Source organism: Paraburkholderia sp. JHI869, from assembly GCF_038900775.1.
Classification (GTDB): domain Bacteria; phylum Pseudomonadota; class Gammaproteobacteria; order Burkholderiales; family Burkholderiaceae; genus Paraburkholderia.
Genome location: NZ_JAYMSC010000031.1, coordinates 1 through 104,481, shown reverse-complemented (window position 1 = coordinate 104,481; position 104,481 = coordinate 1). Strand labels below are relative to the sequence as shown.

Genomic DNA, 104,481 nt, shown 5'->3' with positions numbered 1-104,481 from the left:
TCGGCCTCAAGGAGGCCGCTGCGCCCGCCGTATGGAATGCGGTCCTGTTTGATCGATAAGCCTTCCTACCTATATGAACTTTCTCAACCTGCTTACCTATTTGCACCAGAACCTACGGGCGTACCTGTGCCATCAATCGTCTGCGCGAGAGATAGACGTTGGTCAATGCCAGCGCGACGAAGGCGCGATTGGCGTTCTTCGCCAGACCGCGATAACGCACCTTCGTGAAGCCCCACAGGCGCTTGACAACGGCAAACACGTGCTCAACCCGAGCACGGATCCCAACATCATTGTTGGCATGCGGTCAGACGCCTGAGCGCGTTGAAGGAGGCAGCACCGTTGCGGCATGTCGAACCTCCACCGCGATCGACCGCAGCGGTGCCTCGTCAATGAAACGGTCTAGCAGTTCGCGCACGTCGTGGTCGATGAAATCGGCGCGGGTTGTGTCGACGATGAGAGTCGCCCGATCCGGGATATGCGCAAGCATCTCCTTGAGCGCCACCTTGCCGAGAAACGACACATCCTTGCGAAACGAGAGCAGGAAATGGTCGTCGTGTCGCGCGAGGGCAATAGGCCGATGCAGATTCGCCCACAACGCGAGCGCGGCGCTGCACAGCACGCCGAGGACAATTCCGGTGAGCAGATCGGTGGCGAGCACCCCGGCAATCGTTACAATGAATGGCGTGAACGCTGCCGCTCCCTGTTTCGCGAGCATAATGAACAGCGACGGTCTGGCGAGCTTGATGCCGGTATGAATGAGAATGGCGGCGAGACTCGCGAGCGGAATCAGGTTGATCGCATCCGTGAGCGCGAACACGCTGACGAGGAGCAGCACGCCGTGCACGATTGCGGAGAGCCTGCTTCGCGCGCCGGCGTGGACGTTGGCCGAACTGCGGACGATGACGGATGTGATGGGCAATCCCCCGATGGCGCCTGCCACCATATTGCCGACGCCTTGTGCTTTGAGTTCGCGATTCGGTGGTGCGGCGCGACGCTGCGGGTCGATCTGCTCGACGGCTTCGAGGCTCAGGAGCGTTTCTAGGCTGGCGACAACGGCAAGCGTCAGGGCGACGATCCAGATTTCTGGATCCACAAGGCGCGCGAAGCTCAACCCGAACTCAGCGAAATGCAAGGCGTCGCGGAGCGCCGCCAACGATTTGATGGCCGGCAACGCTACGCGGTGCTCAGGTGGCAACGCGAGCGTGGCGCCTAACGCGCCGCAAACCAGCGTCGCGCTTACGCCCGCAACTACGACGACAAGCGGCGCGGGCACGAACCGCACGAGGGCGAAGCGTCGCAATGTATGCGTGTCCCAGGCCGCAAGGATGGCCAGCGAGATGGCGGCTACAGTACAGACTATGGGCGAGATGGATGCAAGCGCGCCTGCCAACGATTCGGTGTTGCCGCCCGACGTCAGACCGACTGCGAGTGGAACCTGCTTGATGATCAGCAGCAGGCCGATTGCGGCGAGCATTCCCTTGATGACGGGTGTGGGCACATACGAGGCGAGCTGCCCGGCTCGAAGCGTGCCGAAGCCGAACTGGATGGCGCCCGAGAGCAGCAGTGCAATAAGGAATGCAGAGAAACTACCGAGACGCGCGATGCCGTCGACGACGATCACGACGAGGCCCGCGGCGGGGCCGCTCACACTGAGGGCCGATCCGCTGAGCAAGGCGACGACGATGCCACCAACGATGCCAGACACCAGCCCGGCTAGCGGCTCTGCGCCGGAGGCTTTTGCAATGCCGAGACACAACGGCAGCGCGACGAGAAAGACTACAGCGCCGGCAGTGAGGTCACGTAGAAGCGCAGACGGGAAAGCTTTCGAAGTCATGGCGGAAACGAAAAATAGTGAAGGGTGAATACCGCGACGGCGAAACTTGTGCGACTGCCATGTTCCGGTGAACGAGGTAAGCGGAGCGATCTGGAGCGGGTCAGACGGGGGCGATTGCCTTCCTTGTTTCAGGCCCGTAGCCCGACACGAGTTCGCGCATCTGGCCGTCGTTCAGTGAAAAGATCCAGCCGTGCACAAGGGGAGAGGGTGCACGCCCACGCACGAGCGGATGCTCGCGCAGCAGGCGTACCTGTTCGAGCACATTAAGTTCGACGAGCCGGTTGATGCGTGCCTCTTCCGATGGCAGGCGAGCGAGCGCCGCGTGATGCGTGTGTGCGAGTGCGCAAAGCGGCCTGATGTGGCGGTTGAAGTGCGGCAAGGCATCGGCTGGCGGAAGTAGCGAGGCGCGCACGCCCCCGCATCCGTAATGCCCGCAGACAATGATGTGCGCGACCCGCAGCTCACACACCGCATATTCGAGCACGCTCATGGTGTTGTCGTCATCAAGATGAAAAAGGTTAGCGATGTTGCGATGAACGAATAGATCCCCCGGCGCGCAGTGGGTGATGGTTTCGACGGGTACGCGGCTATCTGAGCAGCCAATCCAGAGCACTTGCGGTTTCTGCCCCATGGCTAGCGCGCGAAACAAGTTTGGTTCGCGCCGTCCGATTTCCTGGGCCCACGCGACATTGGCGACGAGCATGCGTTTTGGAAGATTCACGAGTCGAGACTCCAATCAGGTCGTTGGCTTCGATCAATGCTTGCGAATAGCCTTCTATCAAAAAAATGGGTCGTTCCAAAATGAACCTGGACGACGCCAATACGTGGCGCAGCCTTCGCGGTCTCCCGTCAATCAACACCCAGTGCACTCGGCCGCCGCCGGGATACCCTAGGAGGGGCGCTCCTAAATAGCGAAATTCGGCGGGTGACCTCTCTGGAGCCGGAGACCGGGCTACTGCGCAGGAAACGTTCTCCGCACCTTGCCCTGATCCGATGGACTGGTCTTGATATCCCCTGGCATCATCTACCACGGCGACGCGCTGGCCATTCAGCCAGTCGGTCGAACGGGGTCGTTCCGTGGCAGTATGCGTGAGCGTCGGAACAAGTATTTCGAGCGTCCTCTCCGATCACCCACACTAGGAGTCTCTTCTCCAGCGTCTCCTTGCTAACGGCGTGTTACAACTGGAGAGGTCCGTGATGGCGGCCGAGAACACCAATGCCGGCAGGACTGGCTCAGCAGTTTGTGCTAGCGGCCAGGTGTCTTCGCGAGGTTCCTTGCCAGCTAAAACTTGGTCGGCGCTAACGCCGTGCCGACTGCCATTTGCCATCGTCCCGGCAGAAGATTCTTCCATGATGGCGATCTCATACAGTGTTTTGCGCCGACAACTGGTGTTGAGCTTGATGAGAATTGCGATGCATTTCATTCCAGCCATTAAGGTTTACATAACAGAATTCAGTCTACTGGCTATTCTAGATGAGTCATCGTGTCGCAATTGTGTCGTCAAATACGTTAGGCTGCCCCGTCCCTTGTTTGAATGAAACCATGCGTTGGCCCCGTAGGCGCATAGATTTGCGCGCATCTCTTATACCGACTGTGCTTCAGATGTATTGATAAAATGCAGCAAACATACCTCAATAAGACCTACGCCGATCAATATAAGCACAGACATAAATTAATTTGATGGACTACCCTCAGTAGTCTCGCTTACCGCGTGGCATTATTTGCGCTCGGCTGGTTCTGATTATTGGGTGTGCGCAACGAAGTTCGGTGCATCTTGCGGTGGCGGTGCGATGAGTCCGCGTCGATAAAGGACTGCTAACCGGTTTGGTCACAGATCGATCATCTCGGCATTGTCGCGTTGCTGGGATGGTCGAGTAAAATCGTAGGATGAAGAATGCGAAGCCGCTTTATGGCGGTCACCGCTTTCCGGGGATCTGTCGCAATAAGGCGGTCTGCTATGCTGACGGGCCTTAATGTGTGACTTGATCGATGACCGAGAAGCTGAATCCGGCTGTGGCAAAAGTACTCAAACGGTTGCATTACCCGCTAGACGTGATGTTGCTGTGCGTTCGATGGTACGTGGCCTATGCGCTGAGCCTGCGTCATCTCGAACAGATGATGGCCGAGCGCGGGGTTGCGGTCGATCATTCGACGGTCTATCGTTGGGCATTCAAACTGTTGCCCTTCCTGGAGAAGGCGTTTCGACGGCTTTGTCAAGTTAACGAACGTAGACTGTACGCGCACCGGTAACGGTAGTTATCCTTATTAAATAGCCTTACCGATTGAGGCAGTTCCAGTCCAACCGTACCATGTGGCGAAGCGTTCCTGGAGTGCGGCACGGTGACTTGCCGCTTTCATTCGATGTCTGGGTAAAGCAAAGTGCTGCCGGATCGGGCCGAACCGTGAGAGAAACGCCTGAGTGCGACGCGCATCGCGAAAGCCGAGCATCTGGCGTTCGCGTCTGCGGGTCGGCTGGTGGCTATTCTTGGCGCGGTTATTCACGCGTGCAACCGCCTTGACGAAAACGTGCTTCACGTGAGCGAGCTCTGGAATCTCGGACTTCGCTGCCGGATAGCTGCGTAGCTGGTCAGTGACGATCCTGCGCGGCACCGGGTTTGATCGCAGCACTCGCTGGAAGAAGCGCCTGGCTGCGGCCTTGTCGCGTCGTTTTTGCACCAGAACGTCGAGTTCAGTGCCATGCTCATCGACCGCGCGCCACAGCAGATACGGCTCCCCGCGCAGCGTCACGAACATCTCATCCAGATGCCATGTGTTGCCCCGCTTGCGCCGCGCCGTCTTTGCACGCTGGGCGAATTCAGCGCCGAACTTGTCGCACCAGCAACGGATTGTTTCGTACGTGACGACGACACCACGCTCGAGCAACAACTCCTCGATATCGCGCAGGCTCAGGCTGAACCGGAAATACCAGCGAACCGCGCAGCTGATGACGATGGCAGGGAAGCGGTGACCGTGATAAAGCGACTTTCTTTTCTTCATCGCTTCATTCTACCCCGCTCCTGCGTCAACCTGACAGAGCCCTTCTTGCGCATTTCAATCCCCATGAACTGGAAACAGAACTTTATAACGCTTCGCTACTGGTTGACAAAGTCAGAAGATCGCTCATCCGTCAATGTCGTGGCAATCGCCTGCCGGCGATGGTTTGCAGCCATTCTCGTATCCGCAAAGCCTTGACGTTAGCCGCTCCGGCCTCGCCAACCCCGCGAGCTAGTCCCGACGGGGCCCGCAGACAAATGCGGCCCCTTCCGAAAAGCCGCAATCAGTTGCCAACGACTGAGCAGAAGACAGCACTAGCCGGGTCGAACGGAATGCACGCGTCTTCCGACGCGGCGGCAACTTCTGCCGCCACTCCGATTAGTCAATATGACTCCCCGTGGGGCAGAGAGGCTGGCCTGCCGCGAAGGAATCAAACGCGGGCTAGCATGACTGCCAGAGCCGCACGGTGTGGACAGGGCCACACCCGGCGATTTCCACCACGGAGGCCAGCATGGGACACGATAGCACGCTGTACGTCGGTCTGGATGTGCACAAGGAGTCGATCACGGTCGCCTACGCGATCGGAATGGGCGACGTCGAGCTGTTAGGCAAGATCGGGACGACAAAGGCCGATATCGATCGCCTGTGCAAGCGCCTGCAATCGAAGGCGCAGCATATCTGCATCGTCTACGAGGCGGGCCCGTGCGGCTACGGACTTTACCGCCAGCTCCTGCAGAAGGGATTTGACTGCATGGTGTGCGCGCCCTCACTAATTCCGCGCAAACCTGGCGAACGCGTCAAGACCGACCGCCGCGATGCGATCAAGCTGGTCCGTTCGCTGCGCGCCGGAGACCTCTCGGCGGTGTACGTGCCCGGCGTGGATGACGAAGCCTTCCGCGATCTGGCCCGCGCGTGGGTGAGCGCCAAGGACGATCTGAGGCGTGCGCGCCAACGACTGAAGGCCTTTCTCCTCTCGCACGGTGTGGGCTACACGGGCCGCCCTGATTGGGGCCCCGCGCATCGACGCTGGATCAGCCAGTACTCATTCGACAGCGCATGGCAGCAACTGGCGTTCGAGGAGCTGCGGCGCACAATCGAGGACCGCCTCGCACAATGCGACCGCCTTGAGGCGGCACTGCGCGAGGCGGTGGTCAACTGGCGTTTCTATCCGGCCGTGCTGGCCCTGCAGACGATGCGTGGCCTGCAGTTCACGACGGCCGTGGGCATGCTCGCCGAGTTGGGCGATCTCTCACGCTTCGTGCACCCACGCCAGCTGATGGCCTGGCTGGGGGTGACGCCCTCCGAACACTCGTCGGGCGAGAAGCGCCGCCAGGGCAGCATCACCAAGAACGGCAACAGCTATGCGCGAAAGCTGCTCGTCGAAGCGGCCTGGAGCTACCAGCACCCGGCCCGCGTGAGCCGCGAGATCCAGTGCCGGCACGAGGGCATCCCCAAGCCCATTGTCGATCGAGCCTGGGACGCGCAGGTGCGCCTGTGTGGGCGCTATCGGAGGCTCGTCGCACGCGGCAAGGAGAAGAACATTGCCGTGGTCGCGATCGCCCGCGAACTGGCGGGGTTCATCTGGGACATCAGCCAGCTCGCGATGTCGCTGGCCATGCCACGCGAGGTGCCGACAGCATGACACTCACGTGGCAACCCCACAACGACTGGAGGACGAGCTTCCTGAAGGCGGCGTAGCCCGGCACACGAGTAATCCGCGGGCTATGCTAGGCAACGGATCTCATCCGACTTGCGCGGTTAGATAGCGGCAGACTCATTGGGCGGACCACTGTAATGCGGTACCCAACCCGCGGATATCAGCGTGATACACCGTCGAGATTTACTGCTACGCCGCCCTCAGGAAACTCAAACAACATGTCTTTAGAGAAAGTGAAAAACCGATCGCCTATTGCTACGGGGAGTCATATCAGCATAGCCATCACCACACCGCTACACAGCACCCACTTTAGTTTGGACATGATCGATCCCTTCCGAAAAGTTACCAGGTTTTCCTGCGACGCACTGCAGTGTCGGCAGGCAAGCATTGCCCACACTTTCACTGCGCGCGCCTTGTCACCAAGCACCTTCCACGCCACGTGGGCCGCAAACGGTCGCGCCCAACGGGGCAGGCACAATGACGCATTGGCGGGAAATTGCGTCGCGCACTTTCGGCGGCTATCAAACAATGATGTTGGATTCTTTACAAATCGCGCATGTTTAGACCGCCGCACGGAACCGGCGACTGTGATAGAGCGAATTTGTCGTTGCCGCCAAATGTCGGCCACCGGACAAACGCCGAGCGGCCACAAGCGTGAAGGCGAGGTTCTGTCGCCGCATCTGGTGCAAATAGATGGCGTGTGCGCGATATCGCTAATAGATATGGATACCTTATCGATTGAAAAGGACAGCATCCCAGATAGAGAAAGCAGTGATGTCCTCAAGCGCGAGAGCGGATAGGTCGAACTGTCCCTTGCGAATGCGAGGGCGCTGTCACGTTGACGAAGTGGCCGGGTAAGATGTGTTGATGAAGAAGACCAATTCGCTTTATCACGGCCACCGGTTTCCGGCGGCGGTCATGAGCCACGCGGTTCGGTGGTATTTCCGGTTCCACCTGAGCCTGCGCGACATAGAGGAGTTGCTGTTCGAGCGCGGTGTGGTCGTGAGCTACGAGACCATCCGTCGCTGGTGCGACAAATTCGGCGCGAGCTTTGCCCGTCGTGCCAAAGCGGTGCGGCGCAAGCTGGGTAGCACCTGGCATCTCGATGAGATGTTCGTGACGCTGCGCGGTGAACCCTATCTGCTGTGGCGGGCAGTCGATGAACATGGGGCCGAACTGGACATCCTGCTGCAGAAGCGGCGCGACAAGGTAGCGGCCAAACGGGCTCTGTCGCGTTAAGGAGTTACTGTAAAATCAAGGCATGAAGAATTCGCCCGAAGAGCCAGTGGAGAAGGAACGAATTTTGCAAAAGACGTTGTCGCCTGGCGTTGCGAAGGTTCTGAAGCGCCTGCATCTTCCAGTGGGCGTGATTTTGTTGTGCGTGCGGGGGTACGTGGCGTACTCGCTGAGTCTGCGCAACCTCGAAATGATGATGGAACGCGGAATCGAGGTCGACCACTCAAGCGTGCATCGCTGGGTCATCAAGCTCGTGCCGTTATTCGAAAAGGCGAGCGCACCGCTGTAGAACAGGCGCCGCGCAAGCCACTGCCTGAACATCTTCCGCGCGAGATCCGAACGCACTTGCCCGAATCTGCCGGGAGGTACGCGGAGTGTGGCGGCGAGATGAAGCCGCTGGGCGAAGACGTCGCCGAACAGCTTGAGTACGTGCCGGCCAGCTTCCAGGTCATCCGTCATGTGCGCCCGAAGTTTGCGTGCGTGTGTTGCGACCACATCGCTCAGGCGCCTGCACCGAGTCGTCCCATCGAACGCGGTCTCGCCGGCCCAGGGCTGCTGGCACACGTGCTCGTCTCGTGTCCCGAGCGCAGTTTTATCCAAAGCTCGAGGTTTGCAGTCCTCGCCTACAGGTAGTAGCGTTTGTACAAATATGTGCATTGACGCCGCAACTATCTGTTTGCTGGTGCAGACTCGTTGGCAGCGCAAAACTCAACGGCATCGATTCTGAAGCATATCTGCGTTACGTGCTCGCACGCATCGCCGACCATGCAATCAACCGCATCGACGAACTCGCACCGTGGGTCGTCGCCGGTCAGATCCGCACCGCAGTCTGAAGATCACGACCTCCAGTCAAGACGTTGCTGATGCCCTTGCAATTACCCACTTCTTTTTAGCGCAAGCTCATAGCCGATCTGGATGTCCGTCAGGCGTCGCATCCCGCGCCACATTACGGTATTGCACGGCGGAGGGTCGTTGGCGCGCGCAAGGTAACCACCGAGCGGAGCGAGGGCTCTGGTGCAAATAGCGCGGGGGCGAATCGGTTAAGGTGTCGGACTAAACGAATTGAGAACCGACGATGAGCAAGTTGAAGAGTCTGGATGAACTGTTCGCAGGCCGTCACTTTGACCGCGATGTGATCATTCTGTGTGTTCGCTGGTACCTGCGCTACAAGCTTAGCTTGCGCGATCTGGTCGAAATGATGGCGGAACGGGGTCTGGCGCTGGCCCACACGACGCGCTGGGTGCGGCGCTTTGCGCCGGAGTTCGTCAAACGGTGGAATCGCTTCGGCAGGCCCACCGGCCAGTCCTGGCGTGTTGACGAGACTTATCTCAAGCTGCGCGGAAAGTGGGTCTATCTTTATCGGGCGGTGGATCGGGTGGGCCAGACGGTTGACTTCATGCTCCGTGCAAAGCGCGACGTGGAGGCGGCAAAAGCCTTTTTCAGGAAGGCGATCAAACATCAGGGCCAGCCACCGAAGACCATCACGCTTGACGGCTATGCAGCCTCGCACCGCGCCGTGCGCGAGATGAAGGCCGATGGCTTGCTGCCTGAGGACACGAAGATCCGATCCTCGAAATATCTCAATAATCGGGTCGAGCAGGACCACCGCAGCATCAAGTCCCGGACGAAAGTCATGCTCGGCTTCAAACGTTTCAGGAACGCAGCGATCACGCTCTCGGGTATTGAGTTGGTACATCGTATTCGCAAGGGCCAGTTCGGCCTCGCGAAGCTCGGCCTCAAAGATACCACTGCGCCCGCAGTCTGGGAGGCCGTCCTGTCTGCTTCATGAGGTGTCCTTTACAGACCGCCTATTTGCACCAGAGCCGTCGGTCGCGACCAAGGGCGACCCGGACGTGTTCGACACGATGCTGGTCGCGAAGCTGACTGCGGACCTGCGCTAGCAGGCGGGGCAGCTCGGGTCACGCTTCACCAGCGCGCTCGCGATGCACAGTACGCTGACGGACGACGAGCTGCTCGCGATCGAACTCTCGCGCGGCCGCATCGAACAGCTACGCGCGCTGATCGATCTGCGCATGCTCGACCATCCGGCTGTGACGGCGGAAGCCTTCGCGCGCTACTTCGGCGACGGCGAGCGCTACGTCTCGACGGTTCGCGAACTGGCGACCCACCCGGGCGGCGCGCACGTTTCGACCGGCCGGTTCGCCGAACAGTACGTGCCGACGATGCCGTCGATCACGCAGTTGCGCGACGTGCTGCTCGCGGAAACCCAGGGCAATCTGCGCTCGGCGATGCTGGCGCTGGCGGGCGCGATCGTTGCGGTCGTGGTGTTGCTGGGTGTGCTCGCGTGGCTGATCCTGATGTTCCGCCGCGAGGTGGTGCGGCCATTCGCGCTGGCGGCCCGCGTGATCCGCGTGATCCGCGCGATCGCGAAGGGCGATCTGGCGGTCGAGATTCCGTCTTCGCATCGCCACGAGGAAATCGGCGAACTGTTTGAAGCGACGCACGTGCTGCGGCAATACAGCGTCGAGCGTGCGCAGCTCGAGACCGAGCGCGGGCAACTGATCCGCGAGCTCGCGACGATGGCCGATACCGATCCGCTGACGCGGTTGTTGAACCGCCGCGCGTTCGAGCGCCGGGCGCGCGCGCTACTCGACGACACCGGCGGCGCCTCGCCGCGCGTCGCGCTGCTAATGTTCGACGTCGACCACTTCAAGCGCATCAACGATTCTTACGGACACGGCACGGGCGACCAGGCGCTGCGCGTGATCGCGGAACTATGCCGCACCACGGTGCGGCAGTCCGACGTCGTCGCGCGTGTTGGTGGTGAGGAGTTCGCGGTGCTGGTGGCGCTCGACGACGCGCAGTTCCCGGTTGCGGCCGCGCTTGCCGAGCGGCTGCGGCAGCGGATCGGCGAAGCCGTCGTGATTGCGGATTCGGGCCAGACCTGTCGGATCACGGCGAGCTTCGGCATCGCGTTTGCGGCGCCGGGCGACGGGCACGATCTCACGCACCTCTTCAGGCGTGCCGATCATATGCTCTACAAGGCGAAACTCGCGGGCCGCGACTGCGTGATCGCGGATGTCTATCCCGCGCAAGGCGGGCCGTCCACGACGGCGATGACCGAGTAGGGCGCTGCGCCGGCGTTCACCGCTGCGCCTGCTGGGTGTCTTCCGTGCAGGGACGATGCAGCGCAGTCATCGCGCGGCAAACGTTGATCATCCGCGCGTGCCATCTCGTCGCGCCGCTCGTCTGTTCGAGAACGGTATCGATGTTTCGATAAAGGTAATCCACGCCTGCTAACTTGACAGTGCCGCCACAACCCCTCGTCCTCTCGGGAGCCGCCTCTACCGCGAACGCAAGGTCATGCTCGTTGGCGAACCCATGCTTCTTACGGCTCACGCCAAATTCGCTTCGCGCCAGACAAAAACTTTGATCAGAGTAAAGTTCTGAAAGCGCTCAACGTGCATTGCGACTACTCATCCGACTAAGCGACATCGCGCGACCACGCGACACATCCGGCATAACCGCTCAGGGCGCGAAGCCAAACTGCGTCGAGTTTCGCAATCAAGTCGCGATTGCATACGCTCTCCTCGCTAACTACGATACTTGGCTCGTGCTGCCTGTCTCCAAGTACAGAAAACCATGTCATGCCCCTTCCGATGCCGACGCCAAGTGTCTTCAACACCGCTTCCTTTGCTGTCCATACGTCATAAAACGCGTCGGTTCGCCTGTACATCGGCAAAGCGGTCACTTGTGCCTCGTCGCGCGGCGCAAATACCGCTGATGCGAGCTTCCTCCAGTTGATGTCCTTGCGAGCAAATTCGATATCGACACCCACCCTCCGTCGCCGGCCAATTGCGATCAGAGCATACTGCTCCGAATGCGAAACGTTAAAGTCGAGTTGTCCACCGGACCCGCCTTGCATCGACCTATCGAGACGGGGCCGTCCGCCGGTGTCTTGCTCGAAACGCAATTCACTGGCCTCCGAATCTGTTCGTTCCGCGAGCAACTGACGTAGCACGACGCGCGTCACCGCACAACGCAGCGCATCGTCGCGGCGTCGGAAGCGCGCGACCTTCGCACGCTCGTCGTCCGAGAGCGGAGCGAATGCGGGACTGTCGAGCATGACGCGAAAATCGAAGCTGACGCAAAATATTTCAATATCTGCTGGGGACGCACGCGGTGGAGCGAGCTTGTGCACATTGAAAGCCGAAGTTGCAGGGAGGATCATCAATTCACTCCGTGAGTGACGGTAACAGGCAGTTCCTGTACGATTATGCCGCGCGAGAAACAGAGGTGCTCAAGTCCGAGCCGGACTGCTCCGAATGGATGTTACTGGCCATTTCATCGAATGTGTGTCGGTTTTCAGTCGGAAAAATGGGCGTGCTTTTCCTGAAACAGGTTGTGGATCACGTGCGTTCGTCTGGAGCAACTCGGCCGATGAAATTCTGTCGAGTTACGAACGGTTTTGCGCACGGGTTTAAACGATAGCGAGATGAACGCCATGAACATGACACACTAGCGATTGACGACGCCGTCCTCGCGCCTGATCTTTTCGCTGCAGCACCGGAATCCGAGGTGTGCACTCGGGGCCCCCATGCATCTTTGCGGATGCGCTCGTGCACATGCTGCTCGAACTCAAGCAGGTCTTTCTTTCGCCGCCGCGGGCACTGCAAGGCTTCCCCAGAGTCTGCGCAAACTTGCTTTCCCGAGCCTGCCCGTGCCGAACTACACGACGGTGAGGCACACGGACGCTGAAGGTCGCGCTGCCGGCACAACGCCCAAAGACACCTTGCACGTCGTGCTTGACAGTACCGGACAGAACGTCTATGGCGAAGGCGAGTGGAAGGTGCGCAAGCATCGCGGGTCCACGCGTCGCACCTGGCGATGGACGCGAGCACCGGACAGATCTGCGCTCCACTGAGGACTCGTCAGGACGAGGGCGATAGCGAAGTGTTGCCTGATTTGCTCGAACAGATTCCCGCTGACGTGGCAATCGACACCATCGGTGGCGACGGTGCCTAGGACACCAAGGCGTGCCATGCGCGGGTTGCGGCGCGCGGAGCTGCCCCGTCGATTCCGTCGCCTGAGAGCGCGACCCCTTGCCGGAGAACATGCCTGGCGCGCCCGGCGCAATGCAGCCATCGATGCGACAGCAGAAAGCAGCAGACTTGAGTGGAAGCTCGCAAGTGGCTACCACCGTCGCTCGCTGGCTGAGGCTCTGGTGTACCGACTCAAGCCCCTCACGGAGTTCTTGCCTGTGGGCTCGCGAGATTGGTTCCCAAGCAACCGAAGTCTCGATTCGTGCGGGCGTGCTCAACCGCATGGCGACACTCGCCCGCCCGCAGTCCGTTCGAATTGCCTGAGATCGAAAACATGGGGATCACTTCGTCCTTACGTTCGATTTATGCAACAACGCCCATCCGCATCGTCGGCAAAAGAGAGCCTCACTTGATTCGCAAACTGTTCAAGGAAAAGCGCGTTCGGTATGCCGCGTAGCCAACTGCGCACTATTTGATGCACTCGTCAGTAAGTTCGTCGCTCTGATCGGCACTCGTCGCGGCAATCCGTGATGTTGCATATCCAACATTGTCGGGTATGCAACACAGCCAATTCCACAAACGATACTTCGCGGAAGATCCCGCAAGCGTTTTGGAGGGTGAGTGCCCATCAATCATCCCGATCAGCAATGTGCTGGGAGATATCTCTCCGGTGTGTCGTGGCGTTGGCTCAACTATTGCATCTGCTGTCGGGGGAAAATTGAAGCGGGAGGTAAGCTAGCCAGTTAGCCTGTTATCCAATCCAAGTGCAATGAACCATTCGACGATCATTCCACGGATACTTGGGATGTCGTCCGACCGAGGCAGCTGTTTTAGTATAGGGTCGGTTAGTTCAAGCACTTAGAGACGGTTTCATAAAGACTGTTGAGCTCGCTGAAGGGTGTTCCAGCAGATCAGGCAACAGCCGAGTTTGAGAAGCGCATCGTGAATGTCGGCGCGACGTTCGAAGCGAATACGTAGACGGCGGAAATTGTGCAACCAGGCATGTGTACGTTCGACGACCCAACGGATCTTTCCAAGGCCACTGCGGTGGGGGTGGCCGCGTCGCGCGATGCTGGTGGGAATACTGCGCTCGTGAAGAATGCGTCGGTATTTGTCGTGGTCGTAACCCCGGTCGGCGTAGACGCGGCCGGGACGGCTCAAAGGCCGCCCACGCACGCCGCCAATCGGTACGATGGCCTCAATCAGCGGAACAAGTTGGGTGACGTCGTTACGATTTGCGCCAGTCAGGATTGCCGCGATCGGTGTTCCGTGGGCGTCGGTGGCGAGGTGGTGCTTGGATCCTGGTCGCGCTCGATCAGTGGGATTCGGGCCAGTTTTTCGCCCGCCCCAACTGCGCGAATCGACGATGAGTCGACGACCATGCGCGAGAAGTCGATCTTGTCGACCGCCCTCAACTTCGCCAGGAGCACTAGTACGACTGTGTTAACAAATTACCCGGTTTCCCGACCGCAGCACGGACACCGCTCAAAGCGGGCAAGTAGCGCGGCCGCAAGCTCCAATCGCAAGGTCGTGATGGAATCTGCCACATGTCGCTGCCTACGCAGGGGCACCGCGGGGCCGGAAGCCTTCGGGTAAGGAAGACACTTCGCCGAGTAACCGATGAGCTGGGGGGTTTTTTTGAACCACCAGGCGTTCAGTGACGAGAAAGCCACAAGCCGCTATGCACAGCGTCGCGTGGTGATGAAAGCCGCGCCAACTGCGTCCCTCGAAATGTCCCAAACCGAGTTGCTGCTTGAGTTCCTGATAATCGCGCTCGATACGCCAGCGCAGTTTTGCAAGCCGTACCAGTTCCCTGATTGGGGTGTCGGCCGACAATGTACTCAGGAAGTACTTGGTCGGCTCGACTTCTCCCGTGGGCCATTCAATGAGCAACCACTGCTCATCGGTGGCCTCAGTTCGCCGGGTTGCTCGAGAGGCGCAATGTATCCGTATGGCCGCAAAACGCGACGACAAGGCGCGATTGGTGCCTTCCCGCCATGTCACGGTGCGATATCGACGCGACGGCAATTGCATGGCCAACTCCTTCGCTTGCAGCGGTGGCTGACCTTCGAATTGGACACCGACCGCGCCGGTTACCCCCACTACGTATGTGAAGCCCATCGCCGTGAGTTGCTCGCGGAACTCAGTGCTCGCCCCGTACCCGGCGTCGGCCAGAACCAGTTCCGGCAGCGATTCCACTTCGCCGAGATTCTCAAGCAATTGCAAGGCAAGCATCGGCTTGGTGACGAACTCCAGCGGCTCAGGCACTTTGGCCTGCTTACGCCGTTGCAGGTCGTCTGCCCAGCTTTGCGGCAAATACAGTTGGTAGCACACCGGCAGACTGAAGTGATCATTGGCAAGCGAGACGCTAACTGCGACCTGGCAGTTGTCTTGCTTACCCAATTGGCCGCAGTATTGCCGAGCGACCCCGACCGAGTGCGTCCCTTTCTTCGGAAAGCCTGTGTCGTCAATAATGAGCGCCTCAGGCGAACCCGCGCGTCGGCGAACTCGCTCAAGTACGTAACGGCACACCGTATCAAGCACCGCTCGGTCCGACCATGGTGCATCGGCCACAAAGTGATGAAGACGCTGGTGTTCCGAACGTACCCGGTCCGGCGACAAATGCGCCGCCATGGGCTCGACGCTCTTACGCTTGACCGGCAGCATCAACCCAGTGCAGTAGCCACGAAACGGCTCGACACGATCAGCGTGTCCAAGAGACTGAGCCATCAGGGACACGTACTCCTCGAACCGCTTCGTGGAGAGTTCCATCGCACTCCTCATAAAACGCTTGAAGATGCGTGAATAATATCTTATTTTTTAACACAGTCGTACTAGGGTCTGTTTACATTCGGTGAAATGTGTTTACATCTTGTCTTTTGCACGAGCAGGCCAAGATGATTCGAACGTTATTGAGCGACGAAGTATGGACACGAATCGAATCCGTCTTGCCGGGCAAGGAGGGCGATCCAGAGCGAACAGCGAGCGACAATCGTTGGTTTGTCGAAGCTGTCCTCTGGATCGGACGGACCGGCTGCCCGTGGCGCGATTTGCCCAAGGCGTTCGGCCGATGGCATACGGTGTACATGCGATTCTCCAGGTGGCGTCGCAAGGGTGTGTGGGAACGCGTGATCCACGCCGTGGCCGACGAAACCGAGATCAAGCATGTGTTGATCGATTCGACTATCGTGCGCGCACACCAGCATTCGGCCGGAGCTCGAAAAAAAACGCTCCGCAAGCGCTCGGTCGCTCGCGAGGTGGACTGACCACCAAGTTGCACCTGGCCGTCGATAACGCCGGACGCCCACTGCGGTTGATTGCTACCGAGGGACAGGTTTCCGATATTTCGTGCGCTAATGAACTGGTTGAGCATTTGCGCACCTGTGCGGTCATCGCTGACAAGGGCTACGACTCGAACGCCTTTGTGGAGAGTATCCGCACTACGCGTGCGAAGGCCGTAATCCCGCCGCGTTCGAACCGGAAGACCAAGCGTCGCTATAGCCGCGTACTGTATCGGACGCGGAACATAGTCGAACGCTTTTTCAGTCGTATCAAACATTTTCGTCGTGTCGCCACTCGCTACGACAAGCTCGCAGGGAACTATCTAGCTTTCGCATCGCTTGCCTGTGCCTTTGGACCGCTGGTGAGAATGTGAACAGGACCTAGGTGCAATCGATCCCATACACCGGCTTGCTGCCAATCGCGTAGCCTGCGCCAACAACTGACGCCGGAGCCGCACCCCATCTCCGCTGGCAAATCTCGCCAGCGGATACCGGTCTTCAGCACGAACAAGATGCCGGTCAGCGCAGCCCGATCCGGTACCGGTTTGCGGCCCGGATGCTTGAAGCGCCGTGGCTTCGCTGGTGGTAGCAGGGGCTCGATCAGTGACCACAGTTCGTCGTCGATGATTGGTTTGCCCATCTCCTCGATCCTGTTGATACGACGATCGGAGGTTAACAGGTTGCGTTACGGGTTAATAGCCCCCATGAACTCTTTTTGAAACCGCCTCCTAGGCGAGTGAGTGAGATTTAAATGAAAACACTATTGGCAGTGGACTACTTTTGTGATGTGGCACGGCGTTATCCGCAACATATGGCAGCAAGGCATGGCAGCGAGTCGGTAACTTATCGGGAGCTTGATGAGCAGTCCAATCGCATCGCAATGGCGCTGACCGAGCGCTGTGGCGGCGAGGCGCCCGTCATCGGCGTGCTGATGGAGCGAGGAATTGATTTATTGGCTGCGATGCTTGCCATTTTTAAGATTCGCGGTACCTATATGCCGCTTGATCGCCAGTATCCAGTGGAACGTTTGGATTACATGCTGGAGAAGAGCAACTGCTGCCTACTGCTGACAGCCCGTAACTGCTACGAGCAGGCGGCGCATCTGCAGGCAACCAAACCGGAACTAGTGCTTCTTGATATTGAAGAAGCGCAAGAATCTCGCGCAGCCTTTGTCGGGCCCAGAGGCAAAGGCAGTGATCTTGCCTACATCATTTTTACTTCGGGTACCACCGGCCGTCCAAAGGGCGTAATGATTGAACAGCGGAGCTTGATCAATCACCTGCACGCTAAAGTCCGCGATCTGGAGATCAGTAAAACTGACCAGGTGGCGCAGACTGCATCGCACTGTTTTGACATTTCTCTGTGGCAGTTTATGGCAGCGCTGCAAGTGGGGGCGTGCACGCGGATCATTAATAGAGACGTTGTATGCGATCCGTCGCGGCTGCTGCTTGAATTGCGCGAATGCCAAGTATCGGTCATTCAATTTGTGCCTTCGCTACTACGCTCGTTTGTGGGCGAAGTCGAATTGATCGATGCACGCGCGCTGCCGGCGCTGCGCAGGATTTCCACCGTCGGGGAAGCATTGCCGCCCGACGTCTGCCGACGCTGGCTGGCGATGTACCCGTCTATTCCCATCCTTAACCATTATGGACCAACTGAATGTGCCGACGGTGTCACGCATACACTGATCTCTAACTCTCCGACGGAAGGTCAGGCATTTATGCCAATCGGGAAACCGATAGACAATCTGCAAATCTATGTGGTCAGGCCAGATGCTGCGGCGCTGACGCTTGTTGCGTCAGGTGACGTAGGCGAACTTTGTGTAGCCGGCGTTGGCCTTGCGCGTGGTTACATTAACGACGACGCGCGTACCGAGCAGGCTTTTGTGGCTAACCCTTTCAGCGATAAGCGCGGATATGATCGATTATACAAGACTGGTGATCTCGCGAGGCTGCGTGAGGATGGCTTACTGGAGTGTCTCGGAAGAGCAGATCGCCAGGTCAAGCTGCGTGGTTACCGTATTGAGCTAAACGAAGTGGAAGGTTTGTTGGGGCTACATGCGGCAGTCGAGGCCGCGGCCGTAGTGGTGCATTACCCCGCTGACAATCGGGTGAAACTGACGGCAAGGGAAACACTGACTAGTCTAGGGGAAGCGGAAAGACTTCCGCGCCTCGTGGCCTTCGTCAAGCTTCGAGAGGAGGTTACACGGAGCGCTTTACGCGAACACATGTCGCGTCAGTTGCCTGACTACATGCTGCCTGATCTCTTCTTCGAGATGGCGACATTACCATTAAACGCCAATGGCAAACTTGATTACAAGCAATTGCCTTCCCCGGAAAGTTTGCGTCCTTTTTCCGATGTGAAATATCTGGAGCCCGCTGACGGTGTTCAGGTTCGGTTGTGCAGGCTGTTAGCCGAGATACTGCATCTAGACCGGCTGGGGCGAAACGACAACTTTTTGCTGATGGGCGGTGACTCGCTGCGCGCCATGCTTGCGATCAACCGTATTCGGAGCGAATTCGCCCGCGAAGTTTCGGTGGTTGACCTGTACCATTGCTCAATAGATGAATTAACCGAACTTCTGGCCGAGAAAGAGGATGGGAATGAGTCGATTTCCGCCATTGTCGCCAGTCGCCGTGATGAGGGCGGAGAGGCTCCGGCCAGCCACATTCAAAAACACTTATGGTTTTTGTGGAAGCTTGACCCAACAGCATCCAACTATACCTTGCAAACGGCGCTCGAATGCTGCGGAGAGCTTGATCGAGATCGCTTTAGTCGGGCGTGGGATGCGGTGGTGCAGTACTTCGACACACTGCGCATCCGATTCGTCGAAAAGAGCGGCAATCCATATTTGACCTTCGATTCACCGCCGAAGGGTAGTTTGCGCTTTATAGACCTTTGCGGCGACCATCCTGCCCTCAGGTTGGCTGAACTGAAGGCGAGCGAGTTTCTACCGTCCTTTGATCTCGCCGGAGGCGCACTGTATCGCGCACTACTAGTACGAGAGACACCAGAGCGGCATGTTGTCATATTTACCACGCATGAAATCATTATGGACGCGTGGTCGCTTTCGGTGATGGTGCGCAAACTGCGTGAATTTTACAAGGCGGGAGTCAATTCAGAGGACGGTCTCAAAGCCGAAATTTCGTTCGCGGATTTCGCGAAATGGGAGTCTGAGCAGTTTCGATCGGACTGCTGGGCGCGACAGCGCTCGTACTGGGCACAACAGCTGTCGGGTGAGGTGCCGGTGCTGACCCTGCCTTCCGATAAGCCTCGTCCGAGGCGGATGCGTTACACCGGTAAGTCATACGCTATACAAATTCCGGCTCTCGCGGCGTCCCGACTTCGCGAACTTGCGGCGGACAATCGCACCACGCTTTTCAGCGTGTTACTGACGACTTTTTACGTTTTATTGAGAGAGTACAGCGGACAGGACGATATCATCGTCGGCACTCCGAATGTAGTGCGCAAACAGTCAGGTACGGAAAAGCTGCTGGGGTTCTTCCTAAACATGTTGCCGCTAAGGGCGAAGATGGATCTTGACAAGTCATTCATCGAACATCTGGCCACGACGCAGCAAACTGTCATCGGTGCTGAATTCAACGCGGCATATCCATTCAGTCGGATGTTGGAAACAGTTGACGTGGTACGTGGAAGCAATTTTTCCCCCGTATTCCAGGCGATGTTCAACATGTATTCGGAGAAGGCAGAGCTAATTTCTGAGGGGCAGGACGATGTGTCAATTGTCGCACGCGAATTGGAGAACGGTTATACCAAGTACGATCTCACTCTTTACTGTCAGGAAGAGGGGGACGGCATCTATCTGCAGATGTCCTATTGCACTGAGCTGTTCTCCGACGAGCTCGTTTCAAGAATGCTGCTCAACCTGCGGCAAATTATTCAGGTGATCATTTCGGCGCCCGCGGCGCCGCTGGCAGAGCTGGATCTGCGGCACCCAGCTGAAAAGGATTTTCTTAAGCGTTACAACGGAGGACGGCTGGCTTATACAGGCGCTAGTACGCTACGCGAAATGTTCGAAGCGCGTGCCAAAATGTCGCCAATGGACACTGCTTATTTCTGGGAGCGCGGCCGCATTTCGTATGCTGAGTTGGATGGTGCAGCCAACCGTTTTGCTAACAGACTCGTAGCCGCCGGTGTTGGTGCCGGCGACAGGGTGTTGCTTGGCATTGACCGCGGCGTAAACGCGTTGATCGTTCTTCTAGCTGCGATCAAGCTGCACGCAACCTACTCGGTGATCGGGGCAAATTATCCGATAAGCCGCATACTTGAGATTGCCAAAGATGTCGCTCCCAATGCCTTCGTTGCCACGCCGTTGCAGCGAGAAGCATTTCGTGACAGAGGGCTGGTTTTACTGCCGTCGGAGGAAGTTGCATGCGGCAATGAGGAAACAGATGCCGCCCCTTCGCCATCTTGCTCGCATGAAGTGCTGCAGATCGTCTACACATCTGGCTCTACGGGAAAACCGAAGGGCGTTGTGGTTCCCGCTACAGCATGCATAAATCGCTTGCACTGGATGTGGGGGCAATTCCCATTTCAGGCAGGTGATGTCTGCGTAGTGCAGAAGTCGGCGGCGCTGGTTGCTAGTCAATGGGAAATCTTCGGGCCACTCTTACAAGGCGTTCCTAGTTTGCTGCTGAGTCAGCAAGAACTGCAAGATCCATCTCTGCTGCTATTGCAGCTAGATCGTTACCGGGTAACGCATCTGCTGTGCTCGCCACCGTTGATCACCGGCATTTTGACGGCACAATTGACAGATGGACGGTCGGTTTCAGATTTGCGGTTGGTCACCTCAAGCGCTGAGGTGTTGCCACCGGAGTTGGCTCGGCGCTTTCTCGAGGCGTTCCCGCAGGCCCGTTTGTTCAACTTCTACGGCTCCTCCGAGTGTAGTTCGAACGCCGCTTGGGGAGAGGTGTGCGAAGTGGGCGCTGATGAACGGACTGTCCCGATCGGTAAGCCGGTGGCCAATGTCGGCATAGCCGTCGTAGATGACAAGTTGCGGCCGGTGGTTCAAGGTGCGATGGGGGAGATCCTGGTGACGGGTGACTGCCTGGCGAGTGGCTACCATGACAGCAGGGAGTTGACAGTCGAGCGATTTGTTGATAATCCGGTGCCAGAGTTACAGCCTCTCGGAACTGTGGCTTATCGCACTGGCGATTTGGGGCGCCACCGTGACGACGGCCGCCTGGAGTTCCTCGGAAGGCGTGACAACCAAATCAAGATCCATGGCTTGCGTGTTGAACTGGATGAGATTTCTCACGTCTTGAGAAAATGTCCTGGGGTCGAGGAGGCCGCGGTGCATTTGCACCGCGCTGCGGATGGCGAGCCGCTGTTGACTGCCTACGTGGTGGGCACTGAGGCGAAGCTGCCGTCGACAGACGATGGGTTCAGGCAAATGCTCCGTCATTCGCTGTTGCCCCATAGTATTCCCCGTACATTTGTTCGCTTGCGGGCTTTGCCTAAGCTGCCGGGCGGTAAACTGGACCGTTCCCGCTTGCCGTTGCCACGGCAAACCGCGGTGGGCGTACTCGCGCCGCTGGTCACCACGACCGAGCATGCACTGGCCGGGGTTTGGCAGGAAGTGCTTGGTATGTCGACGATTGGTGCGGACGCGCATTTCTTCTCACTGGGTGGTACCTCTATGCTGAGCGTGCGCTGTGTGGCGCAGGCGGCCAGGATGGACATCCGCTTTTCTGTCAGCGAGTTGTACGATTATCCAGTGTTACGTGAACTGGCTGGGCTGATCGATGCCCGCTCCGGCGAACTGGTGCACCACGATGGGGAAATCGACGGTGGAGTGGAAGTAACGCCTACGATACGCTTCATGAATCGGCGCATGGGTTTAGACGAGCATTTCAACATGTGCGCGATCTGGCAGGACGATAGCTGCCGTTTGGATCCGGCCATATTAGAGTCCGCTATCGTCAGGTTGGCGAAAGACTACCCACTGTTGCGCACCAGGATCTCTCGAGATGGCGATGATCTACGCTTCCATACCGGAGTCGGAGCGTTGCATCTGGAGCGAGTTGCATTGGGCTCCTATTCAGAGCTCGGTGATTGCACGCGAGAGGTATCTGGTATCGCTGAGAAAGCACAATATGCATTCCGGTTCGATGGTCGTACCTGGATGTCGCGTTTCCAATTGATCGAGGCGGAGGTCGGTGGGCGGCCGCACAGTTGGATTTTTATCATAATTCATCATTTCCTGGTCGACGGCTATGGGTTCCGGCTCCTGCTGGACGAAGTAGAACGCTACTATCTGGCTATAGAGCATGGCCAAGCGCCGGTTCCCGCATTCAGTGGCCGCGCGCAGTTAAATCGATGGGTGAAGGCGCTGCGCGAACATGTGAGCGGTTCGTTGGACAGCAACGTTGCTTATTGGCGAAGTCGGCCATGGGAACTGCTGCGTGAGGATGGTGCAACAGTCCTCGAGGTTGAGCCAGTCGATAGTGGCGCTGATGCCAGCCGCCGCTTGTTCGAGATGCTACATACTGGGCAGATGCACAGTGACGCTGCTTTCGAGACGTTGTGCGCGCGCAAGGGGATTCGCTATCTGGACCTGGATGCGGAATCGACAAAGATTCTGCTTGATCTGCATCCGGACCGGCACGGCTTTGACGCGTTCGACGTCATCCTATGCGCCTTGGCGGAGGTGGCAGGACAGGGCAACCAGCGACGAGGGCTGTTTCTGGACAGCATGGACATGCTGCGCACGCCTATCCTGCCGGGTCAGGATCTGTCGACGGTTATGGGCTTTACCGCGGAGCTTGTCCCGCTGGCCATCGTTAGTGAGGGGCGACTCAGTGTGGCGGAACGTCTGAAAGCGGTGCGTCGTCAGCGCAATTCGGCACGGATCCACGGCATTGGGCTACGGGCGGCCGCGTATCTGCTGCCGGACGATCAGGCGAAGGCGCTGGTGGATTTCGACTGGCCGCGTGTTGTCGTCAACTATCGCGCTGTGTTAGATAATCTTCGTACGCGCATGCTGCTCGGCCTTGCTCAACCGACCATCTGGACGGGTGATGGGATGGGGCCCAACCATCATCACACGTTGCGGTTATATATCGATAATGTGGACGGTAAACTTCGTATCCAGATGCATTGTGCGTTGCATTGCTTTTCCGCAGAGGAGGCGAACATGCTGGGACGTCAGTTGCTGCATTGTCTCGCGGCTTATGCCGGATGCCTCAGGGACAATCAGGAAGATGTGGACGCAGCAAGGTTGAAGGACGGGGCCACAGTATGAACACGCCAGCAATCGCGGCATCACGGATGCAGTCAATGGCCCACGATCGACTGTTGCCACTGATCCTGCGGCTGGCTCTTCCGTCCGTCATTGGCGTCACTGTCAGTGCCGCTTATCAGTTTCTCAACGCCTATTTCGTGGGGCGGCTCGGAACAGCAGCACTCGCGGCGATGGCATTGTCGTTCCCGTTTGCAATGTGCATCACGGCAATAGGCCAGATCTTCGGTGCAGGGGCCGCGTCGTTGATTGCTCGAAGCCTGGGACGTGCCGACGATCACTCTGCCAACGATTATGCATCGCACGCGTTATGGTTGGCGATGGTAATTGCTGGCATTGCGGCTATCGCGGGCTGGCTGGCGGCTCCAAGTTTGCTGGCATGGCTACGCGCTGGACCATCGACTTTGCCACTGGCGGTGGCTTATCTTCATTGGCTGCTGCTGGGCTATGTGGCAGTGGTATTCAATATGGTCTGTGGTTTCATCGTGAGAGCGGATGGCAATACCGTGCTCAGCATGACGACCCAAGTTTCATCCTTCGCAATGAACGCGGCACTCGACCCGGTGATGATTTTCTGGTTGGGGCTGGGCATCGAAGGGGCTGGCATCGCAACATTTCTGGCCCAGTTGTGCGGCTTAACCTTGTATTGGCGACATTTCGCGGGCAGGCACGGCGCCATCGTCTTATCATGGCCATCGGTGGGGCGCTGCTGGTGCCGGCTGGCGAGCATCGCCCGCATCGGCATTCCGCCAGCGCTCAATACTCTGCTCGCGGTAGCGGCCATGTCCATGCTCAATGGGTTCGCTGCTCGCTACGGTGAGGCATCGGTGGCGGCGATAGGTTTGGCCAGCCGCTTGGCGATGCTGGCGGTACTTCCGCTGTATGGACTGTGCAGCGGGGCGCAGTCGGTTGTTGGGTTTAATGTCGGCGCAGGTAACTGGACACGGGTGGCGCGAGTGGTTCGGACTATGGTCGCCGTCGCCCTAACGTTCGCCGGAGTCTATGCCGGCTGGGTCGTGTGGCAAGCTAGAACCATCATTGGCTGGTTTGCGCACGAGTCGGCGACGATAGAGATTGGTAGCCGCGCGATCGTACTGTTCCATTGTGCGTTGCCGGTGTTAGGGGTGCAACAGGTGTGCCTGCTTTTCATGCAGGCCAAGGGCGACGCAATCTGGGCAACGCTTGTAGCGGTACTGCGGCATGGCGTGTTTCTGATGCCCTTGATGGCCTTGCTGCAGCAGGCATTTGGGCAAGACGGCTTGTTGTTCTCGGTAGCGGCTGCCGATATGGCAGCGGGTCTTATCGCTATTGTTATTCTATACAGTGAAATGCGGCAGATCGACAAGATCTCCCGGCTCTGTCAGGTTAATGGAATGGGGGCGGTAGAATGACGTAATGAAGAAGACAAAACCGCTTTATCAGGATCTGTCGCAATATGGCGGTCTGCTATGCTGACGGGTGAGGTTCCCTCGGTTTTTCGCCTTCCAGAGGCCTCTGGTTATGCAGCCGCATCCTTGGTCTGCTGAGCTTTCATCCAGTCTTGCAGGAACTGAACCGGTGACACGAAGCCGAGCGACGAATGACGACGACTGCGGTTATAAAACACCTCGATGTATTCGAACAGGTCCGCCATCGCTTCCTGATGTGTACGGTATCGCGTAGCATGCACCCGTTCGTTCTTCAGACTGTTGAAGAAGCTCTCCGTCGGGGCAGTGTCCCAACAATTTCCCTTGCGGCTCATCGAGCAGCGCATGTCGTATTGCACCAGCTTGCGCTGGAAGTCGTCGCTGGCATATTGGCTACCCCTGTCCGAGTGATGCAGCGCGCCGGGCTCGGGCCGGCGTCGGAACCATGCCATCGTCAGCGCGTCGGTCACGATGTCAGCCGTCATGCGCGGCTTAATCGACCAACCGACGACCTCCCGGTTGAACGGTTCTGTTGCAGTAACGGTGTCGGGACGAGAAATGTCGATATGATAAGTATTGCTTATGACACAAGGGAGTAAAACTGCTGGGAAGCAGACGACGGGTATTTGCCCGCACATTTCATCTGTCCTTTCCTGATCATGTGCATTACCTCGATGCCGCCGAGAATGACCCTCGCACGGTGGAAGTTCTTGAATCCCAGCATCGGCCGGGTCCGGCGTTTGATAGCCCGATGGTCCTGTTCGACAATGTTGTTCAGGTACTTGATCTGACGGACCTTGATCGGCGTCTCGCAATCGGCATTCACCGCATCCAGTGCGGCCAGATTGGAGCCGCTTTTGTCGATGGTCACGGTCTCTGGCGTACCATTATGGGCGATCGCCTTTTCAAAGAACCGCCGGGCAGCGACCTTGTCCCGCCTGGCCCTGAGCAGGAAGTCGACCGTGTCGCCCGCCTTGTCCACTGCCCGGTAAAGATATTTCCACTCGCCTTTGATCTTGATATAGCTCTCGTCCATTCGCCAGCTTTTCCCAACCGGACGCTTGTGCTTGCGGAAGCTCCTTTCGAAGAGCGGCAGCAGTTTGATGACCCAGCGGTACACCGTCGAATGATCCACCGCGATACCACGCTCGTCCATCATTTCCGCAAGATTGCGCAAACTCAGCGAATAGGCCACGTACCATCGCACGCACAGCAAAATCACTTCAAGCGGGTAGTGAAGGCGCTTCAGGACCTTGGCCAGGCCCGGCGCGAGTGTGGTTCGCGGTGTCTTCGTCTTCTTCATCGCACAGCTCAAAAATTCGCTACCCAATTTTAACGTGGGCCCTACTGCAACAGAACCGTCCACTTTGCAGCCCTTAGCAAAAGTGCATAACACCTTCTAAGCTCGCGATTTGAATGAGGCGTGAGTCCGCGGATTTCATAGTGGCCCGCAGCGAAGCCGAAGCTGCACAGAGAGGCCGGATGTAGACGTGCAGCCCATTCCATTCGTCAAGACCTCGAACACCTGGCGCAAACGGGGGCGTTCATGTATGCATAAATTAAATGATCGCGCTTTTATTTGATTTGTAATCCTATTCGTTATATCACAGAAGCCGATCGGCTTCAGAGCTCGCGGAGTGTGAGGGCTGCACTCATCGGCGTTAAAGCCAGCACGTATGACAATGAGCCCGCGCTAGGCGTAAGTAGTCGTGAAAACGCGATTGCGTCAGCCGCTAGGACGGACGGCGCGGGCCAGGTTCAACATTGCTGTCGAGATACTGAATATTATCTAAATCCGGACATTTCGGACGGAAGGATCAGGTGCTGAACGTTTATCGAGGCCCGGTTTCCGAACGGATCACCTCTCTGGCAAGGTTGACCTTCCTTAGGTCTTAGGCCGGGCGGGGGCTAACGTTCGCGGCGACGTTACTCATTTTCAATCGTCCGCACTTGGTTGGGCGAGCGCTTCACTTACACGTTCGAATAGTTCGGGCCGCCGCCGCCTTCGGGCGTAACCCACACGATGTTCTGCGTCGGATCCTTGATGTCGCAGGTCTTGCAGTGTACGCAGTTCTGCGCGTTGATCTGCAGGCGGTCGCTGCCGTCGTCGTTCTTCATGAACTCGTACACCGCAGCCGGGCAGAAGCGCGCTTCGGGGCCCGCGTAGGTGCGCAGGTTCACGTTCACGGGCACGCTCGCGTCCTTGAGCGTCAAGTGCGCGGGCTGATTCTCTTCGTGGTTCGTGTTCGAGATGAACACCGAAGACAGACGATCAAACGTGAGCTTGCCATCCGGCTTCGGATACTCGATCGGCTTGCACTGCGAAGCGGGCTTGAGCATCTCGTGGTCGCGATGCTGGTGATGCAGCGTCCACGGCACGTTGCCGCCCAGCAGCTTCTGCTCGATGCCCACCATCAGCGTGCCCAGGTACAGGCCCTTGCTCATCCACTGCTTGAAGTTGCGCGCCCTGTACAGCTCCGTGTAAAGCCACGACTGCTTGAACGCTTCCGGGTAAGCCGCGAGCTCATCGCTCTGGCGGCCTGCCTGCACGGCTTCGAACGCCGCATCGGCTGCCAGCATGCCGGTCTTGATCGCCGCGTGGCTGCCCTTGATACGCAAGGCGTTCAAAAAGCCCGCATCGTCGCCCACGAGCGCGCCGCCCGGGAACACGAGCTTGGGCAGCGACGTCAGGCCGCCGGCGGTGATCGCGCGCGCGCCGTACGACACGCGCTTACCGCCTTCCAGATACTTGCGGATTTCCGGGTGTGTCTTGTAGCGCTGGAATTCCTCGAACGGCGAGAGATACGGGTTCTGGTACGCCAGACCCACGACAAAGCCCACCATCACCTGGTTGTTGTCGATGTGGTACAGGAACGAGCCGCCGTAGGTGTCCGATTCGAGCGGCCAGCCGGCGGTGTGGATCACGAGGCCCGGCTGGTGCTTCGAAGGATCGATTTCCCACAGTTCCTTGATGCCGATGCCGTAGACCTGCGGATCCGAATCCTTGCCCAGCTTGAACTTCTCGTTGAGCTGGCGGCCGAGATGCCCGCGGCAGCCTTCGCAGAACAGCGTGTACTTCGCGTGCAGCTCCATGCCGAGCTGGAAGTTCTCGGTAGGCTCGCCGTCCTTGCCGACACCCATGTTGCCGGTCGCGACGCCCTTGACCGACCCATCGTCGTTGTAGAGCACTTCGGCGGCCGGAAAGCCCGGGAAGATTTCCACGCCCAGCGCCTCGGCCTGCTGGCCCAGCCAGCGCGTGACGTTGGCGAGGCTGATGACGTAGTTGCCGTGGTTCTTGAAGTTGTCGGGCAGCGCCCAGTTCGGCACAGCCTTAGCCCCCGTTTCGGAAAGAAAAAGGAACTTGTCCTCGGTCACGGGCACGTTCAGCGGCGCGCTTTGCTCCTTCCAGTCCGGAATCAGCTCGTTCAAGGCACGCGGATCCATGACCGCGCCCGAGAGGATATGCGCCCCGATCTCCGAGCCTTTCTCCAGCACGCAAACGCCGACTTCAGCGCCTTTTTCGGCTGCGAGCTGCTTCAGGCGGATCGCGGCAGACAGCCCGGCGGGGCCGCCGCCGACGATCACCACGTCGTATTCCATCGACTCGCGTGGACCGTATTGCGCAATCAATGCCTCGCTCGGATGTGTCATCGGCTCGCCCCCACCGGTTCGGCCGTGACGGCCTCGATCGCAATCGACGCCAGTTGCGCGCCAGGCCCCGAAGGGCGCAGCGCGAGCTCTTCAGGCCGCCCGCTGATCCAGAGCGCATTGAGCGGCGGCAGCGTCACACCGCGCAACAACGCGCTTTCCACGTTCCATTGTCCCGCGAGGCTCACCAGCAGATGCGTGGCGGCCGGCGTCACGTGCAGCGAATGCGCGGCGACGCTCACGCGCGCGCGAAATGCACCGCGCTTGCACATCACGTTGAGAACGTTCACGGGCCGTGCGGGCAGGTTCACCCACACGTGCAGGTCGCCCGAAAAGTGCACCGGCTGGCCGGCGCGCGCGAGCAACTGGCCGTCCTGCGAATGCAGGTCGATTGCGTTGTCGCCGACGGGCAGCAGCGTGCGGTCGTAGCCCGCGAACTGCGAGAACTTCGCCGGGCCGTCGAGCGTGGCGATGCTCACGCGCCACGCCGCGGCGCCGTGCTGCTCCGGACCGCGCGCAAGGGTGCGCGTCGTGCCGCCGCCGTTGGCCCAGGGCTCGGGCGACACGCGCATGCAGTCGATGAAGCGCACGGCGCAGGTTTCCGCGGCGCTTGAGTCAGCTGACGGAGCAGGCATGCGTGCGTTCATACGCTCGTCCCCGCACCCTGCACGTGAGATTCTATCGCGCCGACCACGTCGAACAGGTCGCCAACCAGCCCCACGTCGGCCACCGAGAAGATCGGCGCGTCCGGGTCCTTGTTCACGGCGACAATGAACTTAGAGTCCTTCATACCGGCAAGGTGCTGGATCGCGCCCGAGATGCCGAACGCCACATACACGTCGGGCGCGACGCTGCGACCGGTCTGGCCGACCTGAGCGGCATTCGGCGCATAGCCGGCATCCACGGCGGCGCGCGAGGCGCCGAGCGCGGCGCCCAGCGTGTCGGCAAGCTGGCCGAGGCGCGCCATGTTCTCCTGTGAGGCGAGGCCGCGGCCGCCTGCAACCACGACGCGCGCATTGCCCAAATCTTGCCCGCTTTGTTCGGCGGCGCGACGCTCGACGAGCCGCGTGGCCGCGAACGGAGAAATCGGTGCGAGCGCAACGATATCCGCTGCGCCGCCTTCCGCTGCCACGGGCGCGAACGACGAGGGTCGCACGCTGGCATACGTGCGCGCCGTGGCGCTCGTCACCGTCGCGATCACGCTGCCCGCATAGAGCCCGCGTACGAACTGCGTGCGCTCGCGAATGGCGATCACGTCGGCGATGAATGCGGCCTCGGAGTGCGCTGCCGCGCGCGGCAGCGCCGCACGGCTGGAGGCGCGATGCGCCGCGAGCACCGTCGAATAGTCTCCCGTGAGGGCGAGCAATTGCGCCGCGACGGTTTCGGGCGCGAGCGCATCGGCTGCGCCAGCGGAGGCGACCAGCACGCGTTCGACGCTGCTCACACGCGCCGCCGCTGCCGCGCTGGACGAATCGAATACGAGCAGGTCGACGGGCTGCCCCAGTTGCAGCGCCGCGCCTATCACGCGCAACGTGACATCGGAAATCGATTCCACGTCGGCATCGGCCAGAACCAGCGTTCTCATAGTCAAACCCCCACGGTTTCGAATACGCGTCGATCTGCGAGCGCTGCGAGCAGCGCTCCGACGTCGTCCACCTTCACACCAGGCTCGCGCACGGGCGGATCGTTCAGCTTCAGCACGTGGCTGCGGGCGCCCGACACGCCGCCGAGCGCGGCTGCCTCGCGCGTGGCGAGCGGCTTCTGCTTCGCCTTGACGATGCTGGGCAGCGTCACGCGGCGCGGTTCGGCCAGGCGCAAATCGGCGCTGACCACGGCGGAGCCGTCGAGCTGCCACATCGCCGTGCCCGCGTCATCGCCGCAGCTCGTGCGCCAGCCGCCGTCGATGGCGTCGAGCGCGCTCGCGTTGAGCGCCTGCGGCCAGCCAAGGAGTGCTGCGAGCATGGCGGCCACGCCGCCCACGTCGCCATCGATCGCCTGCTTGCCGCACAGCACGAGACCGTATTCGGTTTCCTTCATGTACGCGGCCACAAGCCGCGCGACGGCGAGCGAATCGAGCGTGGCCGCGCCCGTATCGATCAGCACGGCATCATCGGCGCCCATGGCGAGCGCGGTGCGCAGCACGTCCTGGTGCGCGGGCAGGCCGCAGGTCAGCACGGTGACGTGCGAGGCCACACCGGCTTCCTTCAGTTGCAGCGCTTTTTCGAGCGCGCATTCGTCGAAGGGATTGAGCGACATCTTGAGCCCCGCCGTTTCGATCGAGCCGGCGGCGCTCACGCGCACGCGCACGTTCGGATCGACCACGCGCTTGACGGGCACCAGAATGCGGATAGTCATCAGTTTTCTCCTGTTTGCATGCGAAAGCACATCGCTCGATGGCATTACGACACCGCGCCCAGACCGTACTTGCCGGTCAGCAGCGCGCCGCTTGCAAAGCGTTCGAGTGCGTACGGTTCGAGGGAGACGTCGGTGGACAGTCCGAGCGCGTGCTGCGCGAGCAGCTTGCCGATGCCCGGCGAGAGCTTGAAGCCGTGGCCCGAGAAGCCGAAGCCCACCGTGAGGCCTTCCACATCGGTGACATTGCCGAGCACGGGGTTCCAGTCGGGCGTGACGTCGTACACGCCGGTCCACGAAGAGGCGAGGCCTGCCGTTTCATAGGCGGGGAAGTGTTCGGCCACCTGCGCGCCGACTTCCGCCACATAGTCGAGCGAGATATCGCCCTGCTCGGTCTCGGGCGCGTTGAGCGTTTCGCCCACCACGCCTTCGGAGACCAGCATCTGGCTGCCGCCGTAGCTGCGGAAATAGAGCATGCCCGGCGAGCCGAGGTCCTTGAACGCGGGCATGGCAAACGTGTAGGGCGCGGCTTCGCATTCGAGCGCGAGCACGGTGTGGCGCTCGGGCTTGACCGGCAGCGGCACGCCGATCCACTCGGCGAGTTCGGGCGTCCAGATGTTCTGTGTGCTGATGAGCGTGCCGCAGCCAAAGCGACCGGCCGACGTTTGCACGCCCACCACGCGGCGGCCTTCGCGCACGATGCCGGTCACGCGCACGCCTTCCATGATCTTTACGCCGCGCCGGCGCGCGGAGCGTGCGAAGCTGGTCGCGACGAGATAGGCGTCGGCGAAACCAGCTTCGGGCTCGAAGCCAATCAGCGCGGCACCGTCGAAGGTCGCAATGGGCAGGCGCGCTTGCGCCGCCTGGCGGTCGAGCAGTTGCACTTCGATGCCCATGTCCTGCTGCGCGCGCAGCGAGGCGGCCAGCGGGTCGAGCTTGTCACCTTCGGGCGCGCTGATCATGTAGCCGCATTTGACGAGGCCACACGAGGCTTCGTCGTCGCTGAGATAGTCGGCGAAATTGTTGAACGCCCACCAGGAGGCGCGCGCGAGTTCGACGTTCTGGCGCACCGAGTAATGCGTGCGCAGCAGCCCGGAGGACTGCGAGGTGGTGCCCGCACCGATCGTGCCCTGATCGAGCATGAGAACGCTTTTCGCGCCGAGAGCAGCGAGATGGTGGGCGACCGACGTGCCGATCACGCCGGCGCCGATCACGACATAGTCAAAGTGGCTCATGGGGCCCCCGTGGGTGAACGATGGGCAAATTCTGCGTCCCGGGTGCGCGCCATAATTTTGTATTAGGCAAACTTATGGTTCATCACCGCAATCGCTCATCCTCCGCGTGCTGGCCGTCCAGGGCCGCATCATGCGGAAGACGGCGCGGTGGCGTCATTTGCGCAGACATCCGCGGAGTAGCCCATGAGACGTACCCAGGCGCCTATCGACCTCAATGCCTTGCAGGCCTTTCTCGCGGTGTGCGAAACCGGGTCGATGACCGGCGCGGCCAAGCAGCTCGGCGTGAGCCAGAGCGCGGTGAGTCAGGCCATCGCAGCGCTCGAGCGCGACCAGCGGGTGGTCCTGTTCGATCGCGAGAGCCGGCCTCCACGCCCGAACGTCGCGGGCCGCGCGCTGCTCGAACTGGCGGGCTCGCTGCTCGAGCACGCGCAGATGGTCAGTGCGCGCATTGGCGACGCGTCGAACGCGGGCACCTTGCCGGTACGGCTTGGCTGCGTGGATTCGTTCGCGGCGACCGTGGGCCCGGAACTGATTCGCGCGGTGTCGGGCTCGGCGCGGCAGATCGCGTTGTGGTCCGGCTTGACCCCGGGCTTGAGCAAGCAGTTACACGATCGCGAGCTCGATCTCGCGGTCTGCACGCAGACGACGCTCAACGACGCGCGCATCGTCGAAGTGCCGCTGTTTTCGGAAGCATTCGTCGTGGTCGTTTCGCGCGCGTTGCTCGCGGAGCGCAGGAATATCGACTGGCGCACGCTCGCGCTCGAAATGCCGATGATCCGGTACACCCCGCGCTCGGTGATCGGGCAGCAGATCGAGCGCTATGCGCGGCACCTCGGCATCAACAGTCCGCGCCGCTATGAATTCGATGCGACCGATCCGCTCCTGAGCCTCGTCGCGGCCCGGCTCGGCTTCGCGATTTCCACGCCGTTGTGTCTCTGGCAGGCGCGCCATTATCTGCCGGAGATCGCCGTGTTGCCGCTGCCGGCTGGACGGCTGGGGCGTCGGGACTTCTTCCTGCTGCATCGGCAGGGTGAGTGGGACGCGTTCGCGCATGAAATCGTCGCGTTGACGCGGCGTGTCTTGGACGCCTCCATCAGGCCGGCACTGGCGCGTGCCTTGCCGCAGCTGCCCGAAGACGCGTTGATGTAGCTGGATCGAATTTCCTGTACGAGAGGAGTAAGAAGATGTCCGAACTATTTTCACTGGAGCGCGGTGATGCGCATCTGGTCGTATCGATTCCGCATCTGGGCACGCAGATTCCCGCAGCGCTGCGCCATCTCTATACCGAAGAAGCACTCACCGTTGCCGACACGGACTGGCATCTCGATCGTCTTTACGCCTTCGTGCGCGAGCTTGGCGCGACGGTGATCGGCGCGCGCGTCTCGCGCTATGTGATCGATCTGAACCGGCCGCCCAGCGACGAAAGCCTCTATCCGGGCCAGACGACGACGGGCCTGTGCCCCGGCGAAACGTTCCGCGGCGAACCCGTCTACAAGCCCGGCTGCGCACCCGACGCGGCGCAGCGGGCCACGCGCGTCGCGCAATACTGGCAGCCGTATCACGACGCGCTCGCGGCCGAGCTTGCGCGGCTGCGCGGGCGGCACGCGAACGTGCTGCTGTGGGAAGCGCATTCGATCGCGAGCGTGCTGCCACGGCTTTTCGACGACAAGCTACCCGACCTCAACCTGGGCACGCAGGACGGATGCACCTGCGCGGGTGCGGTGCAGCAGGCCGCTGTCGATGCGATGGCCGCGAGCCCGTACTCGTGGGTCGCGAACGGCCGTTTCAAGGGCGGCTACATCACGCGCAACTACGGCGCGCCGGAACGCGGCATTCATGCGGTTCAACTGGAGATGTGCCAGTCCACCTACATGAACGAGCGCGCGCCATTCGACTACGCGGCGGAACGTGCCGAAGCCATGCAGCCCACGCTTTCCCGCATGGTCGGAGCGGCGCTCGACGCGGTGCAGGCGCTCGCATCAACGTCCGCGCTTTCATAAGCAATTCTGATACTCGAACGTAAGCCCGCGTCCCGATTCAGTGCAGTGGCGCACAGCAGGCAGGAAAACCGCGCACCGTCAGCAGGCAAACAGCGCCGCGAGCGAATGAGGAAGGAGAGATGGAGAGGGCCCGCATGCGCGCCAGGTGTTTCTCAGCAGGAATTTTTGATTCATGTCGATAAACATGGCACGGACGTTGCATAAGAAGTAGCGCAGGCGAGATGGCAGGGCCCGCGCCTCAATCGGCAGTTCCCGGCGGATAGATGAAGATCGACAGGAACTGGATGGGCGTCTTGATGAGTCGCTCGGGGCCGTGAGGAATGTCGGCCTGGAAGGTGAGCGTGTCGCCGGGATGGAGGAGGTAGGTCTGCTGGCCGTGGCGGTATTCGATCACGCCCTTGAGCATGTGGATGAACTCCGTGCCCGGATGCTCGAAGGTCGGAAACCGCTCCGCTTCGTCTTCGAGAGTGATGAGGAAGGGCTCGAAGGCTTTGCGCGGGCCCTGGTCGTAGGCAAGCAGATGGTAGGTGTGGCCGCGTTTGGTGCCCTTGCGGACGACTTCCATGCCCGCGCCTTTCTTGACGAGCTGTGCGTCGCCTTGCGGAACGTCGAAGTTGCGAAAGAGCGTGGAGAGCGAGACGCCGAGGGCTTGTGCAATCCGGTGCAGAACGTCGAGTCCGGTTGAGGTCTGCGCGTTCTCGATCTTCGAGAGCATGCCGCGGCTGATGCCGGCCTGGTCGGCGACCTGGGCGATGGTCAGGTCGTGACGCTGGCGTAGTTCGCGGATCGTCGCGCCCAGGTAGCGTTCGAGTGGTGCTTTGCTGTCGTCCCCGGTTTGCATGTTCGGCCTCGGTTAAAAGCAGAAGCGTAGCAGGCGGGGCGCATACGTGCGCGCCGAATGTTTCATGGCAAGAAATAAAGTTGCATATCGAGAATTTTCGAAAAGGACAATGCGCGGGCGCGCCGACGCGATGTCGGGCGCACCGCTCTTTCAACCGCGGATGAGTTGCAAGGAGTGACGATGAATCTCAATGACGCAAAACTGCCGGTCAACGAGCTGGGAAGCGTGCCGCGCTTCGGCTCGGCCGACGACGCGCAGAGCTGGCTCAGTCAACAGGGCGTGAAATACGTGCTGGCGCAGTTCGTGGATATTCACGGCGTGGCGAAGGCCAAGTCGGTGCCCGTCTCGCATCTGAAGACCGTGCTCAAGGCCGGCGCCGGTTTCGCAGGCTTCGCGATCTGGGGCGTGGGCATCGAGCCGAACGGCCCGGACTTCATGGCCGTGGGCGAACTCTCGACGCTCACGCCGGTGCCGTGGCAGCCGGGCCTCGCGCGCATCGTCTGCGATGGACATGTCGAAGGCGAGCCGTGGGTCTACGACACGCGTGTGACGCTCAAGCGTCAGGTCGCGCGCGTCGCTGAACGCGGCTGGACGCTTTTCACGGGCCTCGAACCGGAATTCTCGCTGCTGCGCCGCTCGGCCTCGGGCACGCTCGAGCCATGCGACCCGAGCGATACGCTCGCCAAGCCGTGCTACGACTACAAGGGCCTGTCGCGCACGCGCGTGTTTCTCGAACGCCTGACCGACGCCATGCGCGCGGTCGGCATCGACGTCTATCAGATCGATCACGAAGACGCCAACGGCCAGTTCGAAATCAACTACACGTATGCCGATTGCCTGACCTCGTGCGATCACTACGTGTTCTTCAAGATGGCCGCCTCCGAAATCGCCAACGATCTCGGCATGATCTGCTCGTTCATGGCCAAGCCGTTCGCGAACCGGCCGGGCAACGGCATGCACATGCACGTTTCGATTGGCGACGGCAAGCGCAACCTCTTCGCCGACGCCGCCGATCCGCTTGGCATGGGACTCTCGAAGCTCGGCTACCAGTTCACCGCCGGCCTGCTCAAACATGCGTCCGCACTCACGGCGCTGTGCAATCCCACCGTGAACTCGTACAAGCGCCTCGTGGTGGGCCGCTCGCTCACTGGCGCGACATGGGCGCCCGCCTACGTGAGCTACGGCGACAACAACCGCTCGACCATGGTGCGTATGCCGGGCGAACGCATCGAACTGCGCCTGCCCGATGGCTCGTGCAATCCGTATCTCGCAACGGCGGCCGTGATCGCGGCGGGGCTCGACGGCATTGACAGTGAACTCGATCCGGGCGCGCCGGCGAACGAGAACCTCTACGCGTGGTCGCCCGCGAAGCTTGCGGAGCACGGCATCACGGTGCTGCCGCAGAACCTCGAACAGGCGCTCGACGCGCTCGAAGCGGACACGCTCATCTGCGAGGCGCTCGGTCCCGTTGCGCAGGAGTTCATCAAGCTCAAACGCATGGAATGGCTCGAATACATGCGCCACGTTTCGGACTGGGAACTGAAGAGCTACCTCGAATTTTTCTAAGGAGAAAACCTATGTGTGGAATCGTAGGCTTGCTGGTGAAGACGCCGGCGCTACGCGAGAAGCTCGGCGAACTGATGGTGCCGATGCTGATCGGCATGACCGAGCGCGGTCCCGATTCGGCGGGCCTGGCGGTCTTCGGCAAGGAAGTGGATGCGAGCCAGCGCAAGCTGAGCCTCTATTCAGGCTTTACGGAACAGGGCGCACAGTTCCCGTGGCAATCGCTGCTTGACAAGCTCAACCGCGCAATGGACGTGACCGCGCGCATCGATGCGAAGGCCAATCATGCCGTGCTCACGCTGCAAGGCAATGCGGACACCGTGAAGGCGTGGCTGGGCGAGCAGTATCCGAAGCTCTATCTGCTTTCCACTGGCCGCTCGATCGACCTCTACAAGGACATCGGCTCGCCCGCCGAAGTGGCGCAGCGCTACGACTTCACGAAGCTCAAGGGCTCGCACCTCGTGGGCCACACGCGCATGGCGACGGAATCGGCGGTCACGCCCGACCGCGCGCACCCGTTCACGGCGGGCGAGGACTTCTGCCTCGTACACAACGGCTCGCTCTCGAATCCGTATGGCGTTCGCCGCAAGCTGGAGCCGCTCGGCATCCACTTCGACACCGACAACGATACGGAAGCCGCGTGCCGTTTTCTCGAATGGCGTCTGCGTGAAGGCGATTCGCTGCCCGATGCGCTGCAAAAAGGCTTCGAGGAACTGGACGGTTTCTACACGTTCCTGATGGGTACGTCGAACGAACTTGCGCTGATTCGCGATCCGTTCGCCTGCAAGCCCGCTGTCGTGGCCGAAAACGACGACTACGTGGCGATCGCTTCCGAGTTTCGCTCGCTTGCGCATCTGCCCGACATTCGCAACGCGAAGGTATTCGAACCCGCACCCGAGGAGATGTACGTATGGAAGGCGTGATTTTTGATCTGGAAGGAAAGGGTGTGCGGGAACTGAACCAGTACCTGCATGGCGACGCCGCGGCACTCAACGGTCAGTGCGTGAGCGTGACCTCGCCCAACGGTGCCCACAACATTGCGGTGGGCGTGGACGCCAACGTACAGATCACCGTCGAAGGCCACGCGGGTTATTACGCGGGCGGCATGAACAAGCACGCGAGCATCGTGATCGAAGGCAGCGCCGGGACGGGCGTGGGCGAGAACATGATGAGCGGCAAGGTGCACGTGCGCGGCTTCGCCTCGAACGGCGCGGGCGCTTCGGCGCACGGTGGCCTGCTCGTGATCGGCGGCGACGCGGGCCTGCGCTGCGGCATCTCGCTCAAGGGCGGCAATATCGTCGTGGGCGGCTCAGTGGGCAGCTTCTCTGCGTTCATGGCGCAGGCGGGCCGCATGGTGATTTGCGGCGACGCGGGCGACGCGCTTGGCGATTCGCTCTACGAAGCCGTGCTCTACGTGAAGGGCAATGTGAAATCGCTTGGCGCCGACGCACAGTTCGAGCCGATGACAGACGCCGACATCACAGCCGTGCGCGAACTGCTCGAAGCGGCCGGGCTCGATCACGATCCGGTGCAGTTCCGCCGCATCGCTTCGGCCCGCACGCTCTATCACTGGAACGCCGACGCGGACCAGGAATACTGAACACACGATCGAGAAGGTCCCCATGGAAACCAAACCGGTTCATTTCGCGCGTCTGCAACAGGAAGAGTCCAGTACCTTCGACCGCAAGACCATCGACTACATTCACACCGCTGCGCAGCGCGGCCTCTATGAAATCCGCGGGCTCGGCTCGAAAAAGAGCGTGCCGCACTTTGACGACCTGTTATTCCTCGGCGCTTCGCTTTCGCGCTATCCGCTCGAAGGCTATCGTGAGAAGTGCAGCTCGCAAACCGTGCTCGGCACGCGCTTTGCTAAGAAGCCGATCGTGCTCGACACGCCTGTCACGATTGCGGGCATGAGCTTCGGCGCGCTCTCCGCGAACGTGAAGGAAGCGCTGGGCCGCGCGGCCACGGCCGCCGGCACCTCGACGACCACGGGCGACGGCGGCATGACGCAGGAAGAGCGCCAGTCGTCGAAGACGCTCGTCTATCAATGTCTGCCTTCGCGCTACGGCTTCAATCCCGACGACGTGCGCCGCGCCGATGCCATCGAAGTCGTGATCGGGCAGGGCGCGAAGCCCGGCGGTGGCGGCATGCTGCTCGGCCAGAAGGTGAATCCGCGCGTGGCCTCGATGCGCACGCTGCCCGCGGGCGTCGACCAGCGCTCGGCGAGCCGCCACCCGGACTGGACCGGGCCAGACGATCTCGCCATCAAGATTCAGGAACTGCGCGAGATCACTGACTGGGAAAAACCCATCTATGTGAAGGTCGCGGCCACGCGCACCTTCAACGACGTGAAACTCGCCGTGCACGCGGGCGCCGACGTGGTCGTGATCGACGGCATGCAGGGCGGCACGGCAGCCACGCAGAGCTGCTTCATCGACAACGTGGGCATTCCGACGCTCGCAGCGGTGCGCCAGGCCGTGGATGCGCTCGAAGACCTCGACATGAAGGGCAAGGTGCAACTGATCGTCTCGGGCGGCATCCGCACGGGCGCGGACGTGGCGAAGGCGCTCGCACTTGGCGCGGACGCGGTGGCAATCGGCCAGGGCGTGCTGATGGCGCTGGGCTGCAACAGCGAATCGTACTTCCAGAACGGCGCGCTCCATTCGGCCGTGGCCGACTATGCGGCGCTGAACACCGCGCCGGGCTTCTGCCATCACTGCCACACGGGCAAATGCCCGGTCGGCGTGACGACGCAGGACGCCGTGCTCGAAAAGCGCCTGGAACCGGAAGAGGGCGCGCGCCGCGTGAAGAACTACCTCAAGACGCTCACGATGGAACTCACGACCATCGCGCGCGCGTGCGGCAAGCAGAACGTGCATCACCTGGAGCCGGAAGACCTCGTGGCGTTGACAGTCGAATCGGCGGCCATGGCGCGCGTGCCGCTCGCGGGCACGTCGTGGATTCCCGGTCTGAACATGCGTTGATCGATCAGCAGGCAAAGCAGGTTTTGCAGCAACGGGCGCGCCGGCGAAATGCGCAAGCGGGCGCCCGACAAGCCAGGCAGCGCAGGCCATGCACTTGTATCCCAACTCCATCCCACACGCGCGTCGGGGAGGCCGTGCCGCTTGTGCATGCCTCACGCGGCGCCTTTCTACAGGATCGTGCAATGAAAAGCTTGGGCAAACTACTCGCGGTGATCGGCGCGCTGGCGCTCTCGCTGCCCGCGCTGGCGCAAGGCGCCGCCGCGCCGGTGCCGAACAAGGGCGACACCGCATGGATGATCGTCGCGACGCTGCTCGTCGTCATGATGGCGGCGCCGGGCCTCGGTCTCTTTTACGGCGGCATGGTGCGCGCGAAGAACATGCTTTCCGTGCTGATGCAGACGCTTGTGATTTTCTGTCTGCTTGGTGTGTTGTGGGCCGTGTATGGCTACAGCGTTGCGTTCACCGAGGGCAATGCGTTTTTCGGCGGCTTCAGCAAGATGTTTCTCGCGGGCGTGACGCCCGACAGCACCGCCGCTACGTTCAGCAAGGGCGTGGTGATTCCCGAATTCATCTACGTCTCGTTCCAGCTCACGTTCGCGGCGATCACGCCTGCGCTCATCATTGGCGGCATTGCGGAGCGCGCAAAGTTTTCCGCCGTGCTGGCCTTTATGGTGCTGTGGTTCACGTTCTCGTATCTGCCGATTGCGCACATGGTCTGGTATTGGGCGGGACCCGATGCCTACACGAGCGCCGCAGCGGCTGAAAAGGCCAACGCAACGGCGGGCTTCCTGTTCCAGAAGGGCGCGCTCGACTTCGCCGGCGGCACTGTCGTGCATATCAATGCGGGCATTGCTGCGCTGGTGGGCGCGATCATGATCGGCAAGCGCGTGGGCTACGGGCGCGAGCACATGGCGCCGCACAGCCTCACGATGACGATGATCGGCGGCTCGCTGCTGTGGGTGGGCTGGTTCGGCTTCAACGTGGGTTCGAATCTCGAAGCGAACGGCGCGGCCGCGCTCGCCTTCGTCACCACGCTGCTCGCCACCTGCGCGGCGACTGTCTCGTGGACGGTCGTGGAATGGACGATAAAGGGCAAGCCGTCAATGCTTGGCGCAGTCTCCGGCGCCATTGCGGGGCTCGTGGTGATCACGCCCGCATGCGGCTTCGTTGGCCCGATGGGCGCGATCGTAATGGGCTTCATCGCCGGTGCACTCTGCTACTGGGGCGTGAACGGTCTCAAGCGCATGCTCGGCGTTGATGATTCGCTCGACGTGTTCGGCGTGCACTGCATCGGCGGCATTGCGGGCGCGTTGCTCACGGGTGTGTTTGCTTCGCCGAAGCTGGGCGGCACGGGCGTCTATGACTATGTGGCGAACAAGGTTGGCGACTATGACACGGCAAGCCAGATGATCTCGCAATGCTGGGGCGTGGGCACGTCACTGGTGTGGTCGGCGGCGGTGTCGTTCGTCGCGTTCAAGCTCGTCGATATGATAATCGGTTTGCGCGTCGATCAGGAGGGCGAGCGCGAAGGGCTTGACGTCAGTTCACACGGTGAGACGGCGTATCACGTCTGACGAGAGACGGAACTCGTTGCAGGCAACCGACGGGTTCGACAAATCTCGCGTCACGTTCGTCGCAGTTGCCAATTGAATACCACGTAGCAATTCAGGCCTGCGCCTACGGTCAAAAGCTTGCGCAGGCTGTTTTTCTCATTCAGATGCGCGAGCACCCACGGCTGAGCGTAGGGCGAGGCTTAACCGAGGGATAGCGGCGGTACGTTAGTGGATTTCTACGATCGTTCACGCCGAATCGTGTGTCGCCGTCCCCCCCCCCCCCGAAATCAAGCAAGGGAAACGACTTGGTCTTCGGGACGCAATGCCCGGGCAAAGCAATCGCGTTGATTCGAACATAGCGCGAAGCTTGTAGCTTTTGCTGTTCGGCAGCGAGGTCGGCGCGGATAGCACGGTACTGACCTTTTGGCTGGTCTGCTTCGGTGTCCGATGCCCGCAATTACTTAGAAAAACCACCTGCAAACGTTGGCGGACTCTTCTTCAGTCTGCTCAATTCGGGCAAGGTCGCGCGCAGCCACGGCGTGCCTGTCTGGCGCTGGGCAATCTCATGGTATTCCATAATATTGAAATGATTGTTACGCATAATAATATGGCATACCATAATCTCATAAAGTGCGATCTGCGGCCCAAGGCTTGACCGGTGGACTTTCATGAAGCTGGATGTGCGCAAGGTACTTGGAGGCTGTCCGCATTGCTTGAGTCGTCATATGGAGCATGAATCCCATGAAGTCTGAGTTCGCCCCGTGCGTGACGTCTCGCGGGTTCAGCGTGGTCAACCCGCGGGTACCCACTACAGCATTTGCGCGCCGCAATCGAACGCAGCGCGTGAAACCGTGGTGCTCATCCACGGCGTCGGCGTGAATCAGAGCGTGTGGGCGCCGCAGATCGATCCGTAATCCGAATTTTTTTCGTGCTGTCCACGACATGTTGGGCGGTTCGCCCTGGCTCGACAGCAGCGTCCGCATCGTGCCGCTTTCGCAGATTCCTTGGGACGAAGTGAGCGACGCCGCCGTGCGCTCGATGCTCGAACGCAAGCAGGACGCGTTCGGCATTTTCGTGGGCGACTGCTGAAGGCGAGTATCGAAACGATGCCATACACAAATCACAAGCGTGAAGCCCCCCGCGTTTTCACGCCGTTGGACTGACGCAGCGCCAACCACCTGTTTTCCTGGAGAAAGACATGAGCAGCAGAAGCATCCCGTTTCTCGCACCGTTGTTCGTTGCGTGCGCAGCGACACTCGCAGCCGCGCCGGCACTGGCCGCGGACCCCATCGTCTTCACGAGCTGGGGCGGCACCACGCAATCGTCGCAGCAGAAGGATTGGGCGCAGCCGTTCACGCAGGCGAGCGGGATCACCGTGCTGATGGACGGCCCGACCGACTACGGCAAGCTCAAGGCGATGGTCGACAGCGGCAACGTGAGCTGGGACGTCGTGGACGTGGAGGGCGACTTCGCCTATGCCGCGCAGAAGGCCGGGCTGATCGAGCCGATCGACTATTCGGTGGTGAAGAAGGACGAGCTGGACCCGCGCTTTGCGTCGCCGGACGCGGTGGGCAGCTTCTATTACTCGTTCGTGCTTGGCTACAACAAGGCGAAATACACCGCTGCGCAGCCACAAACGTGGGCGGATCTCTTCGACACCAAGCGCTTCCCCGGCAAGCGCACGTTCTACAAGTGGTCGGCGCCGGGCGTGCTCGAAATCGCGCTGCTCGCCGACGGCGTGGCGCCTGACAAGCTCTATCCGCTCGACCTCGACCGCGCGTTCAAGAAGCTCGACACGATCAAGAGCGACATCGTGTGGTGGAGCGGCGGCGCGCAGTCGCAGCAGCTGCTCGCTTCGGGCGAGGCGCCGATCGGCATGTTCTGGAACGGCCGCCTGCACGCGCTCGCGCAAACCGGCGTGCCCGTCGGCATTTCGTGGAACCAGAACCTCACCGCCGCCGACATGCTCGTGATCCCGAAGGGCGCGAAGCACCGCGACGCGGCGATGAAGTATCTCGCCGCGGCGACGAGCCCGCAGGCCCAGGCCAAATTCGCGGCCGATACGGGTTACGCGCCGATCAACGTGAAGTCGGCCGCGCTGATGTCGCCGGCCATGGCGAAGATGCTGCCCGATCAATACAAGGCATCGCAGATCAACCTCGACATGAAGTACTGGGCCGAGAACCGCGATGCGATTGCGAAGCGCTGGTACGCGTGGCAATCGAAGTAAGCATAGCCGGCTGAGACCGAAACACAACCAGCGGGCTGGCAATGCGGGCAAACCGAAGCCATTGGAAACGTTATGCCAAACGTATTGAGTACCGTCGCCCACCCGGCCGCGACGGCCACGCGCAAACAGCGCGACTGGCGCAGCATGCGGCTGCTGGCGCCCGCCATGCTGCTGCTCGTGATCTTCTTCCTGCTGCCGGTGCTCTCGCTGCTGCTGCGCAGCGTGCTGGAGCCGACACCTGGCCTGCACAACTACCAGCAGCTGCTCGGCTCGACCACGTATTTGCGCGTGTTCGGCAATACGTTTCTCGTGGCGACGGTCGTGACGCTCGCCACGCTGCTCGTGGGCTTTCCGATGGCGTGGCTGCTCGCCATCGCGCCGCGCAAGGTCAGCGCCGTGTTCTTCGCGATCCTGCTGCTGTCGATGTGGACCAACCTGCTCGCACGGACCTTCGCGTGGATGGTGTTGCTGCAGGAAACGGGACCGATCAACCGCATGCTGATGGCGATCGGCGTGATCCATGAGCCGCTCTCGCTCGTCAACAACCTCACGGGCGTGACGATCGGCATGACCTACATCATGCTGCCGTTTCTCGTGATGCCGCTGCACGCCACACTGCGCAGCATCGACCCTTCGACGCTGCGCGCCGCCGCCGTGTGCGGTGCGAGCCGCTGGCAGGCCTTCTGGCGCATTCTCGTGCCGCTCGCCATGCCGGGCATCGCCTCGGGCGCGCTCATGGTGTTCGTGATGGCGCTGGGCTACTTCGTCACGCCCGCGCTGCTGGGCGGCCCCTCGTACATGATGCTCGCGGAACTGATTGCACAGCTCGTGCAGGAACTCTTGAACTGGGGCCTCGCCGGCGCCGCCGCCTTCGTGCTGCTCGCCGTGACGCTCTCGCTCTACGCGCTGCAACTGCGCTTCACGCGCCATGCGCGCGCAAGTCTCGGAGGGCGCTGACATGTTGCTCGATTTCGATCGTCTGGGCGCGCTGCGCTGGATGTTGCTGGCCGTGGGCGGGGCCGTCGCGCTCTTTCTCCTGCTGCCGATTGTCTTTATCGTCGCGCTCTCGTTCGGCGACTCGCAGTGGCTCATCTTTCCGCCGCCGGGCTGGACGCTCGAGTGGTACCGGCAGCTCTTCACCGATCCGGGCTGGATCGACTCGCTGCTCACGAGCGCGAAGCTCGCCGTGATCGTCACGGTGCTCTCCGTCGCAATCGGCTTTCTCGCTTCGCTTGCGCTCGTACGCGGCAAGTTTCGCGGGCGCAGCGCGGTGCAGGCCTTCTTCATCACGCCGATGGTGCTGCCGGTCGTGGTGCTCGCCGTCGCGCTCTACGCGTTCGTTCTGCGCATCGGAATGAACGGCACGATGACGGGTTTCGTGATCGGCCACCTGATCATCGCCTTGCCGTTCTCGATCATCTCGATCAGCAATTCGCTCGTGAGCTTCGACACATCGCTGGAAGACGCGGCGCTCATTTGCGGCGCCTCGCCGTTCATGGTGAAGCTGAAGGTGACGTTGCCGGCCATCCGGCTCGGTCTCTACGCCGCGGCGATCTTTTCGTTCCTCGCTTCGTGGGACGAGGTGGTCGTGTCCATCTTCATGTCGAGCCCGACGCTGCAGACGCTGCCCGTGCGGATCTGGTCCACGCTGCGCCAGGATCTTACGCCTGTCGTTGCCGCGGCGTCTTCGCTGCTCGTCGCGTTGACAACGTTATTGATGCTGGCGGGCGCTGTCGTGCGCCGCGGCCGCTAATCGAGGTAAACAAGCCATGACTGCATTCCTGCAAATCCAGCGCCTGCGCAAGACCTACGACGACGTCGTCGCCATCGACCAGGTGTCGCTCGATGTGCGCAAGGGCGAATTCATGACCTTCCTCGGACCGTCGGGCTCGGGCAAGAGCACGACGCTCTATATCGTCGCGGGCTTCCAGGAGCCCACGGATGGGCGCGTGCTGCTCGACGGCAAGCCGCTGCTGGCGGTGGCGCCCAACAAGCGCAACATCGGCATGGTGTTCCAGCGCTATACGCTCTTTCCGCATCTCACGGTGGGCGAGAACGTGGCGTTCCCGCTGCGCGTGCGCCGCCGCCCCGAAGCCGAAGTCAAGGCGAAAGTGGAGAAGATGCTCAAGCTCGTGCATCTCTCCGAGTGCCGCGACCGCATGCCCGCACAGCTCTCGGGCGGGCAACAGCAACGCGTGGCCATTGCGCGCGCGCTGGCCTACGATCCGCCCGTGCTGCTGATGGACGAACCGCTCTCCGCGCTCGACAAGAAGCTGCGCGAGGAAATCCAGCTCGAACTACGCCGCATTCACCAGGAAACGGGCGTGACGATTCTCTACGTCACGCACGACCAGGAGGAAGCGCTGCGCCTGTCCGACCGCATCGCCGTGTTCAACAAAGGCCGCATCGAGCAAGTCGGCACGGGTGAGGAGCTTTACGCGAACCCGGCTTCGCGCTTTGTCGCGAGCTTCATCGGCAATTCGAATTTCCTGCCAGTGAAGGTCACGAGGAACAGCGAAGGCCGCATGAACGGCGTGTTCCCGAATGGCCATGAAATTGCCTCGGACGCCTTCAATCCGGCACTCACCGCCGGTGACGACGGCACGCTGATGATCCGCCCGGAGCAGATGCGCATCAGCTCGCTGCAAGGCGCAAATGGCACGACAGGTTTGCCCGTGACCGTACGCGACGTCACCTATCTCGGCGACGCCATGCACTATGCGGTGGCCACTCCCTGGCAGCAGGAGATTTCGATCCGCATGCCGGCGGCGCATCGCCACGACGGCGGCATCGTGATCGGCACGCAGGCGCTCGTCGACTGGGACGCGCGCGATGTGCGCCTGTTCGCGCAAGCTTGACGGTGGCTGTCATGAGTGACGCACTGCCATCGCTGCGGGTCGAACGCCCCACGGCCACGTTGCGGGAACTCGCACTCGAAAAAATGCGCACGGCCATTCTGGAGGCGCATTTTCATCCAGGCGAGCGGCTGGTCGAGCGCTCGCTCTGCGAGATTCTCGGCGTGAGCCGCACCGTGGTGCGGGAGGTTTTGCGGCATCTGGAAACGGAGGGTCTTGTCGACTCGATTCCGAACCAGGGGCCGATCGTTGCCGTACTCGATTCCGACACGGCGGCTGAGATCTACGAAATACGCGCGCTGCTCGAAGGCGAAGCCGCCATGGCGTGCGCACAGCATGCCGACGAGCGCACCGTCGCGGATCTCGCTGGCTTCATCGACCGGATTCAGGCGGCCTTCGAAGCGCAGGACCATCAGGCTGTCAGGGCGCTCACGACGGCCTTCTACGAGCGCATGTTCGTTGTCGGGCAAAAGCGCGTGGCGTGGGAAATCGTGCAGTCGTTGACGGCGCGTATCAACCGCTTGAGAGCGCTGACGATCGCTTCCGACGACCGCGGCCGCCGAGCCGTCGATAAAATGCACCGAATCCTCCGCGCCATCTAAGCTGGAAACGCGACCGGCGCACGAGAGGCTGCGATCGCGCGCGAACTGATGGCCCAGGCGCACGAGCATGCGTCGCGTCGTGGGGTCAGGGGGATAGCGCGGCTCACTTTTGCGGCTCGAGCAGGGCGTCGCATCCAACGTCGGTTTTTTCGGCCAAATGTAGTTAGTTTAACGAAAGAAAAGATTTTTTAACCATGAACGGAAGGGGAAGACGTGAAAGGTACTGACTTCAAGAAACTTGCAGTTTGCGCGCTGTTGGGGAGTTCGCTCACGGTTGCGAACGTATATGCACAGTCCTCGGTAACGCTCTACGGTGTGATCGATACTGGGATCGACTATGTCAACAACAGCGGCGGGCATTCGCTCTGGCGTATGCGAGATGGCACGTATGACGGCGTCTACGGCAGCCGCTGGGGGCTGAAAGGCACGGAAGATCTTGGCGGCGGCCTGAGCGCGCTATTCAAGCTCGAATCGGGCTTCAGCCTGGAGAATGGTCAAAGCCGCCAGGGTGGTCGGCTGTTCGGGCGTCAGGCCTATGTGGGGCTTTCGGATACGCGTTTTGGCACGCTCACGTTGGGCCGCCAGTACGACTCAGTGGTGGATTACCTGCAGCCGCTCACGGCACCGGGACAGCTCGGCGGCCCGCTGGTCCACGCAGGCGACATCGACAACACCGACAACTCGTTCCGAGTGGACAACGCGGTCAAGTACGCGAGCCCGAAGATCGGCGGCCTGACCTTCGGCGGCGTGTACTCCTTCACCAACACCAACGCGCCTGGGCGTGGCACGACTGGCCTGTGGAGCCTCGGCGCGAGTTACTCGCTCGGTTCCCTGACCATTGCCGGCGCGTACCTGTATGCAAAAGACCCCGCGCTGCTCCTGAGTGACGGCGACTATGTCGGTAACACCACCGGCGCGGATATCGGCGCGAGCGGCCCGTTCAGCTACGTCGGCAATCCACGTAACGAGCAGATATTCGGCGCGGGCGTGAACTACGCGATCGGCTCGGCGACGCTCGGGCTCGACTACACGAATACGAAGTTCAACGACGCCAACGGTACAGATAGCACGGTGATCTTCACCAACTACGAAGCGTGGGGCCGCTACAATATCACGCCATCGTGGTACGTTGGCGCGCAATACGTTTACACGCATGGCAGCATCGGCTACAGCCAAGAGGTTCCCATCTATCACCAGGTGGGGCTTACGACGTCGTACTCGATCTCAAAGCGCACGGCCCTCTATGCGATGGGCGTGTGGCAGAAGGCAGCCGGCGCGGCGACTTACGCCGACATTTTCGACGGCGCAGTGGGGTCGGCGTCGTCCAACAATCATCAGATCGCGGTGCGCGTGGGCATGTACCACCAGTTCTGATTGTTAGAGCGCTCCGCCGCGGCAACTCATGCGCAAGGGCGGTTTTCCGCCCGGATCGATCCTCGCATCGCTGGTGATGCTCAATTCGACCGCGCCATTAGGCTCGCTGCTTGGCGGCGCGGTGGTCGGCCGCGTAGGGGCGAAGTCCGTCGCCAGTGTACTTTATCTGCTTGCGGCAGTTCGCCTGTGCGCGCTGCCGTTTGCTCATGGCACTCTGCAAACATATCTACTCATGGGCACTGCCGGGGTGGGCGCCATCGGGAACACACTGCTGCGTGGCACGTATTTCAGTCGCTATTGTCCGCCCGTCAACCGGGCAGCGGGCATTGGCTGGGTGCGGGGAATCGGGCGCTTCGGCACAATTGCCGGGCTGTTGATCGGCGGCGCGCTAGCACAAGCGGGCGCACCACTGCTTTGGAATCTCTACGCATTTGCAAGCGCCGTCCTCGTAGCGGAGCTTGCCGTGCTCGCCGTTCTCAGTCGCGCATCAGGCCTTGAGTAATTACACACCGGTTGGGGCTATTTCAACCAATATGAATCTACTAAAAAATCTACCCATCGCGGGAAAAACCGGCGTTGCATTTGCATGCGCAATTTTTGCATTCGTCGTTAGTGCGTGCATCTGCCTCGCCAGTGTTCAGGCGATCGACCATAAACAGAAGGAATTCGAGGCATCGGAACAAACGCTCCTTCTCCTAAAGGACGGAACGTCCGACTATCTCAACATCATTTGGGCGGTACTGGCGAACAACCTGAACGGCAAACCCGGGCACACGGCGTGGATCGACCAGCACCGTGCTGATTTCGTCACGAGGCTGGCAGGCCTGCGAGCAATAGACGGCACGGCAGAGGCCACACAGCTGGCTAGCACATGTCAGCAGGAATATGACCGCTGGTTGAATACAGTCGTCGACCCGCTAGTGGACATGCGCAAGAAGGTGGACGCCTTCTCAGTTAATGTGGGCGATCTCTCGGCATTAACTGAGGGCTTCGGGTCGTACCTGGGTACCGACCGGCTCGTCGCCGCCGTCGACAAGCTGGACCGCTACGAAAGAGATCGCATGCTCGCAAGCGGCAAGGAGCTGGACGCGCTGCGTGCCAGAATTTACGTGACAATACTCGCGAGCACCGTAATTGCTGTCATTGCGTCCATTCTTGCTGCGACGTGGCTCTCGCGTACGGTTTCGCGTCCGCTGAAGGCGGCCGTTAATATGGCGACGCGCGTGGCGGAAGGCGATCTAACAGCCAATATCGAGGCGTCGTCGATGGATGAAACGGGGCGACTCATACGCGGCCTGAATGCCATGAATGAGAGCCTCGCGAAGATTGTAGGCGGCGTTCGGATCGGCACCGGTAGCATTGCGACGGCATCCAGCGAAATCGCGGCCGGAAATTTCGATCTTTCTTCGCGTACTGAACAGCAGGCGAGTTCACTTGAGGAAACGGCCGCCAACATGACGCAACTGGCCCACACCGTTCGACAAAGCGCCGACAACGCGCGGCAGGCGAACGCATTGGCGACGAGAGCATCCGGCATGGCGGAGGCCGCCAACGAGTCAGTCTCGAACATGGTGCAGACCATTCGCAACGTCAGCAATAGTTCGAAGCAAATCTCCGCGATCACCGCCGTGATCGAGGGCATCGCCTTTCAGACCAATATCCTCGCGCTCAATGCGGCAGTGGAGGCTGCGCGAGCGGGAGAACAGGGCCGAGGTTTTGCGGTGGTCGCGAGCGAAGTACGAGGCCTTGCACAGCGCTCAGCCACGGCTGCCAAGGAAATCAAGGAGCTTATCGTTTCGTCGGTGGAGGCGATCCAGGAAGGCTCGACGCAGGCAGATGCCGTTGGTGAGGCAATGGCTGAAGTCAAGATGGCGATCAAGCAGGTTGCCGGCATCGTCGGCGAAATAGCCGTGGCCTCCGACGAGCAAAGCCGCGGAATCGACGAAGTCGACCAAGCCGTGAATCAGATGGAACGGATTACGCAACAGAATGCGGCACTCGTGGAGCAAGCGGCCGCAGCGGCGCGTTCTCTCGAAGAGCAGTCAATGCATCTCAAGAACGCTGTAGCCGTATTTTCGCTCGGTGAACGGGATTCCGTGCGTGCAAACCACGATGACGCACATGCGCGGTCATGGAGACCAGTCGAGTTGCGGACTTGAGCAGATTCCGATGTTGGGCCCAAGATTAAGAAGAAGGAGCTTGGTGCGTCGGGAGGATACGGCGCATCTGAACATCAGACGGCACCAGCATATTTGAATGATATGAACGCCCCCACCTAGCCGCAGGCTTCGCGCGATCGGCTCGATGCTGGCAGCAAAAAGCCATCGATCTGAGATTCAGGCCGATCATACTGGTTCACTCAGCGAACCGAAGGGGATCTGTCATGACGCATACGATTGTGGGCGTGGACATTGCAAAAAACGTGATGCAGGTCCACTGGGTGGACCCGGACACCGGTGAGGTCGTGAACCGGTCGGTCAAGAGGGCGGCGTTTCTCCAGTACTTTGCGAATCGGCAGCCGTGCCTCGTCGGGATGGAATCATGCGGCGGATCACAGCATTGGGCCCGACGGTTGATTGAAATGGGGCATCAGGTCAAGTTGATGCCGGGGAAGTTCGTCAAGGCTTTCAACATCCGCAACAAGAACGATGCTGCCGACGCGCGTGCGATCTGGATGGCCGCCCAGGTGGACTGCAAGGCAGTTGCCGTAAAAACCGAAGCCCAGCAGGCCGTGCTTGCCCTGCATCGTATGCGTCAGCAACTCGTGAAGTTCCGCACGATGCAGATCAACAGTCTCCGCGGGCTGTTGAGCGAGTATGGTGAAGTGATGGGATGCGGTAGGGCAGCGCTCGACAAGGCAATACTCGAGATTCTGGACAGGTTGTCAGGACGCCTTCCCGCAATGTTGATCGATACGCTGGGAGAGCAATGGAGAGGTCTGGATGCGATCGACAAGCAGATCGGTCAGATCGAGCGGCGGCTTCGGGAGTGGATGAAGAACGATCATGCAGCCAAGGCAATCGCGGCAATCCCAGGCGTGGGGTTGCTCACCTCGACGGCTGCAGTAGCAACGATGGGGCACGCTGAAGCATTTAAATCCGGCCGCGAGTTTGCCGCATGGTTGGGTCTCGTGCCGGGACAGACCGGCTCCGGCGGGACCATCAGGTTACGAGGAATCAGTAAGCGCGGTGACACGTATCTCAGGACTTTGCTGGTACATGAAGCGCGCAGCATTATCTATAAGGCCAAAGAGCCAGGGCAATGGGTTGAGCAGTTGAAGCAACGGCGTCCGTTGAATGTAGTAATCGTCGCCTTGGCCAACAAGCTCGCTCGAATAATCTGGGCGGTTCTGGCGCATCAACAGCCATACCGTGTAAATCACGCGTGCACGAAACCGTCATGATTCGATCGAGGTGGCTGGTGGTTTCTCTCTAAGAGGGGTGGAACGTCAAAAGTTGCGGCGGCATTCGAGCGTAATGACAAATCGGGTAGGACCCGGGACTCACCAAGCCTGAATTTATGTATGAGCTACTTAAGCTCGCCATTTGAATGAGGCGTGAGTCTGCGGATTTCATAGTGGCCCGCAGCGAAGCTGAAGCTGCACAGAGAGGCCGGATGTAGACATGCAGCCCATCCCATTCGTCAAAACCTCGAACACCTGGCGCAAACGGGGGCGTTCATGTATACATAAATATAGTGATCGAAGTTTAGTTCGTAATCCTATATTTGTTGAGCTGAAGAGATATCGACTTGTGCAGCAGGCTGCTGCACAAATTCCGGATTCGGTCATGCCTTCCGGTTGCACGGTGACAATCGGCGCATGGCGGGGAAGGCTGCCTTGATCTCGTGCTCGAGCCGATCGATAACCTGCTGGCGTCGCAGCCCCGTATCTGCTGTCTGTCGAGAGATGTTGCGGTCGATTTTCCAGTACAGCGCGACCAGTTTGTGAGTATCGGCACTGCCGGTTCGATTCGATGGCGGTGCACAATGGGGCGGCCAAAGGTGGGAAGTGCACGCGTGCAAGTGCAAGCAAGAAACCGGAGAGGGGTGCGGAATGCGGCCTGGCCCGCATTTCAGGTCAGCGCCAGTTGCCGCCCGTCTCCGGCCAGGCGTACCTGGTAGCCCATCGCGCGGTATCCGGGGTAATCGTCCTTTTCGTGCAGAAAATGGCGCTAAGAGGACGTCGATCCGCCTGCGGCAGGGCTTTGCGGGTCGTTATGTTTGGCGCGATCGAAGCGTACTGCAAGCCATTGATTAATCGGGTCTTCTCAGTTTGAATCGCCAGAATGCGCACGAAAAGGACAATTACCCCGAGATCTACCTCTACACCATCGCGAACCTGCCGCTCGATGGCTGGGTGAAGAACGACAACGCCCACAACAAGCTGCTTGCGGAGTGGAAGATACGGGAGACGATCGCCGCCGGCATCATCTCGCAGGAGCAGATCGACATCCGGGCATGCCTGGCGCCGCGGCGCCTTCAGTTCGAGTTCGACGTCGAAGAGAAAGGCAGGCCGTCATATCTGGCGTGGTAACGCAACGGGGAGAGCTTCGGCTCTCCCTTTATGCCGTCTCGTTAACGATCGAAAAATATTCGAGACCTACATTACGTGACTGAGCTGCCGGACCTTCTCAGTTTCGGCTTATTCGCCACATGCAAATAACCTACCGATAGGTTATCATGGAGCTATGCCTACATTTCTGATTGTACTGGGTTACCGTGTCATGATTTACACGCACGATCATCGTCCGGCCCACGTTCACGTTTTGGGGCCAGATGGCCGATGTGTTTTCAATCTCAATTGTCCCAACGGCCCGCTCAGCTTGCGGGAGTCCGTAGGCCTGTCAGCAATGGTTCTTCGTCGCCTCGATCGCGAGATCACGCCGAAGATCCACGCGCTTTGTACCGAATGGAGGAAGATTCATGGCGCTGTCTAAGGAAGAAATTGCCGCTGCCCGCGAGGCCGGCAAGCGCCTCGGCCCCAAGATGGTCGATGCGCGTTACAGCCGCACGCACGCGAGCCTCGAAGTGCGCTATGAGCACGGTGTGAAGGTCGAGGTGCCAGTCAAGCTGATCCAGGAGTTCGCGCTCCTGGAGAAGTCGCCGAGCGTGGCCGACTACTCCGAGATTGAAATCTGGGGTGGTGGCTACGACCTGTTCTTCCCGCGAATCGAGATGGCCGTCAGCGGTCCGGCGCTGCTCGCGGGTATCTTCGGCTCGAAGGCATGGATGTCGATGCTCGCGCGCAGCATGGGCTCGGCAACTAGCGAGGCTAAGGCACGCTCGTCTAGGGAGAATGGCAAGAAGGGTGGCCGTCCTCCCAAGGCTGCGGCCACCGCGCATCGACAAGCCGTATAGGCGGAGTGGGTAAAGGGGAGGAATAAATGACGACGCTATCGGTATCTGTCGGCGGCAGGAAGGAGATGGGCGAACGCTTCATCGCAGCGTGGAAGCGCGCTGAGGCAGGCGACACTACCGAAGAGCGCCACATCACCTTCGAGACCTGGGAGCAGCTGACCAGCACGCTCACGGAAAGCCGCCTCGAACTCCTGCGGCATCTGCGGACCGCGGACGGTGCGGACAGCACCGAAGCGCTGGCGAAGTCGCTGGGAAGGGAGCACAAGGACGTCCGCGAGGATGTCCAGGTTCTCGAAGACGGCGGGTTTATCGAACGGATGGACGGTCGGCTAGTCGCCCCTTGGGAGGTCGTCGTCTCCCAAAAGCCAGAGTAGGATAAAACTGATGCGCTTACTAAGGTAACAGGATGCCGCAAGCACACTGGATGCCTCAGCGGCGTCCTGACGCGCAGAGCCGGCCCTCGTGGCCGGCTTTATTTTTATCAGCAGCAAACCAGTAGCGTGCTGTCGGAATACCGAACTCCTGCTGGACAAAACAAGAGAGAGACCTATGTACCAAAAAGTAATACAGCGACGGTATCAAGTCGCGAAAGCCGGAACCCGTATCAGCGTTCTGGAAACCGGGGACGTTTGGACATGCACTTCGTTTGCGGGCGTGAACAAGCAGGGGATTGGGTTCCTTGCCCACTTTGATGGCGGCATATCGACGGGCGTCATCGACGAAATCATCGAGGAACTGAAGAAGCTTGACGCGGACTTCAGCACGTTCGAGCTGCGTATCGCGACAGGGCTCGCCGGTTACGTCAATCCGGCAAACTGGCCGACGCGGATAGGGATTTGGTGGCACGTCAGAAAGAGCGGACTGTTCAAGACGGACCGCTGGTGGAAGAGGCACTGGACCGAAATCTGGTCGTTGAGATTCTGGTGGGTATTCGGTGTTGTTGTCGACACGAACACGCGGACCATCAAGCGCTCGACCTTCTACCACCACACTGAACGAAAAGGCGAGTGGGTACCGCGACCGCCGAAGGGCGTGAACTGCTGGTACACGCGGTGGAAAGCATACCGCGTCGGCGTCAAAACCGTTAAACGCAAGAAGAAGTAACGCCAGCATCTTGGCACACAAAGCCGGTCGCTTTCGAGGCCGGCTTTTCTATTGCCTGTCGATTTCGTGTCGATGGGGTTGTGAGTTCGTTGGGCAACACCTACGCGGTGTTCGCCGACTTCATCGAGATGTCGGCGATCGCGCTCTCCAGCAAGTTCGACAAAAGCCAGTTCGATAAGCGCGAGAAGCGCTACCTTGAAATCGTCGGCAAATACAGCAATGAGGAAGCCAACCGATTTGCACAGATGTTCACGGAGTTGGTCATGTGCTATCGCGACAAGGTGGGCGAGAACGGGGAACCCGGCCTCGGCCGCTACGCGATGCAGGGACTGGGTGACGTGCTGGGCGAGATCTACATGGCGCTCGATCTCGGCAGCGATCGCGCGGGGCAGTTCTTCACGCCGTACAGCGTCTCTTTCATGATGGCCAAGATGACGATCGGCGACGGCAAGGGCATCCGCGAGCAGGGCTTCATCGAGATGCACGAGCCTGCGTGTGGGTCGGGCGGCATGGTCGTGGCCACGGCCGACGCTATGCATCAGGCGGGACTCAACTACCCCTACCACATGCATGCAACCTGCATCGACGTGGACCCTCGCTGCATGCACATGGCGTACCTACAGCTGGCGCTACTAGGCATCGGGGCAATCGTCATTCACGGCAATTCCCTGACCATGCAGCAATGGGATGTCTGGTACACCCGTGCTCACTTCATCTGCGGGTGGCCCCAGCGCCTAGCGCAGCGCAAGATGGAAAAGCTGTTCAAGGCGCTGCTGACGGAACGCGCGAAACCGGTGACCGACACACCACAGCCGACACCCGAACAGGCGTCGATACGCAATGCTGCATAGGCTAGAATCGCAAGACCATGAAAAAGACAATCATCAATCTGTGCTTCCTGTGCGCCGTCAGCGCAGCACATGCGGAGAACTGGGTAGAGCGGGTTGCCACGCCCCACGCGATCTACATCGACCTCGATTCGCTGCGTCACCAAGGCGAACTCGTAAGCTTCCTGGAGAAGGAGACATTCCCAGTCCAGATGAACACAAGGTTGCGCCCCACATACCAGGAGCAGATCTTCTTCAATCAGACGGTTTCACTACAGATCGTCGATTGCCAGCAATTGAAGGGCACGCGTGCGGAAACGAGGTATCTCGGGGACTCTGGCGAGCTGGTCTACGACCAGCGTTTTGATGGCACCTGGACCGCTATCAGAACCGACTCGTGGATGTATGGGGTAACGAAGGAAATCTGCCCTGCAAGGGACGCGGGATGAAAGAAGCGGTCATAAAGCCCAGCCCCGAGGGGCTGGGCCGTATGCCATCCTTCTTTTTTGGGCTTTTAGCCGAGCGACGAGCGCAGCGTACGCAGTTCCGCGTGCTTCTCCTTGACTTCGCCCAGCAGCTTGGCGAGGTTCTCGGACACCTTCGTAGGAGACCGCGCCGAAGCGGGGGCTCTATGCCGCGCGCTGTCGTTCACGATGCTCACACTGAACGCCGACTCGCATCCGCGATGCGGCGCTTCCACAAGCCCGGTGCTGAGAAACGCAGCGTGGTCATCGTGCCGCGCGACCAGCACGGGAACTGGCTCGCGTGCCGTTCGACCAATGAGGCCCGGTCCTTCCTGTCGTTGTATCCCGCGGACAGCATGAGCGCCGAGGCCGCCCCGGCACCGCCGCGCAAACCCAAAGCGAAGGCAGAGGCCGAAGCAGGAGAATGAGCATGACAAAGATCGCCGTTGAATTCGCCCTTTGCTACATGCTCGCCAGCATGCAGCTCTGGCGTGAATCGATCGACCTGAAGCTACCGATGAAGGACGAATTCAAGGTCCACATGATGCGCAACCGCCGGCCGATGCTGGAGAACTACGTGCGCGCGGCCGGTGGCTGGCTGTCAGCGCTTAACGCGATGACGCGGCGGCGTGGAGCTCCAGGCGGTGCGTGATGAGGTCGAGAAGTTCGCCGCGTCGGCCGAGGGCGAACTGAACGCGTTTGATGACCTGCTTGTGGAAGGCTGAGCGCCGACGTTAATAAACGTTCAATGTCAAAGCCATTTTCAGATGTCCGCTTTCCGGCCAAGTTGAGATGTCCGCTTTGCGGGGTTCAGATTTTGTCTTTCACGGGTTGCCGCTCACGCAGTGTCGAAGATCGGATCATGAACGGGCAGGGCATTCGCGCCTGTTCCATTAACGCCTGCTGATCGATGACCTGGTCTGCGGAGGCTGCTTTTGCCCGGCCAGGTCGACGATCACCTGCTCGATGTCGGCCTGTGTAAATTCGCGTTGCTTCTTCCTGCGCGCGTGGCCTTGCTTGCGCTCCGTTCGGGTCGAGTCCCCACGGTGCGTTCGGGAAGGCGCTTTACCAATCCGCTCGTTATCGCGTTGCGCCTGAATCACCTGTGAGACCTGAAGCACGTGGCTCAGCCGTTTATGTTCAACGATGGCGCCCTGATCAACCTCGGTCAGCCGGTCGTACTCGCGGTACGGCAGCAACCGGCCCTCGGCCCGCAACTCGATACGCCCGCCCGGATACTCCCAGACCTCGACATACCAACGAATCAGCTTGCGGTTCTCCGGCGTATCGTCGAGCAGGTACATGACCCGGTCGTACTGCACCGTCAGTGCCTTCGTCACGATCCGTGACTCACGCCACGTGAGCACTGTGTCCAGGTTCTCATCAGCCCGTAGTGGACGATGCGCGTCGAAGTCACTCCTGGGCGGCTTCGCAAAGCGCGCGTTGTACGCCGCCATAAAGGAGGGTGCCCAGGTATTGGCAACGGCCAGCGTGTTGATGCCGCGCAGCCGCAGCTCCTTGACGAGGCGATCCTGCAGCGTCAGGTGCGCACGCTCCACGCGGCCCTTGGCCGAGCTGCTGTTGGCGCAGATCGTGTCAATGTTCAGCTCGTACATCGCGCGGCCGAACGGCGTCACGCTGCGGCCGGTCCGCTCGGCACTGGTGTTGCGGAATACGCTGGCCTTGTCGCTGTAGAACGCGCCAGGCTTGCCATGGCGCTCGATGTACGCGCGCGTCGCCTCGAAATAGCTTCTATGGGGTATTCGAAGTCAAGCCCCCTCGATGACAGTTTTGATCGCAAGATTCTCCTTTAGGGCTCCGCGAGTTATCCACTGCCTGCCGGCGGGTCCCTTCACGTGACCAGAACGTCGGCAGGCAGTGGATAACTCGCGTGCGTCAACAAGTGGTTATCGGCTTTCTTTCCCTCCTGCTCAACACGTGTCAATAGTCTTGGTTCGGAACGCTCGATGTCGGGCGTATGCCCGATCTAACTTCTATCCGTGCCGGCACCACGGCCGGTCACCCTATACCGCATGCGCTAACGCGGGCAGCGCTCCGTTCGGACGCGCCCCATCTGAAGGACGATTGCCCATCGGGCAATCCCGCTATTTCACGGGCGCGCAAACCTTGTGACTCGTGCCGTCTGTCGACGCAGATGGTTCAGGTCGCAACCACACTGCGGTGTGCCTTGAGGGTTGCTCCAATTGGAATCTCACCATGTTCCGCATAACGCCATAGCGCGATCGCGAGACGACGAGCTAGTGCAACAATGCCGATACGGCGGGCACGCTTTCCTGCGCCAGCAAATCGTTTATGGAACCATTGGCTCAGTTGGCTTGCGGGCTGGTGGCGCATCGTGGCCGGAGGCTTCTAGATCTGCGCTAAAGTGCTACTGAGACACGATCACACGCCGTTCCATTGCCCACTTCGATCCACCTGAATTTCTACGCATCGATGTGGATCGATGCGATCTGTGTTCCGCCTTACTCTTCGGTGACACTCAGTTAGGACTACCTATAAAAGTTCGATAATTTCTTTTATGTAAAATTGAGTTCCAAGGGAAATCGCGGCAACGACTGGCGTTGATTCAATCACCGTAGGGATGCCCATTACTGAGCACCCTTCGGAGAGTATCGACTGGGTCTGTGGGAAAACCCGGGCGAATATGGCTGGAACTATCCCGATTCGGCTTGCCTATTAGCACGACGTCAATCGCAAAGAAATGAACGCGCAGTCTCACCCGCGCCTCGCCCGAAACCCTTCGAGACTCTTGCGTGCCTGTGCCCGGATTGCGCGTTGCACGAAGGGCGTCCAGCCGAGCACGGTCCCTTTCAGGCCAAGTGCCTGGCTCGCCCAGCGCCACAAGTCGAAACTGTCGCGATGTCGGGCAATGAGTCCGTCACGAAACTCGAAGCGTGCCTCGATCCGGTTGACCACCGTGCGGCCGGTCGGACCAAACTTGTAGCGCGCGACCCACTTCGCGCTCCCCGTCTGCCCGTTCGCGCCGACATCGCCAAACGTCAGGGAAAAATCCAGTGCACGCTCCACCAGCATACGCCACATGTCGCGTGCGGCCTCCCCGCGCAGTTCGCCAAATGCTGGATCGCAGAAGACAAGGTCGTCGGCATAGCAGGCCAGCATCGCGTCGATATCTTGCCGCTGAAAGGCCTCATAAAAGCGGAAAATCAGTTCGGCGTTGGAATGGCCCATCTTGAAGTGTTGTTCTCGTTGTGAGTGATCCGGAGTTTAAGCGCGACGGCCAGATACCGTCCAGTATGGCCAATGCAGACCCGGAGCCCAGCGACAAGCCTTCTGCTCAACTTCGCTCAAGCCGCCGCGCCAGGCGCTCGACGATCTCAGCCACTGGAAAATCGCCGTAATCGAACCAGTGCATGATCGGCGCAATCGGGCCGCTCAATGATCTGCGTATTGGAGCGACCCCAGGATCGGTATAATTGAGCCACCTGGCGGGCTCAGTGTTGTGTCGGGCGCTGCTCCGAAACGCTTCCCTCTACGAACGATTCGAGAAACCGAAAATCGAAGCGGCGTTTGAAATTCCTCGGTACACGGCCGCCCGATTCCCTGCGCTATCCGGCGAGGATCCCACGCAGGTACGCGCCCGCGTACTCAATCGCCTCAGCTGCAGCCGGCAGAACGCCAGCCATTTCGACGAAACCATGAACCATGCCCGGCACCTCGATGTATTCAACCTGCACGTCCGCGGCGTGCAGCGCGTCGCGATAGTACCGGCCGTCATCTCGCAGCACGTCGCATTGCGCCGTGACGATCAGCGCCGGCGGGAGATTGCGCAAATCCATTTCGCGCAGCGGCGATAACCGTGTGTCGGTAGTGTCGAAACCATCCATGAACGGGCTGGATAGCACACGCATCAATTCCAGCGTCAACGGCGGTACCGCTCCGTTCTCCTGTCGCGACAGATAATGCTCGCCAGCTGGCGACAGATCGGTCGAGGGATAGAACAACACCTGTGCGCGCAGCGGGACCTCACCACGCAGACGCTGACACGCGACAGCCGCAAGGCTCCCGCCCGCGCTGTCCCCCGCCACGGCAATCCGCTCCGGATCGAGCCCGAGCGACACGGCATGGGACGCCAGCCAGCGAATCGCGGCCAGTACGTCTTCCGGTCCCGCGGGAGCAGGATGTTCCGGCGCAAGCCGATAGTCGACGCTCGCCACAGCACAGCCGGATGCGCGGACCAACCGCCGGCAAATCCTGTCGTGACTGTCGAGGTCGCCGAGCGTCCAGCCCCCGCCATGAAGATAGACGGTTACCCCATACGGCACACCATCCGCCTTATCGGGCAGATACAGGCGCAGCGGGATCTCGCCGGCTGGGCCGTCCGCCAGTAACGCGCGGACTTCCCGCACCGGCAGCTGTTCCCCGCCTAACCTTGCGCCAATCTGGCGGTATGCTTCGCGCCTTTGCGCGAGTGGCAGCGACTCGAGTGGCGGCGCGCCGCTCGCGGCCATTGCAGCCAGCAGTTCGCGCACATCGGGCGCGAGGCGAAGAGGATCGAATCGTGCAATCTGCATATTAGGCGTCCGGATGTCGTCTAGAACCGCGTCTGCAAGCCGACGCGACCGATGAACTGCGACGGGCCGCTCGACGCAACCATCACGTCGTTGATCTGTGCGTTCGCCCCCTGATTCGTGCGCTGGTAAACGCCAGCCACGTACATGCTGGTTCGCTTCGACAGGAAGTACGACAGCATCCCGGTGATCTGATGCGCGTGATTGTTGTCGACGACCTGATTGCCCTTCATGTACATATACGCGCCGCTCAACACCCACTCCGGCGCGATCAACCACATGCCGCCCAGCTCCGCCTGCCAGACTGACGCGCCGTTCATTTCGTTACGCACCGCGGTGTAGAGCGCGTTCGCGGTCACCGGGCCGAAGGTATAGTGCGCACCGGCGCCCCAGTTGCGCACGCTGACCTGCGCCCCTGAGACATCCGTCTTGACCTGCGTATAGGCCGCATTCGCCCCGAATGCTCCGTGGACGTAGTTCAGGCCCACGCTCACCCCGCTGTTCGAGCCGAATGATCCCGCCACGCCGCCGAAGCCATACATCGCGCCGGCGGAGAAGCCACCGTAGCTCGGACTTGTGTACTTGACCGAGTTATGGATGGGTCTGGAGCCCGCCATGCCATCCCAGTCGAATGCACCCGTCGGATTGTTCGGCAAAGCGAGTTTCGCAAACGGTCCATTGCGGAAATCGTAGACACCCTGTGCATAGATCGCGCCATCGTCGAGACCGAAGAAAAGCGAATCGATCATGAAATCGTACTGATTGCCTAAAGTCAGCCGGCCAAAGTGATCGTCGTCCAGACCGACGAACGCGTTGCGGGTGAACAGGCTGCCGCCGGGCATGAATGTGCCCGTGCCCAGTTCGAACTGGCTCGTGAGTTCGAAGACAGCGCGCGTGCCGCCTCCGAGATCCTCCTTGCCGAGAAACTTCAGCAGGTTCGGCACGGCAATACCGTCGTCGAACTTGACCACGTGGCTGCCGCCTTCATTGCTAACGTAGGACACGCCGGCATCCAGCAGGCCAGTTAGCGTGACGCTGCCTTGAGCGTTGGCATGGCACGCGAACAGCAGGCTCGCGGCAAAACAGACGCTTTTCATTTTCATCGACGATCTCCTTTTCTTGCTTGCTCTGATCCAGGTTTCACGTCACATCGACGCCACCTGTGTGTTGGAACTGGAATGAATTCGAATACGCGGGCGCCTTATACGACGTCCTCGGGTACACCGGTCGCGGCTACCGGTGTTGCGGCACCGCGCTGGCGCGGCGAAGTCTCGGCGAGGAACAACGACACCACCGCGCCCGCAACGAGCCCGCCGAACGCGAAAGTCAGCGTGGACGGCAAGCCGAAATGCTGCGCAACGAAACCCGCGATCACCGGCGCGAGCCCTCCCCCGAAAATTTCACCTGCGCCCGAGACGAAGCCAATGGACGAAGCGATAAGACCAGCCGGTGCGGCCTCGGTCGCGATCGGACCACTCAGCAGCCCGAGCAGCCCCAGCGCGAAAACCGATACACCGAACAGCAGCCCGAACAGCGCCAGAGGATCAGCGCCAGTCCGAGCGAACAGATACAGAAGGACCGCCGCACCGACAAATGCGATAAGTGCAGCGTTACGTCGACCAATGAAATCCGATATGCCGGCCACGCCGAACGAGCCGACGAAGCCGCCAAAGCCGATTGCCGAGACGACGAATCCCATCTGCTGCGTATCGAGATGCAGCACCTCGACGAGATAGGTTGGCACCATCGCGCTGACCACGAAAATACCGGTCATCGCACACAGGATCGCCAGCGTCGCCAGCCACACGTTCCGACTGCCGAAGATCGCGGTCCAGCGCGGCCGGCTCGGCGCCGACGCCATGCTCCGTAGTTCACTCGCTGGCTTGTCACGCAGCGTGCGCGAAATCAGCAGCGCGACGATCAGGCCTGGCACCGCGGAGATCATGAACACCCAGTGCCACGACGGCACAATGCGCAATAGTTGCGTGACGAGGATCGGCGCGAAGCCAAGGCCAAGCAGCGAGAACATGCTCAACTGCAACCCCTGGTTGAAGCCGCGCCTCGACGGCAACGACGCCTCGCCGGTGGCCGCGACACTCGCCGGCGTGAACGCCCCCTCGGCCACGCCCATCACGGCACGGATCAGCATCAGGCCCGCAAAGCCGGAAGCCAGGCCCGACAGGCTCGACAACAGCGAAAACGCGACCATCGAGACAACCAGAATCTTCTTGCGCCCAATCCGGTCGGACACCGGTCCCATCGCAATCGCCCATACGCCCCAGGCAACGCTCAGGATGCCAATCAGGCTACCCAGTTGCTGAAAATTCAGATTGAGATCGCGCATCATGTGCGGGAACAGCGGCGCGACCATCCAGCGGTCCAGCCCGACCAGCCCGAAACCAAGCCCGAGCAGAACCAGCGTTTTTATTTCGTAGACCGAATCATGCTTCTTACGATTCGTTGGATCGTTTGGCAACGTGGAACTCACTGGATGTCTCCTGTCAAGGTTGTCTAAATTTACTTATTACGTATATTTGTTATTGATGATAAATTGTTTTCCGAAAAATGCAACAATCTGGAATTGAGGGATAACACTGAAATGGGAGCCACGAGCGTGGGACGGCTGCCATATAAGCTCGACGCCACGCGTGGACGGATTCCGGGCATATCCACGATGCGTTGACTGCAACCTCGAGGGAGTGGGTGCGTATGTTGACGTGATATAATTTCCCACGTCCGCTTCACAAAATTGGCCCTTTGCCATGCCGACCAAAACCGTTCGGAACAACTTTGCCAGCGATTTTCCGGATCAGGTTGATCAGTCGGAATTGCTCGATCTTCTCGGATACAACATCCGCCGCACCTATCTCATCGTCCAGTCGACTTTCGACGCGCAGATGGAAAAGCTCGAGTTGCGCCAGGCCGACTTCGCAGTGCTGTCGACGTTGCGCCATAACCCGGGCATCAACCAGAAGGCCCTTGCCGATGCGCTGGCCATTGCGCCGCCCAACCTGGCCACGTTGCTGGACCGGCTCGAATCGGGTGGATTGCTGACGCGGCAACGCAGTACCGACGACAAACGCATCCAGCACGTCTCGCTGACCCCTCAAGGCGCCCGGCTTCATACCCAGGCACTGAAGGCCGCCCAGAAAGCAGATGAAGTGGCCGTCCATAAGCTTTCCGGCGCGGAGCGCCAACAACTGAAATCACTCCTGTCGAAAATCTTCTCCGCCTGATTGTTGGGCGCCCAGCCGGGGCCGCTATCGCGCCCCGGCGGGATCAGGACCTTCAATGCGGTTCGACCAGCATCAATGCGTCGAGCGCCAGCACGCCGTTGCCCTCCGGATAGACCACAACCGGGTTCAGATCAATCTCGCGGATGCCCGGCTGGGACTGAAGCAACGCGCCAAGACGCAAGACGACATCTGCGAGCGCTTCGACATCCAGCGCCGGTTCGCCGCGATAGCCTTGCAACAGCGGAGCGCCTTTCAGCCGTCCGATCTCGCGCGCTACCGCTTCCCTCGTCAGATCGTGCGGCAGCAGCCGGACATCTCGCATCACCTCGGCTGCGACCCCACCGAACCCGACCAGGATCACCGGCCCCCACTGCGGATCGTTGCGCGCGCCCACGATCATTTCGAGGCCGCGCCTGCCCATCCGCTCGATCAGCACGCCATCAGGTACGACAGTCGGTGCATGACGCTTCACGTTGTCACCGAGCTGCAGCCAGGCGGCTCTCAACGCGTCGATCCCGCTCACGCCGAGGATCACGCCGCCGACGTCGCTTTTGTGGCTCAACCCGGCGGCCTGAACCTTGAGTGCGACGGGATAGCCGATGCGCTCCGCGATCGTCAGCGCGGCATCGACGTCCGTCGCGAGCTCCCCACGCGAGAACGGAACGCCGAGCGGTGCAAGCACCTGCTTCGCGCGGTATTCCGGCACTACACCAGCCTGCTGCGGCAGGCGCACATCCACCGGTTCGAGATCGGCTTCGGCGAAGTCCCGGCTGGCGAGTTCAACGAGACGTGCGACGGCCCGCAACGCGCGTTCCGTGCTCGGGAAGTACGGGATGCCCAACTCGCGCATTTGCGCAACGTATTCGGGTGGGACGGCCGCGCCTTCATCCAGCCCCGCGCAAATTACGGGTTTGGTGGGACGCAGTTCACGCACCGCGCGCAACACAGGCGGCATCTTGATCGAGCAGGTGACCGGATCGGTCTGGATCAGACCCACGACGATGGCGGAGAACCTCGCGTCGTCGAACAGCGCCGACAGCGTGCGGTAGTAGAGCTCCGGGTCCACCAGTCCCTGCGCGGTCAGATCGAGCGGATTGCTGACCGCAACGAACGCCGGCATCGCGGTGCGCAACGCAGGCGCATCGTCATCGCTTACCGGCGGCAGTTCGAGGTCAAGCGATTCGCAGATGTCGAGGCACAGCGCCTTGAACGCGCCCGATTCGCCGACAATTGCGGTTCCGCTTGCCGGCAGGCGCGCGCAGCGCAGGCCGATTTCCGCAATATCGCCCAGTTCCTCCAGCGTATGCGCGACTACGATACCCGCGCGCTCGACCTTGGTTAGCATCAGCGCATGGTCGCCCGCCATCGCGCCCGTATGCGTCGCCGCCGATGCGCGCGCCGCAGCGCTCCTGCCCGGATGCAGCAGCACCAGCAGCTTGCCCGCCCGGCGAGCGGCGCGCGCAATCTCGAGCAGACGGCCCGGCTGCCGGAACTGTTCGGCGATCATCGCGATGACACGCGTGCCGGGATCATCCAGCAGGAACTGCAAATAATCTTCGAGATGGCTCGCCGCCTCGTTGCCGGTCGATACCGCATACGACAACGGCAACCCACGGCTTGCCAGCATCGTATTGAGCACCGCCATCATGGCGCCGCTCTGCGACAGAATGCCGATCGCCGGTTGGCTGCCGCTGCGGCTCGCCTGCTCCTTGCTCACGCTCGTTTCGATGAACGTCAGAGGCACGCGTTCGAGGTAGTTGATGCAGCCGAGGCAGTTCGGTCCTTCGACGAGCATCCCCGCTTCGGCTGCGATTCTCGCGATCTCCTGCTGCTGCGCGATCCCCTCCGCGCCCGCCTCGGCGAAGCCCGCCGAAAAGATCACGACGGCCCCGACCCTTCGCGCGGCGAGCTGGCGTACTGCGTCGAGCACCGCTGCCTGCGGGATCGCCAGCACGGCGACATCAATGCCATCCGGCAATTGCTCGATCGAATACACGCACGGTCGGCCGTTGATCTCGTCGCGCTTTGGGTTGACCAGATAGATCTGGCCTCGGTAGTCATTGCGTTCCAGATTGGCCAGCAGCGATGCCCCGAGCGCACCCGGCGTCGGCGAAGCGCCGACGATGGCAATCGACGCAGGCCGCAGCAAACGCTCCACGGATTGAGTCATGTTCATGTCGACGGGCTCCCGCGCTCAGATGCGCTGACTCGTCAGGTCGTAGGTGCCAAGACCGGGCTTGTAGGTCTTGTCGTCCAGGAACTGCTTGAGCCCCTCCTTGCGCCCGTCGTCGTAGCTGTTGGCGGCTTCCTGAGCTCGCACGAGGAAATCCTCGGCATTGTCATAGGTCATCTCGCGCACACGCCGGATTGCATCCTTGGTCGCCTTCAGGGCAACCGGATTCTTCTTCAGCAGCGCCTGCGCCACCTCGACCACACGCTCACGCAGTTGCGCGGCCGGCACCGCCTCGTTGACGAGCCCCCATTCCGCCGCCTTGCGGCCGTCGATGTTCTCGCCGAGCATCGCGTGATACATCGCGCGGCGGAACGACAGCAGTTCCGCGGCAACCTTCGATGCGCCGCCGCCCGGCAGAATGCCCCAGTTGATTTCCGACAGGCCGAAACGCGCTTCTTCGGCGCAGAATGCGAGATCACACGCGAACAGCGGACCGTAGCCACCGCCGAAACACCAGCCGTTGATCATCGCGATGGTGGGCTTCTGGTACCAGCGCAGGCGTCGCCACCAGCCGTAGCTCTCGCGCTGCGCCTTGCGCGTTCCACCGAGGCCGTGGGCCTCCGTGTCGCGGAAGTACTCCTGGAGATCCATACCGGCCGTCCATGCCGTGCCTTCACCAGTCAGCACGAGCACGCCCACGTCTGGATGAAACTCAAGCTCGTCGAGCACCTGCATCATGCGCCGGTTCAGCGCCGGACTCATCGCATTGCGCTTTTCCGGGCGGTTGAATTTCACCCATGCCACGCCGTCCTCGATGCTGAAAACGACGGTTTGTTCCTCTGCCTGGCTGCTCATTGCTCACTTCCTGATCGATAATGAAATATTATTTGGCATCCTGATCACTTCAGGACCCCGCTGTTGCCTAGAACGGATACTGCGGAACGGCGTCCTTGATCGTGACCCACTGCCAGTGCGTGTACTGCTCCCAGTCTGCCGGACCGCCCACGCTGGTGCCGTTGCCCGACGCGCCCGTTCCGCCGAACGGGTTGATGACCTCGTCGGCGACCGTCTGGTCGTTGATGTGCAGGAGACCCGTATGCAGCCGCTCGCCGAGCGCCATCGCGCGACCGACCGATGCCGAAATCACGCCTGCGGACAGGCCGTACTCGGTGCGGTTGGCCAACTCGGCCGCTTCTTCGTCAGTATCGAACGGAATCACACTGGCGACGGGCCCGAACACTTCCTCATCGAACACGCGCATACCCGGTTTCACGTTGGACAGCACCGTCGGCGCATAGAACAGGCCTTCATGCGTGCCGCCGGCCTCGACCACCGCGCCGGCCGCCACCGACGCGCCAACGATGTCGACGACGTTCTGCAGTTGTCGCTGGTCGATGATCGGCCCGAGCGCCACCTGCGCAACAGCCGGATCCCCCACCGGCAGGTGACGCGCCTTGTCGGCGAGACGCCGGGTCAGTGCTTCCGCGATGCTGCGGTGGGCCAGCACGCGGCCCGTTGCCATGCAGATTTGCCCCTGGTGAAACCAGGCGCCGAACGCGATCGCCGAAACGGCCTTGTCGAGATCGGCATCTTCGAGGACGATCAACGAATTCTTGCCGCCCAGCTCCAGCGATACCTTCTTCAGATGGCGGCCAGCCAGTTCGCCAATCTTGCGGCCGGCGGCCGTCGAGCCGGTGAACGCGAGCATCGGCACGCCAGGCGCTTCGACCAGCGCCTGACCGACATCCGCACCGCCGGGCAGCACATGCAGCAAGCCCTTCGGCAAGCCCGCAGCGGCCAGCACTTCGGCAATCACGAAGCCGCCGGCGTAAGGCGTACGCGGATCCGGCTTCAGAACGACAGCGTTACCGACCGCGAGCGCCGGCGCGACCGAACGCAGCGACAGCACGAGCGGAAAATTGAACGGCGAGATCACGCCGATCACGCCCAGCGGCAACTGGCGAGCGATGCTGAGCCGACCCGGCACGCTCGGCAGGACCCGGCCATTGGCTTCAAGCGGCATCGCCGCAGCACGCTGCAGCAGCACGATCGATTCCCGTACCTCGTGCTCGCCCTTGGGCAGGATGCCGCCCGTTTCACGGGCGATAAGCGCCGCAGCGGCCGGAGCGTGCTCCTGCAGCAACGCAGCCGCACGATGAAAAACCGCGGCGCGCTCGCGCGGCGGCGTGGCAGCCCAGAGCCGCTGTGCGGCGCGAGCCTCGCGCACAGCGATCGCAACGTTCTCTGGGGTGGCCTTGCCGACCTGGTGCAGCGGCTGACCCGAAGCCGGCTCGATGACGTCCAGCGCGCCGGACGCCGTGACCCAATCGCCGTTGAAAATCTTGCCGCGCCACGTGTCGGCGTTGGCAAACGAAAAGCCTGACGGATTGCTCATCACGAATGTCTCCTGGAATAATGGGATGGAGTAGAACGTGTTCAGATCGCGGTGGCAGCCAGCCCGCCATCGACGGGCAGATTGACGCCGTTGATCCAGCGCGCGGAATCAGAGGCAAGAAATACGATAGCCTCGGCCACTTCGTCGGCATACGCTGGACGCTTCATCTTTGCAGCATCGGCCTCGACACGTTCGGGTCCGAGCATCGTGACGAAATCGCCAAGGATCGGCGTGAAAACGGGGCCCGGCGCCACGCTGTTGACGCGCACCGAGTGCTGCGCAAACCAGTCCTGCGAACGCTTCGCAGTCCAGACAATCAATGCTTCCTTGAAGTACTGATAGCAGGTAGCCTGGGGAACGGGATGCGCATCGAGCCATTTTGCGCCGCTGTCGAAACCCGCCGTATCGGCCAGTTCGCGGTGCAGGTTCAGTCGCTGCGGCCACTCCGCACCGAGGATCGATGCGACGTTGATCACGCAGCCGCCAGGCGCGATGCGCGGCAGCAATGCTTCGCTGAGATGGCGCAGGCCGAGGTAGTTGACGCGCGCGACGGCATCGACTGGTGCAGTGCCTGGAACGCCTGCGATGTTGGCCAGCGCGTCGATACGTGCCGGTAGTTGTGCGACGAGCGCATCGATGGAGGCCGGTTCTCCGAGATCGGCCTGGTGAAACGCGTCAAGCGTCATGTTGACGGGCTGTCGATCGACGCCAATCACGCACGCACCGTAGTACCTTGCGAGCCTGGCCGTCTCCGCGCCGATACCGGACGCCACGCCAGTGATGACCAGGGTTTTCCCGTGCAGTTTCATTGCCATTGTCTCCTTCGTTCTGATTGAGCGTCGTTTATGGTTTTATACCATAATCGTTACTTGTTATAACTATTTTTTTGGACTTGTGCCACAACACGAAAACGGTCTGGAGGACCACCGCGGATGAGGCTGAAACCTGGCGGGAATGTCGACGCGCCCGGACACGCCGGGCAACGCTGGAGGAACGTGCCGAAACGGCACGCCACAGATGAAGTTCTACAGGTCGAGCACGAGGAGCGCAGATTGGGCGCGCGAGCAACACGGCAGGAAGTACTCGCCGGCAGCCTTCTCCGCATCAGTAAGATAGCTGTCCCGATGATCGGGCTGGCCTTCGAGCACACGAGTCATGCATGTGCCGCAGACGCCCTGCTCGCACGATGTCAGCACGTCCACGCCGTGCCTGGCGAGCGCTTCGACAACCGAGCATCCGGGCTGCACGTCGATCACCGCACCGCTGCTCTGAATCCGGACCTGGAATGCCGCTTCTTCGCCCGAATACGGAGTCTGCCCGGAAAAGAACTCGTAGTGCAGCCGGTGTTCTGGCCAGCCCTGTGCGCGCGCCTCCGCCAGCACCGCCTCCATGAAGCCGCGCGGACCGCAGACGTAAAGATGCGTATCCGCCGTCGCTGCGCCGAGCACCATGGCAACATCGAAGGCTTGATGCTCGCCTGCGTCATCGAAATGGAACTGCACGCGGTCGCGATACGCAGATCCGGCCAGCCGATGCTCGAATGCGGTCTGTTCGCGCGAACGCGTACAGTAGTGCATATCGAACGACGCCCCGAGTGTGTGCAGATGCGCAGCCATGGAAAGGACCGGTGTCACACCGATGCCCCCCGCCAGCAGCAGGTGCCGGCCAGCCTGCGAATCGAGCGGAAAATGGTTGCGTGGCTCGCCAATACGGATCAGGTCACCCTGCTGCACGCAATCGTGGATCGCCATTGACCCGCCTCTCCCGTTCGCATCGCGCAGCACGGCGATTTCGTATCTGTCCTGCTGCGCTGGGTCGCCGCAGAGAGAGTACTGCCGCACGAATCGGTCTGGCAGATGCACATCGATATGGGCGCCTGCGCTGAAGCGGGGCAGCGGCGCACGGTCTGCCCGCATGAGTTCAAAGCCGCAGATGCCGCGCGCCTCATCCCATTTGCGCACGACTTCGACCATCAACGTCGCGGCGCTCACGGGGCCTCCTTCGTGGGCACCATCGGCACAACCGGCACGACCGGCACAACCGGCACGACCGGACGCCCGGGCTGTTTCACGCTCTCCCCGGCCAGCAGACGATCGATCACCTTGCGCGACAGCACACCGCCGGCATCGATGTTGAGCTTCAGCAGCGGGCGATCCGGCCACGTCAGCAGGTTCTGCTGCTGACGTTCGAGCATCTCGAGGTCCTCGGCGAAAATTTTCCCCTGGCCCTCTTGAATCTGCGCGGTCAGTTCAGCGTCGTCAGGCCGGAAATTGCGCGCCATGCCCCAGAAATACCAGATCGAGGTTTCCGTTTCCGGGGTGATGAAATCGACGACGACCGACGAGGCCTTGTGTTCTGCGGGCGCATCGTAGCCGCCATGCCCGGCATGTGCGACACCGACCTCGATCATGACGTGGCTCGGCGGGCTGAAGCGGCAAATCTGCCAGCGATCGACTGGCACGTCGTCCGCAAGCCCGTTGCCGCGCAACGCCATCTTCCAGAAAGGCGGAGCGCCGATGTTGTTCATGAAACGGCTCGTGACGACTTCATCGCCCTGGCTGACCGTCTTCGGCGGCGCCTCGTCGATCTCTTTCTGACCAATACTGCTTGCATGCACATACGTTTCGTGCGTCAGGTCCATCAAATTGTCGATCATGAGGCGGTAATCGCAATTGATGTGATACAGGCCGCCGCCATAGGCCCAGGCAGGGTCTTCCGCCCACGGCAGAGGATGCAGTTTTTCCGGATCCGCCTGCGATGCGTCACCGGGCCAAACCCAGATAAAACCATACCGTTCGAGAGTAGCGAAACGCCTGACCGCCGGAAAGCCGCCAACGCGCTGCCCCGGCATCCCCGACGCCTTCCCGTCGCATCCCATCTCCAGCCCGTGATAGCCACAGACGAGCCGCCCGTCACGGACAAACCCAAGTGACAGCGGTGCGCCGCGATGCGGGCAGAAGTCTTCGAGCGCCACCACCTCGCCATGCTTGCCGCGATAGAAAACGATCGACTCGCCGCAGATCCTGCGCCCGAGCGGCTTTACGTCTATCTCCTCGGGCGTGCCTGCCACATACCACGCATTCTTCAAGAACATTGCTCTCATCTCCTTCCTGGGCTGAATTGACCGACCTCGAACGACGGAATGGCCCGAACATTCAGTACACTGATCATGATTCAGTGTACTGAATGTGAATTTTTGCTTCAAGGTGCGCGGTATACTGGTTTTCCCTCAACGGTTGCGGTATCCAAATGCTGGCCGAAGAATCACACCTGACCTCGCGATGAAAAAACGTACTGTTGCTGACAGAGACCCGCCGCTCCTGGATCTCTATGAAGAGCCAGGCCATCTGATCCGCCGCGCACACCAGATCGCGGTGGCCATGTTTTACGAAAAGCTCGGACGCGACGTCACCCCTGTCCAGTACGCGATCCTTCGCATGCTCGACGAATGTCCCGGGCTCGACCAGGTCACGCTCGCGCAAAAGGTGGCGCTCGACACCTCGACTGCCGCGGACATCGCCGCGCGTCTGGAGCAAAAAGGATGGATCGTCCGGGAGATGCTGCCGAGGCGGCAGCGTCGTCTTACGCTCACGCCAGCGGGCCAGACAATGCTGGCCAGCCTTATTCCGTCCGTGCGCGATCTGCGAGACACGCTTTTCGCAGGTATGTCCGAGGAGGAGGCGGTTACCCTGCTACGCCTGCTGAGCACGTTCGTCAATCTGAACAATGAACAAAGCCGGGCGCCGCTCAAGGCGTAGCGCTTTCACTCCTTCAAATCTCCACATGTGCAGAAGACGACGGCAGAACACATCACGCGAGTCTGCCGATTCAATGCGCGGCTCGACGACACCAGCCGAGCGGAAAACATAACGCTGAACTCCCTCTGCCTTGGCGTCGTCGAGAAAAAATGGCGCTATGCACTCGCACCAAGCGGCACGCCTTCTTCGCTTGGCGAAGTATCGGATGTATTCGAGTCACCGAAACACATCGCTGCCCGGACCATTGGTGCACGCTCCCAGTCCAATACCGCAACACTACCGCATCAATCTTTGATCAACGCTCCACGCTCGAAGCCGCGCTACGCCGATTGCATCGTTAGTGCGATCAAGTCCCCCATCTCTTGAACGCTCTCCGGAATCTCCAGCCGCAATCGATTGATCTTGGCCCCGCAGTTAGCTCGGGTTAACAGGATTGCCTCGCCAGCTTTATCGAGGCTTTCGCATAGCCTTGACGGCACCACAGTTACGGCTCACGCAATCAATAGATCTCATCTACGTAGCCAGGATTCAGACAGTTATATCGATATACCAATAAAATCGATGCGCAAGACATTTGTTAGCTCGAATCATCCGCCACTGCGAGAATCTCAAGAATTCTGGTGATCCACGCCCTTGATTCAGCTCACGCCCCGTGTCGAAGCGATGATCTCTTGGTCGCGGGGCGTCGCCTGACAATCACAAATTTCATCAGGGTCGAGTTATCGTAGTGCCGCGGCATATATTCGCTTAGTAATCCGTACAAATATTCGTTAGTTATATTTATGTATAAATCGTACTCGCAGCCTGGATGTAGGACCGAGCGTCGCCGTTGATCACCGGGCGCGCGGGCGCCGCCGCGCGCGAGAACCCGTTGGCAGGAAGGCAAAGTGCGCACCTGCCAACATCGCCTCAATGCCCTGCTTTACGCGGAAAGGTGATTGACGTCGTCAGTCCACGGGGCATTTTGCGGTCGAAATACGCGACAATTTTCACTTTCCTTCGCTATTACACGAGCGCTCAACTAGCGCGCCGGCGGATCTGATTGGACTGCGTCACACCAGACTCGATAGCACATGGCAGCCGCACGTCGTCCGGTGAAGATGGCGTGCGATAGGAATCCCTTCGTCGCACATCGTTTCGTCGCCTTCCTCGAGCACGTTGGGCACGACACTGAGATGTTTTTTGCACGTCGGATCATTGTTCAGATGATAGGCTCGCGCGTCGGCCCCCTGGATCGCATACGCTCAAGCTTCCTCTCCATCACGCGCGCGCCGTCAACTGACAGCGCATCAATGCAGCTGCCATGTTCGTCCGCGGCTCGTAAGACAGCGTCAGCGAGTTGCCCACCAACCCACCCTTTCGTCGCCAAGCGTCCGCTGGGCGGCGACCTGCCAAAGTCAGAATGGCGCACCCGTTTTCCTTGCCAACTTCAAAGAGACGCCTCTGTCTCGTCGCAGCGTTCAAGGTGTATCGTGATAGGTGCCTGCTGCTGTGTGCGGCGCCAACTATGCAGATGCCGCCCGGGTAATGGCATGGCTAGCATGCAAAAGTTGAAACAGGCAAGAGCGGGCAGCCCTTTCACCAAACTACAAAAAGCCGCCAGATGGCAGAGCACGGTAGATGAATGCTGCACACGGTTCCGACGCGAATACTAGCCTCGAGACGTTGTGGGAGGACGGCGAGCGCATGTTCTGTCGCGTACGACCGCCAGGCGGCAGTCAGAGTGTGCTTGTCGCGAAAAGCGCCGACGAATACCCTGCATCCGCCACCCTCGACCGCCTCGCTCACGAATACGCGCTGAAGGACCAGCTTGATCGCGCGTGGGCAGTGATGCCAAGGGAGCTGGTGCGCGCGGACGGTCGGACAGTACTCGTGTTTGATGATCCGGGGGGCGAGCTGCTCGAGCGGCAAATCGGCGCGCCGATGGAGGTAGGAAGCATCTTGTCCCTCGCCGTGGCCATCGCGGCGGCACTGGGCAAGTGCCACCGGAGCGGCCTCGTCCACAAGGACCTCAAGCCCGCGCATGTCCTCGTCAGCTGCGTGGACGGTAGCCAGGTGCGACTCACCGGTTTCGGTATCGCCTCGCGGCTGCCGCGCGAGCGTCAGCTACCCGAGCCGCCCGAAACCATCGCCGGCACGCTCGCCTACCTTTCGCCCGAGCAGACCGGGCGGATGAATCGGTCGATCGATTCGCGCAGCGACCTCTATGCATTCGGTGTCGTGCTCTACCAGATGATAACCGGCGTGTTGCCGTTCACGGCTGCCGACCCTATGGAGTGGGTCCACTGCCATCTCGCCCGAAAGCCGATACCGCCCAATGCACGGGTAGAGACAACTCCGCCAGTGCTCTCGGAACTCGTCATGAAGCTGCTTGCCAAGACACCCGAGGAGCGATACCAGACGGCAGCGGGCATCGAGTGGGACCTGCGTCACTGTCTTGTCGCATGGCAGCATCAGCACCGTATCGATAACTTCCTGCCAGGGGAGCACGACACGCCCGATCGGTTGCTTATTCCCGAAAAGCTCTACGGGCGGGAGCGCGAAGTCGAAATTCTGGTTGCGGCATTCGAGCGTGTCGTCAGGAACGGCACGGCGGAACTGGTGCTGGTTTCAGGCTATTCCGGCATTGGCAAGTCCGCCGTTGTCAATGAATTGCACAAGGTTCTGGTGCCGCCCAGGGGTCTCTTCGCTTCAGGCAAGTTCGACCAGTATAAGCGCGACATACCTTACTCAACGTTGGTGCGGGCGTTTCAGTGCCTGGTCCGGTCGCTTCTCGGCAAGCGTGAGACTGAGCTGGCGATCTGGCGCGACGCATTGATGGAGACACTTGCGCCGAACGCTCGGCTCCTGACTGACCTGATCCCCGAACTGAAACTCATCATCGGAGATCAGGCGCCCGTCCAGGAACTCGAGCCGAATCAAGCGCAGCGCCGTTTCCAGCTGGTTTTCCGTCGCTTCATGGGTGTTTTTGCCCGAAGCGAACACCCGCTTGCGCTGTTTCTCGACGATCTGCAATGGCTCGACGCCGCGACGCTTGACCTGCTGGAGGATCTCCTCACCCGTGCGGATCCGCAACACCTGTTGCTGCTCGGCGCCTATCGCAGCAACGAGGTAGATCCAGGTCATCCGCTAATGCGCAAGCTTCAGGCAATCAGGAGAGCGGGCGTAAGGATCGACGAGATCGCGCTTGGGCCGCTCAACCGCGAGAACGTGAAAGAACTGGCGGCGGATGCGCTTCGCCTCGAGCCCCAATGCGTCCTGCCGCTCGCGCAACTCGTGCATGAGAAGACCGGTGGCAATCCTTTCTTTGTCATCCAGTTTCTACATGCGCTCGCAGACGAGAACCTGCTCACCTTCGATCACAACTCGGTTCGCTGGACGTGGGACCTTCGCCGCATTCACGGTAAGGGCTACACCGACAATGTGGCGGACCTGATGATCGCAAAGCTGGCCCGCCTGCCCGCTGAGACGCAGCGGGCTCTGCAACATCTCGCCTGCCTTGGCAACACGGCCGGGATCGGGATGCTGTCGAAGGTATTGGAGTTCCCGAAGCAGCAGGTTCGCGCAATGATGCGGCCGGCAATCCGTCGCGAACTGGTCCAGGACACAAAAGGCTCGTACAGATTCGCGCATGACCGGATACAGGAAGCCGCCTATTCCCTGATTCCGGAAACTTCCCGTGTCAAGGCTCATCTGCATATCGGGCGAACGCTTGCAGCGCACACGCCTGCTGGGCAACTGGACGAGGCGATCTTCGAGATCGTCAATCAACTTAACCGTGGCGCAGCTCTGGTGTGTTCTCGAGCGGAACGGGAGCAACTGGCCGGTTTCAATCTCATCGCCGGGCAGCGTGCGAAAGCGGCGACCGCCTATGAGGCGGCGCTCACCTACCTGGCCATCGGCGCAGAACTCATGGAGCACGAAGACTGCGCCAACAAGCATGAATTGCTCTTCGCTTTGGAGCTAAGCCGGGCCGAATGCGAATTTCTGACCGGCAGGTTATCAGCATCTGAAGAGCGATTGAACGTGCTTTCGCGTCACGCCGCGAACATGCCCGAACGCGCGAATGTGACATGCCTGCGCGTCGATCTTTACATGACGCTCGATCAGGCGAGTCGCGCTGTTGCAGTCACACTCGACTATCTCCGGCACCTGGGCCTCGACTGGTCGCCGCATCCTGCTGCAGACAAGGCGCAGGAGGAATACGAGCGAATCTGGTCCCAGCTTGGGAACCACACCATCGACACGCTCATCGATATGCCACTGATGACTGATCCGGAATCGCTGGCAACCATGGACGTCCTGACCAAGGTCATGCCCGCGGCGTTGTTTACCGACGGCAATCTGTGGTCCCTGGTTGTCTCCAGGTCTGTCAATCTCAGCCTGGAGCGTGGCAATTGCGATGGTTCTGCGTCCGCCTATATCCGCCTCGGCATGATGGCCGGCGCACGTTTCGGTCACTACGAGGTCGCATTTCAATTCGGGAAACTGGGTTACGACCTTGTCGAACGTCGCGGGTTGATCCGGTTCCGGGCGAGAGCCTATATGCATTTTGGCAACGTTATTCTGCCCATGGCGAGACATCTGCGGGAAGGCCGGGAACTGATGCGCCGCGCCCGCGAGGCGGCGACGGATACTGGCGATCTGGTCTGCGAAGCCTACTGCCACACCCATATGACGACCAATCTGCTCATCGGGGGAGATCCGCTTGCGGATGTGCAACGCGGGGCCGAGGCGAGCCTCATGTTCGCGCAAAAGACGCATTTTGGATTCGCCATAGACGTCAGCGCTACCCAGCTTGCCCTGGTGCGCACGCTGCGCGGTCTGACGCCTCGGTTCGGCTCATTCGACGAAGAGCAGTTCGATGAGAAGCAGATCGAGCGTCACTTCCTCGAGAATCCGGACCTCGTAATTGCCCATTGCTGGTACTGGATCCGCAAACTGCAGGCGCGCTTCATTTGCGGCGATTACGAGGGGGCCATAGACGGCGCGTTGAGAGCACAAAGCTTCCTGTGGACATCTGCATCTTATCTGGAGGAAACGGAGTATCACTTCTATAGTGCCTTGTCGTTAGCCGCCTGCAACGGTCCTGTCTCCAACCGCGAGCGGCAGAAGTCTATCGAAGCCGTGGAAGCTCACCACAGGCACCTGCAACTACGAGCCCAGACCTCCCCCGAGAATTTCGGGAACCGCGCCGCACTAGTCGCTGCCGAGATGGCTCGCCTTAAGGGCCGCGACATCGACGCGATGCGCCTCTATGACGAAGCTATCCATTCGGCGCGCGCAAACGGCTTCGTGCATAACGAGGCACTTGCCAACGAACTTGCGTACCGTTTCTACACGGTGCGTGGTTTCGAGAAGATCGCCCGCGTGTATCTGCACGACGCACGACAAGGCTATCGACGTTGGGGCGCCGACGGCAAGGTGCGGCAACTCGAGCAGAGATATCCGTATCTCAGCGAGGATGAGCGCGCGCCGGGGCCAATGGGTACGATCGGGGCACCGGTCGAACACCTGGACCTGGCGACCGTGATTAAGGTGTCGCAGTCGATCTCGGGCGAGATCGTGCTCGACAGGCTGATCGATATTGTCATGCGCACGGCGATTGCGCAGGCGGGCGCCGAGCGAGGCTTGCTCATTCTTCCCGACGGCGGTGAACAACGGATCACAGCAGAAGCCACTACGGGCAGTGAAACGCCGGATGTGAAGTTATGCGACGAGCCTGTGAGTGCGACGTTACTGCCTGAGTCGGTGCTCTACCATGTGCTGCGCACGGGGGAGAGTATCATCCTCGACGATGCTGTGGGGGTACCCGCATTTTCCATGGACCCTTATATCCGTCAGCACCGTACCCGTTCGATCCTCTGCCTGCCACTGATGAACCAGGCCACGCTCATCGGGGCACTCTACCTCGAAAACAACCTGGTTACCCGCGCATTCGCGCCAGCCCGGATCGCGGTACTCCGGCTGCTCGCTTCACAGGCAGCGACTTCACTTGAGAATACCCGCCTCTATCGCGACCTGGCCAAACGCGAAGCCAGGATCCGGCGTCTCGTTGATGCAAACATCATCGGCATCATTGTATGGAATGCGGATGGCGACATCCTCGAGGCCAACGATGCATTTCTGAGGATGGTAGGCTACGAGCGCGACGATCTTGTCTCAGGGCGCGTACGGTGGCGTGATCTGACTCCTCCGGAATGGCGCGAAAACGCCGAGCGTGCGCTGGGACAAATCGCGCAGACCGGACGCGCACAGCCCGCAGAGAAGGAGTACTTCAGGAAGGACGGCACCCGTGTGCCCGTTGTGGTGGGTCGCGCCGCTTTCGACGTCAGTGGTGAGGAAGGTGTCGCCTTCGTGGTCGACCTGACCGAGCGCAAGGAAGCGGAGCTCCGCCTGCGGGAGTCCTATGAAATGCTCCGTGAACTGACTTCCCGTCGCGAGACGGCCCGCGAGGAGGAGCGCAAACACATCGCTCGTGAAATGCACGACGAACTTGGACAACATCTCACTGCGCTTCGCCTGAAGGCATCGATATTGCGCATGCGGCTTGGCAAGGACAACCTTGAACTGGTCGAACAGTCAGAAGCACTCACTACGCTCGTGGACGAAACCATGCAGGTTGTTCGGGGCGTCATCGCATCGCTGCGCCCTGCGGCATTGGACACGGGGATCGTTGCGGCACTCGAATGGCTCGCAGCCGGTTTCAATCGTAGTAACCGCACTGTGTGCCAGCTGCGCGTGCATGACGAGGATATCGTTGTGAGTGAGCAGCGCGCAATCGTTCTCTTTCGCGTCGCCCAGGAAGCGTTAACCAACGTCGCCCGTCATGCCGGGGCCAGCGAGGTCATTATCATGCTGGAGCAAACGCACGGTGCATGTGTGCTTGAAGTGCGTGACGACGGTTTGGGATTCGATCCGCTGACCACCAGAAAAAGATCGTTCGGACTCGCGGGAATGGAAGAGCGCGTCCTGATGCTGGGTGGCCAGTTCAACGTCATCAGTTCGCCGGGCGCCGGTACTGTCATCAAGGTGAAACTTCCCGACTATCCGGCCGCCTCGGAGTAGCCGGGTCTGGCAACGCGTGTTCGAGCACCACGCCGCAGCAATGAGCAAACGGCGCGCGAACGTCTGCCCCCCCACAGATCCTGCAGCTCAGCGGCCGAAATCGGTTCGAATGCCGTCATCATGCTCACAACCTTCATCGGCTGCCAACACAGTGTCGTCGCGGCTAGCGCCAAATGATACTCAACGAGCAGCTCTTCGCGAGCGCGGCGACGAATCCGGGTATCAGAACGCCTCCCAGTCGTCGCGCCCCGGGCCTGGCACAGCGGCCGGGACCCGAGCGGTAGTAATAACAGACGGTTTCCTGACCGGCTCGCCCCCCCGGTTTTTCACCGGTGCGTTCAGATTCACGGCGGGTAAGTGCGGCGGCTTGCTCAGCGGCGTGGCCACGCGCGAGATCGAAGAGCCGGCGTCAGCAAACCTGAACACAGCAACCGCGCCGGTCAGATTCATTGCCTGCTCTTCGAGCGAATGGGCAGCTGCCGCAGCCTCTTCGACGAGCGCGGCGTTTTGCTGTGTCACGTCGTCCATCTGCATGACGGCCTGATTGACCTGCTCGATGCCGAGACTCTGCTCCCCGGATGCCGCCGCAATTTCGCCCACGATGTCGGACACCTGCTTGATCGCCTGCTTGACCTCACCCATTGTCGTGCCCACGTCGCCCGCCTGCTCCGCACCGTCCCGGATCATCGCCACGGACGAACCGATCAGCTCCTTGATCTCCTTTGCAGCCGCCGCGGAACGCTGTGCCAGGCTGCGAACTTCACTGGCGACCACTGCGAAGCCCCGACCCTGCTCACCCGCCCGCGCTGCCTCCACTGCGGCATTGAGCGCGAGTATGTTGGTCTGGAACGCGATGCCCTCAATCACGCCGGTGATCTCCGAAATCTTCGTCGAACTGCCGCTGATCCTCTCAATCGTGCCGACCATGCCCTGCACGGCCTCGTTGCCCGCATCGGCCATTTCGGTAGCCCGGGTCGCCAGCGCGTTGGCTTGCCGGGCGTTGTCGGCGTTCTGTTTCACGGTCTCGGTCAACTCGGTCATGCTCGATGCGGTCTCTTCGAGCGATGCCGCCTGCTCTTCGGTGCGAGCAGAGAGGTCTGTGTTGCCGGCGGCAATTTCCCGGGCCGCCACGGTGACCGACTCGGCGCTCGACTTGATACCCCGCACGGTATGGCTCAACTGCAGGCCCATTTTGTTCAGCGCTTCGAGCAGTTGGCCAAATTCGTCGCGTGTGCGCACCGTGATCCGGTTTTCGAGTTCGCCGACAGCGATCCGGTTCGCGATGCCCACAGCTTCGCCGAGCGGCTTGGTGATTGCGCGGGACAGATAGAGCATGGCGGCCGTGGCACCCACGAGAGCCAGCCCAATCAGCGCAACGGAGACCCAGTGGATCATGCTGAAAGTGGCTTCACTATCGTCGACAGATTCCTTTGCCTGGCGCCGATTTTCGGCGACGTCGTCATCGAGCGACTTGCTGGTCGCATTGGATGTGTCGCTATACTTATCAACGAGCGTCGAGACGGCGTCATAGTTGGCCGATTCCAGTGCCGTAATCTCCGCGTCTACACCTGCCCTGAACTGCGGCAACAGATTCTTGATGGTGTCAGCAATTTCGCGCTCCCTGTCACTTGAGACACGATTGGGGTAGTAGTCGCTCCAGCTCTTGTCGAGGCGGTCTTGAGCCGCGTGAATTCTGTCGATGCTGGCCTTCGTCTGGGTCGCATCGCGAAGAGACTGGGCACGGCGAACCTGAAGGCGCATTTCGAGCTGCGCGGCTCGCATATCTACCAGATCCAGTATCGGAAGCAGGTTCCCCTCGTAGGAATCGCTTACATTCGAATTCAGCCGCGAAAGCCCGAACTCCCCAAAGGCGCCATTTACGGCTATGAGCACCAGACATACACTGAATGCGAGAATAATCTTGAACTTGATGCTTTGTGCGAGGGTGCTCATGCTGCCTTCCTGATGGTTCGCGTGGCCAGCACATGGAGCGCAGTTGCGCTATTTTCGTGGCCGGTGGGTACCGCCATGTTTACGGTATCTCGCTACGAGGACTGAATCGGAACCACCGTCAGATTATCCTGAATCTAAGGTAGGGAAATTTCGCTTGCCGGCGTAGCGTCACGCGACGACGCACTGGTGACCGCGTAGTGGACGGCCATTCCCGGCGAGTCAGCCCCTGTCATATTGCAAACACTCTGTTACGAGAATGATGAATAGCGATTGGTGGCCGGTGCTATGCTTCGCCGCAAGCTCACAGACAGCCACAGCAGACCCAGGCCGGCACAGCGTGTTAAAACCAGAGCGAGACCAGCCAATCAGTTCAAGAACAAGGAAAATACGACCATGTCTATGAAGTTCGCCCCTGCAATCGTTATCGCCGCGCTGGCCAGCACGATTGCGTTGCCGGCGGCAGCTAGCGATTTGAACAATGCACTTGGGGGCGCACTCGGCGGTGCGGCGGGCGCGGCAGTCGGTGGTGCTGTCGGCGGCCAGACTGGCTCGGTGATCGGAGGTGCAATCGGTGGTGGCGCAGGCGGTGCAGTGACTGCGAACCGTCAGGAACGCACCGGCGCGATCATTGGCGGCGCGTTGGGTGGCGGTGCAGGCACGGCGGCAGGCAACGCAATGGGCGGCCGCACAGGCGGTGTTCTCGGCGCCGCAGTCGGCGGCGGCGCAGGCGCAGCACTCGGCGGAAACCTGCAGCGCAACTCGTACAACAATGGCTACGATCGCGACCATCGTCCCCGGAAGCACCGCCGGCACCGTCACGATGACTGACGGCGCTGGCCCGTGAAGCGCAGTATCCGGCACGCTATACGCGTGCCGGATACGTTTACGGGGCTCGCAAACTCCTGTTCATGCAGTGCAAGCGTCGTCGATACGCGTTTGAGAAGTTTTGGGGCAGTGATGCAAGTAAGGAACAGACAATCAGCCTGGACGACAAACTTTGCTCCGGTCGAAGCGTTTAGCATCGTCCCCGGATCAGCATAGGCGCCGGAGCTCGCCCATATAAAAAAGAACCGCCTCGAAGCGAGACGGTTCAAAAGTTCTGGCCACCCGGGGAAGGCGCCAAAACATGAGAAATTGAACAGTAATCCTCACGAAATACATTGCTGCGAAGGCCGATGATTGTCACGCACCAACGCGAACGCATCGTTTAGCCCCCCAACCGTACCGGACCTTCCGTGCCTCTTCAACCTACCCTGCGTTTGCGGGCCAAAGGGCAACGCGGGTAACACCAGGTCGTGCCAAAAACGCTGGCACGCCTTCCGCCGGCTTCCGTCCAACGTCGAAACAACCATCAAGACGTGCGGCCTTTGACTCGTCGAGAAAAAGGGCGACCGTACGAGGCCCGCCGCGACGGCATGGTTGTATTACTGGCTCATTCGCTCGCCAGTTCCACCACTTTTTGCCGCAGTACGTCCCCGGTGACGAACACATCCAGGCGCAAGCTTTCCGCCCCTCGCTCCGTATCCCACCGTGTACAGGTTCATGCGGCCTGCCGTTCGACGCTCATCGTGGGGCGCGCCCGGTCCGGGGAAGAACGTGCCACCCGTGCCCCGCATGATGGAAGAAAAACAGAGCGCAAGGGCCGCTCACACCTGGCGCTTCGACACACACGCTGGCGATCTGACCCGACCGGGAACGACGCACCGCCAGTACCCGAGCGGTCTGTTTGTGCGTCGCGCCGAGCCACTTGCCGACTGCCATTCGTAACGACTGCTCTACCGCCATTGCCGCGCTCCCACCGTCCGTTGAACTCAACGTAGGCGGCTCTCGCAGTCGCCTCCATCGGGACTGGCCGATAGTTCCCTGAGGGATCGCTGGTTCCCGTGTCAGGATTTCCTTCGTGTAGCGGAGAGCCGGCGACCTGCGCAACTTATTCGGTGATCAGGCGATACCGGATCGCGTAGCGGATTACCTCGGCATTATTGGAAAGGCCGAGCTTCTGCATCAGCCGCATCTTGTGGGTACTGATGGTCTTGGCGCTGAGTGCACACGCATCCGCAATGTCGTTGATGCTCTTGCCCGTAGCCAGCATCTGTAGTACCTGAAACTCTCGATTCGAGAGAATCTCGTGTGGTGCCGCGTCGCCCGTATGTTTCTCGAACACCATGGCGTCGACGAGCTTCGGGTCGATAAAGCGTCCGCCGTCAGCGAGCTTTCGAATCGCTGCGAGCAGCACTTCGGGATCACTGTCCTTCGTCACATATCCCGTGGCGCCGGCGCGCAGCGCCCGCGATGCCACCTGCGCCTCGTTGTGGATGCTGAGCACAAGCACCGGTAGCGTAGGCCGTTCCGAACGCAGGCGGCGGATAAGATCGATGCCGCTGAGACCTGGCATGTTCAGGTCAAGCAGCAGCAGATCGATTTCGCTGGTTTTCAGTTTCTCGATGACCTCCGGGCCCTGCCCGGCCTCAGCCGTCACGACGATGTCGGCCGTCGTCGCGAGAATCTGCCTGAGTCCACCACGCACGATGGCATGGTCATCGGCGATAAGTATCCTGATCATGAACTGCAACCGCCCTCACACGGAACATGTATTGACACCGTTGTACCCTTCCCTGGCTCGCTGTTGATTCCCAAGGTCCCACCGATCAACCGCGCGCGCTCCGCCATACCTAGCAGACCATACGCACGGCTTGCATATGCGGCCTTCAGATCGAACCCGCAACCGTCGTCGCTCACGCTCAGACCGAGCGAACCAACGCCCGTCACGAGCGTCACGTTGACGCGCCGCGCTGCGGCGTGGCGTGCAACGTTCGTCAGCGCAGCCTCTACGATTCGGAACAGCACAGTCGCCTGCATGTCCGACAATGGCGGTTCGCCGCCTTCGACGTGCAGTTCGTACTGGATTTTGTCGTGCTTGCGCGATTGGCCCGTCAGCCACTCGAGGGCCGACACCAGGCCAAAGTCCAGTGCCGCGGGTCGCAGCCGGCTTGCAACGTTGCGGACCATCCAGATCGTGCCCTCGACGAGCTCTCGCATATCATCAGCCCGGCCGAGGCCCTCTGGATCTTCAGTGAGCCGCATCCTCAGCAACGACAGGTCCATCTTCACCGCTGTCAGCAACTGGCCCAGATCGTCTTGAACTTCGAGCGCGCTCCGTTTGCGCTCATCTTCGCGGACGCCATCCAGGTATGCCGACAGTCCGCGCTGCTGCTCACGCGAGCGGAGGAAATCCTCCTCGTTACTCTTGCGCCTCGATATGTCGTGCAGGCCAACATATATTGCTGGTCTGTCGTCGTAATTCGCCAGGCGTGCGGTCGCCATTGCCCAAAACTGCGTCCCGTCCGCGCGGAGCATCCTGACTTCGGCATCGCCGAAGCTGCCTTCAGTAGCGAGACAACGAACCAGCTGCTCGCGCTCCGCTGGATCAACGTAAAAATCAGCCATATTGATGGTACCGCACGCCTGCTCGTCCAGACGCAACAACTCGCGCAGCCGCGCATTCGCATAGAGCAGATGGCCGTCGGGCATCGAGGCGATGCACATCGGGACAGGGCCCGACTCGACGATCATGCGAAACCGCGCTTCGCTGGCGTGCAGGCGTGCATCGCTAGCGCGCCGTTCATCGATCTGCGCTGCAAGCTTCGCCCTCACGCCGGCCAGTTCGTCGGCAGCCCGCGCGACGCGCTGCTCGAGTTCCGCGTGTACACGCGAGTGCTCGGCCTGCACGAGACGTTGCCTGCGCGCATCGTTGAACAACTGATGCTGCTGCAAAATGCACCGCTGGCGAGTCCGATGCAACTCGATATGCGTCCACACCCGGACCATCAACTCGTCGATGCGCACCGGCTTCGACACATAGTCCGCCGCACCTGCGCTGATTCCCTCCGCAAGGTCATGGCCGCCGTGCGCCAGGGTCATAACGATCACTGGAATATTGCACGTGCGTTCGTCACGCTTCAAGCGACGACAGGTTGCAAGTCCGTCAATGTCCGGTGAATCGAGGTCGAGGAGAATCAGGTCAGGCTGCGATTTACGTGCGCACGCCGGCACCTCAACGCTGTCGTGCACGGTTAGCACCCGGCAACCCTCTTTTGCGAGATGGTCCGCGATGACGCTGATATCGGAGGGTGTACCGCCGGCGACCAGGATCGTGCATGGAGTGTCCGGCCCAATTGCCTCGCCTAGGTGATCGCTCATGGGGACGCGCCGCCCGTCGCAAGCGGAACTGCACTCACCTCAATGACGACGCCATGACGCTGACCATAGCACGGTCCCGGCCATGTCCCAATCCTGCAGGAAGTCAGCATGCCCATGAGTGCTCCAGTTCTGGATTTCTTGTTCTGCACTCTTGCCAAACGCAAAGCTTGCAACCGGTCCAAACAACAATCCGCCGATGTCCCTTGCGCACAGGACCTTTGCCGCATCTAGCCGTCCCTCAGCAAAGCGGCATCAGTAATCGCTGCCTCCAATGACGCCCGACCCACCCATGACCTGCGATTCCGGCAAGCTGGCAAGCGAACGGCTCATTGGCATTCCCCCGGTCGATAAGTTCGTCGGAAGCTGTGCATGCGTAAGCAAAGCGTCAACCTCTGCAGTTCATCGCATGCTGCCTCTTCAGTGCTTTGACAGCTCTTTTATCATGAACCAGCCGGCGCAACCGCGCAGTCATATTCGATGGCAAACATAGGAAGGAAATCCTGAATCTCCTGTCAGGCAATCCCTATATCGGGTTGTCGAACGACGCTCCGGATTCTCTCGACAACAACGTTGCGCAGCGGCGGTCGTAGGAGTTCGAAATCGAAGGAGACCGCCTGGCACCTGCTGTCCTGCGGGAGCGTTGAAACGGGTGATGGTGAATCGATGTTCAGCCACCGGAAGCAGGCACGCTCAGGCAGATGAACGGCGCGCCGATCGATGATCGCATGACGCGCCCGGGAAACATCATTCGCTTACCAGCGCCCGGCGTCGAAGCATCAAGTCGCGACTCAATGTCTCGAAGCTCGTCATTGCGTGATCGAGTACACGGAGCATGTACTGGCGATGGCGCTCTTCGTCGTTCTCGTTTCGCCAGTGAGGAACCGGATATCGCGGCTGCTGTGCGGACAATACCGGCGCCCGATCATCCTCGGCGCGCTGCCGCCACTCTTGAAGGACCTGATCGAGTTGCGCGTCATCATTCTGGTACCACGCCTGCACGACGGCATCACCCAGGAAGCTTCGCCGCAAGCGGTCGCGCTGCTGAGACCAGACCGCAACGCGTTCGATATCGACCGCCGACGCATCCGTCGCACCAGCGGCAAGATGTTGAGCGGCGAGAAACTCGTCGTGCGCTTTCATGTAAGCCTGATAGTGTTCGACGATCCGCACTGCTTCGCCATACGCCGGCGACGGTAGTTCGCTTTTCAGATAGGCCCGCAACTGTTCGGCCCGATCGTCCGTCTTCTCCAGCAGGTAAGAATTAAGCAGGTCGAGCAACGCGGCATTCACGATCAGCTCGTGGTTTTCCGTAACGGCGAGCCGGGGATCGGCACGCCCGACGCGTGGTGCGGAGCCGGACGAGCCGGCCGGCCCGAACGCGGCGGCGGCCGGGCGCGCCTCGCTCGCCGAACTCGCGACGGCTGGCTCCGGATCGGACTGCAGAATCCGGAGCACGCCCGCCGTCACGCAAACGACCGCGACGGCCATGATGCACAGGTGCCGCATGTAACGGCGTTGTTCCGTGTGGCTATGAATCTGCATGGATATCCCGTTTCCCCATGCGCGCGGACCGCTGACCGGTTCCGTCGCATGGGGTGCGCAGCGGCTTGGTGGTATCAGAACGAGCAGCTCGGCACGCTTCCCGTCGTCGTGAAGCTCGACGTGGTCACGCCGGTTCCGGAGGGCGTAGCGTCCGAGTTATACAAGCCGACATTCGCATACTGGTCGCCGCTTTGCGCGGTCGCATCCAGGCTGACGTTGGCCAGCCAGGCGCTGACCGGGTAGCCCGAATTGCGCCCGTCGATCTTCGTGTAGGCGCCCGACAGCGATTGGGTGGCATACGCGCCGTTCACGACGATGTCCGACAGCGACGGGCTGCCGCCTGCCGTGCAGGTGTTGTAGTTCGTGTCCATGACGATCAGATGCTTCACGTCGACCATGCAGGTATTGACGTAACTCACCTGCTTCACCGTCAGCGCGCACGGGCCAGTCTTTACGTTGATGCCGTTGGCGTCGGTCGACGGCGTGCCGTTCAGATCGTTCCCGTACACGTAGTTGTTCTGGAACAGGATGTTCGACACGGTGTTCTTGTCGATACCGCCCACCGAAAGGCCGTGCGTGCCATGCAGCCGTGTATTGGCAACGGTGACGTTCGAGATGTTGCCGGAGTTGGTCTTGATCGCGATGCCGTCGTCGCCGGCCTCGATGTCGGAGTTGATCACCGATGCGTTGGTGAGGCTATCGATATCGATGCCGTCGGCGTTCTTGCGCGTCGCGGGCGTCCGGATGGACACGCCCCAGGCGGTGAAACCGTTGCCGCCTTCCACGTAGAGATTCGGATGCGCGGCCTGCGCCAGCGTGACGTTGTAGACGATGAAGTTCGAAATCTTGCTGGCCTGCACCAGCCTTGGCGTTCCGGAGATGATGTCGCCGCGCCCGTCGACGGTTCCCGGTCCCATCAACGATGCATTGGTGCCCGAAAACTTCAGCAGGGCGGCATTGCTCGCGTAGTTGTTGCCGAGCAGCGTCGCGCCCGCGCTGATTGTGAGGCTCGCGCCCTTGATCGTCAGGCTGCCCGTGTAGAACGCATCGTTGGAACCCGATGGCGCAAGCACCACGCTTTGGCCGGTTCCCGCACACTGATTCAATGCGTCCTGAAGGCGGCTCGTGTCGTCGGTAGCCGGAGGCGACGAGCGTAGCGAACTGGAGAGATTCGCGTACAGCGTCTGGCAGACGCCGGGATAGGTCGGTTCGCTGACCGACCGGCTATCGCCGGTCGCCAGCGATTGCGCGCCGGCGGAACCCGCGCTCAGGAAGATAGCGGCGACGAACAGGCTGGCGTTATGTTTCATTTTCATTGAAACGGTCATCCTTTTAACAAAAAAATACACACAGACGAACATTGGCCGTTCAGGTTCACCTTCGACGGACACGCGACGAAGCCGCGCGTCCACCACATGAACGGGAGGTTTCGGGAAAAACTGAAGGTGGATCGCAAACGCTTGCAATCGCGTGCATCAGTGGCCGTTACGACCGCGGGCTCCGTGCGCACACGAACGATCAACTCTGCGCGAGCGTAGCGATTTGGTCCGGCGGTAACGCGCCGCGATAGATGCGGAACTCGTCGATCGCTCCGTTAAAGTACGGGTCCGCCGCGAACTGCGAACGTCCGATCCAGTTCTGCGCGCTCGGGCCGAGTCGCCACGGCGCGAACGCCACGTCCATCGTCTGGCCGGTCTGGCTGCCGTTGACGTACAGCGTGAGCGTCGCGCCCGAGAGCGTCACGGCTACATGTGTCCATTGGCCGCTAGGCAGCGGCGCGTTGCCGTTGACCTGACGCTCGTTGTGAGACCCGTTGAGCGTGATCGAAAAGCGCACCGTGCCACCACTACTGTCGGGGGTAAGCATCATGTAACGGCCGGTGCCCGTGCCGAAATCGAACACGCGCTCCCATTGCTTCGTGCTGCTTGCATTGCGGAACACCCAGGCCGCGATCGTGAAATCCGAGACGTCCTCGACGATGTCGTTGGGTAGGCTGACGTAGCCGCTCGAGCCGTCGAACAGCACCGCGTTCCCGGACTTGCCCGCCGTGCGCGACGCTCCGCCGACGAGTGTGCCCGCATGGCCGTTGCCGGTCGAGTCGCCCGCGGTCGTACCGCCGGACTCGTCGAAGCCCAGCCAGGTGTGCAACTGCACGGCCGTCACGGCGACAACCTCGTTCGAGTTCGCGCTCTCGCCCGATGCGGTCGTCGCGCTGACAACGTAGTACCATGCGCCCGCCTGCGGCCTGTCCGTGTAGGTCAGCACGTCGGTGATGCCGCTCGCAACGGTCGTGTACGGGCCGCCCGATTTCGCGGCGCGCTTGACGTTGTAGCTCGTGCCGTTCGCCACGCCCCACCACGACAGCACCACCTGCCCCGCTGCCGGCCAGGCGGTCACGCCGCTCGGCGCGGCGGCCGGCGTCACCGGATCGCGCGTGAAGACGAGCGAGCCGTAGCCGAGTTGGTCATAGCCGCCGCTCGTCGTCCCGTAGTTGCCGCCGCCTCCCTCCGGCTGGATCGCGAGCGCGAACTTCTCGGACCACGGCGCGGCCAGCCCCTGGCGATTGACATAGTGGTTGTAGACGAGCGCCCAGATGGGACGGGTATCGCCTTGCGAGGCCGTCGAGAAGCCCGGTTGCACCACGTCGACATTCGCGTAGCTCTCGTACGGCACCGTGAGGTAAGTCCCGTCGGATTGCACGAGGTTAGCCTTCGCGACATACTCTGCGCCAGCGAGGAAGCGGTTGTTGTCGTAGCCGTAGAGATCGATGCCCTGGTTCCAGGCCATCTCGCAGATGGCGCCGCAGAGCCCGATACCCAGGTTGTTATGCCCCTGGTCGCGCCCGCTCTCCTGCCACTGCCCGAGGTAGCCCGGGTGCAGGTAGTAGACCGCCTGCGCGATCGCGCCGTTGCCGAGCCCGCTCAGGTAGTAGTTGACTGCTTCGTCGACCATCGCGTGGTCGTCACAGAGCACGCCGATCGCCATGATCGACGCCATGCTGCACAGGTCCCAGTTGGCCCAGTAATGCGTATAGTCGGTGTTGTTGTGGCGGTTCAGGAAGTCGATGTTGATCGGATAGAAGACGTTGGACATCATCGACTGGAATGCCGTGAGGTCGGTGGCGGCCAGACCCGTGTAGCTGCGCATGATCTCGCCGACGATCGCGAACTCGTAGCCATAGATGCCGGCGGCCAGGTCGACGTTGGTATCGCCGCCGAGACTTTGCAGCGTCGAAGACCACGCGTTCATGATCTGTACCGCCTTGTCGGCGTATGCCGTGTCGCCGGTGACCTTCCAGTACAGCGCGCAAGCGTAGGCGGCGGCGATGTCGCCATAGAGCTGCGGATAGTTCTGTGGTCCGGTGCCCCCGCGATTGATCTGCGCGGCCGGCCGCGGCGACCAGGAAAGCCGCGTGTGGCCGTTGGCGGTCAGCGCCTGAAAGCCGGCATACCAGGGCTGCGCCTGCGCGGCGACCTTCAGTGACATGCGGTCGAAGTCGGCCTGCGTGTGCAGGAGTCCCGGATGGATGAACGCGCCGCTCGTCGCAACGGCGGCCTGGCCGGTTGCCGCTCGCCCAAGCACCAGGCTGGCCGTGTTGATGCTCGCCGCCATAACAGCGGCCGAGCGGCCCGCGACGGCATCGCTGCCACCCCCGCCGCATGCGCTCAGCGCAAGCGCGCCGAGGCCGTGCAGGAAGGAGCGGCGCGACATTGCCAAGGTGAAACTGTCTGTTTTGGTTTGATCCATATCGCGATTCCGTTTGTGGGGCCGTGGCTGACAAAACCTATCCGACGGAAGGTTGCCTTGCTGCTTGATCGGCAATATGGGAAGTGCCCGGGAGATGTTGTATTGCTCGCGAACGTCATCGGCCACGCTGGCAAACGTTTGCATCTGCGAGTAGCGAACCGGTGCAGCAGAGACATATCTTTCTGTGTTATCGACACAAATTGCTGTTTCCTGATGTTGGCATCGTGTAGGGATTGGCTGAAACTTGGCGAGGGAAATTCCTACGGATCCGGCAGGAACACATCGAGAAGCCGTGTCAAGGTACTGGCCCGGACGGCGGCCTCGCGTACGTTGCGGCGTCGCCTCGCTGCTCACGCAAGCAAATCTATCGTTGTGCATCGCGCGAGGCAGGCCGCCGGCGGCGGCGAAGCAGTCAGGAAGGCACAATGCAGGGGGTGTGCACGACGTCCCCAAGCTACTGCCGTTCAAACGCGTGGAGTGCGACGCACACTAGCTTGATGCTCGCATGCTGGTGTCGCTCTCTCGTCGCATGGCGGGGCCGAACCGCGCATGATCCATCGCGTGTGGAGCATCGTGCTGATCGAGGACGTGCTGCGTGCGATCAGTTCGGCACTTTTCACCTGGAAACCCGCGAATTACAGTTCGGTGAGGATGCCTATGTTTCCGGCGCAGGCCTGCCGTCCTTCCGTATTCCGCAGTTGACTGGCGCCTGCCTGGAGGAATTCAGCGTAGACGGCCTGCGCTAACTTCTGCAAACGCGTAGAAGATGTGTTGAGGAACGTCGAGGCTGCACGGATCGTCAAGCCACAGGATTCCGCAAGTTTCGGCTGCCGACGCACCAGGGACGATCGCCCCTACATCAAATCGTCCTTCGGGCGCCTCGCCAGTGGCGGGTTCCACAAGCTTTCGGTTACCACTGGCGGTTCCCCTGCAGACAGGCGAAGCAACGACCCGAAGGCCTCAACGTTCGCCACGCAGTTCCCGCTCGAATCTGCGCAGGAACTGCTGGATACGCTGATCGCCAACTACAACGCGACGCCGCATTCAGGCCTCGGATATCGCAGCCCGCTCGAGCAGCTGTAGCTGCTGGTCACCCATGGTTCGATGATGCTCCGCACGGCGGCCTACCCTTGATTCCAGTGCATTTTGCGACGCTAGGTTGATCCTAGTTCGAGGCGGGTTTGCGAGGCGGCCCCGTTAAAATACCTCACCAAATCAGGCACTTCCTGTCTCCCTGTCTGGCCCCTTCCCTTTTTGATCGACTCGTCGAAGTTTTTGCACGCCGAAGTGCCGCTCGCCCTGCGCCCATCGGGCGGAACTTGAGTAGCGGCGCGCCGATGGAGATCGGTCCGGCTCAAGCTAGCCGTCGCTGCTTCGCATTCAGGTCGGCGACGCTCGGCAGCAAATGATGCGCATAGCGTTCGATCGGGAAATCGAACGTTCCGCGCAGGTTGATACGTTCGAGATGCGTCGGCGCGATGCGCCGCAAGTCGCCCGCCTGAACGGCCTCTCCACTCATCGCCGGTTCTGTTGCAGTAGGGCCCACGTTAAAATTGGGTAGCGAATTTTTGAGCTGTGCGATGAAGAAGACGAAGACACCGCGAACCACACTCGCGCCGGGCCTGGCCAAGGTCCTGAAGCGCCTTCACTACCCGCTTGAAGTGATTTTGCTGTGCGTGCGATGGTACGTGGCCTATTCGCTGAGTTTGCGCAATCTTGCGGAAATGATGGACGAGCGTGGTATCGCGGTGGATCATTCGACGGTGTACCGCTGGGTCATCAAACTGCTGCCGCTCTTCGAAAGGAGCTTCCGCAAGCACAAGCGTCCGGTTGGGAAAAGCTGGCGAATGGACGAGAGCTATATCAAGATCAAAGGCGAGTGGAAATATCTTTACCGGGCAGTGGACAAGGCGGGCGACACGGTCGACTTCCTGCTCAGGGCCAGGCGGGACAAGGTCGCTGCCCGGCGGTTCTTTGAAAAGGCGATCGCCCATAATGGTACGCCAGAGACCGTGACCATCGACAAAAGCGGCTCCAATCTGGCCGCACTGGATGCGGTGAATGCCGATTGCGAGACGCCGATCAAGGTCCGTCAGATCAAGTACCTGAACAACATTGTCGAACAGGACCATCGGGCTATCAAACGCCGGACCCGGCCGATGCTGGGATTCAAGAACTTCCACCGTGCGAGGGTCATTCGCGGCGGCATCGAGGTAATGCACATGATCAGGAAAGGACAGATGAAATGTGCGGGCAAATACCCGTCGTCTGCTTCCCAGCAGTTTTACTCCCTTGTGTCATAAGCAATACTTATCATATCGATATTTCTCGTCCCGACACCGTTACTGCAACAGAACCCGCCTGACCGGAGACGGGCAGGAACTGGAGCTTGCCTGAATCCAGCGAGCCAGGCTGCAATCGGTACCACCTCCGGTTATGCGCCTTCCAGCGTTCGCGTCAGCATGCCTGCCCTTCCCCATGTCAATCGCCCATCGCGCACGGCATTCAGTGCACCGAACCCAGTGGACACAATATGGATACCAAAATAATCTCTCACCCTACCTATTCTGAATAACGAGCGCGTCAGTACCCAATGCGGTCAAACATGCCCTTCGGAAGCGAACGTCGAGACGCCGGCGGCGATCATCCAGGCGATTGGGACAATGTCGAACGCTACTTCGCGCTGACTGACAGCGACATCGCCGCGCTTAACGAGCGTTTCCGGCGCGCTGGCGCTGGCATCCAGTTGGTGTTTCTGGCACCATGGCTTTCATCTCTTCGAGAGTGCCCATGATCGTGCCACGTATGTCGACCTGCTCGACAAAGATGCGCAGCAGATCGGTTTCCGCGGAAGGGCGGCTCGTGACCCCGTTGATCACCACGACGCCGCCACGTTTGACAGCCCTCAGGCTGTCCGCCCAGGTCACGGCCCCGATGTTGTCACGACTGCATCAGTGCGGCGCGGCAACTGATCGCCGTGGCGGAATATCCGGTTGGCGCCGAGGCGCTCGGCGATCGCGGCACCCTCGTCATTGCGCGTCGTGGCCACGAAGCCGGCAGCACAATCCATCTGAATGAGCGCAGTCGACATGCCGCCCGAAGCGCCCTGCACGAGCAAGGACGGCGGACGCTGCGCTCATACTCCGCCGTTGACCGGGGCACTCTCACGCACTTTTATCAGGTATCACATAAGAGTCAACGTGCCACGAGGGCTGGCTCTCGCAGGAACGGTGTACGTCAGCCAGAAGCCTGGCGTCGATGCGAGCCGGCCGATGGATAGCTTGACGTCGATCCAGGTCTGTCACAAATCGGGAAACAGGGCAGCCACCACCGCGTGCCAAGTCAAATTCAGGATGCTGGAACACGTCGTGCTTGCCAAACCTGGTGCCCCTTCTTCCATCGCACTCGGGAGACCTGTCATGCAAACCGGACTCACCGCTGGTTTTTCTCACGTCAAGCCGCAGGACACGTCACTCACGCGCGGTGGGCTGCGCGATTTCTTTGTCTCTCGTGATCTGGAAATCGTCAGGGGCACAAGGTGGTCGCGCAACGTATTAGGGCAAATCTTGCGCCAAAGTTGGGCGCGGGCTGGCACCGGCATGAAGCAGATTTTCATATCGTCAGCATGCTCTAAGTCGGGGCGAGCTTCGTGTACGCCGACAAGGAAACGCTCGTCGAAGCGGGCGATTGCGTCCATCAGGCGCCGTCCGTTTCGAACACGCGCCAGACATGGAGTACATCGAAATCGTGAGCCCTGCCGAATTCAAATCGGTAGACGTGGAAGCGCCGTGCCGGCGCCCAAGTAAGTATAAAGCGGCAGCAAGCGACACCCTGACGCATGCACAAGCTTGCCGCTGCACGTACAGTTGATATGTCCGCCGATTACTGTGGCGGGTCACGAAGCCACGAACACGACCGGAGAGAATCATGCGCATCACGCTCCATCTCGGCACCTTCGACCGCCTTGACCCGAATGCCTATGCGATCCTTTGGCTCGACAACGACACCCACAAGTGGTCGCGCGAAGGTCATGCCGGTCTCCAATTCCCCGACTGGGGAAAGCTGCGGGTCGATGCTCGCGGCACGCTGGTGTGCGACCAGCATAATGCGCGCCCCCTGTTCATCCTCGACGGTCTCGCTGTGGAAGCCCAAACTGGCCCGTTTGAGGGGGAATCAGGCGAGGCACTCTGGTGCAGCACTGAACGCGAAAGCGGATCGGTCGTTGCAGGGCACTGGCATGTGCAGTGCGTCGACAAGGACACCGTGCTTGCCGAGCACAGCGTGTTTGCAGAGGACGAGGTCTGACCTCGGACGCGCCTTCGCCTCGTTGCATGCGAATCTTCGGTGAATCCCTGAAAGCCCGTGTCAGCGGGCTCGAACTATTCCAGTTCCGGAATGACGCGTCTGGTTAGGGACAAAGGATGCCGACGTCCAAATCGACCAACTCCTGCCGATGACACGAACTGGCTTTTCGAGCATCGTGCTCAACAACGGCCTCACCCCGGCGCAAGCTGGGTATTCGTACTTTTGGTGCAATTTCTGGCGATCTGATCGAAAAACCTTAAATACCAGCACCTTGCACTCCTTCGGCTAGTCAGCAAAGCCTTGTAGCGTGGGGCTCTGAGGAACGCAAGCGCCAAAAATTGCACCAAAGATGGTGTCAGAGTGCAAGTCCTGCCGGCACAATTCTTTTACCCTCATCCCTGACCGACGGAGATACGACCACGTTTAAAGCTCCCACACGCCCACTTAGATGACCCCTGCATCGCTCGCAACCGGAGCCACACTCTGGTCAGCGGCCCTACGCTGCCAAACGACTTTTGCAATCGAGATATCGCTATATACACCGCCCCCTTGAGCGCTCCGTTTGCGGAATTAAGGGTCGCCTCCGTACGCGTGCCGCCGGCGAGGAATCTGTACGGGGCGTCTTCACCGAGACCTGCGAGCTGTCCTTTGATGCCTGCGAAGCGCGCCGTGTTGCGATTTGACTCGTAGAAGCTCGTCTTCCTTTCGATTACTCGCAAGCGGTGTCCGAATGGCAAGCGACTTGGGTCGCCGCGTCCCTGCACCGATTTCAGCTGATCAGTACTGACCTTAAACCTCGGAAACTTCATTTCCGCTCCCGTACGATACTCCGCCGCTTCATCAGCCCTAATTTTCGGCATGTCAATGTCGGGATCTAGATCCTTCCAAATACCCGTGCAATATCCCGCGCGAATCATCGTGTCAGGATTCTCAGGCGGCTATGTGATGGAGCCTGGGATCGACTACGACGAGATCGAGACCTTCGTGGTGCCGAAAAACACCACGTATATCGTCCGTGCCGAAATGGACCACTACGACGAAGACCCGGAGGTCGAAGTCGGCGCTTCCTGCATCGTTGCGGCCAATGACCATGCAGCCCCAAAGAAATGATAAGTATTGCCGTAGACGTGAACGACTTGATACCGGGGCCGGCGGCGACGTAGTCGATAGCCCTCATCGAGCCCCTTCAGGTTCCGCCGTTGGAAGGGACGGCTGTATCGACCAAGGCCGCGCCACATGGGCTAGCTAGCCAATACATGAAAGTACTGATTCGGCTCCAGCACGGCCAACTTCAGGAGGTTGTAGAGAAGAACGCTTGGCTCTACACGCGTTGCTGACTCCACAGATGTTGCCGTGTAGTGCGCTTGAAGGGCACGTCCGCCGCTGTATGAGCAGACGAATGAGTTGCCTCTCTTGATTGACGGGCACGAGCGCGACGATAAACTAGAGCGTGTTAGGCACTTTGCGCCGGACCTGGTAACCTGGCGGCATGAAAGAACGCAAGCCCTACCCGACAGATGTCTCGGATGAGGAATGGAGTTTCGCCGCTCCGTACCTGACCTTGATGAGCGAAGACGTGCCACAGCGCCGATACGAACTGCGTGAAATGTTCAACGCGCTGCGCTGGATGGCGCGAGCTGGAGCCTCCTGGCGCATGCTCCCGACAAACTTTCCGCCGTGGGAACTGGCGTACCAGCAAACACAACGCTGGCTGAACGCGGGTTGCTTCGAGGCGATGGTCAGTGATTCTGTGCTGCGCGTCGCGCAACAGCGTCAGGGACAGCCCAGCGCGGTCATTCTGGATGGACGCACGCTGCAGTCCACGTGCGAAAGTAGCCCGCGTGCGGGTTACGACGGGCATAAGCGCAAACGAGGTAGCAAGGTTCATATGGCAGTCGATACACTGGGCCTCTTGCTCGCTGTTCACATCACGCCGGCCAACGAGCAAGAGCGTGCGCAGGTGGCTGAACTCGCGCGGCAGGTTCAGCATGCAACCGGTCAGACGGTGAAACTCGCGTTCGCTGGCCAGGGCTATACGGGCGACAACGCTGCGCAGGGCGCGCGTGAGGAAGGCATTGAGCTGCATGTCATCAAACTGCCCGAAGCGAAGAAAGGTTTCGTGCTGTTGCCCCGCCGCTGGGTGGTCGAGCGCAGCTTCGGCTGGCTCAACCGATTCAGGCGTCTGGCGCGCGATTATGAACGCTTGCCCGAAACTTTGGCGGGGCTGCACTTTGTCGTCTTCGCCATGCTCATGCTCGTTCATGCCGGACCAATTATGCAAAGTACCTAACACGCTCTACGTCAGATGAACTCCCTAAACGGTACCGACGTAAATCGCGCCAGCATACTGCGGGAGGATGGTGAGTTCACGCTCTACCGGGTCCAGCCCGCCGGCAGCACCGGCAGTGTGCTGGTAGTACGTCCCGCCGACGAACATCCCTCAACCACCCTTCTCGAACGCCTCGCTCACGAGTTCGCGCTGAAGGACGTACTCAACAGTCAGTGGGCAGCGCGCCCTTTGAAGCTGGTGCGCGATGACGCACGGATGGTATTAGTGCTCGAGGATCCGCTTGGCGAACTGCTCGAACGGCAAATCGGCGGACCTCGCGAGGTGGGACATGTGTTGTCCCTCGCTGTGGGCATTGCAGCGGCGCTGGGTAAAGTCCATCAGCACGGCCTCGTGCATAAGGACATCAAACCCGCGCATATTCTGGTGGACTGCGTCGACGGCCACGTGCGGCTCACTGGCTTTGGCAGCGCCTCTCGACGCACGTATGAACGGCAATCGCCGGAACCGCCGGAAACGATCGTCGGTACCCTCGCCTATATGGCGCCCGAGCAGACTGGGCGGATGAACCGCTCGATCGATTCGCGCAGCGACCTCTACGCATTCGGAGTCACGCTCTATCAGATGCTCACAGGGACCCTGCCGTTCACCGCGGCCGACCCGATGGAGTGGGTACATTGCCATGTTGCACGCAACCCGGTACCGCCCGGCGCGCGGGTAGCAAGTGTGCCGCCTGTCGTCTCGGAACTTGTCATGAAGCTGCTCGCCAAGACTCCCGAGGAACGCTATCAGACTGCGGCCGGTGTCGAGCATGATCTGCGGCGTTGCCTGTCCGATTGGCAGCGCCAGCACCACATCGATGCCTTCGTGCTGGGTGAACGTGACACATCCGACAAGCTTCGCATCCCCGAGAAGCTTTACGGGCGCGAGCGCGCGATAGAGGCCATGGTCGCTGCGTTCGAGCGCGTCGTCACGAGCGGCACGCCTGGGCTGGTGCTGGTGTCCGGCTATTCCGGCATCGGCAAGTCCGCAGTCGTCAACCAATTGCACAGGGCGCTTGTACCGCCGCGGGGGCTGTTCGCGTCGGGCAAGTTCGACCAGTACAAACGCGACATACCCTACTCGACACTGGTGCAAGCCTTTCAGGGGCTGGTGCGACCGCTCCTTGGCAAGCACGACAGGGAACTGGCAATTTGGCGCGACACGTTGATCGGGGCACTAGGGCCGAATGCGCGCCTTATGACCGAACTGATCCCGGAACTGAAGCTCATCATCGGCGATCCGCCACCCGTCCCGGAACTCGAACCTCACGAGGAGCGACGCCGCTTCCAGCTCGTTTTCCGGCGCTTCATCGGCGTCTTCGCCCAACATGAACATCCGCTGGCCCTGTTTCTCGATGACCTGCAATGGCTCGACGCCGCGACGCTCGACCTGCTGGAAGATCTCCTTACCCGGCCAGACCAGCAATACCTGATGCTGATCGGCGCCTACCGCGCAAATGAAGTTGATGCTGAGCATCCACTAATGCGCAGACTTCAAACCATCAGGACCACAGGCGCAAGGCTCGACGAAATTGCCCTTGAGCCGCTCGCCCGCGAGCATGTGGAGCAACTGATTGCCGAAACACTTTGCTGCGAGCGTGAACGCGCCGCACCGCTTGCCGCGCTCGTGCATGAGAAAACGGCCGGCAATCCGTTTTTTGTGATCCAGTTCGTGCACACGCTTGCTGATGTTGATCTGGTCACCTTCGACCATGACGCGACCTGCTGGCGCTGGGATCTGCCCAGCATTCACAGCAAGGGATATACCGACAACGTGGTGGACCTGATGGTCGCGAAGCTCGCACGCTTGCCCATCGAAACCCAGCGCGCGTTGCAACAGCTCGCCTGCCTTGGCAACGCCGCCCCCGTCGCGATGTTACCGAAGGTTTTGGGGGTCTCCAGGCAGGCGGTCCGGGCGCTACTGCAGCCAGCGGTTGATCAAGGGCTGGTCGAGCAACTGGAACTTGCCTACCGGTTCGCACACGACCGCGTACAGGAAGCGGCGTATTCATTGATCCCGGAGCACTCGCGCGCCGGCGTCCACCTGCGTATCGGACGGCTGCTTGCGGCGCTAACGCCCGCTGACAAACGTGAAGCGGCAATCTTCGAGATCGTTACACAACTGAACCGTGGCGCAGCGCTGGTGACCTCCCGGCAAGAGCGTGAGCAGCTGGCCGGGTTCAACCTGAGCGCCGGCCAGCGGGCGAAGGCGTCAACAGCCTACGCATCGGCGCTCACCTATCTGAGCGCCGGTGCGGACCTCATGCGGGACGATTGTTGGGAACGCAGGCGCGATCTGATCTTTGCACTGCAGTTGAACCTTGCCGAATGCGAATTCCTCACCGGCCGGTTATCGGTCGCGCAAGAGCGACTAGCCGAGCTATCAAGCCGTGCCAGGACCACGGTCGAACAGGCGCAGGTCACGTGTCTGCAAATGGATGTCTACCTGACCCTCGACCAAAGTGGTCGCGCAGTCGACGTCTGTCTCGAGCATCTCCGGCACGTTGGTATCGACTGGTTAGCGCATCCGGAAGAGAGCGACGTACAACAGGAGTACGAAAGTATCCGGTCACGGCTTGGCGGCAGGACGATCGGGACACTCATCGATCTGCCTCTGATGAAGGACCTGCCGTCTCTCGCGACCGCCAACGTGCTGAGCAAGCTCCAGAGGCCGGCCTGGTTCTTTGACGCGAACTTGGCTTCCCTGGCCATATGCAAGGTGATCAGCCTTAGCCTGGAGCATGGCAACTGCGATGCGTCGTGTTTTGCGTATGTCATGTTCCCGCGGATTGCAGGACCACGCTTTGGCGATTACCACGCCGGAATCCAGTTCGGCCAGCTTGGCTTCGATCTGGTCGAGCGCCGTGGGCTCAAACGCTTCGAGGCGGTGACATATCTCTGCTTCGCCCTGTATGTCGTGCGCTGGACAAAACATGTGTGCGTTAGTAGCGAGGTGCTGCGCCGCGCATTCGAAGCAGCGAGCCGGATCGGGGACATCCCGTCTGGCGCCTATACGCGCTGCCATATCGTATCAGACCTGCTTTTCGCCGGTGCACCATTGATCGAGGTCGAGCGCGAAGCCGAACAGGGCCTCGCGTTCGCCAGCAAGGCGCGTTTCGGTCTTGTCGTAGATAACATCACTACGCAACTCGCGCTAATCCGGATGCTCAGGGGCTCGACGCTGAAATTCGGTCACTTCGACTACGACGAATTTAACGAACTTCGTATGGAACAGCATTTGTCCGGCAACCCCGCGCTCGCGACGGCCGCGTGCTGGTACTGGATCCGGAAACTGCAGGGACGATTCCTTGCAGGCGACCATGTAGCCGCCATCAACGCGGCGTTGATGGCGCAGCAGCTGCTGTGGAGTTCTTCATCGCACCTGGAGGAAAGCGAATACCATTTCTTCGGTGCACTGGCACGGGCCGCACATTGCGACCGTGCCCCGGCCGCGGAGCGACAGCAGCACCACGACGCGATCGCCGCACATCGCCGGCAGTTGGAGATCTGGGCTGAGAACTGTCCGGAGAATTTTGCAAACCGTGCGGCGCTGGTGGGCGCCGAGTTGGCTCGCCTGAACGGCTGCGATGTCGAAGCAATGCGTCTCTACGAAGAGGCCATGCGCTCGGCGCGTACACATGGCTTCGTACACAACGAAGCACTTGCCAATGAACTCGCGTCAGGCTTCTACGCGGCGCGCGGCTTCGACAGGATTGCCCGCGTGTATTTGCGGGACGCATGCCGGGGCTACCAACGCTGGGGTGCCGAAGGCAAGGTGCGCCAACTTGAGGCGCTGTATCCGCTTCTCGGGGACGAAGAGCGAGCGCCCGGCCCGGGCAGCACAATCGGCACCCCCGTTGAACACCTCGACCTTGCTACTGTCATCAAGGTGTCGCAGGCCGTTTCCGGAGAGATCGTCCTGGACAAGCTGATTGATATGGTCATGCGCACTGCGATCGAACAGGCGGGCGCCGAGCGAGGATTGCTGATTCTTCCAGACGCGGGCGGACAAAGGATAGCCGCGGAAGCCAAAATCGAGGGGGACACACTCCGCGTGCAACTACGCGATGACCCCGCGAACCCCACCGTGATACCCAAGTCGGTCCTCTATCATGTGTTGCGAACGGGCCAGAGCGTCATTCTCGACGATGCCACACGCTCGTCCGCGTTCGCTGCGGATGCCTACATCCTCCAGCATCGAGCCCGCTCAATTGTGTGTCTGCCCCTGACGAATCAGGCCAGGCTTATCGGCGCCCTGTACCTCGAAAACAACTTGGTCACCCGTGCCTTCTCGCCAGCGCGAATTGGTGTGCTGCGGCTGCTCGCGTCGCAAGCGGCAACCTCGATCGAGAATACCCGACTGTACCGCGACCTGAAGGAGCGCGAGGCCCGGATCCGGCGACTTGTCGACGCTAATATCATCGGCATCATTGTGTGGAACGCAGAGGGCGACATCCTTGAGGCCAATGAGGCATTCCTGCGCATGGTGGGATATGACCGCGAGGATCTTGTTTCGGGTCGTCTGCCCTGGCGAGACCTGACCCCGGTGGAGTGGCGCGAAAGCAGCGAACGGGCTCTCGCGCAGATCGGGCACCAGGGAGGCATTCAGCCGATCGAAAAAGAATACTTCAGGAAGGATGGCAGTCGTGTGCCCGTCCTGGTCGGCCGCGCGGCATTCGACGGCAGTGGGAACGAAGGCGTCGCGTTCGTGATCGATCTGACGGTGCTCAAGGAGGCGGAGCGCCGCCTGCGCGAGTCCTATGAGATGCTGCGGGAACTCACGTCACATCGCGAAATGGCTCGCGAGGAAGAGCGCAAGCACATCGCGCGAGAAATGCACGACGAACTTGGACAGCACCTCACCGCGCTTCGCCTGCAGGCGTCGGCATTACGTATGCAACTGGGCAACGATCGCCCGGAACTGGTCGAGCAGACGCAGGCGCTGATTGCGCTGGTGGACAAAACCATGCAGGTCGTCAGGGGCGTCATCGCGGCGCTGCGCCCTGCGGCACTCGACACCGGCATTGCAGCGGGGCTCGAGTGGCTCGCGGCCGAGTTCAACCGCAACGGTCGCACGGTATGCCGCCTGCACTTGCCCGACGAGAATATCGTCGTGAGCGAGCCCTGCGCTGTCGTGCTGTTCCGCCTCGTTCAGGAAGCGCTGACCAATGTCGCCCGCCACGCAGCGGCGCCCCATGTGGTCATCATGCTGGAGCGGACAGTGGACTGCTGCCTGCTCGAAGTGCGCGACGACGGTCGAGGATTCGATGTTCAGGCGGCCAAAAAAGGTTCATTCGGACTCGCGGGCATGGAAGAACGCGTTCTGATGTTGCGCGGTCAGATCAACGTTATCAGTTCGCCGGGAGCCGGCACGACAATCAAGGTGAAACTTCCGGACCATCCGGCCGCATCGACATAGCTACGGCATCGTGGACGCGTATTCGACATCCACCCTTCCACGACCGACAACCCGGAGCGGCCATGTCCACACGGTCGCACGGGCACTCCCCCCCCCGCACGCCCGCCGTCGTGGCCGGGCGCGCGAGTCGCCCGTCGCGGACGTCTCCGGTGTCAGGCCAACGGCAAAGTCGTCTTGATCGAAGTGTCGGCCGCAACCGATGAGCCGAACCCGAACCCGGCCGCGCAGACGCTCCTGCTTCAATCGGGTACCCGCGCGCTGCCCCCGGTCGCAGCGAACCTGTGGGCAATCAAGGCGCCCATTCGGTACGGTGGAGGGAGGCAAGGCCTGGTTTTCGCGAAATTGCTTTGCTTTCCACGACGTATGCACTGCAAAACGCAAGCTCGCCATTTTCGGCGATAATTCGCGCTTCGCCGTTTGCAATCTGGACGACGCAGTTTTCTCCCCACTGCTCGCGCACCGATGCAAGCCACTGGCGTTGTCTGCGTGTGAGATAGAACGGCCAGAGGTCCCGCCTGTCCCCGTTGGGCTGTTGTGGAAAGCGAAAGGTCACCTCGCATCTCTTCGTCATGTGTTCCCGTCCCGCCATTGGCAATGGGGGCTTGTGCGACCGGGACCCTCGTCAGAGTAGCCGACAGACCACGTTCGCCTTTAGAGGTGTTAGGGAAGGTCTGCAAAAGGCCTGGCATTGAGCTTCCCGTGAGCTATCCTGGGAAGAAGGCGTAAGTTGAGGAGGCCTCGATGGCGCAACTTGGACTCGGTCTGGATCTGACAACGAAGCGCACGCGTAAGCGAGAGTTTCTCGATGAGATGCGGCGGGTTGTGCCTTGGTCGAGGCTCATTGCGCTGATCGAACCGCACTATCCGACGGGCAAGACTGGTCGGCCACCATTTCCGATCGCGACGATGTTGCAAATTCATTTTATGCAGCAGTGGTTCGGTCTGTCCGATCCAGCGATGGAAGAAGCGCTATATGACGTACCGCTGTATCGTGACTTCGCAGGGCTTGACGGCGGGATGGCGCGTTTGCCCGACGAGAGCACGATTCTGCGGTTCCGTCACCTGCTTGAGGCACACGGGCTGGCTGCGCAAATGCTCGCACTGGTCGCCGAGATCCTGGTGGAGAAAGGCTTGATGCTCAAGACCGGTTCGGTGGTCGATGCCACGTTGATTCCGGCGCCGAGTTCGACGAAGAACAACTCCGGAAAGCGCGATCCCGAAATGCGTCAGACCCAGAAAGGCGGAAACTGGTACTTCGGAATGAAAGCGCACATCGGTGTGGACGCTGAATCTGGCCTGGTACACACCGTTATAGGCACAGCGGCCGAAGCGTTGTTGCACGGCGAGGAAACAGACGTATACGCTGACGCTGGATATCAGGGGATCGAAAAGCGTTGCGAGCATGACGCGGTACGCTGAACATGTCGCGATGAGGCCAGGCAAGCGCAGAAAACTGGATCTCAGTGATCGTGTGGACGCAATATACGATCAGATTGAGCGGCTGAAGGCCGGCGTCCGCGCCAAGGTCGAACACCCGTTCCGCGTACTCAAGCGGCAGTTTGCCTACACGAAGACCCGATATCGTGGTTTGGTGAAGAACACAGGCCAAATCACGACGTTGTTTGCGCTGTGCAATCTGTGGATGGCGCGTAGAGCTTTGCGGAGAGCTTGAAAGACCCGGAGCTGGACCCGCAAGCTTCAGCGGGCAGCGCCTTGAGCGGCGCAAAAAAGCAGATGCCTCCAGACATTCCTACCGCTGACATCGTAAAAAGCCAGAAGGCCTGCGCGCCAAAAACGGGTTATGCAGACCTTCCTTAACAGCACTCTTCGAGGGATAACAGCCCCTTCGTTCATTTTGTTAAGGGTTCTTAGTCACCAAATTCAATCCTGCGGGAGCTGGACGTAGGAATGCCGGGGGGATGACTTGAGATGCCCCAGGTGGCTAGCAGACCGTCAAAGTTCGGCTCTGCGCGGGCTGTCTTCAGGCCAGGGAGCACATGCCCGGGCCGATACCTGTAGTGGTCAACTAATTTCGGACAGGCAGATAGGTTCTTTTGCTATCGGATTCGCCTCGTAAGCGGCGGGCGACAGATAGCCCAGCGTGGAGTGCAAGCGCACCGGATTGTAGAAAGCGACGATGT

General features: G+C 60.7%; 75 protein-coding genes and 17 pseudogenes. 53 read left to right on the top strand and 39 right to left on the bottom strand.

The window, feature by feature from the left end; genetic code table 11:
- Nucleotides 1–112: 112 nt before the first annotated feature.
- The 3 genes and pseudogenes from VSR72_RS35360 to VSR72_RS35350 form a co-directional block, all read right to left on the bottom strand.
- Nucleotides 113–280, bottom strand: a pseudogene (locus VSR72_RS35360) (transposase); the annotation flags it as partial.
- Between the two features lie 24 nt (nt 281–304).
- Nucleotides 305–1,834 carry a SulP family inorganic anion transporter gene (locus tag VSR72_RS35355; RefSeq protein ID WP_342956885.1) on the bottom strand — a complete coding sequence of 510 codons (1,530 nt, stop codon included), beginning with the start codon at nt 1,832–1,834 and terminating at the stop codon, nt 305–307.
- Between the two features lie 100 nt (nt 1,835–1,934).
- The gene (locus tag VSR72_RS35350) at nt 1,935–2,555 is read right to left on the bottom strand and encodes a carbonic anhydrase (RefSeq protein ID WP_342956884.1); all 621 of its coding nucleotides are present in this window, start codon (nt 2,553–2,555) and stop codon (nt 1,935–1,937) included.
- A 1,269-nt stretch (nt 2,556–3,824) separates the two neighbouring features.
- Here VSR72_RS35350 and VSR72_RS35345 point away from each other — a divergent pair.
- Nucleotides 3,825–4,043: pseudogene (locus VSR72_RS35345) on the top strand (IS6 family transposase); the annotation flags it as partial.
- A 57-nt stretch (nt 4,044–4,100) separates the two neighbouring features.
- Here the strand turns inward: VSR72_RS35345 and VSR72_RS35340 are convergent.
- A complete protein-coding gene (locus VSR72_RS35340; RefSeq protein ID WP_342956883.1) occupies nt 4,101–4,832 on the bottom strand; it encodes an IS6 family transposase in 732 nt (243 codons plus the stop codon).
- Between the two features lie 508 nt (nt 4,833–5,340).
- Here VSR72_RS35340 and VSR72_RS35335 point away from each other — a divergent pair.
- From VSR72_RS35335 to VSR72_RS35300, 8 genes and pseudogenes are all read left to right on the top strand, one after another.
- The gene (locus tag VSR72_RS35335) at nt 5,341–6,471 is read left to right on the top strand and encodes an IS110 family transposase (RefSeq protein ID WP_342956882.1); all 1,131 of its coding nucleotides are present in this window, start codon (nt 5,341–5,343) and stop codon (nt 6,469–6,471) included.
- A gap of 233 nt (nt 6,472–6,704) precedes the next feature.
- Nucleotides 6,705–7,286, top strand: coding sequence for a hypothetical protein (locus VSR72_RS35330; RefSeq protein WP_342956881.1), 582 nt, complete (start codon nt 6,705–6,707; stop codon nt 7,284–7,286).
- A gap of 67 nt (nt 7,287–7,353) precedes the next feature.
- Nucleotides 7,354–7,710 (top strand): annotated as a pseudogene (locus VSR72_RS35325) (IS6 family transposase); the annotation flags it as partial.
- Nucleotides 7,711–7,747: 37 nt separating this feature from the next.
- Nucleotides 7,748–7,996 (top strand): annotated as a pseudogene (locus tag VSR72_RS35320) (IS6 family transposase); the annotation flags it as partial.
- Nucleotides 7,997–8,022: 26 nt separating this feature from the next.
- Nucleotides 8,023–8,298 (top strand): annotated as a pseudogene (locus VSR72_RS35315) (IS66 family transposase zinc-finger binding domain-containing protein); the annotation flags it as partial.
- 116 nt (nt 8,299–8,414) lie between these two features.
- Nucleotides 8,415–8,555: pseudogene (locus VSR72_RS35310) on the top strand (transposase domain-containing protein); the annotation flags it as partial.
- A 242-nt stretch (nt 8,556–8,797) separates the two neighbouring features.
- Nucleotides 8,798–9,511: an IS6 family transposase gene (locus VSR72_RS35305; RefSeq protein ID WP_342956880.1), complete on the top strand. Its 714-nt coding sequence runs from the start codon at nt 8,798–8,800 to the stop codon at nt 9,509–9,511.
- Nucleotides 9,512–9,665: 154 nt separating this feature from the next.
- The gene (locus VSR72_RS35300) at nt 9,666–10,811 is read left to right on the top strand and encodes a GGDEF domain-containing protein (RefSeq protein ID WP_342956879.1); all 1,146 of its coding nucleotides are present in this window, start codon (nt 9,666–9,668) and stop codon (nt 10,809–10,811) included.
- A 356-nt stretch (nt 10,812–11,167) separates the two neighbouring features.
- Here the strand turns inward: VSR72_RS35300 and VSR72_RS35295 are convergent, their stop codons facing one another.
- Nucleotides 11,168–11,914 carry a 4'-phosphopantetheinyl transferase superfamily protein gene (locus tag VSR72_RS35295; protein ID WP_342956878.1) on the bottom strand — a complete coding sequence of 249 codons (747 nt, stop codon included), beginning with the start codon at nt 11,912–11,914 and terminating at the stop codon, nt 11,168–11,170.
- Between the two features lie 308 nt (nt 11,915–12,222).
- Between VSR72_RS35295 and VSR72_RS35290 the strand changes: the two are divergent.
- Nucleotides 12,223–13,049: pseudogene (locus VSR72_RS35290) on the top strand (IS5 family transposase); the annotation flags it as partial.
- Nucleotides 13,050–13,595: 546 nt separating this feature from the next.
- On the opposite strand, the pseudogene VSR72_RS35285 reads toward VSR72_RS35290, so the two are convergent.
- Nucleotides 13,596–14,155: pseudogene (locus VSR72_RS35285) on the bottom strand (IS5 family transposase); the annotation flags it as partial.
- A gap of 127 nt (nt 14,156–14,282) precedes the next feature.
- Complete coding sequence (locus tag VSR72_RS35280; protein WP_342956877.1) at nt 14,283–15,497, bottom strand: IS701 family transposase; 1,215 nt, start codon at nt 15,495–15,497, stop codon at nt 14,283–14,285.
- Between the two features lie 125 nt (nt 15,498–15,622).
- Between VSR72_RS35280 and VSR72_RS35275 the strand changes: the two genes are divergently transcribed.
- Nucleotides 15,623–16,380 (top strand): IS5 family transposase gene (locus VSR72_RS35275; RefSeq protein WP_342956876.1). Its coding sequence is split into 2 segments (ribosomal slippage): nt 15,623–15,944 and nt 15,944–16,380, totalling 759 coding nucleotides; the frame shifts between segments, so codons are not numbered across the junction.
- An 11-nt stretch (nt 16,381–16,391) separates the two neighbouring features.
- Here the strand turns inward: VSR72_RS35275 and VSR72_RS35270 are convergent.
- Nucleotides 16,392–16,646 (bottom strand): annotated as a pseudogene (locus VSR72_RS35270) (transposase); the annotation flags it as partial.
- A gap of 111 nt (nt 16,647–16,757) precedes the next feature.
- On the opposite strand from VSR72_RS35270, the gene VSR72_RS35265 reads away from it, so the two are divergent.
- Together VSR72_RS35265 and VSR72_RS35260 are read left to right on the top strand one after the other, a co-directional pair.
- The gene (locus VSR72_RS35265) at nt 16,758–23,270 is read left to right on the top strand and encodes an amino acid adenylation domain-containing protein (protein WP_342956875.1); all 6,513 of its coding nucleotides are present in this window, start codon (nt 16,758–16,760) and stop codon (nt 23,268–23,270) included.
- Nucleotides 23,267–24,658 (top strand): MATE family efflux transporter, encoded by a 1,392-nt coding sequence (locus VSR72_RS35260; RefSeq protein ID WP_342956874.1) that lies wholly within the window; start codon nt 23,267–23,269, stop codon nt 24,656–24,658. Before VSR72_RS35265 ends, VSR72_RS35260 begins: the two co-directional genes overlap by 4 nt.
- A 107-nt stretch (nt 24,659–24,765) precedes the next feature.
- Here the strand turns inward: VSR72_RS35260 and VSR72_RS35255 are convergent, their stop codons facing one another.
- The 7 genes from VSR72_RS35255 to VSR72_RS35225 form a co-directional block, all read right to left on the bottom strand.
- Complete coding sequence (locus VSR72_RS35255) at nt 24,766–25,311, bottom strand: IS3 family transposase (RefSeq protein ID WP_342956873.1); 546 nt, start codon at nt 25,309–25,311, stop codon at nt 24,766–24,768.
- A complete protein-coding gene (locus VSR72_RS35250) occupies nt 25,254–25,976 on the bottom strand; it encodes an IS6 family transposase (RefSeq protein WP_342956872.1) in 723 nt (240 codons plus the stop codon). Before VSR72_RS35250 ends, VSR72_RS35255 begins: the two co-directional genes overlap by 58 nt.
- A gap of 668 nt (nt 25,977–26,644) precedes the next feature.
- Entirely contained in the window at nt 26,645–28,324 is a 1,680-nt protein-coding gene (locus tag VSR72_RS35245) for an electron transfer flavoprotein-ubiquinone oxidoreductase (protein ID WP_342956871.1), read from the bottom strand.
- A complete protein-coding gene (locus tag VSR72_RS35240; RefSeq protein WP_342956870.1) occupies nt 28,321–28,956 on the bottom strand; it encodes a HutD family protein in 636 nt (211 codons plus the stop codon). Before VSR72_RS35240 ends, VSR72_RS35245 begins: the two co-directional genes overlap by 4 nt.
- Before the next feature lie 8 nt (nt 28,957–28,964).
- Nucleotides 28,965–29,906 (bottom strand): FAD-binding protein, encoded by a 942-nt coding sequence (locus VSR72_RS35235; protein ID WP_342956869.1) that lies wholly within the window; start codon nt 29,904–29,906, stop codon nt 28,965–28,967.
- 2 nt (nt 29,907–29,908) lie between these two features.
- Complete coding sequence (locus tag VSR72_RS35230) at nt 29,909–30,670, bottom strand: electron transfer flavoprotein subunit beta/FixA family protein (protein WP_342956888.1); 762 nt, start codon at nt 30,668–30,670, stop codon at nt 29,909–29,911.
- A 50-nt stretch (nt 30,671–30,720) separates the two neighbouring features.
- Nucleotides 30,721–31,908: an FAD-dependent oxidoreductase gene (locus VSR72_RS35225; protein WP_342956868.1), complete on the bottom strand. Its 1,188-nt coding sequence runs from the start codon at nt 31,906–31,908 to the stop codon at nt 30,721–30,723.
- A gap of 183 nt (nt 31,909–32,091) precedes the next feature.
- On the opposite strand from VSR72_RS35225, the gene VSR72_RS35220 reads away from it, so the two are divergent.
- Nucleotides 32,092–33,057 (top strand): LysR family transcriptional regulator, encoded by a 966-nt coding sequence (locus tag VSR72_RS35220; protein WP_342956867.1) that lies wholly within the window; start codon nt 32,092–32,094, stop codon nt 33,055–33,057.
- Nucleotides 33,058–33,092: 35 nt separating this feature from the next.
- Nucleotides 33,093–33,908 carry an N-formylglutamate deformylase gene (gene hutG / locus VSR72_RS35215; RefSeq protein WP_342956866.1) on the top strand — a complete coding sequence of 272 codons (816 nt, stop codon included), beginning with the start codon at nt 33,093–33,095 and terminating at the stop codon, nt 33,906–33,908.
- Nucleotides 33,909–34,146: 238 nt separating this feature from the next.
- Here the strand turns inward: hutG and VSR72_RS35210 are convergent, their stop codons facing one another.
- A complete protein-coding gene (locus tag VSR72_RS35210; protein WP_342956865.1) occupies nt 34,147–34,749 on the bottom strand; it encodes an XRE family transcriptional regulator in 603 nt (200 codons plus the stop codon).
- Between the two features lie 180 nt (nt 34,750–34,929).
- On the opposite strand from VSR72_RS35210, the gene glnT reads away from it, so the two are divergent.
- From glnT to VSR72_RS35100, 22 genes and pseudogenes are all read left to right on the top strand, one after another.
- Complete coding sequence (gene glnT, locus VSR72_RS35205; RefSeq protein WP_342956864.1) at nt 34,930–36,315, top strand: type III glutamate--ammonia ligase; 1,386 nt, start codon at nt 34,930–34,932, stop codon at nt 36,313–36,315.
- Between the two features lie 11 nt (nt 36,316–36,326).
- A complete protein-coding gene (locus VSR72_RS35200) occupies nt 36,327–37,235 on the top strand; it encodes a glutamine amidotransferase family protein (protein ID WP_342956863.1) in 909 nt (302 codons plus the stop codon).
- Nucleotides 37,223–37,912, top strand: coding sequence for a protein glxC (locus VSR72_RS35195; protein ID WP_342956862.1), 690 nt, complete (start codon nt 37,223–37,225; stop codon nt 37,910–37,912). The genes VSR72_RS35200 and VSR72_RS35195 overlap by 13 nt, the downstream gene beginning before the upstream one ends.
- Nucleotides 37,913–37,934: 22 nt before the next feature.
- The gene (locus tag VSR72_RS35190) at nt 37,935–39,299 is read left to right on the top strand and encodes an FMN-binding glutamate synthase family protein (RefSeq protein WP_342956861.1); all 1,365 of its coding nucleotides are present in this window, start codon (nt 37,935–37,937) and stop codon (nt 39,297–39,299) included.
- Nucleotides 39,300–39,481: 182 nt separating this feature from the next.
- Nucleotides 39,482–40,873, top strand: a complete 1,392-nt coding sequence (locus VSR72_RS35185) for an ammonium transporter (protein WP_342956860.1) — start codon at nt 39,482–39,484, stop codon at nt 40,871–40,873.
- A 740-nt stretch (nt 40,874–41,613) separates the two neighbouring features.
- Nucleotides 41,614–41,760 (top strand): annotated as a pseudogene (locus VSR72_RS35180) (alpha/beta hydrolase); the annotation flags it as partial.
- 43 nt (nt 41,761–41,803) lie between these two features.
- Nucleotides 41,804–41,941, top strand: a pseudogene (locus VSR72_RS35175) (flavin reductase); the annotation flags it as partial.
- Nucleotides 41,942–42,050: 109 nt separating this feature from the next.
- Complete coding sequence (locus VSR72_RS35170; RefSeq protein ID WP_342956859.1) at nt 42,051–43,082, top strand: ABC transporter substrate-binding protein; 1,032 nt, start codon at nt 42,051–42,053, stop codon at nt 43,080–43,082.
- A gap of 72 nt (nt 43,083–43,154) precedes the next feature.
- The gene (locus tag VSR72_RS35165) at nt 43,155–44,039 is read left to right on the top strand and encodes an ABC transporter permease (protein WP_342956858.1); all 885 of its coding nucleotides are present in this window, start codon (nt 43,155–43,157) and stop codon (nt 44,037–44,039) included.
- Nucleotide 44,040: 1 nt separating this feature from the next.
- A complete protein-coding gene (locus VSR72_RS35160) occupies nt 44,041–44,835 on the top strand; it encodes an ABC transporter permease (protein ID WP_028203710.1) in 795 nt (264 codons plus the stop codon).
- A 16-nt stretch (nt 44,836–44,851) separates the two neighbouring features.
- A complete protein-coding gene (locus tag VSR72_RS35155) occupies nt 44,852–45,940 on the top strand; it encodes an ABC transporter ATP-binding protein (protein ID WP_342956857.1) in 1,089 nt (362 codons plus the stop codon).
- 11 nt (nt 45,941–45,951) lie between these two features.
- Nucleotides 45,952–46,536, top strand: a pseudogene (locus VSR72_RS35150) (GntR family transcriptional regulator); the annotation flags it as partial.
- A gap of 258 nt (nt 46,537–46,794) precedes the next feature.
- The gene (locus VSR72_RS35145) at nt 46,795–47,913 is read left to right on the top strand and encodes a porin (protein WP_342956887.1); all 1,119 of its coding nucleotides are present in this window, start codon (nt 46,795–46,797) and stop codon (nt 47,911–47,913) included.
- Between the two features lie 28 nt (nt 47,914–47,941).
- On the top strand, nt 47,942–48,415 hold the full coding sequence (locus tag VSR72_RS35140; protein ID WP_342956856.1) for a hypothetical protein: 474 nt from the start codon (nt 47,942–47,944) through the stop codon (nt 48,413–48,415).
- The gene (locus tag VSR72_RS35135) at nt 48,408–50,072 is read left to right on the top strand and encodes a methyl-accepting chemotaxis protein (RefSeq protein WP_342956855.1); all 1,665 of its coding nucleotides are present in this window, start codon (nt 48,408–48,410) and stop codon (nt 50,070–50,072) included. The genes VSR72_RS35140 and VSR72_RS35135 overlap by 8 nt, the downstream gene beginning before the upstream one ends.
- Nucleotides 50,073–50,296: 224 nt before the next feature.
- Nucleotides 50,297–51,316 (top strand): IS110 family transposase, encoded by a 1,020-nt coding sequence (locus VSR72_RS35130; RefSeq protein WP_342956854.1) that lies wholly within the window; start codon nt 50,297–50,299, stop codon nt 51,314–51,316.
- Between the two features lie 870 nt (nt 51,317–52,186).
- Entirely contained in the window at nt 52,187–52,447 is a 261-nt protein-coding gene (locus tag VSR72_RS35125; RefSeq protein ID WP_342956853.1) for a hypothetical protein, read from the top strand.
- A 389-nt stretch (nt 52,448–52,836) separates the two neighbouring features.
- Nucleotides 52,837–53,271 carry a DUF2442 domain-containing protein gene (locus tag VSR72_RS35120; RefSeq protein WP_342956852.1) on the top strand — a complete coding sequence of 145 codons (435 nt, stop codon included), beginning with the start codon at nt 52,837–52,839 and terminating at the stop codon, nt 53,269–53,271.
- 26 nt (nt 53,272–53,297) lie between these two features.
- On the top strand, nt 53,298–53,645 hold the full coding sequence (locus tag VSR72_RS35115) for a hypothetical protein (protein ID WP_342956851.1): 348 nt from the start codon (nt 53,298–53,300) through the stop codon (nt 53,643–53,645).
- A 175-nt stretch (nt 53,646–53,820) separates the two neighbouring features.
- Nucleotides 53,821–54,375 carry a hypothetical protein gene (locus VSR72_RS35110; RefSeq protein WP_342956850.1) on the top strand — a complete coding sequence of 185 codons (555 nt, stop codon included), beginning with the start codon at nt 53,821–53,823 and terminating at the stop codon, nt 54,373–54,375.
- Nucleotides 54,376–54,455: 80 nt separating this feature from the next.
- Nucleotides 54,456–55,226 (top strand): N-6 DNA methylase, encoded by a 771-nt coding sequence (locus VSR72_RS35105; RefSeq protein WP_342956849.1) that lies wholly within the window; start codon nt 54,456–54,458, stop codon nt 55,224–55,226.
- Between the two features lie 17 nt (nt 55,227–55,243).
- Complete coding sequence (locus VSR72_RS35100; protein ID WP_342956848.1) at nt 55,244–55,651, top strand: surface-adhesin E family protein; 408 nt, start codon at nt 55,244–55,246, stop codon at nt 55,649–55,651.
- A 65-nt stretch (nt 55,652–55,716) separates the two neighbouring features.
- Here VSR72_RS35100 and VSR72_RS35095 read toward each other — a convergent pair whose 3' ends face one another.
- The gene (locus VSR72_RS35095; RefSeq protein ID WP_342956889.1) at nt 55,717–55,863 is read right to left on the bottom strand and encodes a hypothetical protein; all 147 of its coding nucleotides are present in this window, start codon (nt 55,861–55,863) and stop codon (nt 55,717–55,719) included.
- On the opposite strand from VSR72_RS35095, the pseudogene VSR72_RS35090 reads away from it, so the two are divergent.
- A pseudogene (locus VSR72_RS35090) lies at nt 55,838–56,094 on the top strand (hypothetical protein); the annotation flags it as partial. The gene VSR72_RS35095 and the pseudogene VSR72_RS35090 sit on opposite strands and share 26 nt — an antisense overlap.
- 2 nt (nt 56,095–56,096) lie before the next feature.
- Nucleotides 56,097–56,318 (top strand): hypothetical protein, encoded by a 222-nt coding sequence (locus VSR72_RS35085; protein ID WP_342956847.1) that lies wholly within the window; start codon nt 56,097–56,099, stop codon nt 56,316–56,318.
- Nucleotides 56,319–56,504: 186 nt separating this feature from the next.
- Here the strand turns inward: VSR72_RS35085 and VSR72_RS35080 are convergent.
- The 6 genes and pseudogenes from VSR72_RS35080 to VSR72_RS35055 form a co-directional block, all read right to left on the bottom strand.
- Nucleotides 56,505–57,417 (bottom strand): annotated as a pseudogene (locus VSR72_RS35080) (ISNCY family transposase); the annotation flags it as partial.
- Between the two features lie 409 nt (nt 57,418–57,826).
- A pseudogene (locus tag VSR72_RS35075) lies at nt 57,827–58,021 on the bottom strand (hypothetical protein); the annotation flags it as partial.
- Between the two features lie 381 nt (nt 58,022–58,402).
- The gene (locus VSR72_RS35070) at nt 58,403–58,876 is read right to left on the bottom strand and encodes a nuclear transport factor 2 family protein (RefSeq protein WP_342956846.1); all 474 of its coding nucleotides are present in this window, start codon (nt 58,874–58,876) and stop codon (nt 58,403–58,405) included.
- Nucleotides 58,877–59,253: 377 nt separating this feature from the next.
- A complete protein-coding gene (locus tag VSR72_RS35065; RefSeq protein ID WP_342956845.1) occupies nt 59,254–60,219 on the bottom strand; it encodes an alpha/beta hydrolase in 966 nt (321 codons plus the stop codon).
- A gap of 20 nt (nt 60,220–60,239) precedes the next feature.
- Nucleotides 60,240–61,319: a porin gene (locus tag VSR72_RS35060; RefSeq protein ID WP_342956844.1), complete on the bottom strand. Its 1,080-nt coding sequence runs from the start codon at nt 61,317–61,319 to the stop codon at nt 60,240–60,242.
- A 98-nt stretch (nt 61,320–61,417) separates the two neighbouring features.
- Nucleotides 61,418–62,704: an MFS transporter gene (locus VSR72_RS35055; protein ID WP_342956843.1), complete on the bottom strand. Its 1,287-nt coding sequence runs from the start codon at nt 62,702–62,704 to the stop codon at nt 61,418–61,420.
- Nucleotides 62,705–62,978: 274 nt separating this feature from the next.
- Between VSR72_RS35055 and VSR72_RS35050 the strand changes: the two genes are divergently transcribed.
- The gene (locus tag VSR72_RS35050; RefSeq protein ID WP_342956842.1) at nt 62,979–63,452 is read left to right on the top strand and encodes a MarR family transcriptional regulator; all 474 of its coding nucleotides are present in this window, start codon (nt 62,979–62,981) and stop codon (nt 63,450–63,452) included.
- A gap of 52 nt (nt 63,453–63,504) precedes the next feature.
- Here the strand turns inward: VSR72_RS35050 and VSR72_RS35045 are convergent, their stop codons facing one another.
- The 6 genes from VSR72_RS35045 to VSR72_RS35020 form a co-directional block, all read right to left on the bottom strand.
- Nucleotides 63,505–65,628, bottom strand: coding sequence for an acetate--CoA ligase family protein (locus tag VSR72_RS35045; protein ID WP_342956841.1), 2,124 nt, complete (start codon nt 65,626–65,628; stop codon nt 63,505–63,507).
- Between the two features lie 18 nt (nt 65,629–65,646).
- A complete protein-coding gene (locus tag VSR72_RS35040; protein ID WP_342956840.1) occupies nt 65,647–66,480 on the bottom strand; it encodes a p-hydroxycinnamoyl CoA hydratase/lyase in 834 nt (277 codons plus the stop codon).
- 67 nt (nt 66,481–66,547) lie between these two features.
- Nucleotides 66,548–68,020 carry a benzaldehyde dehydrogenase gene (locus VSR72_RS35035; RefSeq protein ID WP_342956839.1) on the bottom strand — a complete coding sequence of 491 codons (1,473 nt, stop codon included), beginning with the start codon at nt 68,018–68,020 and terminating at the stop codon, nt 66,548–66,550.
- 41 nt (nt 68,021–68,061) lie between these two features.
- Complete coding sequence (locus tag VSR72_RS35030) at nt 68,062–68,829, bottom strand: coniferyl-alcohol dehydrogenase (protein ID WP_028207351.1); 768 nt, start codon at nt 68,827–68,829, stop codon at nt 68,062–68,064.
- A 216-nt stretch (nt 68,830–69,045) separates the two neighbouring features.
- Nucleotides 69,046–70,011, bottom strand: a complete 966-nt coding sequence (locus VSR72_RS35025) for a PDR/VanB family oxidoreductase (RefSeq protein ID WP_342956838.1) — start codon at nt 70,009–70,011, stop codon at nt 69,046–69,048.
- Nucleotides 70,008–71,114, bottom strand: a complete 1,107-nt coding sequence (locus VSR72_RS35020; protein ID WP_342956837.1) for an aromatic ring-hydroxylating dioxygenase subunit alpha — start codon at nt 71,112–71,114, stop codon at nt 70,008–70,010. The genes VSR72_RS35025 and VSR72_RS35020 overlap by 4 nt, the downstream gene beginning before the upstream one ends.
- 187 nt (nt 71,115–71,301) lie before the next feature.
- On the opposite strand from VSR72_RS35020, the gene VSR72_RS35015 reads away from it, so the two are divergent.
- A complete protein-coding gene (locus VSR72_RS35015) occupies nt 71,302–71,778 on the top strand; it encodes a MarR family transcriptional regulator (RefSeq protein ID WP_342956836.1) in 477 nt (158 codons plus the stop codon).
- Between the two features lie 27 nt (nt 71,779–71,805).
- Nucleotides 71,806–72,144, top strand: a complete 339-nt coding sequence (locus tag VSR72_RS35010) for a hypothetical protein (protein ID WP_342956835.1) — start codon at nt 71,806–71,808, stop codon at nt 72,142–72,144.
- Between the two features lie 686 nt (nt 72,145–72,830).
- On the opposite strand, the pseudogene VSR72_RS35005 reads toward VSR72_RS35010, so the two are convergent.
- Nucleotides 72,831–72,968: pseudogene (locus VSR72_RS35005) on the bottom strand (PAAR domain-containing protein); the annotation flags it as partial.
- Nucleotides 72,969–73,398: 430 nt separating this feature from the next.
- Between VSR72_RS35005 and VSR72_RS35000 the strand changes: the two are divergent.
- Nucleotides 73,399–78,846, top strand: a complete 5,448-nt coding sequence (locus VSR72_RS35000; RefSeq protein WP_342956834.1) for an AAA family ATPase — start codon at nt 73,399–73,401, stop codon at nt 78,844–78,846.
- Nucleotides 78,847–79,068: 222 nt separating this feature from the next.
- Here VSR72_RS35000 and VSR72_RS34995 read toward each other — a convergent pair whose 3' ends face one another.
- On the bottom strand, nt 79,069–80,799 hold the full coding sequence (locus VSR72_RS34995; protein ID WP_342956833.1) for a methyl-accepting chemotaxis protein: 1,731 nt from the start codon (nt 80,797–80,799) through the stop codon (nt 79,069–79,071).
- Nucleotides 80,800–81,192: 393 nt separating this feature from the next.
- Between VSR72_RS34995 and VSR72_RS34990 the strand changes: the two genes are divergently transcribed.
- On the top strand, nt 81,193–81,627 hold the full coding sequence (locus VSR72_RS34990; protein WP_342956832.1) for a hypothetical protein: 435 nt from the start codon (nt 81,193–81,195) through the stop codon (nt 81,625–81,627).
- Between the two features lie 1,102 nt (nt 81,628–82,729).
- Here VSR72_RS34990 and VSR72_RS34985 read toward each other — a convergent pair.
- The 5 genes from VSR72_RS34985 to VSR72_RS34965 all read right to left on the bottom strand — a co-directional run bounded on the left by VSR72_RS34985 (nt 82,730) and on the right by VSR72_RS34965 (nt 90,288).
- Entirely contained in the window at nt 82,730–83,362 is a 633-nt protein-coding gene (locus VSR72_RS34985; protein WP_342956886.1) for a response regulator transcription factor, read from the bottom strand.
- Nucleotides 83,359–84,999: a response regulator gene (locus VSR72_RS34980; RefSeq protein WP_342956831.1), complete on the bottom strand. Its 1,641-nt coding sequence runs from the start codon at nt 84,997–84,999 to the stop codon at nt 83,359–83,361. The genes VSR72_RS34985 and VSR72_RS34980 overlap by 4 nt, the downstream gene beginning before the upstream one ends.
- A gap of 744 nt (nt 85,000–85,743) precedes the next feature.
- The gene (locus VSR72_RS34975) at nt 85,744–86,541 is read right to left on the bottom strand and encodes a hypothetical protein (protein ID WP_342956830.1); all 798 of its coding nucleotides are present in this window, start codon (nt 86,539–86,541) and stop codon (nt 85,744–85,746) included.
- A 74-nt stretch (nt 86,542–86,615) separates the two neighbouring features.
- Nucleotides 86,616–87,857 carry a glycosyl hydrolase family 28 protein gene (locus VSR72_RS34970; RefSeq protein ID WP_342956829.1) on the bottom strand — a complete coding sequence of 414 codons (1,242 nt, stop codon included), beginning with the start codon at nt 87,855–87,857 and terminating at the stop codon, nt 86,616–86,618.
- A gap of 202 nt (nt 87,858–88,059) precedes the next feature.
- Nucleotides 88,060–90,288 (bottom strand): LamG-like jellyroll fold domain-containing protein, encoded by a 2,229-nt coding sequence (locus VSR72_RS34965; protein ID WP_342956828.1) that lies wholly within the window; start codon nt 90,286–90,288, stop codon nt 88,060–88,062.
- A gap of 563 nt (nt 90,289–90,851) precedes the next feature.
- Here VSR72_RS34965 and VSR72_RS34960 point away from each other — a divergent pair.
- Nucleotides 90,852–91,034, top strand: a complete 183-nt coding sequence (locus VSR72_RS34960; protein ID WP_342956827.1) for a hypothetical protein — start codon at nt 90,852–90,854, stop codon at nt 91,032–91,034.
- A gap of 25 nt (nt 91,035–91,059) precedes the next feature.
- Entirely contained in the window at nt 91,060–91,371 is a 312-nt protein-coding gene (locus VSR72_RS34955) for a hypothetical protein (protein WP_342956826.1), read from the top strand.
- A 271-nt stretch (nt 91,372–91,642) separates the two neighbouring features.
- Here VSR72_RS34955 and VSR72_RS34950 read toward each other — a convergent pair whose 3' ends face one another.
- Nucleotides 91,643–91,807, bottom strand: coding sequence for a hypothetical protein (locus VSR72_RS34950; protein ID WP_342956825.1), 165 nt, complete (start codon nt 91,805–91,807; stop codon nt 91,643–91,645).
- 61 nt (nt 91,808–91,868) lie between these two features.
- Here VSR72_RS34950 and VSR72_RS34945 point away from each other — a divergent pair, with 61 nt between their 5' ends.
- The gene (locus VSR72_RS34945) at nt 91,869–92,591 is read left to right on the top strand and encodes an IS6 family transposase (RefSeq protein ID WP_342956824.1); all 723 of its coding nucleotides are present in this window, start codon (nt 91,869–91,871) and stop codon (nt 92,589–92,591) included.
- 405 nt (nt 92,592–92,996) lie between these two features.
- Here VSR72_RS34945 and VSR72_RS34940 read toward each other — a convergent pair whose 3' ends face one another.
- Together VSR72_RS34940 and VSR72_RS34935 are read right to left on the bottom strand one after the other, a co-directional pair.
- Nucleotides 92,997–93,215 carry a hypothetical protein gene (locus VSR72_RS34940; RefSeq protein WP_342956823.1) on the bottom strand — a complete coding sequence of 73 codons (219 nt, stop codon included), beginning with the start codon at nt 93,213–93,215 and terminating at the stop codon, nt 92,997–92,999.
- The gene (locus VSR72_RS34935) at nt 93,212–93,379 is read right to left on the bottom strand and encodes a hypothetical protein (protein ID WP_342956822.1); all 168 of its coding nucleotides are present in this window, start codon (nt 93,377–93,379) and stop codon (nt 93,212–93,214) included. Before VSR72_RS34935 ends, VSR72_RS34940 begins: the two co-directional genes overlap by 4 nt.
- A gap of 328 nt (nt 93,380–93,707) precedes the next feature.
- On the opposite strand from VSR72_RS34935, the pseudogene VSR72_RS34930 reads away from it, so the two are divergent.
- From VSR72_RS34930 to VSR72_RS34905, 6 genes and pseudogenes are all read left to right on the top strand, one after another.
- Nucleotides 93,708–94,158, top strand: a pseudogene (locus VSR72_RS34930) (cupin).
- A 57-nt stretch (nt 94,159–94,215) separates the two neighbouring features.
- Nucleotides 94,216–94,593 carry a DUF3564 family protein gene (locus tag VSR72_RS34925; RefSeq protein ID WP_342956821.1) on the top strand — a complete coding sequence of 126 codons (378 nt, stop codon included), beginning with the start codon at nt 94,216–94,218 and terminating at the stop codon, nt 94,591–94,593.
- An 894-nt stretch (nt 94,594–95,487) separates the two neighbouring features.
- Nucleotides 95,488–95,703, top strand: a complete 216-nt coding sequence (locus VSR72_RS34920; protein ID WP_342956820.1) for a hypothetical protein — start codon at nt 95,488–95,490, stop codon at nt 95,701–95,703.
- Between the two features lie 379 nt (nt 95,704–96,082).
- On the top strand, nt 96,083–96,883 hold the full coding sequence (locus tag VSR72_RS34915) for an IS5 family transposase (RefSeq protein WP_342956819.1): 801 nt from the start codon (nt 96,083–96,085) through the stop codon (nt 96,881–96,883).
- Nucleotides 96,884–96,898: 15 nt separating this feature from the next.
- Entirely contained in the window at nt 96,899–102,340 is a 5,442-nt protein-coding gene (locus VSR72_RS34910) for an AAA family ATPase (RefSeq protein WP_342956818.1), read from the top strand.
- Between the two features lie 741 nt (nt 102,341–103,081).
- A protein-coding gene (locus VSR72_RS34905) for an IS5 family transposase (protein ID WP_342956817.1) occupies nt 103,082–104,012 on the top strand; the annotation gives its coding sequence in 2 pieces (ribosomal slippage) (nt 103,082–103,756 and nt 103,758–104,012; 930 coding nt in all).
- The last annotated feature ends 469 nt before the right edge of the window (nt 104,013–104,481 follow it).

Coding starts and splice junctions, on each gene's coding strand:
- VSR72_RS34990 (WP_342956832.1), top strand. CDS start 81,193: ATGTCTATGAAGTTCGCCCCTGCAATCGTTATCGCCGCGCTGGCCAGC.
- VSR72_RS35040 (WP_342956840.1), bottom strand. CDS start 66,480: ATGAGCAGCCAGGCAGAGGAACAAACCGTCGTTTTCAGCATCGAGGAC.
- VSR72_RS35235 (WP_342956869.1), bottom strand. CDS start 29,906: ATGAGAACGCTGGTTCTGGCCGATGCCGACGTGGAATCGATTTCCGAT.
- VSR72_RS35130 (WP_342956854.1), top strand. CDS start 50,297: ATGACGCATACGATTGTGGGCGTGGACATTGCAAAAAACGTGATGCAG.
- VSR72_RS35120 (WP_342956852.1), top strand. CDS start 52,837: ATGGCGCTGTCTAAGGAAGAAATTGCCGCTGCCCGCGAGGCCGGCAAG.
- VSR72_RS35045 (WP_342956841.1), bottom strand. CDS start 65,628: ATGAACATGACTCAATCCGTGGAGCGTTTGCTGCGGCCTGCGTCGATT.
- VSR72_RS35035 (WP_342956839.1), bottom strand. CDS start 68,020: ATGAGCAATCCGTCAGGCTTTTCGTTTGCCAACGCCGACACGTGGCGC.
- VSR72_RS35030 (WP_028207351.1), bottom strand. CDS start 68,829: ATGAAACTGCACGGGAAAACCCTGGTCATCACTGGCGTGGCGTCCGGT.
- VSR72_RS35020 (WP_342956837.1), bottom strand. CDS start 71,114: ATGTTCTTGAAGAATGCGTGGTATGTGGCAGGCACGCCCGAGGAGATA.
- VSR72_RS35200 (WP_342956863.1), top strand. CDS start 36,327: ATGTGTGGAATCGTAGGCTTGCTGGTGAAGACGCCGGCGCTACGCGAG.
- VSR72_RS35330 (WP_342956881.1), top strand. CDS start 6,705: ATGTCTTTAGAGAAAGTGAAAAACCGATCGCCTATTGCTACGGGGAGT.
- VSR72_RS35185 (WP_342956860.1), top strand. CDS start 39,482: ATGAAAAGCTTGGGCAAACTACTCGCGGTGATCGGCGCGCTGGCGCTC.
- VSR72_RS35160 (WP_028203710.1), top strand. CDS start 44,041: ATGTTGCTCGATTTCGATCGTCTGGGCGCGCTGCGCTGGATGTTGCTG.
- VSR72_RS35300 (WP_342956879.1), top strand. CDS start 9,666: ATGCACAGTACGCTGACGGACGACGAGCTGCTCGCGATCGAACTCTCG.
- hutG (WP_342956866.1), top strand. CDS start 33,093: ATGTCCGAACTATTTTCACTGGAGCGCGGTGATGCGCATCTGGTCGTA.
- VSR72_RS35220 (WP_342956867.1), top strand. CDS start 32,092: ATGAGACGTACCCAGGCGCCTATCGACCTCAATGCCTTGCAGGCCTTT.
- VSR72_RS35190 (WP_342956861.1), top strand. CDS start 37,935: ATGGAAACCAAACCGGTTCATTTCGCGCGTCTGCAACAGGAAGAGTCC.
- VSR72_RS34975 (WP_342956830.1), bottom strand. CDS start 86,541: ATGCAGATTCATAGCCACACGGAACAACGCCGTTACATGCGGCACCTG.
- VSR72_RS35065 (WP_342956845.1), bottom strand. CDS start 60,219: ATGCAGATTGCACGATTCGATCCTCTTCGCCTCGCGCCCGATGTGCGC.
- VSR72_RS34985 (WP_342956886.1), bottom strand. CDS start 83,362: ATGATCAGGATACTTATCGCCGATGACCATGCCATCGTGCGTGGTGGA.
- glnT (WP_342956864.1), top strand. CDS start 34,930: ATGAATCTCAATGACGCAAAACTGCCGGTCAACGAGCTGGGAAGCGTG.
- VSR72_RS34910 (WP_342956818.1), top strand. CDS start 96,899: ATGAACTCCCTAAACGGTACCGACGTAAATCGCGCCAGCATACTGCGG.
- VSR72_RS35340 (WP_342956883.1), bottom strand. CDS start 4,832: ATGAAGAAAAGAAAGTCGCTTTATCACGGTCACCGCTTCCCTGCCATC.
- VSR72_RS35250 (WP_342956872.1), bottom strand. CDS start 25,976: ATGAAGAAGACGAAGACACCGCGAACCACACTCGCGCCGGGCCTGGCC.
- VSR72_RS34935 (WP_342956822.1), bottom strand. CDS start 93,379: ATGTCGACTGCGCTCATTCAGATGGATTGTGCTGCCGGCTTCGTGGCC.
- VSR72_RS34945 (WP_342956824.1), top strand. CDS start 91,869: ATGAAGAAGACGAAGACACCGCGAACCACACTCGCGCCGGGCCTGGCC.
- VSR72_RS35170 (WP_342956859.1), top strand. CDS start 42,051: ATGAGCAGCAGAAGCATCCCGTTTCTCGCACCGTTGTTCGTTGCGTGC.
- VSR72_RS35295 (WP_342956878.1), bottom strand. CDS start 11,914: ATGATCCTCCCTGCAACTTCGGCTTTCAATGTGCACAAGCTCGCTCCA.
- VSR72_RS35115 (WP_342956851.1), top strand. CDS start 53,298: ATGACGACGCTATCGGTATCTGTCGGCGGCAGGAAGGAGATGGGCGAA.
- VSR72_RS34995 (WP_342956833.1), bottom strand. CDS start 80,799: ATGAGCACCCTCGCACAAAGCATCAAGTTCAAGATTATTCTCGCATTC.
- VSR72_RS35000 (WP_342956834.1), top strand. CDS start 73,399: ATGAATGCTGCACACGGTTCCGACGCGAATACTAGCCTCGAGACGTTG.
- VSR72_RS35050 (WP_342956842.1), top strand. CDS start 62,979: ATGCCGACCAAAACCGTTCGGAACAACTTTGCCAGCGATTTTCCGGAT.
- VSR72_RS35355 (WP_342956885.1), bottom strand. CDS start 1,834: ATGACTTCGAAAGCTTTCCCGTCTGCGCTTCTACGTGACCTCACTGCC.
- VSR72_RS35260 (WP_342956874.1), top strand. CDS start 23,267: ATGAACACGCCAGCAATCGCGGCATCACGGATGCAGTCAATGGCCCAC.
- VSR72_RS35280 (WP_342956877.1), bottom strand. CDS start 15,497: ATGGAACTCTCCACGAAGCGGTTCGAGGAGTACGTGTCCCTGATGGCT.
- VSR72_RS35165 (WP_342956858.1), top strand. CDS start 43,155: ATGCCAAACGTATTGAGTACCGTCGCCCACCCGGCCGCGACGGCCACG.
- VSR72_RS34970 (WP_342956829.1), bottom strand. CDS start 87,857: ATGAAAATGAAACATAACGCCAGCCTGTTCGTCGCCGCTATCTTCCTG.
- VSR72_RS35110 (WP_342956850.1), top strand. CDS start 53,821: ATGTACCAAAAAGTAATACAGCGACGGTATCAAGTCGCGAAAGCCGGA.
- VSR72_RS35195 (WP_342956862.1), top strand. CDS start 37,223: ATGGAAGGCGTGATTTTTGATCTGGAAGGAAAGGGTGTGCGGGAACTG.
- VSR72_RS34925 (WP_342956821.1), top strand. CDS start 94,216: ATGCGCATCACGCTCCATCTCGGCACCTTCGACCGCCTTGACCCGAAT.
- VSR72_RS35085 (WP_342956847.1), top strand. CDS start 56,097: ATGACAAAGATCGCCGTTGAATTCGCCCTTTGCTACATGCTCGCCAGC.
- VSR72_RS35225 (WP_342956868.1), bottom strand. CDS start 31,908: ATGAGCCACTTTGACTATGTCGTGATCGGCGCCGGCGTGATCGGCACG.
- VSR72_RS35140 (WP_342956856.1), top strand. CDS start 47,942: ATGCGCAAGGGCGGTTTTCCGCCCGGATCGATCCTCGCATCGCTGGTG.
- VSR72_RS35100 (WP_342956848.1), top strand. CDS start 55,244: ATGAAAAAGACAATCATCAATCTGTGCTTCCTGTGCGCCGTCAGCGCA.
- VSR72_RS34965 (WP_342956828.1), bottom strand. CDS start 90,288: ATGGATCAAACCAAAACAGACAGTTTCACCTTGGCAATGTCGCGCCGC.
- VSR72_RS35070 (WP_342956846.1), bottom strand. CDS start 58,876: ATGGGCCATTCCAACGCCGAACTGATTTTCCGCTTTTATGAGGCCTTT.
- VSR72_RS35060 (WP_342956844.1), bottom strand. CDS start 61,319: ATGAAAATGAAAAGCGTCTGTTTTGCCGCGAGCCTGCTGTTCGCGTGC.
- VSR72_RS34980 (WP_342956831.1), bottom strand. CDS start 84,999: ATGAGCGATCACCTAGGCGAGGCAATTGGGCCGGACACTCCATGCACG.
- VSR72_RS34915 (WP_342956819.1), top strand. CDS start 96,083: ATGAAAGAACGCAAGCCCTACCCGACAGATGTCTCGGATGAGGAATGG.
- VSR72_RS35245 (WP_342956871.1), bottom strand. CDS start 28,324: ATGACACATCCGAGCGAGGCATTGATTGCGCAATACGGTCCACGCGAG.
- VSR72_RS35335 (WP_342956882.1), top strand. CDS start 5,341: ATGGGACACGATAGCACGCTGTACGTCGGTCTGGATGTGCACAAGGAG.
- VSR72_RS35305 (WP_342956880.1), top strand. CDS start 8,798: ATGAGCAAGTTGAAGAGTCTGGATGAACTGTTCGCAGGCCGTCACTTT.
- VSR72_RS35155 (WP_342956857.1), top strand. CDS start 44,852: ATGACTGCATTCCTGCAAATCCAGCGCCTGCGCAAGACCTACGACGAC.
- VSR72_RS34950 (WP_342956825.1), bottom strand. CDS start 91,807: ATGAGTGGAGAGGCCGTTCAGGCGGGCGACTTGCGGCGCATCGCGCCG.
- VSR72_RS35015 (WP_342956836.1), top strand. CDS start 71,302: ATGAAAAAACGTACTGTTGCTGACAGAGACCCGCCGCTCCTGGATCTC.
- VSR72_RS35265 (WP_342956875.1), top strand. CDS start 16,758: ATGAAAACACTATTGGCAGTGGACTACTTTTGTGATGTGGCACGGCGT.
- VSR72_RS35210 (WP_342956865.1), bottom strand. CDS start 34,749: ATGCAAACCGGGGACGACAGCAAAGCACCACTCGAACGCTACCTGGGC.
- VSR72_RS35240 (WP_342956870.1), bottom strand. CDS start 28,956: ATGCCTGCTCCGTCAGCTGACTCAAGCGCCGCGGAAACCTGCGCCGTG.
- VSR72_RS35255 (WP_342956873.1), bottom strand. CDS start 25,311: ATGTGCGGGCAAATACCCGTCGTCTGCTTCCCAGCAGTTTTACTCCCT.